Origin of the sequence: Streptomyces lydicus, from assembly GCF_000717345.1 — a bacterium.
Lineage (GTDB): Bacteria > Actinomycetota > Actinomycetes > Streptomycetales > Streptomycetaceae > Streptomyces > Streptomyces lydicus.
The window spans coordinates 1-113,164 of the sequence record NZ_JNZA01000024.1 but is presented as its reverse complement, the minus strand read 5'-3'; the positions used below and the strand labels follow the sequence as shown (position 1 = coordinate 113,164).

The following is a 113,164-nucleotide window of genomic DNA, read 5'->3' as shown; positions in this document are numbered from 1 at the left end:
GGTGTGGGTGGGGGGTTGGGGGAGGCCGAAGGTGGTGAAGGCGGTGCGTTCGGGGAGGGGGTAGGGGGTGGTGCCGGTGAGGGAGTTGAGGATGGTGGCGCTGCGCCAGGCGGCGAGGCCGAGGTCGGGGGCGCCGACGCCGTGGGTGTGGGTTTCGGCGTTCTGGACGTAGAGGGAGCCGGTGACGGTGGGGTCGAGGACGACGCGGTGGTGGGGGTCGATGCGGGGGCGTTCGGCGGCGTCGCGGCGGATGTAGGGGTCGAGGGCGGCGAGGAGGGTGTCCAGGCGGCGTTCGCGGTATCCGGTGGCGAGGACGACGGCGTCGGTGGTGAGGCGGGAGCGGGTGCCTTGCTGGGTGTGGTCGAGGTGGAGTTCGACTTTGGTGGTGCCGACGCGGCCGGCGGTGCGTACGGAGACGCCGGGGGTGAGGGTGGCGTCGGGCCAGCCGCCGTGGAGGGTGCGGCGGTAGAGCTCGTCGTGGATGGCGGCGAGGGTGTCGTGGTCGATGCCTTTGTGGAGCTGCCATTGGCCGGGGACGAGGGCGTCGCGGACGCGTTCGGGGAGGGCGTGGAAGTAGCGGGTGTAGTCGGGGGTGAAGTGTTCGAGGCCGAGTTTGCTGTATTCCATGGGGGCGAAGGCGGGGGTGCGGGCGAGCCAGTGGAGTTGTTCGCGGCCGGTGGGGCGGTTGCGGAGCTGGTCGAGGAAGATTTCGGCGCCTGACTGGCCGGCGCCGATGACGGTGAGGTGGTCGGCGGCGAGCAGGGTGTCGCGGTGGTCGAGGTAGTTGGCGGAGTGGATGACGGGGACGGTGGGGGCCTCGGCGAGGGGGCGGAGCGGGACGGGGATGTGGGGGGTGGTGCCGATGCCGAGGACGAGGTTGCGGGCGTGGGTGCGGCCGAGGGCTTGTGCTTCGCCGTCGGGGGCGAGGTGGGTGAAGTCGATTTCGAAGGCGTCGCGTTCGGGGTTCCAGCGGACGGCGTCGATCTGGTGGCCGAAGTGGAGGGTGGGGAGGTTTTCGCTGACCCAGCGGCAGTAGGCGTCGTATTCGGCGCGGTGGATGTGGAAGCGCTCGGCGAAGTAGAAGGGGAAGAGGCGTTTGCGGGTTTTGAGGTAGTTGAGGAAGCTCCAGGGGCTGGCGGGGTCGGCGAGGGTGACGAGGTCGGCGAGGAAGGGGACTTGGAGGGTGGCGCCGTCGATGAGGAGGCCGGGGTGCCAGTGGAAGGCGGGGCGCTGGTCGTAGAAGGCGCAGCGCAGTGAGGTGAGGGGGTGGGCGAGGGCGGCGAGGGAGAGGTTGAAGGGGCCGATGCCGATGCCGGCGAGGTCGAGGGGTTCGTCGGGGGTGGCGGGGGCGGCGGGTGCGTCGGCGGTGCTCATCGGGGGATGTGGCCTTCCACGAGTTTGAGGAGGGTGGTGAGGTCTCCGGGTTGGGTGTGGGGGTTGAGGAGGGTGGCTTTGAGCCAGAGGCCGGTGGGGGTGGTGGCGCGGCCGAGGACGGCCTGGCCGTCGGTGAGGAGGGTGCGGCGGATGGTGGCGAGGGTGGTGTCGTCGGCGCCGGTGGGGCGGAAGAGGACGGTGCTGAGGGTGGGGCGGGAGTGGAGTTCGTAGCGGGGGTGGGCGTCGATGAGGTCGGCGAGGGTCCGGGCGGCGGCGAGGGTGCGGTCGATGAGGTCGCCGAGGCCGCGGCGGCCGAGGGCTTTGAGGGTGACGGCGATTTTGAGGATGTCGGGGCGGCGGGTGGTGCGCAGTGAGCGGCTGAGGAGGTCGGGGAGGCCGGCTTCGGTGTCGTCGTCGGCGTTGAGGTAGTCGGCCTGGTGGGCGAGGGGGGTGAGGGTCGCGGCGTCGGGGACGGCGAGGAGGCCGGCGGCGACCGGTTGCCAGCCGAGTTTGTGCAGGTCGAGGGCGACGGTGTGGGCGCGGTCGAGGCCGCTGAGGGCGGTGCGGTGGGTGTCGCTGAAGAGGAGGGGTCCGCCGTAGGCGGCGTCGATGTGGAAGCGGGCGCCGTGGTGGGCGGCGACGTCGGCGAGGGCGGGGAGCGGGTCGATGGCGCCGGAGTCGGTGGTGCCTGCGGTGGCGGTGAGCAGCACCGGGCTTGCGGGTCCGGTGTGGCCGGTGAGGTTGGCCAGGCAGGTGTGGACGGTGTCGGGGGTGAGGATGCCGTCGGGGGTGGGGAGGGTGAGGGGTGCGGGGAGGCCGAGGAGCCAGGCGGAGCGGTGGAGGGAGTGGTGGGCGTTGGCTCCGCAGACGATCTGGAGGGGGCCGGCGGCGGGGCGGTTCGCGGTGGCGGCTTCGCGGGCGAGGAGGATGCCGAGCTGGTTGGATTCGGTGCCGCCGGTGGTGATGAGGGCGTCGGGGGCGGCGGCCCGGGGGTAGACGAGCGCGGCGAGGGCGCGGCTGGTGAGGGTTTCCAGGGCGGAGGCGGCGGGGGCCTGGTCCCAGGAGTCCATGGAGGGGTTGAGGGCGCCGGCGGCGAGGTCGGCGGCGGTGGCCAGGGCCAGGGGCGGGCAGTGCAGGTGGGCGGCGCAGTGCGGGTCGGCGGGGTCGGCGGAGCCGGCGGCGAGGGTGTGGACGACGGTGCGCAGGGCGGCGTGCGGGCCGGTGCCGTGCTCGGGGAGCAGGGGGTGGCAGGCGTCGTGCACGGCGCGGGTGACGGCGTCGGGGCCGCCGGGCGGGAGGGGGCCGGCGCGGTCCTCGGCGCCGGTGGTGAGGGCGTCGAGGACGGTGTCGAGGAGGGGGCGCAGTGCGCGGGGGCCGTTGGTGCCGCCTGCGAGGGCGGTGCCGGCAGGGGGCACAGACATCGGTGTGCTCTTCTGTCAGGGAGTTGGGGGCCGCGTCTGCGGGGGTGGCCCGGTGCGGGCCCCCGCGGACGGGATGTTAGGCAGCCCTAAGTTACTTTCCCTGTACGCTGCGTCTCCACTGCTTGCGGTCATACCACCCGTAAGTGGTACGGGTGTACCGCAGGTGTTCGGGTGCCGCCGGCTGCGCGGGCGGCGGCACCCGTGTGGTCACCGGGTTGCCGGGTGTGCGCCGGCGGCCGCGGCGCGTACCTTCAAGGCCCGCCGCAGGTCGTCGAGTTGGTCGACGAGCTTGCGGCGCAGGGCGGGGGTGGGGTCGCTCTCGGCGAGGCAGGTCTCGCCGAGGCGGAGGGTTTCCTCGTCGACCCGGGTGGCGGGGAAGGCGTAGCGGCCGGCGGCCTCGGCGAGGGCGGGGCCGCGGGCGGCGGCGAGGGCGGGGACGTCGGTGAAGTAGCGGGCGACGTAGGGCCGCAGCAGGTCGTGGTGTTCGGGTGCCCAGAAGCCGGTGGCGGTGGCGGTGAAGAGGTAGTTGGACAGGGCGGTTCGTTCGTCGGTGCGGAACAGGGCCTCCCAGGCGGCTTCCTTGGCGTCGGGGTCGGGGAGCGCGGCGCGGCAGCGGGCGGCGCCTTCGCGGCCGGTGGCGCTGGGGTCGCGGGCGAGTTCGGCGTCGATGGCCGCGTGGAGTTCGGCGGTGGGGGCGGCGCCGAGGGTGGCGAGCCGGCCGAGGATGCGCCAGCGCAGTTCGGGGTCGAGGTGCGGGCCGCCGGGGACGCTGCCGTCGTCGAGCCAGTCCTGGATGCCTTCGGGGGTGGTGGCGCTGTCGATGAAGGTGCGTACGGCGGTGAGCCGCAGTCCGGCGCCGGTGCCGTTCTCGGGGCCTTCGGTGCGGCGGAGTATCTCCCGGCTGAGGGAGGTGAGGGTGCCGAGCGCGGTGTGGCGGTCGGGGGTGGGGAGGTAGCGGTCGGCGATCTGGGTGCGGGCGAAGGCGAGGACGCCCTGGATGAGGGCGAGGTCGGTCTCGTGCGGGAGGTGGGTGCGGGCGGCGTCGAGGTAGGCGGTGGGCGGCAGTTCGCCGTCGCGGACCAGGTCGCGCAGGGTGTTCCACAGCACGGCGCGGGTGAGCGGGTCGGGGAGGGCGGACAGGTCGCGCAGGGCGGCCTGTGCGGAGGCGGGGTCGAGGCGGATCTTGGCGTAGGTGAGGTCCTGGTCGTTGGGGACGATCAGGGCGGGGCGGGGGCCGCGGAAGGTCCGGGCGGTGCCGTCGGTGGGCACGTCGACGTCGAGGCGTTCGCGCCGGACGAGGGGGTGGCCGGTGGCGGGGTCGCGGTCGTAGAGGCCGACGGCTATGCGGTGGGGGCGGCTGCCGGTGCGGTCGACGGTGAGGGACCAGCCGTCGGGGCCGTCGGTGACGGTGGGGGTGAGGGTGTCGACGCCGGTGGTGCGCAGCCAGGCGTCGGCCCAGGCGTGGACGTCGCGGTCGGTGTGGTGGGCGAGCGAGTCGATGAAGTCGGCGAGGGTGGCGTTGCCGAACTTGTGGCGGGTGAAGTGGGTGTTGATGCCGGTGAGGAAGTCCTTCTCGCCGAGCCAGGTGACGAGCTGGCGGAGGGCGGAGGCGCCCTTGGCGTAGGAGATGCCGTCGAAGTTGAGCAGGGCGGAGGCGGTGTCGGGGACGCCGTCGGGGTCCGGGGCGACGGGGTGGGTGGAGGGGCGCTGGTCGGCGTCGTAGCCCCAGCCCTTGCGGGCGACGGCGAAGTCGGTCCAGGTGTCGGTGAAGCGGGTGGCTTCGGACAGGACCTGGTAGCCCATGTATTCGGCGAAGGACTCGTTGAGCCAGATGTCGTCCCACCACTGGAGGGTGACGAGGTCGCCGAACCACATGTGGGCCATTTCGTGGGCGATGACCATGCCGCGGGTCTGGCGTTCGGTGTCGGTGACGGCGGAGCGGTAGACGAATTCGTCGCGGAAGGTGACCAGGCCGGGGTTCTCCATGGCGCCGGCGTTGAACTCGGGGACGAACGCCTGGTCGTAGGAGTCGAAGGGGTAGGGCTCCTCGAAGATCTCGTGGTAGCGGTCGAAGCAGCGGCGGGTGAGGTCGAGGAGTTCCTCGGCGTCGGCGTCGAGGTGCGGGGCGAGTGAGCGGCGGCAGTGGAGGCCGAAGGGCAGTCCGGCGTGTTCGGTGCGGACGGAGTGCCAGGGGCCGGCGGCGACGGCCACGAGGTAGGTGGAGATGAGGGGGGTGGGCGCGGCCTGCCAGCGGCCGCCGCCGAGGTGCTCGGTGAGGCCGTTGGCGAGGACGCGCCAGCCGTCGGGGGCGGTGACGGTCAGCTCGAAGACGGCCTTGAGGTCGGGCTGGTCGAAGGCGGCGAAGACCCGCTGGACGTCGTCCATGAACAGCTGGGTGTAGACGTAGGTCTCGTCGTCGGCGGGGTCGGTGAAGCGGTGCATGCCCTCGCCGGTGCGGGAGTAGCGCATGGTGGCGTCGAGGCGCAGTTCGTGGTCGCCGGGGGTGAGGCCGGTGAGCGGGAGGCGGTTGCCGTCGAGTGCCGCGGGGTCGAGGGGGTGGCCGTCGAGGGTGGCGGTGTGCAGCGCGGTGGGCTTGAGCTCGACGAAGGTGTCGCCGCCGGCCCGGGCGGTGAAGTGGATGACCGTGCGGGAGCCGAAGGTCTCGTCACCCCGGGTGAGGTCGAGTTCGACGGCGTAGCGGTGGACGTCGATGAGTCGGGCTCGGGTCTGCGCCTCGTCGCGCTGCAGTTGGTGCATGGGGCCATGCTGCCGTACGGCCGGTGGCCGGTGCACGGGGGTTTGCGCAGGCCGGGAAGGTCAGGAGAACGAGCGGCGGATGCCGGCCGGCCTCTCCCCCGCCGAGTGCCGTCAGCCGGCGCGGCTGCCGTCCAGGCTGGAGCGGTCGCTCACGGAGGCGGACACCGGACCGGACGCCGGGCCGGACGCCGACGGCGGGGACCGCTGGTGGTCGGCGCGGGGCACGCCGGCAGCGCCGGACTGCCGGGCGTCTTCGCGCTGCTCGGCGGGGTCGCGCTGCTGGGGGCGCCGGCGTCCGCCGCGTTCGGTGAGGAGACCGCGGGGCGGACGCTGGCGGAACTCTCGCCCTGACGCCCGCTCCCGCTACGGACCGCCCCCGCTGACCAGTGGGGGTTTGTCCGGGTCCGGGATCTGCGTGGACCAGCCGCCGGGAACACTGCGGATCTGCCGGTCGCGGAAGCGGACCGGGGCGGTGCCGACACGGCGGGTGAACAGCCGGCTGAAGTAGGCCGGGTCGTCGTAGCCGACCCGGCGGGCCACCGCGGCGACCGGGAGTTCGGTGCCGACCAGGAGTTCCTTGGCGCGGCCCAGGCGGATGCCCAGCAGGTAGTCCTTGGGGCTGCAGCCGGCGCCGCGGCGTACGGCGGTGCGCAGTTCGGCCGGGGTCATGCCGTGCCGGGCGGCGTGCTCGGCGACCGACAGGGGCAGGAAGGCGTCGCGGGCCAGGGCCGCCAGGACGGGGTCGCCGTCGGCGTCGGTGTCGGCGCGGGCGCGGCGCAGCGCGACGAGGAGTTCGTGGACGGCGGCGGAGGTCTCCACCTCCAGCAGGGGGTTGCCGCGGCGGGCGGCGCGCGCGATGCGGCCGACCGCGGCGCGGGCGGGGCCGGTGTCGGCGAGCGGGACGACCGGCTCGTCCGGTTCGATGTAGCCGAGTTCGGTGTAGGTGGCGGCGGCCGGGCCGGTGAAGTCGACGAAGCTCTCGTCCCAGCCGGTGTCCGGGTCGGCGCCGTAGTGGTGGGTCACCCCGGGGACGATCCACAGCAGGGCGGGCGCGGTGACGGCCCGGCGGCGGCCGTCGGGGGCGGTGAACCAGCCGCGGCCGGCGCTGATGACGATGGCGACGTGGTGGTCGAGGGTGCGCGGGCCGACCGTGGGCAGCGCGCCGTGCTGGAGGCCGACGCCCAGGCAGACCAGGCCGAGCCGGTGGTGGACCGGGCTCGGGGTGAAGTAGCGCATCCAGGTGTGGTACACGCCCGGACCTCCCGTCCTCCGTACCTCTTCCGTTCCGCTTCGTCCAAACAACGCCGATCTTTGTCCATGGACCGTCACACCGCCAGAGGGCGAGGGTGACCGGTGACCGTGGGCGCCGGCCGGCGGCCCGGGGGCCAGGACTCAGGGGGCGGTGACGTGGCGGGATTCGCGGTGGGCGAGCGGGACTTCACGCTGGACGGACGGCCGGTGCGGCTGCTGTCCGGGGCGTTGCACTACTTCCGGGTGCACGAGGCGCAGTGGGGCCACCGGCTCGCGATGCTCCGGGCGATGGGCCTGAACTGTGTGGAGACGTACGTGCCGTGGAACCTCCACGAGCCGCGGCCCGGCGTGTTCCGGGACCCGGAGGCGCTGGGCCGGTTCCTGGACGCGGCGGGCGCCGCGGGGCTGTGGGCGATCGTCCGGCCGGGGCCGTACATCTGCGCGGAGTGGGAGAACGGCGGGCTGCCGGACTGGCTGACCGGGCCGCTGGGCCGGCGCGTGCGCACCCGGGACGCGGCGTATCTGGCGGCGGTGGACGCGTGGTTCGCGCGGCTGCTGCCGCAGGTGGTGGCGCGCCAGTGCACCGCGGCGTCCGCGCCGCGCGGGCCGGGCGCCGGGCCGGTGCTCATGGTGCAGGTGGAGAACGAGTACGGCTCGTACGGCAGCGATGCCCGCTACCTGGCGCACCTCGTGGAGCGGCTGCGGGCGCTGGGCGTGCGGGTGCCGCTGTTCACCTCGGACGGTCCCGAGGACCACATGCTCACCGGCGGCTCGGTGCCCGGGGTGCCGGCGACCGTCAACTTCGGCGCGGGGGCCCGGGAGGCGTTCGCGGCGCTGCGCCGCCATCAGCCGCGCGGGCCGCTGATGTGCGCGGAGTTCTGGTGCGGGTGGTTCACGCACTGGGGCGCGGCACCGGAGCCGCGGACGGCCGGGGACGCGGCGGCGGAGCTGCGGGAGATCCTGGAGTGCGGGGCGTCGGTCAACGTCTACATGGCGCACGGCGGTTCGAACTTCGGCGGCTGGGCGGGCGCGAACCGGGCGGGCGAGCTGCACGACGGGGAGCTGCGGGCGACCGTCACCTCCTACGACTACGGGGCGCCGGTCGACGAACGGGGCCGGCCGACGGAGAAGTTCCGGCGGTTCCGGGAGGTGCTCGCCGGGTACGCGGACGGGCCGCTGCCCGAGCCGCCCGCGCCGCTGCCGGTGCTCGCCGCCCCGGTGCGGGCGGTGCTCGCGGAGTGGGCGCCGGCCGGCGCGGTGATGGACGCGCTGGGCGGCGCGGAGACCGAGGGCGGTGCCCCGGCGACATTCGAGGAGCTGGGCGTGGACCGCGGCCTGGTGCGCTACCGGGTGGCGGTGCCGGGGCCGCGGGGCCGGTATCCGCTGCGGGTGCGGGGGCTGCGGGACCGGGCGGTGGTGTTCGTCGACGGGGAGCGGCGGGGCGTGGTGGACGGTGCGGACGCGGACCTCGGTGAGGTGGCGGGGCCGGCGTCGGTGGAGCTGTGGGTGGGGTCGCTGGGGCGGGTCAACTACGGGCCGCGGCTGGGCGAGTCCAAGGGCCTCACCGGCGGCTTGCTGCACGAGCGGCAGTACCTGCACGGCGTGCGGTCGCGGGGCCTGCGGCTGGACGCGCTGGAGGAGGCCGGGGCGCCGGCCAGGGTCGCGTTCCGCCCGGTGGCGGAGGCGGGCGGGGCCGCGGGCCTGTACCGGGGGACGCTGACGGTGACCGGGCGGCCGGGCGACGCGGACCTCGCGCTGCCGGGCTGGGCGCACGGCTTCGCGTGGCTCAACGGGTTCTGTCTGGGCCGCTACCGGTCCGTCGGCCCGCAGCACACCCTGTACGTGCCGGGGCCGGTACTGCGGGAGGGCGACAACGAGTTGCTGCTGTGGGAGTGGGAGGGCGCCCCGGCCCCGGTGGGGGAAGGAACGGGGGCGGGGGCGCCCGGTCTGTATCCCTGCGCGGAGGTGCGCGCAGAGGCGCCGTGACGGCAGCCGGCGACGGCACGGACGGGGCCGAGGGGCGATGGGCCGGGGGCGGTGGGCCGTGGGCCCGGGGCCCGGGGTCCGGGTCCCCGTCCGGGACCGTGGGGGCGCGCCGACCCCGCCCCCACGGCCCGTTCCGGGACGCCCGCGGGCCCGGCCCTAGTCCCGCACCTCGCGCACCTCGAAGCCGTCCAGGACGCATTCCGCGGTCCCGTCCTCCCCCACCTTGCGCAGCCCCACCCACGCCTCGCCCCGGTCGGGAGCGGTGAACTCGTAGGTGTGGGTGGCCGGCTGGGTCGCGACCGGCAGCGGGGTGCGGCTCAGCTCGCGGGGTGCGGGCTCGTCGACGGCGGTGACCCAGGCGTACTGGCCGGCCGTCTCGTTCTCGTAGCGGACGGTGACCCGGTAGCGGCGGCCCGGCGTGAAGCGGACGGTGTGCGGGACGGTGCGGTACACCAGCCCGGTGTTCTCGCCGCGTGACTTGAGCGACTGGCCGCCGTCGATGACGTCGTCGATGGCCTTGCCGTTCCAGCCGCGCCGGGTGAACGGGGCGTGCCGCTGGGCAAGGTGGGTGCGGGGGTCGGTGCTGCCGCCCGCGTCGCCCTTGACGAAGACGCCCCAGCCCTGCGGGACGTGCTCGAAGTCCTCGTACGCCAGGGTGCCCGGCTTCCCGGTGGGCGCGGCGGCAACGACCCGGACGTTGTCGAACCGGACCCGGGCCGCTCCCGCGGCCGCGGTGAGGGTGAGGGTGACCGGGCCGCCGCCCCCGGGGACGGTGAAGCGGGTGAACAGCCGCTGGAAGCGGGTGCCGGACTTGCGGTCGGCGGCGACGTAGTTGCCGGCGGTCGAGGTGTCGGTCCAGTTGGCGGCGGTGACGCCGTCGGCGGTACGGACCTCCAGGCCGGCCCGCCGCCGCTCGCCGGCCGTCCGGCCGACCTCGATCTGCACCGACGCGGCGTAGTGGCCGGGGGCGAGCCGGCCGAGGCGCTGGGCGACGGTGGCCGCCCCGCCCGCGCCGATGACCAGCTCGTGGTCGCCCCGTTCGGAGCGTTCGACGGAGGCGGGGCCGATGGTCTGCCAGGCGTCGAGGGTCCCGGAGTGGAAGCCGGGGTCGCGCAGCGGGGTGCCCTCGCCCCAGCGGGGGTCGCGCCGGGCGGGGGCCCGGTCCCGGTGGACGACGTACGCCACGCCGGGTTCGGCGGTGAGGGTGACCCGGCCGCCGCTGACCGGGAGGCGTTCCTCCTGGGTGCGGCCCTGGTCGGTGAGCCGGTAGGCGTACACCGCGCGGGCCGCCGACCAGCCCCGCGGGAGGTCCCAACGGGTCGTCCCGCCCCGCGGGTTGTAGTGGTAGAGCTTGCCGGGGTCGGTGGCCCGGCGGGGTTCCCAGGGGAGCAGATAGGTGCCGTCGTCGTAGACGAGGCGGCCGTCGGTGGTGATCCGGCGGGTGCCGCCGGCGTCGCTGACCGAGGTCCGGGTGGGGCCCTCGAAGGTGATCTCGTGCGCGCCCCAGGTCTTGATCGGGTACGCCTGGAGGTACTTGGCGGGCAGCGCGTCGGTCCAGATGATCGCGTAGAACGCGTTCCAGTCCGTTTTGCCGACCCAGCCCTCGAAGTTGCCCATCCGGCCGCTGCCCAGCAGCGTGGGCCACTTGTTCGCGAAGACGTCCTTGTGGTGGTTGCGCAGGAAGCGGATCAGCCGGGAGTTGATGCCGCGGGAGGTGTCCGGGCCGTAGTCGGTCTCGTTCGCCCAGTGCGACCACAGCGAGGAGCGCTCCAGGCCGTGCCCCCATTCGCTGGTGACCTGCCAGCCCTGGTCGCGCAGATGGCGCTGGAGGCGGTCGGAGTTCCAGCCGGACTCGCGGAAGACGTCGAGGTAGAGGGTGGTCAGGGCGGGGTCGGTCTCCCTGCGCAGCTGTGCGAAGCGGGCGGCGATGTCGCCGGAGACCAGGTCGCGGCGGGCGTCGATGCGGTACGACTGGTCGAGCCAGTCCCACTGCTTGTCCGTCTTGTCGACGAGCGTCTCGGAGAAGGCGTGCGCGACGGGATAGGACTCGGTGGCGTTGACGTGCACCGCGAAGTCGCTGTGCCACATCTTCCCGGCGCGCAGCAGGGTGTTGAGGTCGGCGAGGCCGCCGGCCCGCTCGTTGTAGTTGCCGCCGTAGTCGGGGTGGGCGGAGTCGTGCCCTTCGGACTGGTAGCCCTTGAGGAGGGTGAACTGCCGCAGCCCGTCGGTGGCCAGCGCGATCCGCTTGACGTTGTCGAGGGTGGCCAGGAACGGGTTGGTGGCCTGGCTGGCGAAGTTGAACGGGATGTGCGGGACGACCCGCAGATGCTGTTCGTCGGCGCCCAGCGGCATCACCATGATGTCGCGCAGCGCGATGGCACCGTCCTGCCAGTCGGCGGTGCCGTCGCCGTTGCGGTCGCGGGTGACGATGACGGTGGCGTACGGCAGCGGTTCGGTGGCGTCCCACGGCTGCCCGGCCGCCCGGTGCGTCCACTGGCCCGGGACCAGCTGCGCCTTGACGAAGCCGTCGCCCCGCACGGTCTGCCGCCACAGCCGGCCGTTCTCCCAGGTGGTGGCGCCGGACGGCTTGTCGTAGACGGTGTTGGTCTCGATGCCGGCGGCGAGTTCGCCGGTGGCGACGACGGCGTAGGCGCAGCCGGTGGGCGCGGCCTCGACGGGGGTGGCGTCGGTGACCTGGACGAAGGTGTCGCCGCTCTTGGCCTTGTCCAGTTCGATCCGGGCGGCGAGCAGGGCCGCGCCGGGCGGGCCGCTGCGCACGCCGAGCAGGGCGAGGCCGGGGATCTCCAGGGTGCCGACGCGCAGCGCCGGGGTGTCGGTGAGGGCGGTGACCCGCCAGGTGGTGGTCCACCCCTGGACGGCGATCTCCACCTCGAGGGTGGTGCCGCCGTCGAAGCGGAGGACGTAGCGGGCCCGGTCGGCGCGGACGTGGTGGCTGACGTCGGGGGTGTGCGGGACGTCGTCGATCAGGACGCGGGTGACGGGGGTGTCCTGGCCGTACAGGACGGCGCCGGTGCCGCGGTCGGTGTAGGACACGATGCGCGGGAAGGCGGTGTCGACGCGGACCTCCAGCGCATCGGAGCGCAGCACCGCCTCGCCGGCGCGGTGGGCGGCCGCGGCGGGGTGCGCGCCGAGCGGGAGGGCGCCGGCGACCGGGGCGAGCGCGGTGGCGGTGACGACCTTTCTGCGGCTGGGCCCGCGCGGGGCACCTGTCTGTTCGTTCACGCGCGCTGTCCTCCCCTTCGGCCTGCACTGGCTGTCGGCGGACAGCGTGCTGCCGGGGCGGGGCACCGGCCTATGGACAAAGGGGGTGGAGGTGTTGGACAGATGTGGGCGGCCGGGCCGTCAGGAGGCCAGGACCCGGGACGGCGCGGGTTCGGCGGCCTTTTCGACGGGGCCGTGGTGGCCGCCGAGGAGGACGTAGGTGAGGGCCGCGGCGGAGGCGGCGAGGAGCAGCGCGGCGACGACCGTCGTGCGGTGGTCGCGGTCGCGCGCCCGGGGCCGGGTGCGGGGCTCGGTGGACATGCCGTTCACGCTACGCAGCGGCGGGCCGCGGGCCCAGGGGCCGTACGGTCATCGCCGGCGGCACAAGGCCCGGGCGCGGGGGTGAGCTTGGTCCCCGGCGGGGGCGGACCAACGTCCGGGGCGCGCGGGACGGAGGTCCGGGACCAAAGGCCCGGGGGTGGTGCCCCCGGGCCCCGCGCCCGCGTGGGTGGTGCGGTCAGCCGCCCAGTTCGCCGGCGGCCTTCTTGATGTTCGCGGCGAAGGTGCTCACCTCGCTGTAGACACCGGGCTTCCCGGGCCGTGCGCAGCCCTCGCCCCAGGAGACGATGCCGACCTGAAGCCACTGGCCCGCGTCGTCCTTGCGGAACATCGGGCCGCCGGAGTCGCCCTGGCAGGTGTCGACGCCGCCGGTGTCCACCTTGCCGGCGCAGATCTCGTCGCCGGGTGTCAGCTGGTCGCCGTACGCCTTCTGGCAGGCGGCGTCGTCGACGAACGGCACGGTCGCCTTGAGCAGGTAGCGCTGCTGGTCGCCGCCTTCCTTGTCGGCGCCCCAGCCGGCGATGGTGAAGTCGCCGTTGTTCAGCTTGGTGTCCTCGGCGATCTTCAGCGTCGGCTGGTCCAGCGGCTTGGCGAGCTTGATCAGCGCCCAGTCCTTGCCCTTGCCGTTGTAGCCGGGGGCCTGCAGGACCTGGGTGGAGTTCACCTTGACGGCGGCGGAGTCCTGGAGGTCGACCACGCCGGCGGTGGCGGTGATGGAGGTGTTGGGGCCGCTGCCGTCGACGCAGTGCGCCGCGGTGAGCACGATGTCCTTGGTGTAGAGGGCGCCGCCGCAGCCCATCGACAGCCGCACCATGAAGGGGAATTCACCCTGGTCGGCCTTGCTGCCGCCGACGACCTTGGTGTGGACGGAGCCGGAGGGGGCCGGGGCGGGGGCGGCGCCGGCGGAGCCGGACTGGAGGCTGAAGGCGGCCAGGGCGATCGCGCCGGCGGCGGTGGTTCTCTTGAGAAGCTTCCGGTAGCTGCGCAACGGGCTTCCTTTCGTGGGGGGTTGCCTTGCTGACGAGCCCATGCCAACACCGGAGCCGGACGTGGCCGCCGCAGAGTGTGTGGAGGGCGGGCAGCACGCCGTGAGGCGTCCGGACCCAGTGGGGGATGAGTCCGTGAAGCGCCCTTGGATTATGTGGAGCGGGCAATCGGCGTGACAAGGGTGCGCATCCGGCCAACTCCCTTTCCACCCCTGCCCGGTACGGCTCATACCGGACGATCCCGGACACCCGTACAGTGAGCCGGGTGACCACGGGCACAAGCGGTATCGAGCACGGCTTCCCCCATGTCGACACGGTGCGTGCGGCCGTCCACGCGCTGTTCAAACGCCTGTCGTACGACACGGTGAGCACCTTCGCCACGAGCGTGCTGCCCGCCGACGTCGCCTTCGACGACACCGAGGACCTGTACCTGGGCGCGCAGCGGGTCGCCCGCGCCCTGGTCCGGCAGCTGCATCTGCCGGACGCGCGGATGGTGGTCGGCTTCCGCGAGATGGAGCACGCCGCCAACGTCGAACTCACCGCGGGTCCCGAGTACTTCATCGAGCTCAACGACCGCTTCAAGAAGCACCGCAAGGACATCGGCGCCGCGCTGGCGCACGAGGTGATGCACGTCTACCTGCACCGCCTGGACCTGTCGTTCCCCGGCACCCGGGACAACGAGATCCTCACCGACACCGCCACCACGTACCTGGGCGCGGGCTGGCTGCTGCTCGACGCCTACCGCGAGCACGGCCCGTTCTCGCAGAAGCTCGGCTATCTGACGCCGGAGGAGTTCGGCTACGTCCTCGCCAAGCGGGCCGCGTTCTTCGGCGAGGACCCGGCGCCGTGGTTCACCAGCCCGCAGGCGTACGACGCGTACACGGCGGGTGCCGCGCGGGCCCGCCAGGAAGCCCGCCGGCCGCCGCTGGCCGGGGCCGGCTGGGCCGCCCGACTGCGCTACGCCAAGGACCGGCGGGCGGCGCAGGACCCGCGGCGGGCCGGCCGGGTGGCGGGCCCGGACGACGGCTACGTCTTCGAGGACGCGCCGCTGCGGGTGTCGTTCACCTGCCCGGCCTGCCACCAGCGGATCCGGGTCCCGGTCCGCGGACACCTCCAGGCGCGCTGCGGACTGTGCAAGACGCTGCTGGACTGCGACACCTGACGCACCGTCACCCGTTCCGGGACAGCTGCCGGGCGAAGAACGCCCGCAGGTGGTGCCGCACCTCGGGTACCGCTCGCGCCGGGCCGACCGGGCCGGTCAGCGCGTTCCGGTCGGCGGCCGTCATCAGGCCGGCGGCCTGCAGCGCGGGCGCCAGGGCGGCGTAGTCGGTGAACACCCAGTGCGCGGCGCGGTCGATCTGCCGCCGAAGGGTCCGCCCACGGGGATGGGCGAGCATCGCCGACCAGGAACGCTCCAGCTCCCTGCGCCCCCGCGCGCCGATGAACTCCGCGGAGCCCAGCAGGAGCAGCGGCCGGTCCGTGCCGTACCGGGCGACGGGGTACAGCTCCCCCGCCCGGCCGGGACCGGGCCGCTCCGGCGGATGGTCCAGATAGCCCTCCAGGTTGGCCGCGGCGGCGAACCGCCGGTCCTCGTACAGCGCCTCGGCGACCGCGGTGCCGCCGGCGGAGTGGCCGTAGAGGCCCACCCGCCGCAGGTCCAGCGCCCGGCCGAGGTGCTCCGGCAGGGCGCGGCCGGCCGCGTCGGGGCTGCCCCCGGCCGCGAAGCCCGCCAACTGGTCCCGCACGAAGCGGAGGTCGGCGATCCGGGTGTCGATCAGGGTGCGGAACCGCGCCGGATCCCGCCGGGGATCGTCCCTGAGGACGGTGGTGCGCACGGGGTCGGCCCGGTACGGCGTGGTGCCGGGGAAATCGACCTCACCGGCGTCGCCGGGGTGATCGACGCTCACCACCACATGGCCGTGGCTGGCGAGTTCCTCGGCGAGGCCGGTGCCGAGGGTGCGCGGATCGCCGCCCCCGGGGCTGTACAGCAGCACCGGCCGCCGTACGGGCTGCGCGGGCGCGCCGGGGTGGGCGTGGGTCAGGGTCGCCGCCCAGTCCACCCCGGCCGCCGGGAGGTGGTGCACGCGGACGTCGATGCCGGCGAACGCGGCCGCCGCACGCTCGGTCATCTGCGGGGCGACCGGCAGCCCGCGGACCTCGCGGGCCGGGTAGAAGACGGTCACCATCAGTTCCCGTACGGGAATGCCGGCGTCCCACGGGTCGCGCCGGGAGCGGTCGACGAGGTAGAGGGTGGTCACCCCGAGGGGGTGCGGGCCGGTCGGTGCGGGCAGCCGCAGGGTGAGGCCGGCCGCGGGCCGGGCCGGGCCCTGCGCGCGGTCGCGGGCGCGCGCCCGTGTCCGGCCCCGGGCGCGGGCGACGCCGGTGCCGCCGGTGAGCAGCAGCCCGCCGCCCAGGAGGGCCGACGCGGCGACGGTCCGCCGGTCCGTCCCTGCCGCGGTGTGCGTGAATGATGAGGACATGCCCGCATGCTGGCGTCCGGCGGCGGGCGCGGGCGAAGGTTGTGGCCCAGCCCGAAAGGCTGGCGCGGCGCCACGGAGGAGAGCAGTGATCCGGATCCACCTCACGGCCGCCGACCTCGCCCACATCCGCCTCGCGCCCCGGCCGGCCCCGCTCCAGGAGCTGAACACGGCCCTGTTGAGGATGTGCCGGCCCGACGGCGGGCTGCTCTTCGACCGCTGGCGACGGCGGCTGCTGCGGTCCCTGCCGGCCGCGGCCGATCCGCTGGCGGACCTGGTCCCCGCGGCGGCGGCCCCCGCGTTCCTCGACGTGTTCAGCGACAGCCTGACGGAGGGCCTGGAGTCCGTACGGGCCGCCCGGCCCGCCCTGGTGCGCGCCGAGTTGGAACGGGTGTACGCCGGCCACCCGGGCCCGGTCCCGCTCTGGGTCCAGGGTCTGCACCGCGGCGACGCCGCGTCCTGGCGGCTGCTGCGCCGCGCCCAGCGGGCGGCGTTCGACACCGCGCTCGGCCCCGTCTGGCCCCTCGTGCAGGACCTGCACCGGGAGGAGTTCACCCGCCATGCGCTGACGGTGGCCGAGCACGGCACCGGCGCCGCGCTCACCGCGCTCGTCCCCGGCAGCCGACTGCGGGACGGCGTCTGGGAGTTCGCGGCACCCGGGCGCGCCGACCTCCGGCCGGCCGGCCGCGGCCTGGTGCTCCACCCGACCTTCCACTGGGGTGGCCACCCCCTCGTCGCCGACCCGCCCGACGGCCCCCTCGTGCTGACCTACCCGGCCGGCCCGGGCCTGCCGCTCGCACCGGACGGAGCGGCCGGCCCGGACGACGCGCTGGCCGCCGTACTCGGCCGGACCCGCTTCACGATCCTGCTGCTGCTCGCCGAGGAGCACACCACCAGCGGCCTCGCCCGGCGGCTCGGCGTCGGCAACGCCACCGCCTCCGCGCACACCGCCGCACTGCGCGGCGCGGGCCTGATCACCACCACCCGCGCCGGGCGGGCGGTGCTCCACCGGCGCACCGCGCTGGGCGGCCTGCTGCTGCGGCGGCCCGGCGGAACGGGTGCTACACCCACCCCTCCAGCCCCGTCATGAAGCCGTCGAAGTCGTCGCGGTGGACGGTGTGGCCGGCGCCGGGCACCGTACGCACCTCGAAGCCGCGGGCGGCGAGTTCGGCGGCCGCCTCGTCGGTGAAGAGGAACCCCTCCCCCGCGATCTGCACCAGCGAGGGGACCACCGGCTTCTCGGGCGTACGGTCCCGCAGGTGCTCGGCGGACAGCGCCCGGGCGGTGCCGGTGTCCCACAGCGCGAGGGTGGCGAGTTCGATGTCGACGTCGGTGTCGTCCCAGCGCGGGTTGAAGCCCGCCACCATCGCCCGGTCCGCGGTCTTGAAGGGGACGAACACCGCCGGGTCGACGGGCTGGCCGACCCGGCCGAGCGACCACGCCGGATCGCTGTAGACCGCCCGCCGCGGCTGCAGCCGCTCCACGGCCAGGGAGAGCGCGAGGCCGCCCAGCGAGTGCCCGAGGACCACCTCGGGCCGGGCCGGCAGGGTCTCGACGAGGTCGTCGGCGAACAGCTCGGCGCCGTACTCGCCGCGCGGGCTGAGGCCGTGGCCGCGCAGGTCGACGGCGACCACGCGGTAGCCCCGCCCGGCGAGCGCCGGGCCGACCCGGTGCCAGGTGCGGTGGTCGGACATCATGCCGTGGACCAGCACCGCGATCCGCTCGCCGGTGCCCCATTCATGGGTGTGCAGCCGCATGCCCGTGCCCTCTCCCTGGTCGGTGTGCGCCGGCTTCCGCCGCTTCCCGGCCCGCCCTCCCGGCCCGGGACCGCGCGAGCGACGTTACACGTGTCAGTGGTAGCGGGGAACGTGCCGCGCCCCGGCCCGCCGGACAAAAACCCTGTGCGAGGATGCCCAGCAGCATGACTGACCCCGCCGGCCCACGGGCCACCCCAACGCCCCCGACCAGCGCGGCCGTTGCCCGGCGCGCCGGTGTCTCCCGCGCGACCGTCTCGTACGTCCTGAACGGGCAGGCCGCCGGGCGGGTCGGCGAGCGCGCGCAGGCGCGGGTGCGGGCCGCCGCCGAGGAGCTGGGGTACGTCCCGCACGCCGCGGCCCGCAGTCTGCGGGCCGGCCGCGGCAGCATCGTGCTGCTGGCCGCGCCCGCCGACACGGTGCCGGTCTTCGGCCCGCTCCTCACCCGCTTCCTGGCCGGTTTCCAGACCGCGCTGCACGCCCTCGGCTACACCGGTGTGCTGCACGGCGCGCCCGCCGCCTCCCCCCTGGCCGCCGCCCGCGCCTGGGCCGAGCTGCGGCCGGCCGCCGTGCTCACCCTGCACGGCCCGCCGCTGGACGAGCCCGCCGTCGCGCTGCTGCGCCGGGCCGGCACCGCGGCGGTGCTCACCCACGGCCCCGTGGCGCCGCCCGGCGCCCACACCCTCCTGCTCGACCAGCGCGAGGCCGGACTGCGGGCCGGTGCGCATCTGCTGGCCGGCGGGCGCCGCCGGATCGGTGTGGTGCTGCCCGCGGAGCCGGGGCTGGCGGCCTACGCCGAGCCCCGCCTCGCGGGCGTAAGGGCCGCGGCCGCCGCCCACCCGGACGCCGAGGTGCGCCCGCTCGACCTCGCCCTCACCGAGGAGTCCGCGGCGCGCCTCGCCGCCGCCTGGCCGCGGCTGAACCTGGACGCGGTGTTCGCGTACAACGACGAGTACGCGATGCTGCTGATGCGCGCGCTCCAGGACGCCGGCCACACCATCGGCGTCCGCTCCCCCGGCGAGGTCGCGGTGGTCGGCGCGGACGACCTGCTGCTGGGCCGGCTGCTGCGCCCCCGCCTGACCAGTGTCCGCGCGGAGATCACCCCGCCGGAGCGGATCGCCGGACTGGTCGACGAGCTGGTCCGAAGCCCCGGCACGCCGCCCGCCACGCACCGGCTGGGCACCTTCCGCGTCGCGGCGCGCGACTCCGGCTGAGCCGCCGCCCGCTCAGCGCCGGTCCGTCTCCGGTCAGAGCCAGTCCGTCTCCGGTGTCGCCGCGGCGAGGGCCTCCCGGGCCCGGCCGACGACCGGTCCGCCGTGCGGGACGCACACGGTCTCCACGTCGTCGAGCGCCGCGAGCCGCCGGAAGGACGCGACGGCCACCTCACGCGCGACGTTGAACGGCCCGAGGACCACCCGGTGCCCGGCGGGATCGGCGCCGATGATGTCCCCGGGGAACAGCAGCCGGCTGCCCGGCAGGTGCAGGGCGATGCCGCCCGGTGTGTGGCCGGGGACGTGCAGCACCCGGACGGGTTCCGGCCAGCCGTCGAGGGTGTCGCCCTCACGCAGCTCGACATCGACCTCGACGGGGCGCGGCGGCGGTCCCCCGGCGGCCGCGAAGTCCGCCGTGATCCGTTCGTGCAGCGGCCGTTCGGCGGGGGTGAGCACCGGCGGGGGCTCGGGGGCGGTACCGCGGATGTACGGCGCGTCCAGCGCGCCGGCCAGCACCCGGGCACCGGTGGCGGCGACCAGGTCGGCCGCGGAGCCCGTGTGGTCGGCGTGCGAGTGGGTGAGCACGATCTGCCGGAGCTGCCCGGACCGGCCGCCGATCCGGGCCAGCGCGTCGAGTACGGCGGGGGCGGAGCCCGGGACGCCGGTGTCGACCAGCGCGAAGCCGTCGTCGGGCAGCGCCACGATGTAGACGTGCCCGACGGGGAAGGCGAGTTGCCAGACGGTGGGGGTGATCCGGGTGAGGGTGTCCATGCCACGGACGCTAACGGGCCCCGGGCCGCGGCGGCCGGCTTTCCGCCGTGGGCGGAGCGCACGACGGCCCCTCGTGCAGGCCCGGGATACGGCCGGATCCCCCCTTGCGGAACCTCTCCCGCCTCCGGTGCGTCACAGAGCCGAACCAAGGAGGCATGTCATGCGAGGATCCCACCTCTCCCGCACCCGTACGCTCGCCGCCGTGCTGACGCTGGCGGTTTCCGGCGCCGTCGCGCTGACCGGCTGCGGCCAGAAGCAGCAGACCGTGGGCAGCGCCCCGCCGCCGAAGAAGCCGGACGCCTTCGAGCAGCGGGCGGACCAGATAGTGCGGGACTGGCCCAAGGTGTCGCCGGTCCACGGGCGGCAGCAGGCGCTGCTGCCGCTGGTCGGTGCCGACCGTCCGAAGGACACCGGCGTACGGGAGATCACCGTGACCGTCGGGCACAGTGCCTGCGACGTCCACTTCGGCGCGCGCAGCCACGAGTCCAAGGGCCTGGTGGTGGTGACCGGCTGGGGCAAGCGGAAGAGCTCCAAGGGGATGTGCACCGAGAACCTGGCCACCGACAAGGTGAAGGTCCAGCTCAAGGGCCCGCTGGCCGGCCGCAAGGTCGTGGACGCGGCCACCGGCAAGCAGCTGCTGAAGGGCTGACCGCCGGCGACGCGGCCGGGCCCGCCCGCCGGCGGACCGGGCCTGGAGCGCACTCCAGGCCCTACGCTCGGCCGCATGAGTCCTTCCATCGCCACCAACAACCGCGTCGAGCTGCTCGAGTTGCTGGAGTTCGTCCGCCCCCGTCACCGCGCGATCCTGCTCACCCGCCGCGGCGACGGCACTCCGCAGGCGTCGCCGCTGACCTGCGGGGTGGACGACTCCGGCCGGCTGGTGATGTCGACGTATCCGGAGCGCGCCAAGGTCCGTAACGCCCGCCGGGTCTCGTCGGTCAGCGTCCTCGTGCTGTCCGACGAGTGGAACGGCCCGTGGGTGCAGATCGACGGCGAGGCCGAGGTGATCGACGCCCCGGATTCCGTCGAGCCGCTGGTGGAGTACTACCGCAACATCGCCGGGGAGCACCCGGACTGGGACGAGTACCGGGAAGCCATGCGCAAGCAGGGCAAGTCACTGATCCGGGTGACGCCGGTCCGCTGGGGCCCGATCGCGACCGGCGGCTTCCCGGCCCGTCTCGTGGCGGACGACGCCGGCGCGTAGGACGGCACACGGTCCACCTCAACGAGTGGTGGGCACACGGCAGTTGACGCACACGATCCGCCCCGTGAGGGCCGGGCCGCCGGTGGGGCCGCGCCCCGTGCAGGACCGGCGCCCGGCCCTCACCCACGGGGGGCCGCGGGCGTGAAGGACGGGAACAGGGCCTCCTCGGGCAGGCCGAGGCAGTCCCGGAAGGCCGTCCGGCCCGCCGCGGTGACGCCGAGGATGCGGGTGGTGGGGGACTTGACGATCCACGCGCGGTCCACGGCGTGGCGGTAGAGGGCGGCGCCGACCGCGCCGGAGAGGTGCTGGCGGCGCACCGTCCAGTCGAAGCAGGTGCGCACATGGGCGCGGTGGGCGGCCGAGGGGCCGGTGTCGGGGATGCCGAGGGCGGTCAGCCACTGGGCGCCGGCGGCGGTCAGCACCAGGCCGTAGTCCCGTGCCAGCAGGCCGCGTTCGGTCATCGCCTCGGCCAGGGCGACGCCGAGCGCGCCGGCGATGTGGTCGTAGCACGTACGGGCGTGGTGCAGGGCTCTGCGCTGGTTGGCCTCGGCCAGGGAGCGGATCGGGACCGGGCGGTAGGGGGCCAGCCCGGCGAGGTTCTCCAGCGTCTCGGCGGTGTCCGGGCCGGCCAGTCGTACGTAGCGGCGGCGGCCCCGACGCTCCTCGGCGAGCAGGCCGCCGGAGACCAGGAGGTTGAGGTGTTCGGTGGTCGTGGAGGGCGCCACCGAGGCGTATTCGGCGAGTTCACCGGCGGTCCAGGTGCCGCCGTCGAGCAGGGCCATGCAGATGGCGGCGCGGGTGCGGTCCGCGAGCAGCGCCGCGAGGGCGGCGAGGTCGGGAGTCTCCGCGAGGCTTTCCTGATCGGCGTCCCATCGGTTCATGTACACAGAGTAACCTCTGATAACATTTCGGTGAGCACCGAATCATCCGACTTCTATCCTCAACGGCATGAAAAGCGCGCTGGAGAAGAGCAGTTCGGTCACCCCGGCGCTGCTGTCGACGGAGAACGACGACGGAACATTCGTCCTGGTCGAGCTGCGGATCCGGTGGGAGCTCGGCCCGGTCGTCAGCCTCTGGCTGCCGGCCCGCGGGCGCACCGCCAAGAATCTCGCGGTACGCCCGGACGTGGTGTTCAATCTGCCGCCGGACGCAACGGGGACCGAGGAAGCAACGGGCGTCACGGCGCCCTCGACGGACGCACCGTGGACGGAGCCGTCCGAACTGGTACGGCCGCCCCGACTGGTGCACTGCCCGGTGCAGTTGGAGGCGCGCCGGGTCGGTGAGCGCACGGTGACGGACGGGGCATGGACACAGATCGAGGCACAGGTGCTGCGGGTGCACGCCGACCCGCGGTGGGTGCTGCCGCTGAGCGACCGCCGGATCGACCTGGGGGCGTGGCACCCACCGGTGCACGACTTCCGGCCGCCGGCCACTCCCCCGGCACAGGCCGTACCGGCGCCCGCACGGGAGCTGGCACGGCAGTTGGGGCGCCGCTACCCCGCCGAACGCAGCGGCTCGTAGGGGGCGGGCGAACAGATCCCGTAGGGGACGCAAGACCCCCCTGCGGGGCCACAACGGGGCGGGGGCGAAGGGTTATTCCCGGGGCGCTCCCGAAGGGAGTGGGGTGTTCCACGGGAAGGACCCGGGCGTTCCCGAAAAGACCCGCGGCGCCTGCCCTCCGGTCGGGGGGAGGGGACAGGCGCCGCGGACGGGGGCCGGGCCGAGGGCCCGGTTCCCGTGCCTCCGTACGACGTTGTACGGGACAATCAGGGACGGATGCTCACACGGTCAGTGCGCGGTCCGTCGGCTTGATGGGAGCCGGCAGGGCGCTGACTCCGGTCAGGAAACGGTCCACACCGCGGGCGGCGGAGCGGCCCTCGGCGATGGCCCACACGATCAACGACTGGCCGCGACCGGCGTCACCGGCGACGTACACACCGGGGACGTTGGTGGCGAAGTCACTGTCACGGGCGACGTTGCCGCGCGCGTCCAGCTCCAGGCCGAACTGCTCGACCAGACCGTTCTGCTGGTCGGTGCCGGTGAAGCCCATCGCGAGGGTGACCAGCTGGGCGGGGAGCTTCCGCTCGGTGCCGGGCTTCGGCTCCGGCTTGCCGTCCTTGAACTCCACCTCGGTCAGGTGCAGCCACTGGACGTTGCCGTCCTCGTCGCCCTCGAAGTGGGTGGTCGAGACGGAGTAGAGCCGCTCGCCGCCCTCCTCGTGCGCGGAGGTCACCTTGTACAGCATCGGGAACGTGGGCCAGGGCTGGTTGGGGTTCCGCTCCTCGCCCGGCTTGCCCATGATCTCCAGCTGGGTGACGGAGGCCGCACCCTGGCGGTGGGCGGTGCCGACGCAGTCCGCGCCGGTGTCGCCGCCACCGATGACGACGACGTGCTTGCCCTCGGCGGTGATCGGGGCGACGGTCAGGTCGCCTTCCTGCACCTTGTTGGCGAGCGGCAGGTACTCCATCGCGAAGTGGATGCCGTTCAGCTCGCGGCCCGGGACGGGCAGGTCGCGGGAGGTGGTGGCACCGGCGGCGATGACGACGGCGTCGTAGCGCTTGCGCAGCTTCTTGGCGTCGATGTCGCGGCCGATCTCCACCTCCGTACGGAACTTGGTGCCCTCCGCGCGCATCTGCTCGATGCGGCGGTTGATGTGGCGCTTCTCCATCTTGAACTCGGGGATGCCGTAGCGGAGGAGCCCGCCGATACGGTCCGCGCGCTCGTAGACGGCGACGGTGTGGCCGGCCCGGGTCAGCTGCTGGGCGGCGGCCAGACCGGCCGGGCCGGAGCCGATGACGGCGACGGTCTTCCCGGAGAGGCGCTCGGGCGGCTGCGGGGTGACGTCCCCGTTGTCCCACGCCTTGTCGATGATGGAGACCTCGACGTTCTTGATGGTCACCGGCGGCTGGTTGATGCCCAGCACGCAGGCGGCCTCACAGGGCGCGGGGCACAGCCGGCCGGTGAACTCCGGGAAGTTGTTGGTCGCGTGCAGCCGCTCGCTGGCCTCGGTCCAGTCCTCGCGGTAGGCGTAGTCGTTCCACTCGGGGATGAGGTTTCCCAGCGGACAGCCGTTGTGGCAGAACGGGATGCCGCAGTCCATGCAGCGCGACGCCTGCTTGCTGATGATCGGCAGCAGGGAGCCGGGCTGGTAGACCTCGTTCCAGTCCTTGACGCGCTCCTCGACGGGGCGGGTCTTGGCGATCTCGCGCTCGTGGGTAAGGAAGCCCTTGGGGTCAGCCATTGGTCGCCGCCTCCATCATCTTCTCGTGGGTCTCGGACTCGGAGAGCCCGGCCAGCTCGGCGGCTTCCTTGGCGACGAGCACTGCCTGGTACGTGGGCGGGATGACCTTGCTGAACCGCGCGGCCGCGGCATCCCAGTCGGCGAGGAGCTTGGCGGCCACGGTGGAGCCGGTCTCCTCCTGGTGGCGACGCACCACGTCGTGCAGCCACTGCCTGTCGGCGTCGTCCAGCGCGTTGACCGCGCCGGTCATCTCCTTGTTGACGTTGGCCGGGTCCAGGTCGATGACGTAGGCGAAACCGCCGGACATGCCGGCCGCGAAGTTACGGCCGGTCTCACCGAGGACGACCGCGTTGCCACCGGTCATGTACTCGCAGCCGTGGTCGCCGACACCCTCGGAGACCACCGTGGCACCGGAGTTGCGGACGCAGAAGCGCTCGCCGACCCGGCCGCGCAGGAACAGCTCGCCGCCGGTGGCGCCGTAGGCGAGGGTGTTGCCCGCGATGGTGGAGTACTCCGCGAGGTGGTCGGCGCCGCGGTCCGGGCGGACCACGATCCGGCCGCCGGAGAGGCCCTTGCCGACGTAGTCGTTGGCGTCGCCCTCCAGCCGCAGCGTGACGCCGCGCGGCAGGAACGCGCCGAAGGACTGGCCGGCGGAACCGGTGAAGGTGATGTCGATGGTGTCGTCGGGCAGGCCCGCGCCACCGAACTTCTTCGTCACCTCGTGGCCCAGCATGGTGCCGACCGTGCGGTTGATGTTGCGGACCGCGACCTGCGCGCGGACCGGCTGTGCAGCCTCGGCGGTGTCGGCGGCCAGCGCGTCGGCGGCGAGCTTGATCAGCTCGTTGTCGAGCGCCTTCTCCAGACCGTGGTCCTGGGCGGTGATCCGGTGGCGGACCGCGCCCTCGGGCAGCTCGGGGACGTGCAGCAGCGGGGCCAGGTCCAGGCCCTGCGCCTTCCAGTGGTCCACGGCCTTGCCGGTGTCGAGCAGCTCGGCGTGGCCGACGGCCTCCTCCAGGGTGCGGAAGCCCAGCTCGGCGAGGAGTTCGCGGACCTCTTCGGCGATGAACTGGAAGAAGTTGACGATGTACTCGGCCTTGCCGCTGAAGCGCTCGCGCAGCGTCGGGTTCTGGGTGGCGATGCCGACCGGGCAGGTGTCCAGGTGGCAGACGCGCATCATGACGCAGCCGGAGACCACCAGCGGGGCGGTGGCGAAGCCGTACTCCTCGGCGCCCAGCAGGGCGGCGATGACGACGTCGCGGCCGGTCTTGAGCTGGCCGTCGGTCTGCACGACGATGCGGTCGCGCAGGCCGTTGAGCAGCAGCGTCTGCTGGGTCTCGGCCAGGCCCAGCTCCCAGGGGCCGCCGGCGTGCTTGAGCGAGGTGAGCGGGGACGCGCCGGTGCCGCCGTCGTGGCCGGAGATCAGGACCACGTCCGCGTGCGCCTTGGAGACGCCCGCGGCGACCGTGCCGACGCCGACCTCGGAGACCAGCTTCACGTGGATGCGGGCCGCCGGGTTGGCGTTCTTGAGGTCGTGGATCAGCTGAGCCAGGTCCTCGATGGAGTAGATGTCGTGGTGCGGCGGCGGGGAGATCAGGCCGACGCCCGGGGTGGAGTGCCGGGTCTTGGCGACCCAGGGGTAGACCTTGTGGCCGGGCAGCTGGCCGCCCTCGCCGGGCTTGGCGCCCTGCGCCATCTTGATCTGGATGTCGTCGGAGTTGACGAGGTACTCGCTGGTCACACCGAAGCGGCCGGAGGCGACCTGCTTGATGGACGAGCGGCGCGCCGGGTCGTAGAGCCGCTCCGGGTCCTCGCCGCCCTCACCGGTGTTGGACTTGCCGCCCAGCTGGTTCATGGCGATGGCGAGGGTCTCGTGCGCCTCCTTGGAGATGGAGCCGTACGACATCGCGCCGGTGGAGAAGCGCTTGACGATCTCCGACACGGGCTCGACCTCGTCGAGGGAGATCGGCTCGCGGTCGCTCTTGAAGCCGAACAGGCCGCGCAGCGTCATCAGCCGCTGGGACTGCTCGTTCACCCTTTCGGTGTACTGCTTGAAGATGTCGTAGCGGCGCGAGCGGGTGGAGTGCTGGAGCCGGAAGACGGTGTCCGGGTCGAAGAGGTGCGGTTCGCCCTCGCGGCGCCACTGGTACTCGCCGCCGATCTCCAGCGCGCGGTGCGTGGCGGCGATGCCGGACGCCGGGTACGCCTTGGCGTGCCGGGCGGCGACCTCCTTGGCGATGACGTCCAGGCCGGCGCCGCCGATCTTGGTGGCGGTGCCGTGGAAGTACTTGGCGACGAACTCCTCGTCCAGGCCGACGGCCTCGAAGACCTGCGCGCCGCGGTAGGAGGCGACGGTGGAGATGCCCATCTTGGACATGACCTTCAGGACGCCCTTGCCGAGCGCCTTGATGAGGTTCTTGATCGCGGTCTCGGTGTCGACGCCGGGCAGGAAGGTGCCGGCGCGGACGAGGTCCTCGACGGACTCCATGGCCAGGTACGGGTTGACCGCGGCCGCGCCGTAGCCGATGAGCAGCGCGATGTGGTGCACCTCGCGGACGTCGCCGGCCTCGACGAGCAGACCGACCTTGGTGCGCTCCTTGGTGCCGATGAGGTGGTGGTGGACCGCGGCGGTCAGCAGCAGCGACGGGATCGGCGCGTGCTCGGCGTCGGAGTGCCGGTCGGAGAGCACGATCAGCCGGGCGCCGTCGTCGATGGCGGCGTCGGCCTCGGCGCAGATCTCCTCGATGCGGGCGGCCAGCGACTCGCCGCCGCCGGAGACCCGGTAGAGGCCGGAGAGGGTGACGGCCTTCATGCCGGGCATGTCGCCGTCGGCGTTGATGTGGACGAGCTTGGCCAGCTCGTCGTTGTCGATGACCGGGAAGGGCAGGGTCACGCTGCGGCAGGCGGCCGCGGTGGGCTCCAGGAGGTTGCCCTGGGGGCCGAGCGAGGAGATCAGCGAGGTGACCAGTTCCTCGCGGATGGCGTCCAGCGGCGGGTTGGTGACCTGCGCGAAGAGCTGGGTGAAGTAGTCGAAGAGCAGCCGGGGGCGCTCGGAGAGCGCGGCGATCGGCGAGTCGGTGCCCATCGAGCCGATCGGTTCGGCGCCGGCCTTGGCCATCGGGGCGAGGATGACGCGGAGCTCTTCCTCGGTGTAGCCGAAGGTCTGCTGGCGGCGGGTGACCGAGGCGTGGGTGTGCACGATGTGCTCGCGCTCGGGCAGGTCGGCCAGTTCGATCAGGCCGGAGTCCAGCCACTCCTGGTAGGGCTGCTCGGCGGCGAGCTGCGCCTTGATCTCGTCGTCCTCGATGATGCGGCCCTCGGCGGTGTCCACGAGGAACATCCGGCCGGGCTGCAGGCGGCCCTTGCGGACGACCTTCGCGGGGTCGATGTCCAGGACGCCGACCTCGGAGGACAGCACGACCAGGCCGTCGTCGGTGACCCAGTAGCGGCCCGGGCGCAGACCGTTGCGGTCGAGGACCGCGCCGACCTGGGTGCCGTCGGTGAAGGTGACGCAGGCCGGGCCGTCCCAGGGCTCCATCAGGGTGGAGTGGTACTGGTAGAAGGCGCGCCGGGCCGGGTCCATGGCGGTGGAGTTCTCCCACGCCTCGGGGACCATCATCAGCACCGAGTGCGGCAGCGAGCGGCCGCCGAGGTGGAGCAGTTCCAGGACCTCGTCGAAGGAGGCGGAGTCGGAGGCGTCCGGGGTGCAGACGGGGAAGATCCGCGCGAGGTCCTGCTCGCCGAAGAGTTCGGAGGCGAGCTGGGACTCGCGGGCGCGCATCCAGTTGCGGTTGCCCTTGACCGTGTTGATCTCGCCGTTGTGCGCGACGAAGCGGTACGGGTGGGCCAGCGGCCAGCTCGGGAAGGTGTTGGTGGAGAACCGCGAGTGGACCAGCGCGATGGCGGTGGCGAAGCGGCGGTCGGACAGGTCCGGGAAGAAGGGCTCCAGCTGGCCGGTGGTCAGCATGCCCTTGTAGACGAGGGTCCGCGCGGACAGCGAGGGGAAGTAGACGCCCGCCTCGCGCTCGGCGCGCTTGCGCAGCGCGAACGCCTTGCGGTCCAGGGCCAGGCCGGTGTTCTCGCCGTCGCCGACGAACAGCTGGGAGAAGGCCGGCATGGTGGCGCGGGCGCCGTTGCCGAGGAGCTGGGGGGCGACCGGGACGACGCGCCAGCCGAGGACGTCCAGGCCCTCTTCGGCGGCGATCGTCTCGATGGCCGAGACGGCGGCGGCCGCTTCCTGGGCCTCGGACGGCAGGAAGGCGATGCCGACGGCGTACCCGCCGGCCTCGGGGAGCTCGAAGGTCACGTTCTCACGCAGGAACGCGTCCGGCACCTGGAGCAGGATGCCGGCGCCGTCGCCCGAGTCGGGCTCGGAGCCGGTGGCACCGCGGTGCTCCAGGTTGGTCAGGACGGTGAGGGCCTGCTCGACCAGTGCGTGGCTGGCCTCGCCGGTGAGGGTGGCCACGAAGCCGACGCCGCAGGCGTCGTGCTCGTTGCGCGGGTCGTACATCCCCTGCTGGGCGGGGCGCCCGTCCATGGGCGACCAGGCGGCGGTGGCGCCGTCGGTGGTCGCGGAGTGCGTGGACGCGAAGCGCATCGGCTCTCCCATACGTCGTCGTGGCATAGGCATTGCCGAGGGACGACGTTGGCCCTCCGCGAAATTTCGTGCAGGTTACAGGATGGCTCCCTTCTCGAAAAGCGAAAAGGGGCTTCCAACATGCGGACACCGCAGGCGCGGTGGTCAAGGACGCGGACGGAATCAGGGCCGTCTCACAAGGCGGCGTCCGGCGAGCGACATTGCCCGCGACGCCTCGGGCTTATGCCCGGTCGTCAACGAACCGAAACCGCTGGGTAACGCGGTCATTATGCAGTCACCCGTATGACTCGTCACCCCACGACGGTGCCGAAGAGCGCTCCCAGGGCGTATGTCACACCCGCGGCGGCGCCGCCCAGGGCGAGTTGGCGCAGTCCGCTGAACCACCAGGAGCGTGCCGTCACCCGCGCCACGACCGCGCCACAGGCGAAGAGCCCGACCAGCGCGAGCAGCACCGCGGGCCAGATCGCGGACGCACCCAACAGGTAAGGAAGAACAGGCAAAAGCGCGCCGAGAGCAAATGATCCGAAGGAGGAAATGGCGGCCACGGCGGGCGACGGAAGGTCCGAGGGGTCAATACCCAATTCCTCGCGGGCGTGAATCTCCAGGGCCTGTTCGGGGTCCCGGGAAAGCTGCTCGGCGACCTGGCGCGCGAGAGCCGGCTCGACGCCGCGGGACTCGTAGAGCGCGGCCAGCTCCTCCAGCTCGTCCGCGGGGTGCTTGCGCAGCTCGGCGCGCTCGACGTCCAGCTCGGCCTGCACCAGCTCGCGCTGCGAGGCGACCGAGGTGTACTCGCCCGCGGCCATCGAGAAGGCGCCGGCGGCGAGGCCGGCCAGACCGGTGATGATGATGGTCTGCTGCGACAGGGCGCCGCCCGCGACGCCCGTCATCAGGGCGAGGTTCGAGACCAGCCCGTCCATCGCGCCGAAGACGGCGGGGCGCAGCCAGCCACCGTTCACATCGCGGTGGGTGTGGTTGTCGCGGTGCGCCACATGCGTCGGTGCCGCGGCGTCCATGATCTCCATGACGGACATATCGGGACCTACTCCCTTCAGCGAGGTGTGGGCCGATGGCGGCACTTCCCCCTGGAACACCTCGAAGTTAGGCGCCCAGCACCCTCCGCCGCTAGCAAGGAAGGCCGAACTTACTGCGCTGACCTGCGGTTTTCTCCGAAGTTCGGCGTTGAGATCCCCGTCACAGAGGGTGTCGGGGCCCTCCGGCGGTGTCTTCCGGTGGAGTCGACCGGGTGACGCGGCCGCGCGGGAGAGGAGAGCCGGGCCGCCGCGTGGCACGGATAGCAGCATGAGCGCAGCGCACCCCGAGCCCCCGCAGCCGGGCTCTCCCGGCGCCGCCGGCGACGTCCGCGACCGGGCCCGCGGCGCGCTGCTGGGACTCGCCGTCGGGGACGCGCTCGGCGCGCCCGCGGAGAACATGAAGCCCTCGCAGATCCGGCAGCGGTGGGGCCGCATCGAGGGCTACGTCGAGGACGATCCGGCCGGTACCGACGACACCGAGTACGCCATCTTCTCGGGGCTGCTGCTGGCCGCGCACGGGTCGGCACTGACCGTCGCGCACGTCGAGGCGGCCTGGCACCGGTGGATCGCCGACCGCGACGAGGGGCCGTTCCGCGGCGCGGGCTTCAGCGAGCGCGGCACCCTGGAGAACCTGCGCCGCGGGCTGGCCGCCCCGATCTCCGCCCAGCACCGGCACGCCTGGAGCGACGGGCTGGCGATGCGCGCCGCGCCGTTCGGGGTGTTCGCCGCCGGACGCCCCACCGAGGCGGCCCGGCTGGTCGCCATCGACGGCACGGTCAGCCATGACGGCGAGGGGATCTACGGCGGCCGGGCGGTGGCCGCGGGGGTCGCCGCCGCGATGGTCGCCCTCCCCCAGGGACCTTCGGCCGGCCCCCGCCCAGGGGGGACCTCCATCACCGACACGGTGATCGCCGCCGCCCTGTCGGTCGTACCGGAGGACTCCTGGACCGCCCGCTCGCTGCGCCGCGCGATCAGCGCCGCCCAGCGCTGCCGGCACGATCCGGGCATCACCCGGCTGGGCACCGAGCGCGCCGTGCGGTCCGCCGTCGTGGTCGGCGGCTACCCGTGGACCGACCTGGCGCCGGAGGCCGTCGGACTGGCCTTCGGGGCGTTCGCGGCGGCCCACGGCGACTTCGCCGGGTCGGTGCTGACGGCGGTCAACATGGGCCGCGACGCCGACACCACGGCGGCGGTGGCCGGCGCACTGGCCGGGGCGCTGTGCGGCGCCGCCGCCCTCCCGGAGACCTGGACCGCCGCCATCGGCCCGGCGCGCGGCAGCTGTCTGCCGTCGATGGCCGGCTACCACGTCCTGGACATCGCCGACCTGCTGGCGCCGGGCGGCACGGCCGCCGCACCGGGCCCCGCGGCCGGGCCGTGGGCCGCGTACGGGACGGACGCCGGGACCGGCGCCCCGGCCGGGGTGAGGGCCGGATGAGCGGCCGGCCCGGCCCGTGGCAGGCTCCCGGCCCGGCCCCGGCACGCCCCGTCGAGGCGGCCGGCGCCCGGTGCCGCATCGAGGGGCTGCTGCTGGGGCTGGCCGCCGGGGACGCCGCGGGCTGGCCCGCGGCGCGGCACCGGGCCGCGCGGATGCCGGAATGGACCCGCCGGCTCACCCGCGAGCTGGACACCTTCGCCGAGCAGAACGCCACCACCACGCTGCCGGTGCCGATCGCGCTCAACCAGCCGCCGGAGCCGCTGCGCCTCGGCCCGTCCGACGACGCCGAGTGGGCGGCCTTCACCGCGGAGTCGGTGCTCACCGCCGCCGACGCGCTGCTCAGCGATCTGGGGCGGGACCGCCGGATGCGGGCCGCGCTCGACCTTGCCTGGAACGCGCTGGCCAACGAGGTCGCCGCGGCCGCCGACCGGGCGCCCGAGGTGGAGTCCGCGGTGCTGCCGCTGCGCGCCCGGATCTCCGTACGGGCCGGGCTCGGCAACCTCGCCGCCGGGCTGCGGCCGCCCGCCACCGGCCACGACAACCCGCACTTCTTCGACGACGCGGCCTGCGTGCGGGCCGCCGTCCTCGCCGTGGTGCACCCGGGCGAGCCGGCCGCCGCCGCCGACCTGGCGGAGTACGACGCGCGCTACACCCAGGACGGCGACGGGGTGCACGGCGCCCGGGCGATGGCCGCGGCGGTCGCCGCCGCGCTGGGCGGCCGGCCGGCCGCCGACTGCGTGGACGCCGCCCTCGGCCAGCTGCCCGAGGGAACCGAGATCCGCCGCAACGCGCTGCACGCGGTGCGGCTGGCCGAGGCCGTCGCCGCCGACCGCCCCGGCCGGTGCGGGCACCACGGGCACGGCCACGGCTTCGCGCTGGTGCCCGTGCTGGAGCACGAGATCGTCGACCACGTCTACAGCTACGGCATCGCCGCCGCCGAGACCGTGCCCGTGGCGCTGGCCCTCGCCCTGGCCACCGACGGGCAGGTCACCGAGGCGGTACCGGCCGCCGCCTGCCTCTCCCGGGTCGCCGACTCCGCGCCCGCCCTCGCCGGGGCGCTGACCGGCGCGCTCGGCGGCAGCACCGCCCTTCCGCGCACCTGGCGCAACGCCTGCCGGGTGCTCTCCGGCTGTGCGCTGCCGCGGCTGGCCGGCACGGACCTCGTCGAGCTGGCCGGGCTGCTCGCCCGCACCGAGCTGACCGCTCCGCAGACCCCGCCGGACACCGTCGCCGAGGCCCGCCCGGGCCCGTACCACTCCCCCACCGTGCCCTCCGTGGAAGGACTCATCCGGACATGACGTACACCAGCGAGCGGACACCCGGCGTGCCGGGCGTCCCCGACCCCCAGGCCACCCAGGTCCTGCCGGTCACCACCCTGAAACCGACCGTCACCCCCGTCACCAGCGGCCCGCCCGGTACGCCCGTCACGCCGTCGGGTACGCCCCGCACGCCCGATGCGGTCAGGCCCGCCCCGCCCGGTACGCCCGTCACGCCGTCCCTGGAGGACCGGGCGGTCGGCGCGCTGGTCGGCGCGGCCGTCGGCGACGCGCTCGGCGGGCCCGTCGAGGGCCGCACACCGGAGGAGATCGTCAAGCGCCACGGCGGCCCGGTCGAGGGCATCGTCGGCCCGTTCCACGACGACTGGCGCACCGCCCGGCCGCTCGCCCCGTACCACAAGGGCGACGGGCACGTCACCGACGACACCCTCATGACCCATGCGCTGGTCCGGGTCTACGAGTCGGTGCGCGACCACCTCGACGCCTACGACATCGCCGACCACCTCGTGCCGGACCTCATCGGCACCCCGCGCTGGATCCCGGAGCTGGAGGCCGAGGCGCTGCCGCTGCAACGGATCTTCCTCGCCGAGAAGTGGATCGTGGCGCGGCTGCACTACGGCCACGCCGACCCGCGCGAGGCCGGCGTCGGAAACATCGTCAACTGCGGTGCGGCGATGTACATGGCGCCGGTCGGCGTGGTCAACGCCGGCAATCCCGACCGGGCCTACGCCGAGGCGCTGGACATCGCCGGCGCCCACCAGTCCTCGTACGGGCGGGAGGCCGCCGGGGTGTTCGCCGCGGCGGTGGCCGCCGCCTTCGTGCCCGAGGCCACCCCGTCCTCGGTCGTCGTGCAGGCGCTGCGGCTGGCCAAGGACGGCACCCGCGCCGCGATCGAGGCGGTCTGCGAGGCCGCGGCCGCGGTCGACGACCCCGCTTCGGCGGGCGTGGCGCTGCGGGCGGCGGTCGCCCCGTTCGACACCGTCGGACCGGACTACCGCAACCCGTCACTCGGCGCCCGCCGCCCCTCCCGGCTGCACTCCGTCGAGGAACTCCCCATCGCCCTGGGCATGTTGCTGGTCGGCCGCGGCGACTACCGGACCACCGTCCTCGGCTCGGTCAACTACGGCCGGGACTGCGACTCGATCGCCACGATGAGCGGTGCGCTGGCCGGCGCGCTGCGCGGCGCCTCGGCGGTGCCGGACGAGTGGAGCCGCGAGGTCGCCCGCGCCAGCCGGCTCGACCTGCAGGCCCCCGGCGCCGCACTGGCCACCGTCGCCCGGGAGATCTTCACCCGCGACCGGGCCCGGGCCCGCACCCACGAGCAGGCGTTCACCGCCATCTCGGCGATCCCCGCGATGACGGAGGCGGGCGCACGGTGACGACCACGGCTGCGGGCACCGCCCGGACGGCGCCCGCCGCGACCGGTCCGCCGCTCCGGGTGACCTGGGTGCAGCCCGAGGACCTGCTCGGGCACGAGCTGCGGCAGGCCGCGGAGGACGGCCGGGACGCCGCCGGGATCGCGCGCCGCTGGCAGGCGGCGGGCGGGCCCCCGGCACCGGACCGGTCGGGCGCCTCCCCCGGGCCCGCCGGCCCGTCGCTGCGCCGGCTCGCGACGACGCTCCTCGATGAACTCGCCCTGCTGCCGAGCCCGTTGACGGTCGACGAACCGACCGACCTGACGGGCATTCAGCGGGCCTGCGCGCCCGGGCCGTTGCCTCGGCGCGCCGGGGCGCGGCCGGACCAGGACCGTACGGCGGCCCGGCTGGAGGCCGCCTGGCTGGGGCGGGCGGCCGGCTGCCTGCTGGGCAAGCCGGTGGAGAAACTGCCGCTCGACGGGATCCGCACGCTCGCCCGCTCGACCGGGAACTGGCCGCTGACCTCGTACTTCACCGGGGCCGGGCTCGACCCCGAGGTGGCCGCCCGATACCCCTGGAACCGTCGCAGCGCCGCCACCTCGCTCGCCGAGAACATCGACGGGATGCCCGAGGACGACGACCTCACCTACCCGCTGCTGGGCCTGCTGCTCCTCGAACGCCACGGGCCCGGCTTCACCACCGCGGACGTCGCGCGGCTGTGGCTGGACGAGCTGCCGGCCGGACGCACCTTCACCGCCGAACGCGTCGCGTACCGCAACCTCCTGGACGGCATCGAGCCGCCGCACACCGCACGGCACCGCAACCCGTTCCGTGAGTGGATCGGCGCGCAGATCCGGGCGGACGTGCACGGCTGGACCCGGCCCGGCGACCCGGCGGGCGCCGCCGCGCAGGCGTGGCGGGACGCCGTGCTCAGCCACACCGGGAACGGGGTGTACGCGGCGATGTTCACGGCCGCCGCGCTCGCCGAGGCGGCCGGCGGCCGGGCCGATGTGCACGGCGCGCTGCGGGCCGGGCTCGCCGTGATCCCCCCGCGGTCCCGGCTCGCCCGGGCTGTCCGCCTGGGTATCACGGCCGCGCGGGAGGAGCCGACCGGTACGGCGGAGGGCTTCGCGGCCGTCGCCGACCGGCTGCACACCGTCCACGGCCACCACCACTGGGTGCACGCGGTGCCGAACGCCGCGCTGCTGGCCGCCGCGCTCACCCACGCCGACGGCGACTTCGCCGGCTCCATCTGCCGTGCGGTGTCCGGCGGTTGGGACACCGACTCCAACGGCGCGACGGCCGGTTCGCTGGCCGGGCTGCTCGCCGGTTCGCCCGCCGCGCTGCCCGAATCCTGGACCGCGCCGCTGCGCGGCCGGCTCACCGGCAGCGTCGGCGGGCAGGCCGTACACGCCTTCGGCACCCTCGCCCGGCGCACCGCCGCACTCGTCGTCCGTACCCCCGACCGACCGGAGGCCCCGGCACCATGACCGACCCGTCCCTGTCCGGGAAGCCCTCGTCCGGGAAGTCCCGGTCCGCCGACGGCGAGCCGGCCGCCGCCGGACCGGACCACCCCCGGGGCCCGCTCGCCGGGCTGCGGGTGCTGGACCTCGCCACGCTCTTCGCCGGGCCGCTCGCCGCCACCCTGCTCGGGGACTTCGGCGCCGAGGTGATCAAGGTCGAGCACCCGCGGCGGCCCGACCCCTCGCGCGGCCACGGACCCGCCAAGGACGGCATCGGGCTGTGGTGGAAGCTGCTGGGCCGCAACAAGAAGGCCCTCACGCTCGACCTGTCCCACCCGGGCGGCCGGGACGTCCTGCTGCGGCTCGCGGCCGACGCGGACGTCATCGTCGAGAACTTCCGGCCCGGCACGCTGGAGAAATGGGGCCTGGGCTGGGCGGAGCTGTCCGCCGTCAACCCGCGGCTGGTGCTGGCCCGGGTCACCGGCTTCGGCCAGTTCGGGCCGTACGCCCGGCGCCCCGGCTTCGGCACGCTCGCCGAGGCGATGAGCGGATTCGCCGCCATCACCGGCGAGCCGGACGGCCCGCCGACCCTGCCGCCGTTCGGTCTCGCCGACGCGATCACCGCGCTGACCACGGCATACGCGGTGATGGCCGCGCTGCGGGCCCGGGACACCGGCGGCCGCGGCCAGGTCATCGACCTGGCGCTGATCGAGCCGATGCTGACCGTGCTGGGCCCGCAGCCGCTCTGGTACGACCAGCTCGGCCACGTCCAGCCGCGCACCGGCAACCGCTCCGCCAACGTCGCGCCCCGCAACACCTACCGCACCGCCGACGGGTCCTGGGTAGTGGTCTCCACCTCCGCCGAGTCCGTCGCCGAACGGGTGATGCGGCTGGTCGGCCGCCCCGAGGTGATCGACGAGCCCTGGTTCGGGACCGGTGCGGGCCGCGCCCGGCACGCCGACGAGCTGGACGCGGCGGTCGGCGACTGGATCGCCCGGCGCGACCGGGCCGAGGTGCTGGCGGCCTTCGAGAAGGCCGAGGCGGCCGTCGCGCCCGTCTACGACATCCGCGATGTGCTGGCGGACCCGCAGTACCGGGCGCTGGGGTCGATCACCGAGGTGCCCGACGAGGAGCTGGGCACCCTGCGGATGCAGAACGTCCTCTTCCGGCTCTCCGAGACGCCGGGCGCCATCCGGTGGGCCGGCCGCCCGCACGGCGCGGACACCGACGAGGTGCTGGCCGGGCTCGGGCTGGGCGAGGCGGAGATCGCCGCGCTGCGCGGGGCGGGCGCGCTGTGAGGCCGGCCCCACCGCCCCGGGAGCCCTCCGCCCCTACGCCGCTGACCTGGCTCTACGTTCCGGGCGACCGCCCCGAGGTGGTGGCCAAGGCACTGCACTGCGGGGCGGACGTGGTGGTCGTCGACCTGGAGGACGCGGTCGCCCCGGACCGCAAGGACCGCGCGCTGCGGGCCACCGCCGAGCTGCTGAGCGATCCGGCGCCGGGGACCGCACCGGTACACGTCCGGGTCAACGCGCTGGACGGTCCGCTCGCCGAGACCGAGATCCGCACCCTGGCCGCCCTGCCGGGCCTGGCCGGGCTGCGGCTGCCCAAGGTGCAGGGACCGGCCGACATCCACCGGGCGGCCGCCTGGGCGACCACCGCCGCCCAGCCGGCCGCCGGCCCCGCCCTGACCGGCCGGCTCGCCACCGGGCGGCGGGCCCGCACCCCCGCGGCCGCGGTCGCACCACTCACCACCGGCACCGCCCACCCCGCCCGCGCCGCACGTACCGCGCGCACCGCCCGCACCGCCCGGACGGCCGCCCCGGGGAGCGCCACCGCCACCCTCACCCCCGCCGCCCCGGCCCCCGCGGCGCTGCCCGCCACCCCGGCGCTCTACGCCCTGCTGGAATCCGCGCTGGGCATCGAGCACGCCTTCGCGATCGCCACCGCGCACCCGGCGCTGCGCGGGATCGCCCTGGGCGAGGCCGACCTGGCCACCGAGCTGGGCGTACGGGACGAGGCGGGGCTGGCCTGGCCGCGCAGCCGGACGGTGGTCGCGGCCCGGGCGGCTGGGCTGGCCCCGCCGCCGCAGTCGGTCTACCCGGACGTGGCGGACCTGGAAGGGCTGGCCCGGTCCTGCGCCCGGGGACGGGCGCTGGGGTTCCTGGGCCGGGCCGCCATCCATCCGCGTCAGCTCCCGGTGATCGAGGCGGCCCATCTGCCCTCGCCGGAGGAGGTCGAGGCGGCGGCGGAGATCGTCCGGGCCGCCGGCGCGGAGGGCGGCGCCCAGGCGCTGCCGGACGGGCGGTTCGTGGACGCGGCGGTGGTCGCGGGCGCGCGACGGGTGCTGTCGCTGGCCGAGCGGCGGAACTGAACGGCCGGCGAGCGGAAACGGCGGAGCGCCGGGCGGACTCGCTGTCGAGTCCACCCGGCGCTCGTGGCGGCCGTGGGCCGTCTCAGGACTTCTTGGTGCTGCCGCTTCCGGCGGGCTTGGCGTCGGCGTCCGCAGACGAGGCCGCCGCGTCCACCGCCTCGGGCCCGTCCTCCGCCTCGGCCTCCGCCGCGGACTTCGCGGCGGGCGCCTTGCCGGCCGGGGCCTCGGCACCGTCACCGCCGTCGGCACCGTCGGCCTCCGTGGCGGCGTCGCTGTCGCTCGCGGCGCTCTCCGCGGCGGCGGCCTCGGCCGCCGCACGCTCCTCCAGCGCGCCCGGCTCGACGACCTCTTCCCGCCCGGGCGCCCGCTTCGCGGAGACCACGAGGTAGACGACGGCCAGCACGAAGACGATCAGCGCGGTCCACACGTTCAGCCGCAGGCCGAGGATGTGGTGCGCCTCGTCGACCCGCATGTACTCGATCCAGGCGCGGCCCGCGCAGTAGGCGGCGACGTACAGCGCGAACGCCCGTCCGTGGCCGAGCCGGAAGCGCTTGTCGGCCCAGATCACCAGCGCCGCGACGCCGATGCACCACAGGCACTCGTAGAGGAAGGTCGGGTGGTAGGTGCCGCCGATGCGGCCGATGGCCGGGTCGGAGCTGATCTTCAGCGCCCACGGGACATCGGTCGGCTTGCCGTACAGCTCCTGGTTGAACCAGTTGCCCCAGCGGCCGATCGCCTGGCCGAGCGCCAGGCCCGGTGCCAGCGCGTCGGCGTAGGCCGGCATCGGGATGCCGCGGCGGCGGCAGCCGATCCAGGCGCCCACCGCGCCGAGCGCGACCGCGCCCCAGATGCCGAGGCCGCCCTCCCACACCTTGAAGGCGTCGAGCGGGTGGCCGTTCTTGCCGAAATACGGTTCGTACGTCGTGATGACGTGATAGAGACGGCCGCCGACCAGACCGAAGGGCACGGCCCATACGGCGATGTCCGCGACCGTGCCGGAGCGGCCACCGCGCTGGATCCAGCGCTTGTTGCCGAGCCAGACGCCGACGAAGACGCCGATGATGATGCAGAACGCGTAGCCGCGCAGCGGGATCGGGCCGAGATGTACGACGCCGACCGACGGGCTGGGAATGAATGCGAGGTCCATGGCAGGAACGACGCTACCGCGCCGGGCGGGGTCGGCGACAACCCGCCCGGCAACGGCTGCGTAACGACCCCGTCCGCACGCGGTGACGCAGCGTGGCTAGGACGCCGGCGAGGCGCCGGTCCGCACGGAGGCACCGGTCCCGGGCACCGCGCCGCCGTGGTGACCCGCGCCCGGGTGCGCGGAGGACGCGCCGTGGTGACCGGGCCCGGCCTGCGGTGACGCGCCGCCGTGGTGGCCCGCCCCGTTCTGCGGGGAGGCAGCGCCGTGGTGGGCCGCGCCGGGCTTCGGCGAGGCGCTCGCGCCGCCGCCCGGTGAGGCGCTCGCCCCGGGGGAAGCGCTCTTGCCGGGCTGCTTGCCCTTGGCGGCGTCCAGGACCATCTTCTTCAGGTCCGCCGGCGTCATCCGGCCGCCCTTCACCTTGGCGAGGTCCTGGCCGTTGAGCAGGACCGTCGGGGTGCCGCGGTAGCCGGACTTGGCGAACGCGTCACCGGACTTGCGGACGAAGGCGTTGTAGGTGCCGTCCTTGACGCACTTGGTGAAGGCGGGGGTCACCAGGCCCTTGACCTTGCCGGCCAGCTGGAGGACGTACTGGGGGTCGGCGAACTTGTCCTGCGGCTCGGGCGGCTGATTGGCGTAGAGGACGTCGTGGAAATCGCGGAACCGGCCGGCGTCCTGGGCGCACAGGGCGGCGTTCGCGGCGGTGAGCGATCCCTTGCCGCCGGAGTTGCCGTCGATGATCGTCACGAGGTGGTACTCGCTCTTGAGCTTGCCGGAGTCCTCCAGTTCGTGGATCACCGGGCGGAAGCCGGTCTCGAACTGCTGGCAGGCGGGACAGCGGAAGTCCTCCCACACCGTGAGGGTGGACGGGGCGCCGGGCGCGCCCACCGTGATGAACGGCTTGGTGCCGCCGGCGGCCTGCCTCGGGCGGGCCGTTTCGTTGTCGGAACTGCTCTGGCCGCCGCCGGCGGAGGTGGCCCAGACGGCGATGCCGCCGGCGACCGCCAGCACCGCGACCACCGACCCGGCGACGACCGCCTGGCGGCGGCGCCGGGAGCGCGCCTTTTCCTTCTCGCGCTGCTCCTGAAGCCGCTCGCGGGCGGTTTTCTTACCCTCATGATTCTTCTGGCTCACGCCCCTGCACAACGAAGCGGAGGGGTGCCGTCGCACCCCTCCGCACCGATGTTCGCCCTATCGAGCGACAGGGTCCGGGCCGCCGTGGACGCCGGCCCGGCCCGTAACCCTATGAACGGCTGCGTACGCCCTCGGCCAGCTCACCCGCGAGGGTGCGCACCTCGGCGAGGCCGGCCGTCAGGTCGTCGCCGGCGACCAGCAGCCGCTTGACGAACGCCGAGCCGACGATCACGCCGTCCGCGAAGGCGGCCACCTCGGCGGCCTGGGCGGGGGTGGAGACGCCGAGGCCGACGCAGACCGGCAGCTCGGTGGTGGCGCGCGTACGTGCCACCAGCTCCTGGGCCTCGCGGCCGACCGACTCGCGGGTGCCGGTGACGCCCATCAGGGAAGCGGCGTAGACGAAGCCGCTGCCGGCCGCGGTGATCTTGGCGAGCCGCTCGTCCCGGCTGCTGGGCGCGACCACGAAGACGGTGGCCAGCCCGTGCTGCTCGGCGGCCTTGCGCCACACCTCGGACTCCTCGACCGGGAGGTCGGGCAGGATGCAGCCGGCGCCGCCCGCCTCGGCCAGGTCGGCGGCGAACCGCTCGACGCCGTACGCGTCGACGGGGTTCCAGTACGTCATGCACAGCACCGGCGCGCCGGTGGCGGCGTGCACCTCGCGGACCGTGCGGATCACGTCGACGATCTTCAGGCCGCCGCGCAGCGCGATGTCGTCGGCGGTCTGGATGACCGGCCCGTCCAGGACCGGGTCGCTGTGCGGCAGCCCGACCTCGACGATGTCGCAGCCGCCGTCCAGCATCTCGGTCATCGCCCGGATGCCGCCGTCGACGGTCGGGAAGCCGGCCGGGAGGTACCCGACGAGTGCGGCGCGGTTCTCCGCGCGGGCCTGGGCCAGCACGGAGTTCAGCAGTTCGATGTTGCCCGCCATCACTTCTCCCCCTCACCGGTCGGCTGGACCGCGCCGTTGACGTCGGCGCCTCTCCCTTGCGCGGCGTCGTCGTCGTACAGCCCGAAGTAGCGGGCGGCGGTGTCCATGTCCTTGTCGCCGCGCCCGGAGAGGTTGATCAGCAGCAGGCCGTCGGGGCCCAGCTCGCGACCGACCTCCAGGGCTCCGGCCAGCGCGTGGGCGCTCTCGATCGCCGGGATGATGCCCTCGGTCTGCGACAGCAGCCGCAGCGCCTGCATCGCCGCGTCGTCGGTGACCGCGCGGTACTCGGCGCGGCCGACGTCCTTGAGGTAGGCGTGCTCGGGTCCGATGCCGGGGTAGTCCAGGCCGGCCGAGATCGAGTACGGCTCGGTGATCTGGCCGTCCTCGTCCTGGAGGACGTAACTGCGGGAGCCGTGCAGGATGCCGGGGGTGCCCTCGGTGAGGGTGGCGGCGTGTTCGCCGGTCTCGACGCCGTGGCCGCCGGGCTCGCAGCCGATCAGGCGGACGCCGGTGTCGGGGAGGAAGGCGTGGAACAGGCCGATGGCGTTGGAGCCGCCGCCGACGCAGGCGAGTGCGGCGTCCGGCAGCCGCCCGGCGCGCTCCAGGAGCTGGCGGCGGGCCTCGACGCCGATGACGCGGTGGAAGTCGCGGACCAGGGCCGGGAAGGGGTGGGGGCCGGCGACCGTGCCGAAGAGGTAGTGGGTGCGGTCGACGTTGGCGACCCAGTCGCGGAACGCCTCGTTGATGGCGTCCTTGAGGGTGCGGCTGCCGGACTTCACGGCGATGACCTCGGCGCCGAGCATCCGCATCCGGGCGACGTTGAGGGCCTGCCGCTGGGTGTCGATCTCGCCCATGTAGATGGTGCATTCGAGGCCGAAGAGGGCGCAGGCGGTGGCGGTGGCGACGCCGTGCTGGCCGGCGCCGGTCTCGGCGATGACCCGGGTCTTGCCCATCCGCTTGGTGAGCAGCGCCTGGCCCAGCACGTTGTTGATCTTGTGCGAGCCGGTGTGGTTGAGGTCCTCGCGCTTGAGGAACACCCGGGCCCCGCCCGCGTGTTCGGCGAACCGCGGCACCTCGGTGAGCGCGCTGGGGCGCCCGGTGTAGTTGACCAGCAGGTCGTCGAGTTCGACCGCGAAGGCGGGGTCCGCCTTGGCCTTCTCGTACTCGGCGGCGACCTCGTCGACCGCCGCGACCAGCGCCTCGGGGATGAACTTGCCGCCGAAGGCACCGAAGTAGCCCTCGGGGGTGGGGACCCGGCCCTCGGGGTCGGGAAGGAAGAAATCGGAGGACATCTGACGCACTCCTCGATCGGGGCGAATCGCCCCGTCGGTTCGGATTCCGGACATCACGCTACGGGGATGACTGCCGCGCACGCGGGTGCCGGGGACGTCCGGTCCCCGGTCAGCGTGCGGCAGCCGGGCGCCATCGGCGCCCGTTGATCTGTCCCGGCTCCGAGCCGATGTGATAGCGGACCCGCCGCCCGCGGACCCGCCGCGCGGGCGCCCGGCAGCCACGCGGCCGGCAGCCGCGGCCGAGTGCCGCGTGCCGTCCGTCGCCGGCGGCCGCGGCGAGCACGCCGGCCGGCCCGGGGCGGTGGCCCGGGGCGGGTCGGCGGAGGCGGGAGGCGCTGGCGGTCATGGCGGGGTGCTGGGCCTCGTCCTCAGGACCGGCCGTGGCGGATCGCCGGGTGGGAGCCCGCGGCGACCAGGTCGGCGACCGCGGTCCTGGGGTCCTTGCCGGTGACCAGCGACTCGCCGACCAGCACCGCGTCCGCGCCGTCGTTGGCGTACGCGATCAGGTCGTGCGGTCCGCGGACACCGGACTCGGCGATCTTGACGATGTGGTCGGGGATCTCGGGGGCGATCCGGGCGAAGTTGCCGCGGTCGACCTCCAGCGTCTTGAGGTTGCGGGCGTTCACGCCGATGATCTTCGCGCCGGCGTCCACCGCCCGGGCGACCTCTTCCTCGTCGTGCACCTCGACCAGCGGCGTCAGCCCGATCGACTCGGCCCGCTCGATCAGCGAGACCAGGGCCTCCTGCTCCAGCGCGGAGACGATCAGCAGCGCGAGGTCGGCGCCGTAGGCGCGGGCCTCCCACAGCTGGTAGGCGGTGACGATGAAGTCCTTGCGCAGCAGGGGGATGTCGACCCGGGCCCGGACGGCCTCCAGGTCGGCCAGCGAGCCGCCGAACTTGCGCTGCTCGGTGAGGACGGAGATGACCGCGGCGCCGCCCGCTTCGTAGTCGGCGGCCAGGCCGGCGGGGTCGGCGATCGCGGCGAGCGCGCCCTTGGAGGGGCTGGAGCGCTTCACCTCGCAGATCACCGTGACGCTCTCGCCCTTGAGTGCCGCGACACCGTCCATCGCGGGGCGTGCCTTCTGGGCCCGCTCCTTGAGCTCGTCGAGGGTGACGCGCGCCTGCCGCTCAGCGAGGTCGGCGCGGACCCCGTCGATGATCTCGTCGAGCACACTCACGCGAGCGGCCTCCTTCTGGAGCGGTGGAGGGGGACAGTGCCCCGGGGGACGAGCTGTCCCGTCCGGCTCTCTGATGGTATCCGCCATGAGGTGCAGGTCTCGCATCCGGTGGACCGCGGTCCCACGACCTGGACACTTGCCGGCGGGCGCGGGCGGCGGACCCGGGTGCCGGTCACGGTGCCAGGCCGCTGCCGAAGGGGAGGTTGCGGACGACCGTGAAGGCCAGCAGCAGCGCGGCCAGCGCCCACCAGTGGACGGCTCGTGGCCGGGGGCCCGCCGTGGGGCGGCCGCGGGCGGCCCGGCCCAGCCAGAGCACCCAGAAGACCGCGCAGGCGGCGTACCCGGCCACCGCGAGCGCATTGGCGCCCAGTGCGGCGGTGAGGTCACCGTGCGCGACGGCGTGCGCGCTGCGCAGGCCCCCGCAGGCCGGGCAGTAGAGCCCGGTCAGGTGCAGCAGGGGGCAGACGGGGTAGTGGCCGGGCCGGTTCGGGTCGACGGCGCCGACGTAGGCGAACGCGGCGGCGGTCGCGGCGAGGGCGCCCAGGGGTGGTGCGAGACGGCGCGCCGGGCCGCCCCTGGGCCGGGTGTCCGGCCGGGCCTGCGCCACGGGATCGCTCACGTGGCGAGTGTGCCGCCGTCCGGCCGCGGGCGCCTGCCGGGACGGGCGTACGGGGGTACGCGCGAAGGCGCGGCTTCTCGGCCTCCGTACGGGGTGTGCACGGACGGCGGGTACGGCACCCGGGGGTGCGTACGGGCCGGGAAGCGGCGCCTTCGGGGTCAGTCAGGGGGGCGGCAGCCGGTGTGCGGTGCCGCGGGAGCGGGGGCTCAGCCTTCCTGGGGCTGCGCCTGGGCCGCGAGCTTCGCCGCCGAGCGCTTGGGCTCCTGGCCCAGGCCGGCCGCGCGCATCAGGCCACCCGCCACGGCGCCGAGGCCGATCAGCACGATGCCGGCCCAGAAGCCGGGCACGCTGTCCAGCACGATGAAGGCGCCGGCCACACAGAAGCCGATGAACGAGATGATGACGCCGGTCCAGGCGGCGGGGGTGTGTCCGTGGCCACTGCTCGACATGTGTGCTCCTCGTTGCTCTCGCGCGTCGGGTCGGGCGCGCGGTGATCCTCGGCGTCCATTGTCACCGATGCCGCGCGCGGCTCTTTTACCGGGTGGGGTCCTCGCCGCGGTCCAGGGACTTCCAGATCTCCTCGGGGCGGTCCAGATCGGGCGCCGGCGGGGTGCGCCGCGGGCCGCGGGCGCCGCCGGGCGTGCGCTCGTATCGGCCCGACATAGCAGGCCAGTGGCGTCCGCGGACCAGTGCCAGCAGCCCGGCGATCAGCAGCAGCAGGCCGCCGGCGGCGGCCACCCACGGCCAGCCGGTGTGCGTGACGTGATGCACATCGGCGCCGGCCAGTCCGACCGCGGTGGCGGCCTTCTCGCGCAGTGCGGAGGTGTCGGCGTTCCCCAGCAGCGCGGCGGCCACGATCCCGGTGCCGCTGAGCGCGAGGAGGGCGGCGACGGCGGTCCGGCCGGCCCGGCGCACCGCGAAGACGGCGACCAGCGCGGCCAGGCCGACCACGGCCAGGGCGCCGGGTACACCGGTCACGTCGGCGCCGGTCACGCTGCGCGGCAGTTCGCCCTGGGCGAGCTGGGCGGAGCCGCGGGCCCAGATGCGGCCGGAGGCCAGCAGCGCGAGGCCCGCGCCGGCCGCGCCGGCCAGCAGGGCCAGGGCGAGGCTGCGGCGCGCGCCGCGGTCCGCGCCGCGCGCGGGCCCGGCCGGCGCGTCCTCGGCGGCGTCGCCGCCCGGGGGCGCGGCGCCGTCCGGGAGCTCGGTCTCGTCCGAGGGCTCGGGGTCGGTACGGGTCTGGGGTGCGGCACTCACGCGTACCACTATCGCGCACCGGCCCGCGGGGCCCGGCGCGCGGGGGTGGCACCCCGGGGGCGGGCGGTTACCTGCCCAGGTGGTTGGCAGTGTGGACGGCACGGAGGACCGCGGCCGCCTTGTTGCGGCACTCGGTGTCCTCGGCCACCGGGTCGGAGTCGGCGACGATGCCGGCGCCGGCCTGGACGTAGGCGGTGCCGTCGCGCAGCAGGGCGGTGCGGATGGCGATGGCGGTGTCGGAGTCGCCGGCGAAGTCGAGGTAGCCCACGCAGCCGCCGTACAGGCCGCGCCGGGTCGGCTCCAGTTCCTCGATGATCTGCAGGGCGCGGGGCTTGGGGGCGCCGGAGAGGGTGCCGGCGGGGAAGCAGGCGGTGAGCACGTCGAAGGCGGTGCGGTCCGCCGCCACCCGGCCGGTGACGGTGGAGACGATGTGCATCACGTGGCTGTAGCGCTCGACGGACATGAAGTCGACGACCTCGACGCTGCCCGGCTCGCAGACCCGGCCCAGGTCGTTGCGGCCCAGGTCGACCAGCATCAGGTGCTCGGCGCGTTCCTTGGGGTCGGCCATCAGCTCGTCGGCGAGGGCCTGGTCCTCCTGGACCGTCGCGCCTCGCGGGCGGGTACCGGCGATGGGGTGCACCATGGCCCGGCCGTCCTCGACCTTCACCAGCGCCTCGGGGCTGGAGCCCACCACGTCGAACGGGGCCCGGCCGGCGGCCTCGTCGCCCGCGAAGCGGAAGAGGTACATGTACGGGCTGGGGTTGGTGGCCCGCAGCACGCGGTAGACGTCCAACGCGCTTGCCGTGCACGGGGTTTCGAAGCGCTGGGAGGGCACCACCTGGAACGCCTCGCCGGCCCGGATGCGCTCCTTGATGTCCTCGACGGCCTCCCGGAAGGCGGCGTCGCCCCACTCGGCGGTGTACGGGGGGACCTCGGACGGCGGGAGGGCGGCGGCGCTGGGCGGCGCGGGCCGGGAGAGGTCGTCGGCCATGGCGTCGAGGCGGGCCACCGCGTCCGCGTACGCCTCGTCGATGCCGGTGTCGAGGTCGTTGTGGTTGATCGCGTTGGCGATCAGCAGGACCGTGCCGCTCCAGTGGTCGAGGACCGCGAGGTCGGAGGTGAGCAGCATGGTCAGCTCGGGCAGCCGGAGGTCGTCGGTGGTCTGCTCGCCGATCTTCTCCAGGCGGCGCACGATGTCGTAGCCGAGGTAGCCGACCATGCCGCCGGTGAACGGCGGCAGCCCCGCCCCCTCGATGAGGTCGCGGGGGGTGTGCAGCGCCTCGACGGTGGCGCGGAGCGCGGCGAGCGGGTCGCCGTCGGTGGGCACGCCGACCGGCGGGGTGCCGAGCCAGTGGGCCTGGCCGTCGCGGGTGGTGAGGGTGGCGGCGCTGCGGACGCCGATGAAGGAGTACCGCGACCACGTCCGGCCGTTCTCGGCGGATTCGAGAAGGAAGGTGCCGGGGCGCTCGGCGGCGAGTTTGCGGTAGAGCCCGACCGGTGTGTCGCCGTCCGCGAGCAGGCGCCGGGTGACGGGGATGACCCGCCGGTCCTTGGCGAGGGTGCGGAAGGTGTCGAGGTCCGGAGTGGCGGTGCCGGTGGTTCCCGTGGTCATGGCAGCGGAGCCTACTGGCCTCGGTGGTCCTCGGTCGCCAGGACGTCCGCGTCGAAGCAGGTGCGGTCGCCGGTGTGGCAGGCGGCGCCGACCTGGTCGACCTTGACCAGGACGGTGTCGGCGTCGCAGTCCAGCGCCACGGACTTGACGTACTGGAAGTGTCCCGAGGTGTCGCCCTTGACCCAGTACTCCTGGCGGCTGCGGCTCCAGTACGTGCAGCGGCCGGTGGTGAGGGTGCGGTGCAGCGCCTCGTCGTCCATCCAGCCCATCATCAGCACCTCGCCGGTGTCGTACTGCTGGGCGATGGCGGGGACCAGGCCGTCGGCGCCGCGCTTGAGGCGGGCGGCGACGGCGGGATCCAGGGAGCTGGCGGCGGTGGAGCGGCTGCTGGTCATGGGTCCATTGTGCCGTGCGGCATCCTGCAGACATGCATCCTCAGCAGCCGCCCGTGCCACCGCCGCCGGACCCGGACCGCGCCGCGCGGGTGGCGGCGCGGGTGCTGGGCGCGGTGTTCGTGGCGGCAGTGGTGGTGGGCGTGGTCCTCGCGGTGGTGATGCTGGGCCGCTAGCAGGCGCGGCGGCCCGTCCCGGCCGGGCTCACACGCCGAGCTGCGCCGTCATCAGCCGCGCGACGGCGTCCTTGTCGCCGTCCAGCTCCACGTGGGCGGCGTCCTGCCGGCCGAAGGCGAACAGGGTCAGCTCGCCCGGTTCCCCGACGACCGTGACCACCGGGGTGCCGCGGTGCGCGACCGCCGTGCGGCCGTCCGGCCGGCGCAGCACCAGGCCGACCGGGGACTTGCGTCCGAGCACCCGGGCCATCCGCTCGATCCGCGACCACAGCGCGTCGGCGAAGACCGGATCCGGCTCGCGCGGCGCCCAGTCCGGCTGCGCCCGCCGGACGTCCTCGGCGTGGACGTAGAACTCGACGGTGTTGGACGCCTCGTCGATGGGCTTCAGGGCGAACGGCGAGAGCCGCGGCGGGCCGGTCCTGATGAGCCGGAGCAGCTCCTCGTACGGCCGGGCCGCGAATTCGGCCTGCACCCGTTCCAGGCGGGCCGCCAGCGGCTTGACGAGGATTCCGCCGGCCGCGTCGGGGCGCCGCTCGCGGACCACCAGATGGGCGGCCAGCTCCCGCGTGGTCCAGTTCTCGCACAGGGTCGGCGCGTCGGGGCCCGCGCTCTCCAACAGGTCGGCGAGCAGCAGCCGTTCGCGCTTGGCATGGGTCGACATGCAGCCAGCCTACGACCGGCCGGGACGCCCCGCCACGGCACCACGCGGGGCCACCCGGGGGTCAGGACGCCCCCGGGGCCAGGTGCTCCTTGAGGATGCGCTCCAGTTCGCGGGCGGCGCGGGGCGGGGAGACGTCGCCCCGGTGGGCGACGGAGATGACGCGATGCATACCGGGGGTGGCGAAACGGGTGACGCGCAGCCCGGAGCGCTCGGCGACCATGCTGGGGACGACGGCGATGCCGAGTCCGGCGCGTACGAAGCCGAGGACGGCGTCCATCTCGCCGCCCTCGACGGTGAAGGTGGGTTCGAAGCCGGCCGCGCGGCACGCCGCGGTGGTGAATTCCCGCAGGTCGTAGCCGCGGCGGAACATGGCGAGCGGGCGGTCGCGGAGGTCCGCGACCCGGATGCGGGTGCGGCGGCCGCCGACCGGGGCGGGGCGGTCCGGCGCCGAGACCACGACCAGCTCCTCGCGCAGCAGGTCGGAGGTGGCCAGCGCGGGGGCCTGGACCGGGAGCGGGGTGATGATCAGGGCCAGGTCGAGTGCGCCGTCGGCCAGTGCGCGGACGAGGTCCTGCGAGCCGTCCTCGGTGACGAGCAGGTCGACGCCCGGGTAGGTGGCGTGGAAGGCGCTCAGGACGTCGGGGACGAGGCTGGCGCAGAGGCTGGGCGGGGCGCCGAGCCGGAGCCGGCCGCGGCGCAGCTGGGCGACCTCCTGGACCTCTCGGCGGGCGGTCTCGGTGTCGGCGAGGATCCGCCGGGCGAACGGCAGCAGCGTCTCGCCGGCGTCGGTGAGGGTGATGTGACCGCGGGCGCGGTGGAACAGCTCGGCGCCCAACTCCCTTTCCAGGGAACGGATCTGCTGGGAGAGGGAGGGCTGGGCGACGTGTTCGCGCTCGGCGGCGCGGGTGAAGTGGCGGGTGTCGGCGACGGCGGTGAAGTAGCGGAGCTGCTGCAGCTGCATGGGGGGACTGTACGGCACCGATAGGCGGAGCCTATGGAGATGAGCCGTACCATGTCTTGGACTGATGGCGGGTGGGCTCCTTACCGTCGGGACCCATGGCACTGGACACACGGACGGGCCGACGGCCGTCCTTCGCAGCCACGCTCTGGGGCTCGACCGTCGGCAAGAAGACGGTGATGGCCGTGAGCGGCCTGATCATGCTGCTCTACCTGGTCGTCCACATGATCGGCAACCTGAAGATCTTCTTCGGGGCGGCCGAGTTCAACCACTACGCGCACTGGCTGCGGGTGGTCGGCGAGCCGTTCATGCACGAGGAGTGGACGCTCTGGCTCGTCCGCGTGGTCCTGCTCGCCGCCGTCGTCGCGCACGCCACGTCCGCGTACCAGCTCAGCCGCCGTGACATCAAGGCGCGGCCCGGCAAATACCTGCACAGGAAGCCACGGTCGAGCTACGCCACGCGGACCATGCGCTGGGGCGGGATCATCCTCGGCCTGTTCCTCGTCTGGCACCTGCTCGACCTGACGACCGGCACCGTGCACGCCGGCTTCCGGCCGGGCCACCCGTACCAGAACGTGGTGGACACCTTCTCCACCTGGTACGGCAACGTGATCTACCTCGTGGCGATGCTCGCGCTGGGCCTGCACATCCGGCACGGCTTCTGGAGCGCCGCCCAGACCCTCGGCGTCGGCAGCCGTGCCCGCGACCGCGCCCTGAAGACCACCGCCAACGCCCTCGCGCTGGTGCTGACCGTGGGCTTCGTCTCCGTACCCGTCGCCGTCATGACCGGAGTGGTGAGCTGACCATGACCTACACCGACTTCGCGACCGGGGACCCGGCCGTCGACCGCAAGGCGCCTTCCGGGCCGATCCACGAGCGCTGGGACACCCGCCGCTTCGAGGCCGAACTGGTCAACCCGGCCAACCGCCGCAAGCACACCGTCATCGTCGTCGGCACCGGCCTCGCGGGCGGCGCGGCCGGCGCCACCCTCGCCGAACAGGGCTACCACGTGGTCCAGTTCTGCTATCAGGACTCGCCGCGCCGGGCCCACTCGATCGCCGCGCAGGGCGGCATCAACGCCGCGAAGAACTACCGCAACGACGGCGACTCGATCCACCGGCTGTTCTACGACACCGTCAAGGGCGGCGACTTCCGCGCCCGGGAGTCCAACGTCCACCGGCTGGCGCAGATCTCCGTCGAGATCATCGACCAGTGCGTGGCCCAGGGCGTGCCGTTCGCCCGCGAGTACGGCGGTCTGCTCGACACCCGCTCCTTCGGCGGCGTCCAGGTCTCCCGTACCTTCTACGCCCGCGGCCAGACGGGACAGCAGCTGCTGCTCGGCGCCTATCAGGCGCTGTCCCGGCAGATCGCCGCCGGGAACGTCGAGATGCATCCGCGCACCGAGATGCTGGACCTGATCGTGGTGGACGGCCGGGCGCGCGGCATCGTGGCCCGGGATCTGATCACCGGCCGCATCGACACGTACTTCGCCGACGCCGTCGTCCTCGCCTCCGGCGGCTACGGCAACGTCTTCTACCTGTCGACGAACGCCATGAACTCCAACGCCACCGCCGTCTGGCGGGCGCACCGCCGCGGCGCCTGGTTCGCCAACCCCTGCTTCACCCAGATCCACCCGACCTGCATCCCGCGCACCGGCGACCACCAGTCGAAGCTGACGCTGATGAGCGAGTCGCTGCGCAACGACGGCCGTATCTGGGTGCCCAGGGCCAAGGGCGACACCCGGCCGCCGAACCGGATCCCCGAGGACGAGCGCGACTACTACCTGGAGCGCAGCTACCCCTCGTTCGGCAACCTGGTCCCGCGCGACATCGCCTCCCGCGCCGCGAAGAACGTCTGCGACGAGGGCCGGGGCGTGGGGCCGGGCGGCCAGGGCGTGTACCTCGACTTCGCCGACGCCCTCGCGCGGCTGGGGCGCAAGGCCGTCGAGGCGAAGTACGGCAACCTCTTCGACATGTACCAGCGGATCACCGACGAGGATCCGTACGAGGTGCCGATGCGGATCTACCCGGCCGTGCATTACACGATGGGCGGACTGTGGGTCGACTACGACCTCCAGACCACCGTCCCCGGCCTGTTCGCGATCGGCGAGGCCAACTTCTCCGACCACGGCGCCAACCGCCTCGGCGCCTCCGCCCTGATGCAGGGCCTCGCCGACGGCTACTTCGTCCTGCCCTCGACGATCAACGACTACCTGGCGCGGAACCCGCACACGGACGAGGTCACCGCCGGGCACCCCGTCGTCCAGGAGGTGCTGGCCGAGACCGAGGACCGGCTGAACCTGCTGCTCGCCGTCGACGGGGACCGCACCCCGGACTCCTTCCACCGCGAACTCGGCGCGCTGATCTGGGAGTTCTGCGGGATGGCCCGCAGCGACGCGGGCCTGCGCAAGGCGCTCGACCGCATCCCGCAGATCCGGGACGAGTTCTGGCGCCGCATCAAGGTGCCCGGCACCGGCCAGGAGTTCAACCAGTCCCTGGAGAAGGCCAACCGCATCGTCGACTACCTGGAGCTGGCCGAGCTGATGTGCCTCGACGCGCTGCACCGCGACGAGTCCTGCGGCGGCCACTTCCGCGAGGAGTCCCAGACGCCGGACGGCGAGGCGGCCCGCCGGGACGAGGAGTTCTCCTACGCCGCCGCCTGGGAGTTCACCGGCACCGGCGCCTCCCCCGTCCTGCACAAGGAAGACCTGGTCTTCGAGTACGTCCACCCCACCCAGCGGAGCTACGCATGAGGCTCACCCTGCGCGTCTGGCGCCAGAAGAACGCCGGCGCCGAAGGCGCCATGTCCACGTACGAGGTGGACGGCGTCTCCTCCGACATGTCCTTCCTGGAGATGCTCGACACCCTCAACGAGGAGCTGATCCTCAAGGGCGAGGACCCGGTCGCCTTCGACCACGACTGCCGCGAGGGGATCTGCGGCGCCTGCTCGCTGGTCATCAACGGCGAGGCGCACGGCCCCGAGCGGACCACCACCTGCCAGCTGCACATGCGGTCCTTCGAGGACGGCGACACCATCGACGTCGAGCCCTGGCGGGCCGCGGCCTTCCCCGTCGTCAAGGACCTGGTCGTCGACCGCTCCGCCTTCGACCGGATCATCCAGGCCGGCGGCTACATCACCGCGCCCACCGGAGCGGCCCCCGAGGCGCACGCCACGCCGGTGCCCAAGCCCGACGCGGACTTCGCCTTCGAGCACGCCGAGTGCATCGGCTGCGGGGCGTGCGTGGCGGCCTGCCCCAACGGGGCGGCGATGCTCTTCACCTCCGCCAAGGTCAACCACCTGGGCGTGCTGCCGCAGGGCGCCCCCGAGCGCGAGAGCCGGGTGCTCGGCATGGTGACGCAGATGGACGAGGAGGGCTTCGGCGGCTGCACCCTCGCCGGCGAGTGCGCCACCGCCTGCCCCAAGGGGATCCCGCTGTTCAGCATCACGAAGATGAACCGCGAGTTCGTCCGGGCGGCCCGCCGGGGCCGCTGAGCGGCCCGGCCGGGCGGGGCGCCGCGGTCAGCGGACCGGGTGCCCCGCCTCGCGCAGGGCGCCCTTGACCTCGGAGATCCGCAGGTCGCCGAAGTGGAAGACGGAGGCGGCCAGCACCGCGTCGGCGCCCGCGGCGACCGCCGGGGCGAAGTCGGCGAGCTTGCCGGCGCCGCCGGAGGCGATCACCGGGATGGTGACGTGCTTGCGCACCGCCTCGATCATCGCGACGTCGTAGCCGTCCTTGGTGCCGTCGGCGTCCATGGAGTTCAGCAGGATCTCGCCGGCGCCCAGCTCGGCGGCGCGGTGGGCCCATTCGACGGCGTCGATGCCGGTGCCGCGGCGGCCGCCGTGGGTGGTGACCTCGTACCCGGACGGGGTCCCGGCGTCGGTGCGGCGGGCGTCGACGGAGAGGACCAGGACCTGGCTGCCGAACCGCTCGGCGATCTCCCGGATCACCTCGGGGCGGGCGATCGCCGCGGTGTTGACGCCGACCTTGTCGGCACCGGCCCGCAGCAGCTTGTCGACGTCCTCGGGGGTGCGCACGCCGCCGCCGACGGTGAGCGGGATGAAGACCTGTTCGGCGGTGCGGCGCACCACGTCGTAGGTGGTCTCGCGATTGCCGGAGGAGGCGGTGATGTCGAGGAACGTCAGCTCGTCGGCGCCCTCGTCCCCGTAGACCTTCGCCATCTCGACGGGGTCGCCCGCGTCCCGCAGGTTCTGGAAGTTGACGCCCTTGACGACCCGGCCGTTGTCGACGTCCAGGCAGGGGATGACTCGTACGGCCAGTGTCATGACTGGGGGGCCTTTCTGTACGCCTCGACCTCTACCTCGACGACCAGGCGCGGGTCCACGAAGCCGGAGACGATGATCATGGATGCGGCGGGGCGGACGGCGTCGAACAGCTCCTTGTGGGCGCGCCCGACCTCGTCGACGTCCCGCGCGTGGGTCAGGTACATACGGGTGCGCACGACGTCGTCACGGCCGAGGCCGACCTCCTCCAGCACCGCCAGCGCGACGCCGAAGGCGGTGACCGCCTGCTCGTACGGGCCCCCGTCGGCGACCTGTCCGTCGACGACGGAGGCGCAACCGGAGACCAGCACCAGGCCGTTGGGGAGTTCCACCGCCCGGGAGCGGCCGAAGGCGTCCGCCCAGGGATCCTCGGCCCGCGGCGCCGCGGAGGTGACGCGCCGTACGCCGCCGCTCATGAGGAGACGGCTTCCAGCGCCTCTTCCAGCGTGAACGCCTTGGCGTAGAGCGCCTTGCCGACGATCGCGCCCTCGACGCCCGCCGGCACCAGCGTGGCCAGCGCCCGCAGGTCGTCGAGCGAGGAGACACCGCCGGAGGCGACGACCGGGCGGTCGGTGGCGGCGCAGACGTTCCTGAGCAGCTCCAGGTTGGGGCCCTGGAGGGTGCCGTCCTTGTTGATGTCGGTGACGACGTAGCGGGCGCAGCCCTCGGAGTCCAGGCGGGCCAGTGTCTCGTAGAGGTCGCCGCCGTCCCGGGTCCAGCCGCGGCCGCGCAGCGTCGTGCCGCGCACGTCCAGGCCGACCGCGATCTGGTCGCCGTGCTCGGCGATGACCTTGGCGACCCACTCGGGGGTCTCCAGCGCGGCGGTGCCGAGGTTGACCCGGCGGCAGCCGGTGGCGAGCGCGGCGGCGAGGGTGTCGTCGTCGCGGATGCCGCCGGACAGCTCCACCTTGATGTCCATGGACCGGGCGACCTCGGCGATCTGCGCACGGTTGTCGCCGGTGCCGAAGGCGGCGTCGAGGTCGACGAGGTGCAGCCACTCGGCGCCGGCCCGCTGCCAGGCCAGGGCCGCCTCCAGCGGGTCGCCGTAGGAGGTCTCGGAGCCGGACTCGCCGTGGACGAGGCGGACGGCCTGGCCGTCGCGGACGTCGACGGCGGGGAGGAGTTCGAGCTTCGGCATCAGGGGGCTCACAGGGTGTTGATCCAGTTGGTCAGGAGCTGGGCGCCGGCGTCGCCGGACTTCTCGGGGTGGAACTGGGTGGCCCACAGCGGGCCGTTCTCGACCGCGGCCACGAACGGCCGGCCGTGGGTGGCCCAGGTGACCTTCGGCGGGGCCATGTGCGGGTTGCCGGTCTCCAGCTCCCAGTCGTGCACCGCGTAGGAGTGCACGAAGTAGTAGCGGGCGTCGGCGGGCAGGCCGGCGAAGAGCGTGGAGCCCTCGGGGGCGTCGACGGTGTTCCAGCCCATGTGCGGCACGATGTCCGCCTTGAGCGGGCCGACCGTGCCGGGCCACTCGTCGAGGCCCTCGGTCTCCACGCCGTGCTCGATGCCCCGGCCGAAGAGGATCTGCATGCCGACGCAGATGCCCATGACCGGGCGGCCGCCGGCCAGCCGGCGGCCGACGATCCAGTCGCCGCGGGCCTCCTTCAGGCCGCGCATGCAGGCGGCGAAGGCTCCGACGCCGGGGACCAGCAGGCCCTCGGCGGCCATCGCCCGGTCGAAGTCGCGGGTGATCTCCACGTCGGCGCCGACGTGCGCCAGGGCGCGCTCGGCGGAGCGGACGTTGCCGAAGCCGTAGTCGAGGACGACGACCTTCTTACGGGGTGCGGTGGTCAATTCCAGACCTCCAGCCGCAGCACGCCGGCGGCCAGGCACATCGCCGAGCCGACGGACAGCAGCACGAGCAGGCTCTTGGGCAACTGCTGCTTCCAGAAGGAGTAGACGCCGCCGAGGAGGAAGAGGCCGAGCAGGATAAAGACGGTCGACAGGCCGTTCACAGCACCCTCCGGTTCTCCCCCAGACTCCGTCCGGGGGCACCCCCATCTCCGCCTGCGCGGCGCAGAGGTGCGGGCATCGTGGTCGTCTGCGGCCCGGCGGCCGCGCGTGCGTCGCTCACAGCGCGCCCTTCGTGGACGGGATGATGCCGGCGGCGCGGGGGTCGCGCTCGCTGGCGTAGCGCAGGGCCCGGGCCAGCGCCTTGAACTGGCACTCCACGATGTGGTGGGCGTTGCGCCCGTACGGGACGTGGATGTGCAGCGCTATCTGGGCCTGCGCGACGAAGGACTCGAAGATGTGCCGGGTCATCGTCGTGTCGTAGGTGCCGATCATCGGCGCCATGTTCTCCGGCTCGGTGTGCACCAGGTAGGGGCGACCGGAGAGGTCGACGGTCACCTGGGCGAGCGACTCGTCCAGCGGGACGGTGCAGTTGCCGAAGCGGTAGATGCCGGTCTTGTCGCCGAGCGCCTGCTTGAAGGCGGCACCCAGCGCGAGGGCGGTGTCCTCGATGGTGTGGTGGGTGTCGATGTGCAGGTCGCCGTCCGTCTTGACCTTGAGGTCGAACAGGCCGTGCCGGCCGAGCTGGTCGAGCATGTGGTCGTAGAAGCCGACCCCTGTCGCGACGTCGACGTCTCCCCTGCCGTCGAGGTCGATCTCGACGAGCACGGACGTTTCCTTCGTTGTGCGCTCCACGCGTCCTACGCGGGTCATCGCTCGTTCTCCTTCAAGCTGCGTTCTTTGAACAGCGTGCGAACCGCGTCGAGGAACGCGTCGTTCTCGGCCGGGGTGCCGGCGGTGACCCGCAGCCAGCCCGGTACGCCGTTGTCACGGACCAGCACGCCCTGGTCGAGGATCGCCTGCCAGGCGGCGTGGGAGTCCTCGAAGCGGCCGAACTGCACGAAGTTGGCGTCGGAGGGGGTGACCTCGCAGCCGATCGTCCGCAGCTCGGTGACCAGGCGGTCCCGCTCGGCCTTGAGCTGCTCGACGTACTTCAGCAGGGTATCGGTGTGCTCCAGCGCGGCCAGCGCGGTGGCCTGGGTGACGGACGAGAGGTGGTACGGCAGCCGGACGAGCTGGACGGCGTCGACCACGGCGGGGTCGGCGGCGAGATAGCCCAGCCGCAGCCCGGCGGCGCCGAACGCCTTGGACATCGTCCGGGAGACCACCAGGTTGGGGCGGCCCTCGATCAGCGGCAGCAGCGAGGGGCGGTGGCTGAACTCGCCGTACGCCTCGTCGAGCACCACCAGCGCCCCGGCGGGGCCGGGCCCGGCGGCCTGCGCGGCCTCGTACAGGGCGAGCACCGTGTCCGCGTCGACGGCCGTGCCGGTGGGGTTGTTCGGCGAGCAGATGAAGAGCACATCGGGGCGGTGCGCGGCGATGGCCGCCCGCGCCGCCTCGACGTCGATGGTGAAGTCGTCGTTGCGCGGGCCGGAGATCCAGCCGGTGCCCGTGCCGCGCGAGATCAGCCCGTGCATCGAGTACGACGGCTCGAAGCCGAGGGCCGTGCGGCCCGGTCCGCCGAAGGTCTGCAGCAGCTGCTGGATGACCTCGTTGGAGCCGTTGGCCGCCCAGACCTGCTCCTTGGTGACCGTGTGGCCACCGGTGCGGCTGAGGTAGCGGGCCAGCTCGGTGCGCAGCTCGACCGCGTCCCGGTCGGGGTAGCGGTTGAGCTCGCGGGCCGCCTCGGTGACCCGCTCGGCGATCCGCCGGACCAGCGGCTCGGGCAGCGGATAGGGGTTCTCGTTGGTGTTCAGGCGTACGGGCACGTCGAGCTGAGGGGCGCCGTACGGGGACTTGCCGCGCAGCTCGTCCCGGATGGGGAGATCGTCGATACCGGTCACTTGCTGCCGGGAACCTTCCAGTCGAACCTTGCCTTGATCGCCGCGCCGTGCGCCGGGAGGTCCTCCGCCTCGGCGAGGGTCACCACATGGTGGGCGACCTCGGCCAGCGCGTCGCGGGTGTAGTCGACGACATGGATGCCCCGCAGGAAGGACTGCACGGACAGGCCGGAGGAGTGGCAGGCGCAACCACCGGTGGGCAGGACGTGGTTGGACCCCGCGCAGTAGTCGCCCAGCGAGACCGGGGCGTACGGGCCGACGAAGACCGCGCCGGCGTTGCGCACCCGGGCGGCGACGGCCGAGGCGTCGGCGGTCTGGATCTCCAGGTGCTCGGCGCCGTACGCGTCCACCACGCGAAGGCCCTCGTCGATGCCGTCGACGAGGACGACGGCCGACTGCCGGCCGGACAGCGCCGGGACGATCCGGTCGTCGACGTGCCGGGTGGCCGCGATCTGCGGCTCCAGCTCCTTCTCGGTCTTCTCGGCCAGCTCGACGGAGTCGGTGACCAGGACCGCGGCGGCCATCGGGTCGTGCTCGGCCTGGCTGATCAGGTCGGCGGCGAGGTGCACCGGGTCGGCGGTGTCGTCGGCGAGGATCGCGATCTCGGTGGGCCCGGCCTCGGAGTCGATGCCGATCCGGCCCTTGAGCAGGCGCTTGGCGGCGGCGACGTAGATGTTGCCGGGGCCGGTGACGAGGTTGGCGGGCAGGCACTCGTCGGTGCCGTACGCGAACATCGCGATGGCCTGGGCGCCGCCGGCGGCGTAGACCTCGTCCACGCCCAGCAGGGCGCAGGTCGCCAGGATCGTCGGGTGCGGCAGGCCGCCGAAGTCCTTCTGCGGCGGGGAGGTGACGGCGAGCGAGGCGACGCCGGCCTCCTGGGCGGGGACGACGTTCATGACGACGGACGAGGGGTAGACCGAGCGGCCACCGGGAACGTACAGCCCCACCCGCTCGACCGGGACCCAGCGCTCGGTGACCGTGCCGCCGGGGACGACCTTGGTGGTGACGTCCGTGCGGCGCTGCTCGCGGTGGACGATCCGGGCGCGCCGGATGGACTCCTCCAGGGCGGCCCGCACCGCCGGGTCCAGCGCGTCGAGGGCGCTGCGCAGGGCCTCGGCGGGCACCCGCACCCGCTCGATCTCGACGCCGTCGAACCGCCGCGCGTACTCGATCAGCGCCGCGGTGCCGCGATGGCGTACGTCCTCGCAGATGGGCCGCACCTTCTCCAGGGCGGCTTCCACGTCGAACTCGGCACGGGGCAGCAGGTCTCGCAGGGCGCCACCCTCGGGGAGGGCGGCACCGCGCAGATCGATTCGGGAGATCACGCCCCCAGTGTCTCAGACCCGCTCCCGGCGCCGAGCGGCCGTATCACTCAGTGATACACAGCGACGCAGGGTACGGACAGCCCGTCACCGGACCCCGCGAAGTTGACCGGAGTTGGCCCTGACCACGCGTGTTCAAGCAGTCACGGGGCGGGCAAGGGCCACGTAGCGGCGTACGGGGAGACCTGAGGGACGTGCGCGGCTCGCGCGCAGACCACGCGCGAAGTGCGTCCGAACAGGTTGCGACACGCGCCCCGGCTCACCGAGGGACGGCAAGGGGGACACAGTGACGGAGCTCAGGGACGGCGATGCGCCCGCCGACCTGCGACTGACATCGGCGGAATGGAGCATGTGGCAGGCATTCCGCAACGGCAGCACCTGCGACCTGCACACCGGCGACCCCGGCCGCGACGATCCGCACGGGCAGCACCTGTGGGGCCCCGAGCGGCGGGTGCGGGCGCGGGTGGTGGCGCTGCTGCTGCTCGACGGCCCGCCGGCGCAGCCGGGCCGGGTGTCGGCGCTCAAGCTGATCGGCGCGTACATCACGGACACGCTGGACGTGGCGGGCGGCACGATCAAGCCATTCGTGGAACTGCGTGACTGCCGCTTCGAGGCGGAGGTGGTGCTTCCGGAGAGCCGGTTCACCACACTGCGGATGGTGAACTGCGCGCTGCCGCGGCTGGAGGCGGCCCGCCTGCACACCGAGGGCGATCTCCATCTGCCGCGCTGCGTGGTGCAGTCCGGCATCCGGCTCACCGACGCGCACATCGGCACCGACCTGATGCTCAATCAGACGGTGGTGCACAAGGACCGGCAGGGCCGGTCAATCATGGCGGACGGACTGACCGTCGCCCAGGACCTCCAGGCCGAGATGCTGGAGTCGTACGGCGAGCTGTCGCTGCGCGGCGCCACCGTCGGGGTGTCGCTGAGCCTGCGCGGCAGCCACCTGAGCAACCCCTTCGGCCGCCGGGCGCTGAACGCCCCGCAGCTGACCGTCGAGCGCACCCTCTACCTCACCGCCGCGGGCCTGGCGAACTCCCCCTTCTCCAGCACCGTCACTCCCCCGTACGGCATCTCCACCACGCCCTCGCGCGGCACCCGGATGCAGCGCTTCGAGTGCGAGGGCGGGATGCGGCTGGACGACGGGCGGTTCGGCGACGCCGTCGACCTGGAGCACGCCCGCTTCGTGATGGAGTCCGACCAGGAGCTGTCGCTGCGCCGGATACAGACGCCCGAGCTGCGCTTCCTCGGCGAGCGGCCGCAGCGCGGCCGGGTGATCCTCTCCGGCGCCCGGGTCGTCAACCTCGTCGACAAGTCGGCCAGCTGGCCGGGGCTCGGCGGGCTGTGGATGGCCGGCTTCGCGTACGAGACGCTCATCCCGCGCGGTCACTTCCCGCTCGCGCAGCGGCTCCAGTGGGTGGCCGCGGCGACCCCCGAGTACGCGCCCGAGCCCTACGAGATGCTGGCCACCTCGCTGCGCGCCAGCGGTGAGGACTCCGACGCCCGCGAGGTGCTGCTGGCCAAGCAGCGGCGCCGCCGCGAGACCCTGCCGCTCGCGGCGAAGGCGTGGGGCTTCCTCCAGGACTGGACGGTGGCGTACGGCTACCGCCCCGGACGGGCCGCGGTGTGGATGGCGATCCTCTGGGCCATCGGCACGCTCTACTTCTCCACGTCCCCACCCCCACCCCTCAAAGTGGGCGAGGCACCCCCGTGGAACCCGTACCTCTACTCCCTGGACCTGCTGCTGCCGGTCATCGACCTCAACCAGGACACCGCCTGGAAACCGGGCGGCACCGCGCAATGGGTGGCGGCCATCCTCATCATGGCGGGCTGGGTACTGGCCACGACGGTGGCGGCGGGCGCCTCTCGCCTGTTGCGGCGGCAGTAGTTCCCACGTTGTTGTCTGCGGCGCCGTGGTGGTTTCTCGCCGTTACGCCTGCGGCGGGCGTGGGTGGTCGGGTGCGGTGCCGGCCCTCCAGACTTCGTCCTCCGGTCCAGCCCCTCCCGTGAGTGGATAGACAAAGGCCGGTGGGGGCGAGCGTCCGTAAGACGCCCGCCCCCACCGGCCTTCAACTTTCTCCCCAACGGGAGGGGACGGGCCGGAGGGGCCTGTTCTGTGGGCTTCGCTTCCAAGGGCTCGATAAGGAGCGAAGGCGGAGCGCAGCGGAGCGTAAAGCGAAGCAGTCCACAGAACAGGCCCCGGAGGTCCGTCACCGCACCCACAGACCACCCAGCCCGCCGCAGGCGCAACGGCGAGCAACAAGCACGGCGAGAAACCCAACCACGTGGGAAGCAGCCAAGCGCAGCGTCTAGGCTTGCGGGCTGTGACCTCCCTGCGCCTCCCCCTCTTCCCGCTGAACTCGGTGCTGTTCCCGGGACTCGTGCTCCCGCTGAACGTCTTCGAGGCGCGGTACCGGGCGATGATGCGCGATCTGAGCGCGGCGTCCGACGACGACCACCGGTTCGCCGTGGTCGCCATCCGCGACGGCCGGGAGGTCGCGCCCACCGCGCAGGGCATGCCGGACGCCACCGCGCCGACCGCCCAGGGGCCCGCCGCGGGCTTCGGCGACGACCCGGTGAAGGCGTTCCACGCCGTCGGCTGCATCGCGGACGCGGCCACCATCAGGGAGAAGTCCTCCGCCGAGGACACCGGCTACGAGGTGCTGGCGACCGGCACCACCCGCTTCCGGCTGCTGTCGGTGGACGCCTCCGGCCCGTATCTGATGGCCGAGCTGGAGGAGCTGGAAGAGGAGCCGGGGGCGGGCGCGGGCGCGCTGGCCTCGGGTGTGGTGCGCGCGTTCCGTACGTATCAGAAGCGGCTGGCCTGGGCGAACGAGCGGACGCTGTCGAGCGGGCAGGACCTGCCGGCCGACCCGTCGGTGCTGTCGTACCTCGTCGCTGCGGCGGCCGTGCTGGACGTGCCCGCCAAGCAGCGGCTGCTGGAGGCGCCGGACACCGCGGCCCGCCTCGCGCAGGAGCTGAAACTCCTTCGCCACGAGTCGGCCCTCCTCGGTAAGCTCCCGTCGCTGCCGGCCGTGGACCTGACCCGGCAGCCGACCAGCCCGAACTGATCAGCCCCCTGACGCGAGGCACGAAGACGTTGGCGAAGAAGTCCAGGAAGTCCGTCGGCACCCCCGCGACGGTCGCCCTCACCGAGGCGGGCGTCCGCTTCACCACCCACTCCTACGAGCACGACCCGGCCGCCGCCTCGTACGGCGAGGAGGCCGCCGAGGCGCTCGGTGTCTCGCCCGACCAGGTCTTCAAGACCCTGCTGGCCGAGGTCGACGGGACCCTGACGGTCGCGGTGGTGCCGGTGTCCGGGTCTCTGGACCTCAAGGCGCTGGCGGCCGCGGTGGGCGGCAAGCGCGCCGCGATGGCCGATCCGGCGGCGGCCGAGCGCAGTACGGGCTACGTCCGCGGTGGGATCTCGCCGCTCGGGCAGCGCAAGCGGCTGCCGACGGTCGTGGACGCCTCGGCCGAGGGCCGGCCGACGGTGTGCGTCTCGGCGGGGCGGCGCGGGCTGGAGGTCGAGCTGTCGCCGGCGGACCTGGTGGCGCTGACGGGGGCGCGGCTGGCGCCCATCGCCCGGGCCTGAGGGGCCCTCGCGCGCGGCCGCGACGGGGCGGCCCGGTGTGGCGGCCGCCCCGGGGTGCCCCGGTCAGCCGGGGCGGGGCGTGGCTCAGCCCGCGGGCGGCGGTTCCTGCCCGTGGGGGCCGTGGGGGCGCGCTTCGGCGCCGGGCGGGCCGTCGTGGTGGCCGGACCAGTCCGGGAGCTCCGGTTCCGGGTCACGCGGGCCGAACAGCCCGGTCAGCGCCAGCTGCGTCAGCATCGCGGCGATCGGCCAGGCCAGCAGCGCCCCCTTGGCCTGAAGGCGCAGCGGACCGTCGAAGGTCACGCCGGGGCCGGCCTGCTTGGCGTGCGCGACCACGTCCGCGGTGGGGCCCAGCCACATGCCGGTCAGCCAGCCCAGTGCCGCGCCGAGCAGCCCGCCCAGGACCAGTGCCGCGACCAGCGGGATCCCGCCGCGCCGACGGAAGAGGAAGACCGCCGCCGTGGTGACGACACCGAAGGCCAGCGACAGCAGGACGAAGGTGCCGTCGGCACCGATGGCCTCCTCGCCCTCGGTGTTCTTGAGGTAGACGTTGCGGGTGTCCGCGATCAGCGGGACGTGCGGGGCGAGCCAGTTCCACACCACACCCAGCAGGACGCCGCTCACCGCGACCCCGAGCGCGATCAGCGCGGCCTCGCGCAGCTCCCGGCCCGGGTCGGGGCCGAGCAGACCGCCGTGCTCGGCGGCGCTGCCGTGGCCCGCGGGCGCGGCCTCGGGGTGCTGCGGCTCTTCGGGCGGTTGGTTGTCGGGGGGCGTCAGCGGTGCGGTCACCCCGTCATCGTGCCAGGTGGAACCGGGGGGACCGGAAGCAGGACGCCCGTTCGGGGTGGCGGCGGCGCTCATCGGGCCGCCGCCCGCCGGTAGGCCCAGGTCGCGACGGCCAGCGAGAGCACGCCGACGGCCGCGCAGACGCCCAGGTCGGCGGCGACCGCGGCCCAGTCCGGGTGCGGGTCGAAGCTACGGGCCAGCGCCTCCACGCCGTAGGTCGACGGCAGCAGATCGCGCGCCCAGCCCACCACCTCGGGCATCCGCCCGGCCGGCAGCACGCCCAGCAGCAGTGCCGCCGACATGCCCAACTGGCCGCAGAGCGTGGCGAGTTCGGGGCGCGGGGCGAGCAGCCCGAGGGCCGCGCCCAGGCCGGCCAGCGCGGCCCCGGCGAGCGGGAGGACGGCGGCCAGCACCCAGAGGTTGGCCATCGGCAGCTGGAAGAGCACACAGCCGGTGACGGCGGTGACGATCGTCCCGGGCACGGTGAAGGAGGCGTACGCGCCGGCCGCGCCGAGCACCACCGCGGCCGGCGGCACGGGCAGCGTCGCGTAGTGGTCGAGTCCGCCGCCGGCCCGCAGCTGGCCGAAGTACTGGGCGAGCAGGTTGAGCGCCACGAAGGCGACGACCAGGACGCTGGAGCCGGAGACCACGGACCGCGCCGGGTCACCGCCGTCCACGACCCCGCGCAGCAGGACCATGATCCCGATGGACTGGAAGGTGGCGACGAACAGCAGCGGGATCCGGGCGACCCGGGCCCGGGAGAGCTGGGCGCGGTAGACGGCGCCGAGCGCCGGGCCGAAGCGGGCGCGCGGTGCCAGCGGGGCGGCCCCGTCCTCGGGCCACATCTCGGCGCCCGGGGACGCCCCGGCCACCGCCTGCGCGGAAACGACACTCACGCTGCCACCCGGCCTTCCTCTTTCCGTCCCCGATGTGCGATACGTCCCCGGCCCCCACCCGCGTTCAGCCGGCCGCCGCACCCGCTCACGCCTTCACCAGTCCCTCGCCCCGGCCGCCCAGCGCCAGGTAGACGTCCTCCAGGCTCGGCGTGGCCAGGGTGAAGTCGTCGAGGGCCGCGAAGGCGGGGCCCCCGGTGACCGCGGCGACGGCGGCGCGCGCCCGGTCGGCGGGCAGACGCAGGGTCCAGCGGCGGCCGGAGACACGGGCGGCCGGTTCCAGGGCGGCCACCTCGGGGACGTCCAGCGGCGGGCGGTCGCGCCAGACCAGCTCCAGCCGGACCTCGTCGCTCACCCTGTCCTTCAGTCCGCCGGGCGTGTCGCAGGCGATCACCCGGCCGCGGTCGATCACCGCGACCCGGTCGAGCACGCTCTCGGCCTCCAGCACGTTGTGGGTCACCAGCACCACCGTCGCACCGCGCTCCGCCCGGCGCCGGTCCACCGCGGCCCACACGGCGCGCCGCGCGACCGGGTCCATGCCGGTGGTGGGCTCGTCCAGCACCAGCAGCGGACGCTCACCGATCAGCGCGGTGGCGACGCAGGCCAGCCGCCGCTGCCCGCCGGACAGCTTCTTCAGCGCCCGGCCCGCGAGGTCCGTGAGGCCCAGTTCCTCGACCACCGCGTCCCGCTCGGCGCGCGCCGCACGGGTGGCCAGGCCGCGCAGCCGGCCGGTGGTCTCCACGGCGAGGGCGACCGTCATCTCGTCCAGGGCGGTGGACTCCTGCCCCAGGTAGCCGAGCAGCCGGGCGGCCCGCTCCGGGTGGCGCACCAGGTCGTGGCCCAGTACGGCGATGCTGCCGGAGTCCGGGCGCAGCAGCCCGGTCAGCTGGCGGACCAGGGTGGACTTGCCGGCGCCGTTGGGGCCGAGCAGCCCGAAGATCTCGCCGCGGCGTACGTCCAGGGTGATGCCGTCGTTGGCCCGTACGGCGGGCGCCTGTGCCGCACCGCGGCGCCCGCGCATCGCGGGGTACGTCTTGACCAGGTCCCGCACGGCGCACACCGGCCCGCCGCGCTCCGCCTGTGTTGCGCCCGTCCTCACGAGCTACGAGGGTACGCGTCCCCGGGCCGTCCCCGGCCCGCGGGGCACCCGGGGGCGAGCCGGGATCGGGGCGGCGGGCGCAGGTCAGTCGCCGGCCGGGGCGTGCTCGGCGGCCGTCCGCAGATCGACCTCGCGCCAGAACCCGGCCCGGATCGCGTAGCGGTCGTGCTCGTCGATCTGGTCGTCCTTGTGGGCGAGCAGCCCGAACCGGGCGGCGTAGCGCAGCAGTTCGCCGTCGATGCGGTGCGGGATGCGCGGGTACTCGGTGGACAGCTGCTGGAGGTGGACCGTGTCGGAGAGCCGCTCGGTCCAGCGGCGGGCGAAGACCTGGCCGACCTCGAAGGGGTCGCCGCCGACCGCGGTGATGTCCTCCTCGCGGTCGGCCCAGCGCTGCTCGGCGCTGGTGAGCTGGGCGAGGGTGGGCAGGCCGGCGGTCTCGGCGGGCTCCCCCAGCGGGCCGCCGCGCTCGACCCAGCCCTTGTCGGAGGACCAGCGCAGGGTGGCGCCGGCCGGGGACTGGGTGCCGTTGCCGGCCGCGCCCTGGCCGGCGGCGCGGTCCCGGCCGAGTCCGGCGAGGTCCTTGGGGGTGGGAACGCCCTTCCCGGCGGTGGAGCCCGGCTCGGCGCCGGCCGCCCGGACACCGTCGGCGGCCGTGCCGTGCCCGGACCCGTTGACCGCGCCGTTGCCCTCGTGGCCGCGGACGCCGGACTCCGGGCCGCCGGAGGAGGCCGCTGCCGCCGCGGCCGCCGCCACCGCGGACTCGGGCAGCGGCGCGGAGAGGATCGCGGCGATCTCGGGGCGGGGCGCGGGCGGCGAGGCGCAGGGCCCGCCGAGCTCCTTGGCGCGCACCGCACGGGTGATCCAGCTGCGGTCGAGCACCCGGCGCTCATCGGCCTCGGCGACCAGGTCCTCGGACTGGTTGTAGTCGCCGTCCGCGGCCTGGACGGCCCACAGGTGGACGGCGACGCCGTGCTCCTTCGCCGACATCAGGCCCGGCAGCAGATCACCGTCGCCGGTCACCAGGACGATGTCGGAACAGGCGCGGTTACGGGCGAGCTCGGTCAGCTCGGCGTGCATCGCGGCGTCCACGCCCTTCTGCGCCCAGCGGCCGTCGCTACGGGTCAGGGCGCCCAGCCGGACGGTGACCCGGGGCATCACCCGCAGCCGGCGGTGCTCGGGCTGGGGGACGCGGTCCGGGGCGCCGTCGAACCAGTAGATCCGCAGCAGCGGACGTTCGGTGTCCGCCTCGGCGCGCTGGCGCAGTCCCTGGATGAGGGCGGCGTGATCGACCGTGATCCGGGAACGTGCGGGCTCTCCGGCGAGCAGGCTCGCGGCGGCGCCGAGCAAATACCCGGCGTCCACGAGGACGACACAGCGATCCACGTTCCACCCTCTTCCTGAGGTGCTGAAGTCCGGTCGCCCCCCGGCTCGGCCCGTGGCACGAGTTCTCTTCGAGTCTGCCCGACCGTACGGGCGTTATCTGTCCGAACTCGATCATCGGCGTGGCGGATTCGGCGGGGATCCCGGGTACAGCGTGTGATCGACCGTATTACGCAGGGTAATTGCCCGAAATGCAGGCTTCTGTCCGGCGTGTAAGTCTGGTCCCGGCCCCGATCCCAGATTCCCCCTCAGGAGGCAACGGTCATGGCCAAGGACAAGAAGCAGAACCGAAGTCAGCAGAAGGCTTCCGCGGCCGAGCGCGGCCAGCAGGACGCCCACAAGTCGGCCATGGAAGCCCAGACGCGGTCCACCGGAGCCACTCCCGGCGACCTCGCCCGCAAGAACCGCGAGCGGCGCTTCGGTCACAACTGACATATGGCGCAGAGAAGTTGAGGGGCGCGTCCACGGCGGACGCGCCCCTCGGGGTAACTCGCTCCGGCGTCAGCCCGCCAGGCAGGACGGACCGAGCAGCACCTTGAGATCGCCGAACAGGGACGGGTCGGGCGTGACCCGGTGCCGGTCCAGCCGCAGCACGGTGGTCTTGCGCGCTCCCTGGAGCTTGATCCGCACCTCCGTCGAGCCGCGGTGGCTGCTGAGCACCTCACCGAGCTTCTCGACCATCGGCGGGGTGACCTTCACCGTCGGAATGGTGATCGTCACCGGGGCGTTGGTGCCGGCCTCCGAGAGGTCGGGGACCATCATCTCCATGGCGACCAGCCGCGGGATGTCCTCGCGCTTGTCGAGGCGGCCCTTGACGAACACCACGGTGTCCTCGACGAGTTGGGTGGACACCAGCTGGTAGGTCGCCGGGAAGAACATGCAGTCGATGGAGCCGGCCAGGTCCTCGACGGTGGCGATGGCCCAGGCGTTGCCCTGCTTGGTCATCTTGCGCTGGAGGCCGGAGATGATGCCGCCGATGGTGACGATCGAGCCGTCGGAGTAGTCGCCGCCGGTGAGCTGGGCGATGGCGGCGTCCGCCTTGTCGGACAGCACGTGCTCCAGCCCGAAGAGCGGGTGGTCGGAGACGTAGAGGCCGAGCATCTCCCGCTCCTGGGCGAGGAGGTAGGTCTTGTCCCACTCGATGTCGGAGAACTCCACGTCCAGACCGAAGCCGGGGCCCTCGTCCGCGCTGTCGTCGCCCATGCCGCCGAAGAGGTCGAACTGCCCCTCGGCCTCCTTGCGCTTGACCTGGACGACGTTGTCGATCATCGGCTCGTAGTGCGCCATCAGGCCCTTGCGGGTGTGGCCCATCTCGTCGAACGCGCCGGCCTTGATCAGCGATTCGGTGGTGCGCTTGTTGCAGACGACCGCGTCGACCTTGTCGAGGTAGTCGGGGAAGGAGGAGTACTTCCCCTTGGCCTTGCGGCACCGGATGATCGAGTCGACGACGTTCTGGCCGACGTTGCGGACCGCGGTGAGGCCGAAGAGGATCACGTCGTCGCCCTGGGCCGCGAAGTTCGCCTCGGACTCGTTGACGTTCGGCGGGAGCACCTTGATGCCCATGCGCCGGCACTCGTTCAGATAGACCGCCGACTTGTCCTTGTCGTCGCGCACGGAGGTCAGCAGCGCGGACATGTACTCGGCCGGGTAGTTGGCCTTGAGGTAGGCGGTCCAGTATGTGACCAGGCCGTACGCGGAGGAGTGCGCCTTGTTGAAGGCGTAGCCGGCGAACGGGACCAGGACGTCCCACAGCGCCTGGATGGCCTGGTCGGAGAAGCCCTTCTTCTTCGCGCCCTCCTGGAAGAGCACGAAGTTCTTCGCCAGCTCCTCGGGCTTCTTCTTGCCCATGACGCGGCGGAGGATGTCGGCCTCGCCGAGGGAGTACCCGGCGATGATCTGGGCGGCCTTCTGCACCTGCTCCTGGTAGACGATCAGGCCGTAGGTGAGGCCGAGGACCTCCTTGAGGGGCTCCTCCAGCTCCGGGTGGATCGGGGTGATCTCCTGGAGGCCGTTCTTGCGCAGCGCGTAGTTGGTGTGCGAGTCCATGCCCATCGGGCCCGGGCGGTACAGGGCCGAGACGGCGGAAATGTCCTCGAAGTTGTCGGGCTTCATCAGCCGCAGCAGCGAGCGCATCGGGCCGCCGTCGAACTGGAACACGCCGAGCGTGTCACCGCGGCAGAGCATCTCGTACGTCTTGGGGTCGTCCAGCGGGACGGAGAGCAGCTCCAGCTCGACGCCCTTGTTCTTCTTCACCATCTTGACGGCGTCGTCCATGATGGTGAGGTTGCGCAGGCCCAGGAAGTCCATCTTCAGCAGGCCCAGCGACTCGCACTGGGGGTAGTCCCACTGCGTGATGGTGACGTTGTCGGTGTGCCTGACCCAGACCGGGGCGTGGTCGACGATGGGCTCGCTGGACATGATCACGCCGGCCGCGTGCACACCCATCTGCCGGACCAGGCCCTCGACGCCCTTGGCGGTGTCGATGACCTTCTTCACGTCCGGTTCGTTCTCGTACATCGCCCGGATCTCGCCCGCCTCGCTGTAGCGCGGGTGGCTGGGGTTGGTGATGCCGTCGAGGTCGATGCCCTTGCCGAGGACGTCGGCGGGCATGGCCTTGGTGAGCCGGTCGCCCATCGCGTACGGGTAGCCCAGGACGCGCGCGGAGTCCTTGATGGCGTTCTTCGCCTTGATCTTGCCGTAGGTGCCGATCATGGCGACCTTGTCGGCGCCGTACTTCTCCGTGACGTACCGGATGACCTCGACGCGCCGGCGCTCGTCGAAGTCGATGTCGACATCGGGCATGGACACGCGCTCGGGGTTGAGGAACCGCTCGAAGATCAGCCCGTGCTCGATCGGGTCGAGGTCGGTGATGCCCATGGCGTACGCCACGATCGAACCGGCCGCGGAACCACGGCCGGGGCCGACCGCGATGCCGTTGTTCTTGGCCCACATGATGAAGTCGGCGACGACGAGGAAGTAGCCCGGGAACCCCATCTGGATGATGACGTCCATCTCGTACTCGGCCTGCTTCTGGCGGTCCTCGGGGACGCCGCCGGGGAAGCGGCGCTGCATGCCGACCCGGACCTCCTCCTGGAACCAGGTGACCTCGGTGTAGCCCTCCGGGATGTCGAACTTGGGCATCAGGTCGCGCTTCTCGAACATCCCGGAGGTGTCGACCTGCTCGGCGACGAGCAGGGTGTTGGCGCAGCCCTGCTGCCAGGCGTCCGAGGAGTCGATGGCGTACATCTCCTCCGTGGACTTGAGGTAGTAGCCCGTGCCGTCGAAGCGGAAGCGGTCGGGGTCGGAGAGGTTCTTGCCGGTCTGGATGCACAGCAGCGCGTCGTGCGCCGTCGACTCGTGCGCGTAGGTGTAGTGCGAGTCGTTGGTCACCAGCGGCGGGATGCCCAGTTCCTTGCCGATCTTCAGCAGATCGTCGCGGACCCGGCGCTCGATCTCGATGCCGTGGTCCATCAGCTCCAGGAAGTACCGGTCCTTGCCGAAGATGTCCTGGTACTCGGCGGCGGCCTTGCGCGCCTCCTCGTACTGACCCAGCCGCAGCCGGGTCTGGAGCTCACCGGACGGGCAGCCGGTGGAGGCGATCAGGCCCTCCGACCACTGGGCGATGGTCTCCTTGTCCATCCGCGGCCACTTCTGCAGCCAGCCCTCGGCGTACGCGTCGGAGGAGAGCCGGAAGAGGTTGTGCAGACCGGTCTTGTTCGCCGCCCAGATCGTCTTGTGCGTGTAACCACCGGAACCGGAGACGTCGTCGCGCTTCTGGTGCGGCTGGCCCCACTGGATCTTGCGCTTGTTGCGCCGCGACTCGGGCGCCACGTACGCCTCGATCCCGATGATCGGCGTGACCCCGGCCTTCTGCGCCGAGTGGAAGAAGTCGTAGGCGCCGTGGAGGTTGCCGTGGTCGGACATCGCGATGTGCGTCATGCCCATCTCGTTGGCCGCCTTGAACATGTCCGACAGCCGCGCCGCACCGTCCAGCAGCGAGTACTGGGTGTGGACATGCAGATGCGTGAACGGCGGCTTGGCCACGGTGCGGGACCTCCAGAGGACGGTTGGTGGAACGGTGTCGAAGTCTACGACTCCCCACTGACAATCGCGGGGCACTCACGAGTAGCCTCGCCCGTTGTCAGGAGCAGATCCGCGACCCGGATCCGCCCGGCTCTCCGTATCTTTCACGCACTTCAGGAGGCACCCAGCGATGCCGTCCCAGCACGCCCCGGCGCAGGACGCCGCGCAGCGCGGCGAGGAGATCCTCGCCGTCTTCGACACCGCCTTCGGAGAGCTGCTCGCCGCCGACCCCGCGGCCTTCCGCGTCAAGTTCCGGAAGATGGCCGCCTCCGCCTTCGCCTTCTACCGGGGCACGGCCTGCCTGTTCTACCGCGACCTGGAGGACGGGAAGGACAGCGGCCCGTATCTGGACGAGCGGACCGGCCGGGTGTGGATCCACGGCGATCTGCACGCCGAGAACTTCGGTACGTACATGGACGCCACGGGCCGGCTGATCTTCAACGTCAACGACTTCGACGAGGCGTACGTCGGCCCGTTCACCTGGGACCTGAAGCGGTTCGCCGCCTCCGTCGCGCTGATCGGCTACGCCAAGGCGCTCAGCGACAAGCAGATCACCGATCTGGTGCGGACCTACGCCGCCGCCTACCGGGAGCGGATCCACGCCCTGGCGTCCAGGACCCGGGCCTTCGACGGGGACGAGCTGCCGCCGTTCACCCTGGACACCGCGGAGGGCCCGCTGCTGGGCGCGCTGCGCGACGCCCGTTCGCTGACCCGGTTCGCGCTGCTGGACTCGATGACCGAGATCCGTGACTTCGAGCGGCGCTTCGCGGAGGGCGGTGGCAGCGTCGAGCTGGACGCGGCCACCCGCTACAAGGTGCTCGCCGCCTTCGACGGCTATCTGGAGACGCTGCCGGAGTCGAGCCTGACCCGCCCGGACTCCTACCGGGTCAAGGACGTGGTGGGCCGGCGCGGCATCGGCATCGGCTCGGCCGGTCTGCCGTCGTACAACATCCTGCTCGAGGGCAACAGCGACGCCCTGGAGAACGACGTGGTGATCTACATGAAGCAGGCGCAGACCCCGGCGGTCTCCCGGCACATCACCGATGCCGCGGTGCGCGGCTACTTCCAGCACGAGGGCCACCGCACGGTCATCTCCCAGCGCGCGCTGCAGGACCACGCCGACCCCTGGCTGGGCTGGACCGAGCTGGACGGCGCCGGCCAGCTGGTCGCCGAGATCTCGCCGTACGCGGTCGACCTGGACTGGTCGGACATCGACGACCCGGAGGAGATCTCCGCCGTGGTCGCCGACCTGGGGCGGGCGACGGCCACGATGCACGCCGCGGCCGACGACGAGAGCGGCCACTCCCTGGTGCCCTTCTCGACCGAGCGGGCCATAGACGCGGCCATCGCCGCCGACGAGGAGGGCTTCGCCCCGCTGCTGGTGGACTTCGCGCACTCCTACGGCGCCCGGGCCCGCGCCGACCACCAGATCTTCGTGGACCTCTTCCGCAACGGCCGGATCCCGGGCCTGTAGGACGGCGCGGCGCAGGCGGCGCCACAGGGGCGGGCGTGCCGTGCGGCGGCCGGAATTTCCGGTCCGTACGGGTTCGCACCCCCTTAGGCGCCGCTTACCCCGGCCCATGGCACACTCGGCAGCAATGGACATCTCGGCGGCACATCTGCGGGCACTGCGCGCGGCGCTCTTCACGGCGCTGTGCGTGACGCTGTCCGCGGCGTCCCATGTGCTGCTGTCCCGTATGCCGCTGCCGCCGGCCACCGTCGCCGCGCTGTCCGCGGCCGTCTTCGCGCTCGCCTACGCGCTGGCCGGCCGCGAGCGCGGCTACTGGCGGATCGCGGCGCTGCTGGTGCCCGTGGAACTCGCCGCCGACCTGGTCTTCAGCATCGGGCAGCACACCTGTTACGGCGGGGCGGGCGGTCCGGTCGCCGGGCCGCTGCGCTCGCTGGGCGTGGATCTGCTGTGCGGCGGCGGAGCGGTCGGCGGCCCGCTGACCCGGCTGTCCGAGGACGCCGCCGCGCCCGCCGCGCCCGGCACGGTCTGGCTGCTGCTGCTCGCGGCCCACCTGGCCGTCGGGCTGCTGGCGGCCGGCTGGCTGCGCCGCGGCGAGGCCGCGCTGGCCCAGCTGCTGGGCGCGGTGGCCGGCTTCGCCTTCCGCCCGCTGCTGATCGCGGTCGCGGTCATCGGCGCCACCGCCGCTCCCCGCCGCCCGGCGCCGGCCCCGGTACGGACCGGGCACCCCGCCCGCACCGCTCCCCTGCTCGTGCACTGTGTCGTGCGCCGCGGGCCGCCCTGCGCGCTCGCCGCGTAGCAGCCGGCTCTCCCGTCCGGCCGCGCGGCGTGCGTACGCCCGCGCGCGTACGCCCTCGACGGCACGCACAGCACCTCTCGATGTCCCACGGATTTTCACGGAGCAGGAACAGTCATGAGCAACCGCAACAGCCAGGCCAACAAGCAGGCAGCCCGCGAGCGGCTGCGCGCGGAGCGTGCACGGCAGGCGAAGAAGGAGAAGGTCCGCCGGCAGCTGATCGTCGGCGGGGCGATCGTCGCCGTCCTGGCGATAGCCGGTGGTATCGGGGTCGCGGTCACGAACTCGGGCGGCGGCGACTCGGGCGGTACCGCCGCCGACAGCGCGGGCGGCAGCCAGGTCTGGGCGAAGGCCGCCAAGGCCAAGCTCGTCAAGCCGGCCAACACCTCCGGCGCCAACGGCACCACCGTCGTGATCGGCAAGCCGGACGCCAAGAACACCCTCAGCCTCTTCGAGGACCCGCGCTGCCCCGGCTGCGCCAACTTCGAGCAGAACGTCGGCACGACCGTCGAGAAGGACATCAAGGACGGCAGGTACAAGGCCGCCTACCACCTGGGCACGTTCCTCGACACCAACCTCAAGGGCACCGGCTCCAAGAACGCGCTGTCCGCGCTGGGCGCCGCGCTCAACGTCAGCCCGGACGCCTTCCTCAAGTACAAGTACGCGCTGTACTCCAAGACGTACCACCCGGACGAGACCGGTCCGGACAAGTTCGCCGACGACAGCTACCTGATCAAGGTCGCCGACACCGTGCCGGCGCTCAAGGGCAACGCCGCCTTCCAGAAGGACGTCAAGGGCGGCACGTTCGACCGGTGGGCGCTGGAGATGTCCACCGAGTTCAACGGGCACAAGGAAGTCGCCAGCACCCCGACGCTGAAGGTCAACGACACCGTCATCGGCACGGACAGCGCCCAGGGCAAGGTGGCCCCGTCGACCGTGCCCGCCTTCAACTCCATGGTCGACAAGGAGCTGAAGAAGTGACCCGGTCACGGCCGTGACCCCCGGCCGGCGTGCGGACCCGCACGCCGGCCGATGCCAAATCTTGACCCGGGCCCCTGCCGTGCACATGGCAGACTCCCGCCCATGCAGGCGAGGGGAGCGCGCCCGGAGGCCGCGCCGTGGGCTGAACTCAGGGTGGTGCGGGCGGCGCTGTTCACCGCGCTGTGCACCACGCTGTCCGCGGCCTCCCACGTCCTGCTGTCGCACACCCCGTTGCCGCCCGCGACGGTCGTCGCGGTCTGCGCCGGGGTGTTCGCCGCGGCCTACGCGCTGACCGGCCGGCGGCGCGGCTACCGTGCCGTCGCCGCGCTGCTGGTCCCGCTGGAGCTGGCCGCGGACACCGTCTTCACCGCCGGGCAGCACACCTGTTACGGCCCGGCCGGCGGCCCCCTCGCCGGCCCGCTGCGCTCGGTCGGCGTGCATCTGCTGTGCCGGGGCGGCGAGTTGGGCTCCCCGCTGGCCGGTATCACCGCCCGCCCGGCCTTTCCGCTGCCGCCGGCCGCGGCGCCCTGGCTGCTGCTCGCGGCACACCTGGCCGTCGGACTGTTGGCGGCCGGCTGGCTGCACCGCGGCGACGCCGCCCTGGACGCCCTGCTGCGCACGGCCGCGACCGCCACCTTCCGGCCCCTGCTGACCGCCGTCGCGGTGGCCGGCGCCGCGCCCCTCCCGCCCCGCCGGCGGATCCGCCCGCTGCGCCCGCTGCCGCCGGCCCGCCCGCTCCCCCTCCTCGTGCACTGCGTACGGCGCCGCGGCCCTCCCCGTACGGCCGCCGCCTGACCCGTCCGTACGAGCCATCAGACCCTTGAGGGGACCCCCCATGAGCACCCGTAACAGCCAGGCGAGCAAGACCGCGGCCCGCGAACGCATCCGGGCCGAGCGCGAGCGCCAGAAGAAGAAGGACCGGATGCGCCGCCAGCTCGTCGTGGCGGTCTCGGTCGTCGGCGTGCTGGCCGTGGCCGGCGGCATCGGCTTCGCCGTGATGAAGGCCAACGAGCCGACCGGCTGGGAGGCCGCCAAGGAGGCCCCGCAGGTCGCACCGGCGCACACCCAGGGCAAGGACCACACCGAGATCCTGATAGGCGACCCGAAGGCCACCCAGACGCTGGAGGTCTTCGAGGACGTCCGCTGCCCGGCCTGTGCGGCGTTCGAGCAGAGCAGCGGCACGGCGCTGCTGAAGGACATCAAGGACGGCCGCTACAAGGTCCGTTACACGATGTACTCGTTCATCGACGGCATGCAGGGCGGCGAGGGCTCGAAGAACGCGCTGAGCGCGCTCGGCGCCGCGCTGAACGTCAGCCCGGAGGCGTTCCTGAAGTACAAGACCGCGCTGTACTCCACCAAGTTCCACCCCGATGAGCGCGAGGACCTCTACGCCAAGGACTCCGAGCTGCTCAAGGTCGCCGCCGAGGTGCCGGAGCTGAAGAACAACAAGGCGTTCGAGACGGCGGTCAAGAAGGGCACCTACGACCGCTGGACGATGGACATGACCGCGCTCTTCGGCCGCAAGGGCGTCAAGGGCACGCCGACGTTCATGCACGGCGACAAGAAGCTGGTGATGGACCAGATCCCGCAGCGCCGGATGACGGAGGCGCAGTACAACCAGCTCGCGCTGGCCGGCTTCAAGAAGATGATCGACAAGGAGTTCGGCCCGGCGAAGGGCACGGGGGCCGGCAAGGGCTCCGGCGGCGGGAAGGGCATCCGTGAGGGCGAGAAGGACCCCACGGGCGGCCACTGAGCGGCCGGCCCGCCGGGAGCGGGCCCGCCGTCCTTACGGCACGGGGACGGGAGGGCGAATTCTCGGAAATCCCGGGATTCACCCTCCCGTTGATGTCCTACCGGCCAGTAAGGTGAGCGCCCGTGACCGCTCATGACCAGATATCACGCCGCTCCGCCGTTACGGCCGTAGCCGCCACCGCCGCCCTCCTGCCGTTCGCCGGCGCCACCGCCGCGCACGCCCAACAGGCCACGGAACAGGGCCAGTTCTTCCAGCACGGGGTCGCCTCCGGAGACCCCCTCCCGGACGGCGTCCTGCTGTGGACCCGGGTCACCCCCACACCGTCGGCCACCCCGGGCTCCGGCCGCGGACCTGCCACCGAGGTCACGTGGGAGGTGGCGGGCGACAAGGGCTTCACCACCGTCGTCGCACACGGCAAGGTGACCGCCTCCGCGGACCACGACCACACCGTCAAGGCGGACGTCCGCGGCCTGCGCCCGGCCACCACCTACTACTACCGCTTCGCCGCCGGCGGCGGGTACTCCCCCGTCGGCCGCACCCGCACCGCCCCCGCGCACGACACCGCGGCCGGCAACGTCCGCTTCGGCGTGGTCTCCTGCGCCAACTGGGAGTCCGGCTACTTCTCGGCGTACCGGCACCTGGCCGCCCGTACCGAGCTGGACGCGGTGCTGCACCTCGGCGACTACCTCTACGAGTACAAGTCCGGCGAGTTCCCGGACTTCAAGTACGTGGTCCGCCCGCACACCCCCGCCCACGAACTGCTCACCCTCGCCGACTACCGCATCCGGCACGGCGCCCACAAGGCCGACCCGGACGCCCTGGCCATGCACGCCACCCACCCGGTCATCGCCATCTGGGACGACCACGAGTTCGCCGACAACGCCTGGAAGGGCGGCGCGGTCAACCACACCCCGGGCACCGAGGGCTCCTGGTCCGCGCGGGTGGCCGCGGCCAAGCAGGCGTACTTCGAGTGGATGCCGGTGCGCCCGTCGATCGCCGGCACCACCTACCGCCGGCTGCGCTTCGGCACCCTGGCCGACCTGCACCTGCTGGACCTGCGGTCGTTCCGCGACGAGCAGGCGAAGCCGGGCAGCGGCGCGGTCGACGACCCGAGCCGGACGATCACCGGCCGGGCCCAGCTGGACTGGCTCAAGGCCGGCCTGGAACGCTCCGACACCGCCTGGCGTCTGGTCGGCACCTCGGTGATGATCTCGCAGGTGGCCTTCGGCTCGGTGCCCGCGCACCTGCTCGGCCCGCTCGCCGAGATCCTCGGCATCCCCAAGGAGGGCCTGGCGGTCAACACCGACCAGTGGGACGGCTACACCGACGACCGGCGCGAGCTGCTCGGCCACCTCAGCGACCGCGGCATCGACAACACCGTCTTCCTGACCGGCGACATCCACATGGCGTGGGCCAACGACGTGCCCCTGGAGGCGGCGACCTACCCCGCCACCCGGCCGGTGGCGACGGAGTTCGTGGTCACCTCCGTCACCTCCGACAACGTGGACGACTTCCTGCACGTCGCCCCGCACACGGTCTCGCTGGTCGGCGTCGCCGCCATCCGGGCCGCCAACCGGCACGTGAAGTGGCTGGACATGGACTCGCACGGCTACGGCGTCCTGGACGTCACCGCCGCGCGCACCCAGATGGACTACTTCGCCGTCTCGGACAAGACCGACCCCGCCGCCACCAGCAAGCACCTGCGCTCGTACCGCACCCTGACCGGCAGCCGGCAGGTGGAGCGGGCGGACGGGCCGGTCGTCTAGGCCGTTTTCTTTCGGATCATGCCGGGCCGGCGGCCGCCCGGCCCCGGGTCGCCGGGCGGCGGGCGCCGGCCCGGCGCTCAGAGCTCGGCCAGGAACCCCAGGGCCACCTTCCAGGCGCTCTCCGCCGCCTCGGCGTCGTGGTCCGGCAGATCCGGGTCGGTGAAGAGATGGCCGGCGCCGGCGTAGCGGAACACCTCTACGTCCGCGCCGGCCCGGCGCATCTGGAGGTACCAGGCGTTCAGCCAGTCGTGCGGCTCGTACGGGTCCGGGTCGGCGACGTGCAGCTGCACCGGCAGGTCCTCGGCGACCGCGCCCTCGGCGATGTCGGAGGTGCCGTGCAGCAGGAGCAGCCCGCGGGTCTTCTCGTCGCTCAGCGCGAGGGTCTGGGCGACCGAGCCGCCGAAGGAGAAACCGGCGTAGACCACCCCGCGGTCCGAGTACGGTGCGACGGCCGTGACGGCGCGCTTGAGCAGCTCCTCCTTGCCGATCTCGTCCTTGATCAGGATCCCGTCCGGCACCGATCCGGCGGTCCGGCCGTCGAACAGGTCGGGGACGATCACCTCGTGTCCCGCGGCACGCAGCCGGTCCGCCGCGGCGTGCACCGCGGGGCGCAGCCCGCACACCGAATGGAACAGCACAATCGTCAAGGGCCCGCTGGTCGCGGGCTCGGCGGAGGCCGGCACTGCATCACTCCCTGGTTCGGATCGTTGTGACCCATCGTGCCAGTTACGGTCGGTGGGACCGGGTACCAGCACACCAGAGTGCATCCCATCCGAGGAGGATTCCCGTGTCCGTGGAGGACGTGCTGCGACCGATCGCCGTCATCGGCGGCTCGATCCTGCTCACCCTCGTCCTGGTCTGGCTCGCAGACCGGGCGCTGCGCCGGATCGACACCGCCCACCCCGAGACCCCGCTGTGGGGGCTGCTGCGGCGCTGCCGGATACCGCTTCAGGTGGTGCTCTGCGCGGCCCTGCTGCGCGGTTCCTACGACCAGAGCGGGCTGACGGTGGCGAAGGAGCACGCGGCGGGGATCGGCCAGGTGCTGACGCTGGTGCTGATCGCGGCCACCGCCTGGCTGGTGGTGCGCGCCGCGGCGGCGATCGTCGAGTCGTCGTACTCGCGCTACGCGGCGAGCGCCCGGGACATCGCACGGGTGCGGCGGGTGCGCACCCAGGTGACGCTGATCCAGCGGGTGGTCACGGCCGTGGTGATCGTCGTCGCGGCGGCCTCGATGCTGCTGACGTTCCCGGAGATGCAGGCGTTCGGCACGTCCGTGCTGGCGTCCGCCGGACTGCTGGGCATCGTCGCCGGTATCGCCGCCCAGTCCACCCTCGGCAACCTCTTCGCCGGGCTGCAGATCGCCTTCGGCGACATGGTCCGCATCGGCGACACGGTCGTGGTGGACGGCGAATGGGGCACCGTCGAGGAGATCACCCTGACGTTCCTGACCGTACGGACGTGGGACGAGCGGCGGATCACCATGCCGGTGTCGTACTTCACCGGCAAGCCGTTCGAGAACTGGTCGCGCGGCGGCGCGCAGATGACCGGCACGGTGCTGTTCCACCTCGACCACAGCGCGCCGGTGGAGAAGATGCGGCAGCGGCTGCTGGAGATCCTTCAGGAGTGCCCGGAGTGGGACGGCAGGTCCTGGAGCCTGGTGGTCACCGACACCACGCCCACCACGGTCGTGGTGCGGGCGCTGGTCACCGCGCGGGACTCGGACGCCATATGGACGGTGCGCTGCACGGTCCGCGAGCAGATGCTCGAATGGCTGCGGACCGAGCACGCCTACGCGCTGCCGCGGATCAGCACCGCGCCGGCGCCGCAGGACCGCGTCGGGGAGCTGCCGGAGCGCTGACCGGCCGCACCCGGCAGGCGCGTGCCGCCGGGGCGGCCGGGCGCCCCGGGAGGACTACGGCACGCCGCCCCGCAGGCTGCGCACGTCCAGATGGCGCAGCACCCGGTCCACGACCTCCGGGTCCACCCCGGGCTCGCTGCGCGCCGCCAGCACCTCGTGCCGGGCGGCGGAGAGCATCTCGTTCTGGATGCGCTGCACCTTCTTGAGCCGGGAGATCCGCTTCTCGAAGAGTTCCCGGCGCTCGTCGTCGACGATCTCCGGCGCGATCCGGGCACCGATGTCGTGCGCGCGCCGCGCCAGCTGCTCGCTGACCTCGTCGGGCAGCTCCTCGACCTCCAGGATCTCCTTCAGCCGCCGCTTGGACGCCTTGATCACCCGCAGCGCCAGCTCCCGCTCCAGCGCGTCGACGGCATCGGTGTCGGCCCGGACCCGCAGTTTGCGCACCAGCCAGGGCAGGGTGAGGCCCTGGATGAGGAGGGTGCTGAGCACCACCGCGAAGGCGATGAAGAGGATGTCGTCGCGGGCCGGGAAGTCGTTGCCGCCGTCGATCGCGTACGGGATGGCCAGGGCCAGTGCCACCGAGGCCACCCCGCGCATCCCCGACCACCACATGATGAGGGTCTCCCGCCAGCTCATCGGGATCTCCTCGTCGTAGTCGCGGAGCTTGTGCATCCGCTTGGCCAGCCAGGCGGCGGGCAGCAGCCACAGCAGGCGGACGCCGACGACCACCCCGACGACGGCGGCGCCGGCGCCGAGCAGCTGGCCCCAACGGTGCGAGGCCGCCCCGAAGATGTTGTGCAGCTCCAGACCGATCAGCCCGAAGGCGACACCGGTGACGAGGGTGTCGACGACCTCCCAGAAGGTGTAGCCGGCGAGCCGCCCCATCACATCGTCCGGATCGACCGCGTACTCGGCCAGGAACAGCGCGCAGGTCAGCACCGCGAGCACGCCGGATCCCCGGAAGTTCTCGGCCAGGACGTAGGCGACGAACGGCACCAGCAGCGTCAGGCCGATCTGCAGCGTCGGGTCGCCGAGCAGCCCCATCAGCTTGTTGGTGACCCAGCCCAGCAGCAGGCCGACCGCTATGGCGACCACGGCGGAGAGCACCAGCGAGCCGACCGCCCCGGGCACCGAGAACGTTCCGCTGACCGCCGCGGTGAGCGCCACGTGGTACAGCACGATGGCGGTGACGTCGTTGAACAGCCCCTCGCCCTCCAGGATCGACACCATCCGGCGGGGCAGCCCGAGCTTGCCGGCGACGGCGGTCGCGGCCACCGGGTCGGGCGGGGCGACCAGCGCGCCGAGCACCACCGCGGCAGCCACCGGCAACCCGGGCACCACCGCCTGCGCGACGGCGGCGACCGCGGCGGTGGTGGCGAAGACCAGGGCCACGGCGAGCAGGAAGATAGGCCGGAGGTTGGCGGTGAACTGCCGCCAGGAGGTGCGCTGCACGGCCGCGTAGAGCAGCGGCGGCAGCACCACCGGCAGGATGAACTCGGGCGGCACCTCGACGTTGGGCACGAACGGCAGCAGTGCCAGGACGGCCCCGCCGAGGGTCATCAGCACGGGTGACGGAAGTCCCAGCCGGTCGCCGACCGGAACCATGACCACGGCTCCGAGCAACAGGACGAAGATCAGAGCCAGCTGGTCCACGGTGGCTACGCTCCGGGGTCGGATTCGATCACTTGCCGCCCCCAGCGTGCCACGACACCGGCGGTTGCCCGCGGTGCCGGCCCCTGCGTGATACCCGCCGCGTCAGCTGCTCTCGTCCCGCACGGTGTCCAGGGCCTGCTGCAGATCGGCCGGGTAGCCGCTCTCGAACTCGACCCAGCTGCCGTCGGAGGGGTGCTCGAAGCCCAGCCGGACCGCGTGCAGCCACTGCCGGCCGACGCCCAGCCGCTTGGCGAGGGTGGGGTCCGCGCCGTAGGTCAGGTCACCGACGCAGGGGTGGCGGTGGGCGGCCATGTGCACCCGGATCTGGTGGGTGCGCCCGGTCTCCAGCTTGATGTCGAGCAGGCTGGCCGCGCGGAACGCCTCGATCAGGTCGTAGTGCGTGACCGACGCCTTGCCCTCGGCGGTGACCGCCCACTTGTAGTCGTGCTGCGGGTGCCGGCCGATGGGCGCGTCGATGGTGCCGCTCATCGGGTCCGGGTGGCCCTGCACCAGGGCGTGGTAGCGCTTGTCGGGGACGCGCTCCTTGAACTGCCGCTTCAGCGACGTGTACGCCCGCTCGGACTTGGCGACGACCATCAGGCCCGAGGTGCCGACGTCGAGGCGGTGCACAATGCCCTGGCGCTCGGCGGCGCCGGAGGTGGAGATGCGGTAGCCGGCCGCGGCCAGCCCGCCGATGACGGTCGTGCCCGTCCAGCCGGGGCTGGGGTGCGCGGCGACGCCGACCGGCTTGACGATCACGACGATGTCGTCGTCGTCATGGACGATCTCCATGCCCTCGACGGGCTCGGCGACGATCTCCACGGGCTGCGCGGCCTGCGGCATCTCGACTTCCAGCCAGGCACCGCCGTGCACCCGCTCGGACTTCATCACCTCGGACCCGTCGACCCGGACCTTGCCGGCGGCGGCCAGCTCGGCCGCCTTCGTACGGGAGAAGCCGAACATCCGGGCCAGCGCGGCGTCGACGCGCTCGCCCTCCAGGCCGTCCGGTACGGGCAGGGTGCGGATCTCGGGAATGGTGCTCACCCCACGAGTATGGCAGTCCCACCGTGGTGCCCTGCCCGGCGGCCGGGCGCCGGCGACCGACGCCCCGTCAGTCCTTGTGGACCGTGCCGTCGGGGTCGAGCCCGCGGAAGGAGAGGATCACGATCAGGATGCCGCCGCAGACGATCGCGGAGTCGGCGAGGTTGAAGACCGCGAAGTGCGCGGGGGCGATGAAGTCGACCACCGCGCCCTCGAAGATCCCCGGCGAGCGGAAGATCCGGTCGGTGAGGTTGCCGAAGGCGCCGCCGAGCAGCAGGCCGAGGGCGAGGGCCCAGGGCAGGCTGTAGAGCTTGCGGGCGATCCGGGCGATCACCACGATCACGGCCGCCGCGATGATCGTCAGGAAGATCGTCAGCGCCTCGCCGATGCCGAACGCGGCCCCGCGGTTGCGGATCACGCTGAACTGCAGCAGCGTCCCGATGACCTCGATGGGCTCGTGGTGCTCCAGCTTCTCGACGACGAGGAGCTTGCTGCCCAGGTCGAGGAGGTAGACCAGGAACGCGACCAGCAGCAGCGCGGCGATCCGCCGCTTGCCGCGGCCGGCGCCCTGCTCCGGCTCCGCCGGCCCTCCCCCTTCGGCCCCCGGTGCGGGGTCCGTCCCGGAGCCCGGCTCGGGTTCCGGCGTACCGGTGATGCGCTCCGCCTCTGCCACGTGTGAGTCCCTCAGCCCGTCGTGTCCACGGCCAGGCCGTGCCTGGCTGAACCACGAGAGTACGGCACACACGTACGGCGGCGGGCGGTACGGGTGCCGCCCGCGACGACCTCTTCCGCGGACCGGCCTCAGCGGCGCTCCTGCTGCTGTTTGCACTCCACACACAACGTCGCCCGGGGGAACGCCTGCATCCGCGCCTTGCCGATCGGTTTGCCGCAGTTCTCGCACAGCCCGTAGGTGCCCGCGTCCAGCCGGCTGAGGGCCCGTTCGGTCTGGTGGAGCATCTCGCGGGCGTTGGAGGCGAGCGCCAGCTCGTGTTCGCGGGTGATGTTCTTGGTGCCGGTATCGGCCTCGTCGTCACCGGCGCCGTCCCCGGAGTCCCGCATCAGGCCCGCGATGGCGTCCTCCGCCGTGGTGATCTCCAGCCGCAGCCGCACGGTCTCCTCCATCAGCGCGGTGCGCGCCTCGGCGACCTCGGCGGACGTCCAGGGGTCCTCGCCGGGCCGTACCGCCAGCTCCTCCGGTGCCGCGGCCGTCCGGGCGGTCGGCACCGCGTCCTCGCCGTGCGCCCCGGTCGTCGCGGCCGCCGTCTTCTTCGCCACCGTGTGCGCTCCCGTCTTCCTAGCGGGCACCGCGGCCTTCTTGGCCGGAGCCTTCTTCGCGGTCTTCTTCGCCGCTGTCCTGCCGGCCGTGGTCTTCGCGGCCGCGACCTTCCCGGTCGTGGTCGTGCCGGCCGCCGTCTTCTTGGCGGCGGCCTTCTTCGGAGCGGCCTTCTTCGGTGCGTCGTGCCTCGGCGCAGGCTGCTTCGCGACGGCCTCGTCGGCAGGCGTCGTGCTCTTCTCCGCGGCGGTCTTTTTCGCCACCATGGCCGCGACCCCTTCACATATGTGACTTTGTTCGCGAATCGTGACGGGAACGATAAATCGCCGCAGAGCACGCGGCAACGGGACGCACCGCCCCATCGGGTCCTGCCACCCGGCCCGGAGGTCCGGTCTGCCTCGGTTGTGCCCCGCTGTCCGCCCGGTAATCCGCCCGGCGGGCGGGCACCCGGCTGCTGGCCATTCGGGTCATCCGGGCGGCGCGGCGCCCCCGGTAGCGCGCCCGCCGGCCCGCTCCGGCCCCGCGGCGCAGAAATACGGTCGGCCGCTGTCGGTGCGGCCCCGTACACTGGGCCCAGCGAGAGGCTTTGACGGGACGAGTAGCGCCGTACGCAGCCAGCAGCGACCCGGGGACGGTGGAAGCCCGGGGGTGTGCGCGACGTGAAGATCAGCCCGGAGCCGCCGGAAGAAAGTTTTGGACAGTGGGCTCCGCCCACGGGCTTGGACAGTGGGCTCCGCCCACGGCCCCCGGGCCACCCAAGGCGAGTAGAACCGGCAGCGCGACCCCAATGAGGGGGCGGTGCGGTGCGCACCGCCAAGGAGGGTGGTACCGCGGGAGCCGAGGCTCTCGTCCCTCCGGACGGAGAACGCAGCAGGTGTCCGCCGGAGGAAGCCCCCGATGACCGATCAGCCCCGGTACCGCCAGGTACCCGCCCAGGTAGACCTCCCCGCCCTCGAGCACGCGGTGCTCGATTTCTGGCAGGAGCAGAAGGTCTTCGCCCGTACCCTCCAGCAGTCCGAGGGCCGGCCCGAGTGGGTCTTCTACGAAGGCCCCCCGACCGCGAACGGCATGCCCGGCGCCCACCACATCGAGGCGCGCGTCTTCAAGGACGTCTTCCCCCGCTTCCGGACGATGCAGGGCTACCACGTCGACCGCAAGGCCGGCTGGGACTGCCACGGCCTCCCGGTCGAGCTGGCCGTGGAGAAGGAGCTGGGCTTCAACGGCAAGAAAGACATCGAGGCGTACGGCATCGCCGAGTTCAATGCCAAGTGCCGTGAGTCGGTGACCCGGCACACCGACGCGTTCGCCGAGCTGACGACGCGGATGGGCTACTGGACCGACCTGGACGCCCCGTACCGCACGATGGACCCCGACTACATCGAGTCGGTGTGGTGGTCGCTGAAGGAGATCTTCAACAAGGGCCTGCTGGTCCAGGACCACCGCGTCGCCCCCTGGTGCCCGCGCTGCGGCACCGGCCTGTCGGACCACGAGCTGGCGCAGGGCTACGAGACCGTCGTCGACCCCTCGGTCTTCGTCCGCCTCCCGCTGACCTCCGGCCCGCTGGCCGGCGAGGCGTCCCTGCTGATCTGGACGACGACCCCCTGGACCCTGGTCTCCAACACGGCCGCCGCCGCGCACCCGGACGTGACGTACGTCGTCGCCACCGACGGCACCGAGAAGCTGGTCGTCGCCGAGCCGCTGCTGGAGAAGGCCCTCGGCGAGGGCTGGCAGCCCACCGGCCAGTCCTTCACCGGCCGCGAGATGGAGCGCTGGGCCTACGAGCGCCCGTTCTCCCTCGTCGAGCTGGAGGGCGCCAACTTCGTCGTCAACGCCGAGTACGTGACCACCGACGACGGTACGGGCCTGGTCCACCAGGCGCCCGCCTTCGGTGAGGACGACCTCAAGACCTGCAAGGCGTACGGCCTCCCGGTCGTCAACCCGGTCCGCCCCGACGGCACCTTCGAGGAGCAGCTCCCGCTCGTCGGCGGCCAGTTCTTCAAGAAGGCCGACGAGGCCCTGGTGGCCGATCTCGACGCCCGCGGCCTGCTGTTCCGGCACATCGCCTACGAGCACAGCTACCCGCACTGCTGGCGCTGCCACACCGCGCTGCTGTACTACGCCCAGCCGTCCTGGTACATCCGCACCACCGCGGTCAAGGACGCCCTGCTCCGCGAGAACGAGAACACCAACTGGTACCCGGAGTCGGTCAAGCACGGCCGCTTCGGCGACTGGCTGAACAACAACATCGACTGGGCGCTGTCCCGCAACCGCTACTGGGGCACCCCGCTGCCCATCTGGCGCTGCGAGGAGGACCACCTCACCTGCGTCGGCTCGCTCACCGAGCTGTCCGACCTGACCGGCACCGACCAGTCCGGCCTGGACCCGCACCGCCCGTACATCGACGACGTCACCTTCACCTGCTCCCACGAGGGCTGCTCGCGCACCGCCGTCCGGGTCCCGGAGGTCATCGACGCCTGGTACGACTCGGGCTCGATGCCGTTCGCGCAGTGGGGCTACCCGCACCGCAACAAGGAGCTGTTCGAGAAGCGCTACCCGGCGCAGTTCATCTCGGAGGCCATCGACCAGACCCGCGGCTGGTTCTACACGCTGATGGCCGTCGGCACCCTGGTCTTCGACAAGTCGTCCTACGAGAACGTGGTCTGCCTGGGCCACATCCTCGCCGAGGACGGCCGGAAGATGTCCAAGCACCTGGGCAACACCCTCCAGCCGATCCCGCTGATGGACCAGCACGGCGCCGACGCGGTCCGCTGGTTCATGGCCGCCGGCGGCTCCCCCTGGTCCGCGCGCCGGGTGGGCCACAGCACCATCCAGGAAGTCGTCCGCAAGACGCTCCTGACGTACTGGAACACCGTCGCCTTCCAGGCGCTGTACGCCCGTACGTCCGACTGGGCGCCGTCCGCGGCCGACCCGGCCCCCGCCGACCGCCCGCTGCTGGACCGCTGGCTGCTGGGCGAGCTGAACACCCTGGTCGAGCAGGTCACCGAGTCCCTGGAGGGCTTCGACACCCAGCGTGCCGGCAAGGTGCTGTCGGCCTTCGTCGACGACCTCTCCAACTGGTACGTCCGCCGCTCCCGCCGCCGCTTCTGGCAGGGCGACCCGGCCGCGCTGCGGACCCTGCACGAGGTCATCGAGACGGTCACCCGCCTGATGGCGCCGCTGACCCCGTTCATCACCGAGCGGGTCTGGCAGGACCTGGTCGTCCCGGTCACCCCGGACGCCCCGGCCTCCGTCCACCTCGCCGGCTGGCCGGTCGCCGACAAGGCGGCCATCGACCCGGCGCTGTCGGCCCAAATGCTGCTGGTCCGCCGGCTGGTCGAGCTGGGCCGGGCGACCCGCGCCGAGTCCGGCGTCAAGACCCGCCAGCCGCTGTCCCGGGCACTGGTCGCGGCGCACGGCTTCGCCGACCTGACCGAGGACCTGCGCGCGCAGATCGCCGAGGAGCTCAACGTCAGCTCGCTGGCCTCGCTCGCCGAATCCTCCTCTGGTCAAGGGGGCGGCGGTTCCCTCGTCGACACCACCGCCAAGGCCAACTTCCGCGCCCTCGGCAAGCGGTTCGGCAAGGGCGTCCAGGCGGTCGCGAAGGCCGTCGCCGCCGCGGACGCCGCGGCCCTCTCGCTCGCGCTGCGCGAAGGCACGGCGAGCGTCGAGGTCGACGGCGAGACCGTCACCCTCGCCCCGGACGAGGTGATCATCACCGAGACCCCGCGCGAGGGGTGGTCGGTGGCCTCCGACGCCGGCGCCACGGTCGCCCTGGACCTGGAGATCACCCCGGAGCTGCGCCGGGCGGGCCTGGCCCGCGACGCGATCCGGCTGATCCAGGAGGCCCGGAAGAACAGCGGCCTGGACGTCGCCGACCGGATCGCGCTGCGCTGGCAGTCCACGGACGAGGAGGTCCGTACGGCGCTGACCGACCACACCGGCCTGATCTCCGACGAGGTGCTCGCCACGGACTTCGCCCCCGGCGAGGCCGACGACAGCTACGGCTCCGCCTTCGCGGACGAGACACTGGCACTGACGTTCCGCCTCCGTAAGGCGTAATCTCCCCGTTCGCACACGTGCCCCGGCGCCACCCGCGCCGGGGCACTTCTCTTTGCCCACCGCCTCCCCCGCCCGCACCGCCCGGCCGTGTTCCGGGCAGCGCAAAGGGCCGGGCCCCGAGGAAATCCCTCGGGGCCCGGCCCTGATTGCCGACGGTACGCGCTAGGCGGACCTCAGTTGTCGTCCTCGTCGATCAGGAAGCCGCGCATCGGCGACGGCGTCTGCTGCATCGGCGACGGACCCTGCGGCCGCACCGGAGCCATCGGCTGCGTCATCGCCGGCGACATCTGCTGCTGACCGCCGTACGACGGGGCGTTGCTGGACTGACCGGCCATGGAGTGGTTGCCGCTCATCGACTGGCCACCACCCATGGTGTGGTTACCGCCCATGGTGCCGGCACCGGCCGACGCCATCGACGGGGACGGCGGCAGCGAAGCAGCCGCCGGCGTCCGCGGCGGGGCCAGCGAGTCGTCCGCCTGGTTCTCCAGCTGACGCAGCTGGCTCTCCAGGTAGGACTTCAGCCGCGTGCGGTACTCGCGCTCGAAGCCGCGCAGGTCCTCGACCTTGCGCTCCAGCGTCGCGCGGGCCGACTCCAGCGAGCCCATCGCCACGCGGTGCTTCTCCTGCGCGTCCCGCTCCAGCGCGTCGGCCTTGGCGCGGGCGTCCCGCTCCAGACCCTCGGCACGGCTGCGGGCCTCGCCGACGATCTTGTTGGCCTCGGAACGGGCCTCCGCGATCGCCTGGTCGGCGGTCTGCTGCGCCAGCGACAGCACGCGCGCGGCGCTGTCACCACCGGGGCCGCCCTGCGGGCCGCCCTGCTGGAGCTGCTGCGGTCCACCGGGGCCGCCCATCGGGCCACCCATGGGACCGCCGGGGCCCATCGGACCGGGGCCGTGCGGGCCCTGCGGGCCGTGGCCACCGGGACCAGGAGGCAGCTGCGGTGCACCACCGGGCAGTTGGGGCGGGCCACCCATCCCCTGCTGCTGCGGCGGGACCGGCTGCGGACCGGATATGGCGGCGGGCACGGGAGCCCCGGGACGCTGCTGCTGCTCCTGCTGCTGGTCCGGTCCCTTGCGCAGGCCCTGCTGCTGCTGGTTCTGCGCCGCGGCGCGGGTGGCAGCGGCCAGCTTGGCGCGCAGGTCCTCGTTCTCCCGCAGGAGCCGGGTCAGTTCGGCTTCGACCTCATCGAGGAAGGCATCGACCTCGTCCTCGTCATAGCCTTCTCGGAGGCGGACGGTCGTGAACTGCTTGTTCCGCACGTCCTCGGGGGTCAACGGCATCTCTACTTCACCTCAACGTAGTCGTCGGCAATCGGCAAGACCGTATCGTTCACACCAACAACACCGACCTCACGACGGTGATCAGGATGTACACGATGATCATCAATACGAAGAAGGACAGGTCGAGCGCCACGCCCCCGAGACGCAGCGGCGGAATGACCCGCCGCAGAAGCTTGAGTGGCGGATCAGTGACAGTGTAGGCGGCCTCCAGAACGACCACCATCGCCTTGCCGGGTTGCCATGAACGGGCGAATTGGAACACATAGTCCATCACCAGGCGGAAGATCAACACGATCAGGAAGCAGTACAGCGCGATGTAGATCACCTGACCAAAGACACTCATCTCGCGCAGTCCCTCTCCCCTTGCCTTGCTTCTGTGTTGACCTCACGGCCCCGGTGTGCCCGGTGTTGCGTCTCAGCTCTGGTTGAAGAACCCGCCCTCTGCGATACGGGCCTTGTCCTCCGCCGTGACATCGACGTTAGCAGGCGACAACAGGAACACCTTCTGCGTCACCCGCTCGATGCTGCCGTGAAGACCAAACACCAAACCGGCCGCAAAGTCGACAAGTCGCTTCGCATCGGTGTCATCCATCTCCGTGAGATTCATGATCACCGGAGTGCCCTCACGGAAGTGTTCCCCGATGGTACGGGCTTCGTTGTAGGTCCGCGGGTGAAGTGTGGTGATGCGGTAGGGCTCCCGCTCGGACACAACCTTGGGCATGATCACCGGTGCGTTCTTCTCCAGATTCGGACGGTCGGGTGTGATGGATGCCACGGGGGCGATTCGCGCGGGTCGTCCGCTTTCCACGGTGAGCGGGGCTGGTTCACGTTGCGCCGGAGGCGTCACGGCACGGACGGGTTCGTCCCGTTCCGGGCGTGTTTCGGGCTGCACTTGATGCTGCTGCCGCCGCCCGCGATCGGGTTCCGGGTCAAGCTCGGGTTCGAACTCGTCGTCGGGGTCGAACCCCCTGCCGTCGTACCCATCGTCCTCCACGAGGCCGAGGTAGACCGCCATCTTGCGCATCGCGCCGGCCATTCTCTGCGTCCTCCGCTCTGTGGTGGATCGGCTCCGTCACCAGGGGCCTTGGATCCACGCAGCCTTCCCGCTTTCTGCGGAAATGACCATATTTTGTGCTGTGGTCCGACTTGCTTGGCGACGTTACCCGAGCCGTGGTCGGACTCCGAGTACCGCAGTGCCGACGCGCACATGTGTCGCCCCGGCCGTCACGGCATCCTCGAGGTCCGCGCTCATACCTGCGGACACCATGGTGGCAGCAGGATGGGTGGCGCGCAGGTCGGTTGAGATTTCCATGAGCCGTTCGAATGCGGCCAGTTGGCGGCCGGCATACGGCCCGGCCAGCGGCGCGACGGTCATCACGCCGTCCAGGCGCAGCCCTTGGGCCTCCGCGATCGCGTCGGCGAGCGCCGGCACCCCCTCCGGGGCCACACCGCCCCGCTCACCGGTGGCCCGGCCGGCATCCCCCGACTCCGCGTCAAGTGCCACCTGGATCAGGCAACCCAGCTCGCGCTCGGCCCGCACCGCTTCCTTGGAGAGCGCGGTGACGAGCCTGGACCGGTCGACCGACTGAACAATCCCGGCATAACCGGCCACAGACCGCACCTTGTTGGTCTGTAGTTGTCCAACGAAGTGCCAAGTAAGGGGCAAATCAGCGCATTCGGCGGCCTTCGGTGCGGCGTCCTGGTCGCGGTTCTCCGCGACCTGTCGCACCCCCAGTTCCGCGAGCAGCCGCACATCGCTCGCGGGGTAGGTCTTGGTGACCACGATCAGGGTCACCTCGTCGCGCGGCCGGCCGGCCTTGGCGCAGGCGGCGGAGATACGATTTTCCACCCGCTCCAGATTGGCGGCCAGTTCCGCTCTCCGGTCATCCGTCACAGCTCGGCCTCCCCCGGCCCACGGCCGGGGATCTCCCCGAGCCACACATAGCTCGCGAGCCGCCCGGTCGTGCGGTCGCGCCGATAAGAGAAGTGGTCCGCGGACTCCCGCGTACAGATGTGGGAATCCTCACGCACCGCGACGCCCGCGGCGGCGAGTTGGGCCCGTACCCCCGCGGTGACGTCCACCGCCGGGGTGCCCCACCCGGTCGTCGCGTGCGCCTCGGGCACCACCGCGGCGACATCGGAGCGCATCGCCTCGGGCACCTCGTAGCACCGGCCGCAGATCGCGGGTCCGGTGCGCGCGAGGATCCGGGCCGGCTCCGCGCCCAGTTCGACCATCGCCTCGACGACCGCCGGCACCACGCCGGCGACCAGGCCGGGCCGTCCGGCGTGCGCGGCCCCGGCGACCCCGGCGGCCGGATCGGCCAGCAGGACCGGGGTGCAGTCGGCGGTCAGGACGGCGAGCGCGAGGCCCCGGCGTGCCGTCACCACCGCGTCCACGCACGGGACGTCGGCATCGCGCCAGGGCCCTTCGACCACCGCGACATCCCTGCCGTGGACCTGGTTCATCCAGACCACCGCGGCCGGGTCGAGGCCGAGTTCGGCCGCCGCCAGCGCACGGTTGGTACGGACGGCCTCCGGGTCGTCGCCGACCGCGCCGCCCAGGTTGAGCTGATCGTACGGAGCGGCGCTCACCCCGCCCCACCTGTCGGTGAAGGCGAAGTGCGCGCCGCTCTCGTGGTGCTGTTGCCCTATCACTTCGGTGCTTCGGTCACTTCAGGAAGTCGGGAACGTCCAGTTCCTCGGCCGCGGAGTCGGAGTACGACGGACGGGCCGGAGGAACCTGCGGGGTGCTCGACGGCGCCGGCACCTCACCCAGCGAGGAGGAGGGCTCGGCGGTCACCGGCTCCTCGTCGCGTGCGGGCACCGAGCCGAGGCCGCCGAAGGACGAGGACGTACGGGGCTCCGGCGGAGCGACCGGACGGCTCGGGGCCGGGGCGGGCTCCTCGCGCTTCGGGGCCGACAGCGCCGACTGCGCGTCGCGGCGGGCCGGCGGCTGACCGCCGTCGAAGCCCGCGGCGATGACCGTGACCCGGACCTCGTCACCCAGCGCGTCGTCGATGACCGCACCGAAGATGATGTTGGCTTCCGGGTGTGCCGCCTCGCTGACCAGCTGCGCCGCCTCGTTGATCTCGAAGAGACCGAGGTCGGAACCGCCGGAGATGGAGAGCAGCACCCCGCGGGCGCCGTCGATGGACGCCTCCAGGAGCGGCGAGGAGATCGCCATCTCCGCGGCGGCCACCGCGCGGTCGTCGCCGCGCGCCGAGCCGATGCCCATCAGGGCCGAGCCGGCCTCCGACATCACGGACTTGACGTCGGCGAAGTCGAGGTTGATCAGGCCCGGGGTGGTGATCAGGTCGGTGATGCCCTGGACACCCGACAGCAGCACCTGGTCCGCGGACTTGAACGCGTCGAGCACGCTCACCTGGCGGTCCGAGATGGACAGCAGTCGGTCGTTGGGGATCACGATGAGGGTGTCGACCTCTTCGCGCAGCTGGGCGATACCGTCCTCGGCCTGGTTGGCGCGACGGCGGCCCTCGAAGGTGAACGGCCGGGTGACCACACCGATCGTCAGGGCGCCCAGCGAGCGCGCGATGTTGGCGACGACGGGTGCGCCGCCGGTGCCGGTGCCGCCGCCCTCGCCCGCGGTCACGAAGACCATGTCGGCCCCCTTGAGGACCTCCTCGATCTCCTCACGGTGGTCCTCGGCCGCCTTGCGACCCACATCCGGGTTGGCGCCGGCGCCGAGGCCGCGGGTCATTTCCCGGCCGACGTCGAGCTTGACGTCGGCGTCGCTCATCAGCAGCGCCTGCGCATCGGTGTTGATCGCGATGAACTCGACGCCCTTGAGCCCGACCTCGATCATCCGGTTGATGGCGTTCACGCCACCGCCGCCGATGCCGACGACCTTGATGACTGCGAGGTAGTTCTGCGGTGCTGCCACGTCGAAGGCCTCTCGCCTCGAGTTACGTGTCGTCGCCGCACTGTGCGTGTGGACGCCGACTGATGCCGATGGGACGGTCCGTTATCGCCGACCCGAACCCTAACGTTGAAGTTTAGGGTTACCTGTGCCTGTGTTCCTTGGTTCCATAGTCCCTTTGGAACGAGACACTAAGTCGACAAGGCGCGCCCGTTCAACGAACACGCCGAACCTCCCGTTTTTCTTTTCACCCTATGTGATCACCCATAGTCGTAGCCATCCAGGGTGCTGGCCTGCGACTGCGAACGTCAACTCCCCGATACCGCAGGGGCGCTGGGGACGGAGATGTCAAAGTGGCGCGCGTCACGTGCCGCTTTCAGCAGCGCGGTCAGCACCTTCGCCTTTTCGGCGCCCTGTTCGCTGCTGCCCCACGCAATCGTGCGTCCGCCGGCCAGTTCGAGGGTGACCGAGTCATAAGACCGTACGCGGACCTTACGGACATCCTTGCGTACGGCCGGGGGCAGATCCTGTGCGACCTCGACCGCCGCGCGCCGCAAACGGTCGGCTCCGAACCGATCCGGACTCGGGGCGTGCGAAACGGCCATTTCCAGAAGCGGAACGCCCTTGGGGGCGGCCGTGACGGTGGCGAACCGGACGCCCTCGGCGTCCACTTCGACGAACTTTCCGCTCGCTCGCATCACGAGTTCCGGCGTCCTTTCGGTCACTTTCAGACCGATGGCGTGCGGCCAGGACCGCTCGACGTCGACGCTCTTGATGCGCGGGAGCCGGGCGCGCAGCCGGTGGGCCAACGCGTCCGTATCCACCGAAATGAGCGGTGCGTTGATCGGGGCGTCGGCCGCGGCCACGACCTCACGCGGGGTCAGAACGCTGGTCCCGGTGGCCCGGACGCGCTCCAGCCGGAGCCAGTCCGAGGCGTAGAACGCCCAGGCGCCGAACGCGCCGAGCAGCACCGCGCACACCGTGATGATGATCAGACCGCGGCGGCCCGGTGCGCGAAGCGGAGTGCGCACCCAGCGGAATCTTCGCCCGCGCTCCTCCGGGGCGGAGGGCGGGCCGGACGGTGACTTCTTCTCGCCGCGCCGGGCGGTCGTCGGTCCGGCCACGCTCCCTGCCTTCTGTCGGGCGCTACTTGTTGCGCTGCGCGATCGCCTCGTACACCATGCCGACCAGCAACTCGTCGGCGTCCCGGCGGCCGAACTCGGAGGCCGCGCGGGACATCTCGTACAGCCGGTGCGGATCCGCCAGGACCGGGAGCACCGTGTTCTGCACCCAGTCCGGGGTCAGCTGGGCGTCGTCGACCAGCAGGCCCCCGCCGGCGTTGACCAGCGGCTGGGCGTTGAGCCGCTGCTCGCCGTTGCCGATGGGCAGCGGGACGAACGCGGCCGGGAGCCCGACGGCGGACAACTCGGCGACGGTCATCGCGCCCGCGCGGCAGAGCATCATGTCGGCCGCGGCGTACGCGAGATCCATCCGGTCCACGTACGGTACCGGGACATAGGGCGGCATCCCGGGCATGTTGTCCACATGCGGCAATTCGTTCTTCGGGCCGACCGCGTGCAGCACCTGGATGCCGGCCCGCTGGAGGGCCGGCACGGTCGCCTGGATGACCTCGTTCAGCCGGCGCGCGCCCTGCGAACCGCCGGACACCAGCAGGGTCGGCAGGTTGGGGTCGAGGCCGAAGGCGGCCCGCGCCTCGGGGCGGACCGCGGCACGGTCGAGGGTCGCGATGGTGCGGCGCAGCGGAATGCCGACGTAGCGGGCACCGCGCAGCTTGCTGTCGGGGGTGCTGACAGCTACGAACTTGGCGTACCGCGAGCCGATCTTGTTGGCCAGGCCGGGGCGGGCGTTGGCCTCGTGGACGATGATCGGCACACCGAGCCGCTTGGCCGCCAGATAGCCGGGCAGCGCCACGTAACCGCCGAAGCCGACGACGCAGTCGGCCTTCGTGCGTTCCAGGATCTGCTCGGCGGCCTTGATCGTGCCGCGCAGCCGCCCGGGGACGGTGATCAGTTCGGGGGTGGGCTTGCGCGGCAGCGGCACGGCCGGGATGAGTCCCAGCTCATAACCGCGCTCGGGGACGAGCCGGGTCTCCAGGCCCTTCTCCGTACCGAGTGCCGTGATCCCCACCGTGGGGTCCTGCCTCCGCAGTGCGTCCGCGAGGGCGAGCGCGGGCTCGATGTGGCCGGCGGTCCCCCCACCGGCGAGTACGACATGCACCGAAATTCACCGCTCTCCGGACGGTCGCTTCTTGACGCGCCGTCTCATCGTCTTCCATCTCACCCCGGCCGGTCTCCTGCCGGAAACCGGCCTCCGCGCCGACCGGGCCGACAACGCCGCTCGTGCAGCGGGCTCGTCACGCGCGAAGGCGATCAGGAGTCCGATGGCGAACATCGTCGGCAGCAGGGCGGAGCCTCCGTAGGAGAACAGCGGGAGCGGGACACCGGCGATCGGCAACAGGCCGAGCACCGCACCGATGTTGATCACGGCCTGGGCCGTGATCCAGGTGGTCACGCCTCCCGCGGCGTACCGTACGAAGGGATCCTCCGTGCGTCCGGCCACGCGGATACCCGCATAGCCTAGAGCCGCGAAGAGGGCGAGCACCGACAGCGTCCCCGCCAGACCCAGTTCCTCCCCGGTGATGGCGAAGATGAAGTCGGTGTGCGGTTCAGGGAGTTCACCCCATTTTTCCATACTCGCACCCAGGCCGGAACCGAAGAATCCGCCTGAGGCGAGGGCATAGATTCCGTGCACGGCCTGCCAGCACTGATCGCCCGGGCCCGGGTCGGTCGCGCCGATGCAGGCCAGCCGGGCCATCCGGTTGGCGCTGGTCTTGATCAGCAGCGCACCGATCACCGTAGCGGTGCCGAGCACCCCCACGAAGAGCCGGGTCGGCGCTCCGGCCAGCCACAGCAGCCCGAAGAGGATCGCCGTGAGAATGATCGCGGTGCCCATGTCGCCGCCGAGCATGATCAGCCCGAGCAGCAGGAAGGCGACCGGGATCAGCGGCACCAGCAGGTGCTTCCACTGGACCAGCAGCCGCTTGTCCTGTTTGCGGGCGAGCAGGTCGGCGGCCCACAGGACGAGCGCGAGCTTGGCGAACTCGCTCGGTTGCATCTGGAAAGGGCCGCCGAGGTTGATCCAGTTCTGGTTGCCGTTGACCGCGACCCCTATGCCGGGGATCTGGACCAGGCACATCAGGAACACCGAGACGGCCAGCAGCGGGTAGGCGAGGGTCCGGTGCACCCGTACGGGCATCCGGGCGGCGAAGAGCAGCAGCCCGCCCCCGAGGACGGCCGCGAGCAGTTGCTTGCGGAAGAAGAACGACGGGGCGAGGCCGGACTGCAGCGCCTTGATCTGGGACGCCGAGTAGACCATCACCAGGCCCAGGACGGTGATCAGCAGGCTGCCGCCGAGGATGAGGTAGTACGCGGTCAGCGGGCGGTCCCAGGCCCGTCTGAGCCGGGTGTGCAGCCCACGGGGGCCGCCCCGCGGGCGGCTGCCGCGCGGCGGGCGCACCGGGGAGGTGCGGCGGGGCGAACGCGGCGGGGCGGACGAGCGCCCGCCCGCCCGCCCCGTCCTCACCGGTCGGGCCGTCATCCTCGTCCCCTCCACAGGTGCGCTCGCCGCCGGTGTGCGACGACGGCGGGGAGACGCGGGCTAGTGATCCCGTGCGGTCAGCTCACGAACCGCGTCGGCGAAGGCGTCGCCCCGCTTGTTGTAATTGACGAACATGTCCATCGAGGCGCAGGCCGGAGCCAGCAGGACGGTATCGCCGGGCTCGGCCAGCCGGGTCGCTTCCCGGACCGCCTGGGACATCGCCCCAGTGTCGGTCCGGTCGAGGTCGACGACCGGGACCTCGGGGGCGTGTCGCGCCAGGGCTTCGCGAATCAGTGCCCGATCGGCGCCGATCAGCACCACCCCGCGCAGCCGCGCGGCCGACTTCTGCACCAGCTCGTCGAAGGTCGCGCCCTTCGCGAGGCCGCCGGCGATCCACACGATGTGCTCGTACGCCGCCAACGACGCCTCGGCGGCGTGGGTGTTGGTGGCCTTGGAGTCGTCGATGTAGGTGACGCCGTCGACGTCCGCGATGTGCTGGATGCGGTGGGCGTCCGGGTGGAAGGCGCGCAGTCCGTCGCGCACCGCCGCGGGGCGGACGCCGAAGGCGCGGGCCAGCGCCGCCGCCGCGAGGGCGTTGGCGATGTTGTGCGGGGCGGGCGTGCCCGAGCCGGGTGCGATGTCGGCGACCTCGGCCAGCTCCTGGGCCTGCTTCTGGCGGTTCTCCACGAAGGCCCGGTCGACGAGGAGGCCCTCGACGACGCCGAGTTGGGACGGGCCGGGGGTGCCGAGGGTGAAGCCGATGGCCCGGCAGCCCTCCTCGACGTCGGCCGCGCGGACCAGTTCCTCGGTCGCCTTGTCGGCCACGTTGTAGACGCAGGCGACGGTGTTGCCCTCGTAGATCCGGCCCTTGTCGGCGGCGTACGCCTGCATGGAGCCGTGCCAGTCGAGGTGGTCGGGGGCGAGGTTGAGGACCGCGGCGGAGTGCGCGCGCAGCGACGGCGCCCAGTGGAGCTGGTAGCTGGAGAGTTCGACGGCGAGCACGTCGTAGGGGCGTGCGCCGTCCTTGCCCTGGCCGAGCACGACGTCGATGATCGGGGTGCCGATGTTGCCGACGGCCATGGTGTGCAGGCCCTCGGCCTCCAGGATGGAGGCCAGCATCCGCACGGTGGTGGTCTTGCCGTTGGTGCCGGTCACGCCGAGCCAGGCCGCGGCGTCGGGCCCCCGCAGCCGCCAGGCGATCTCCACGTCGCCGACCACGTCCACGCCGGCCGCGGCGGCCGCGGTGAACAGCGGGCTGGTGGGCTTCCAGCCGGGCGAGGTGACGACGAGGTCGGTGCCGTCGGGCAGGGTGTCGCCGTCGCCGAGGCGCACGGTGATGCCTGCCCGGTGCCCCGCGTCGCCGGTGCCGGAGGCGCTGCCGGTCGCAGCCCATTCCTCCAGCTCGGCCGCGGCGGCCCGCTGCTTGTCGCCGTCGCCGCCGTCGACGACCGTGACCCGGGCGCCGAGGCCGGCCAGGGCGCGGGCGGCACTGCTGCCGCTCACGCCGAGGCCGGCGACGGTGATGTGCATACCGGCGAAGTCCGCGGGGGTCGGTGCCGGGCCGTGCGTGGTCACTTCGCTGCCTGCCAGCCGCCGTAGAAGATGCCGAGTCCGACGATGACGCACATGCCCTGGATGATCCAGAACCGGACCACCACAAGGACTTCGGACCACCCCTTGAGTTCGAAGTGGTGCTGGAGTGGCGCCATCCGGAAGACCCGCTTGCCGGTGAGGCGGAACGAGCCGACCTGGATGACCACGGACATCGTGATCAGGACGAACAGGCCGCCGAGGATGGCCAGCAGCAGCTCCGTGCGGGAGCAGATGGCCAGACCGGCCAGCGCGCCGCCCAGGGCCAGCGAGCCGGTGTCACCCATGAAGATCTTGGCGGGCGAGGTGTTCCACCACAGGAAGCCGAAGCAGGCGCCCATCAGGGCGGAGGCCACCACGGCCAGGTCGAGCGGGTCACGTACCTCGTAACAGCCCGGTCCGGCGGTGATCTGGTTGGCGCAGGACTCCTGGTGCTGCCAGATACCGATGAACGTGTACGCGCCGAAGACCATCACCGAGGCGCCGGTGGCCAGGCCGTCGAGGCCGTCGGTGAGGTTCACGCCGTTGGACATCGCCAGGATCATGAACAGCGCCCAGATCACGAAGATCACCGGGCCGATCTGCCAGCCGAAGTCCTGCGTGAAGGACAGCCGGTCCGAGGCCGGGGTCTGTCCGCGCAGGTCGGCGAACTGGAGCGAGAGCACCGCGAAGGCGATGCCGACGATCAGCTGTCCGGCCATCTTCGCCTTGGCCCGCAGGCCCAGCGAACGCTGCTTGACGATCTTGATGTAGTCGTCCAGGAAGCCGACCAGGCCCATGCCGGCCATCAGGAACAGCACCAGCACACCCGAGAAGGTGGGGTCACTGCTCGTGATGACCTTGGTCAGCACGTAGGCGATGATCGTTGCCAGGATGAAGGAGATGCCACCCATGGTGGGCGTCCCCTTCTTGCTGCCGTGGGTACGCGGGCCGTCATCGCGGATGAACTGCCCGTACCCCTTCCTCGCCAGCAGTTTGATCAGCAACGGGGTGCCGATCAGGGTCAGGAAGAGCCCGATCATTCCGGAGAAGAGGATCTGCTTCATCGAGTTCATCGGGACGCGGCTCCACCCTCTGCGCCCATCACGCCCTCGTCGTCAAGCAATGCTGCGGCGACCCGCTCCAGCCCCACCGACCGGGACGCCTTGACCAGCACGACGTCTCCCGGTCGCAGCTCGCTGCGCAACAGGTCGACCGCCGCCCGCGCGTCGGACACGTGCACCGACTCCTCACCCCACGAACCCTCGTTCTTGGCGCCCATGTCGAGCCAGGCCGCTTCCCTGCCGCCGACTGCCACGAGCTTGCTGACGTTGAGCCGGACGACCAGCCGTCCGACCGCGTCGTGTTCGGCGAGTGACTCCTCACCGAGCTCGGCCATCTCTCCGAGCACCGCCCACGTACGACCGCCCTCGGCCTTGCCGGCCGCGCCCATCGCGACCAGCGCACGCAGCGCAGCTCGCATGGACTCGGGATTCGCGTTGTAGGCGTCGTTGACGACCGTCACGCCGTCCGCGCGCTCGGTGACCTCCATACGCCAGCGGGAGAGCGTGCCGGCTTCGGAGAGCGCGGTGGCGATCTCGTCGACGGGCATGCCCAACTCATGGGCTACGGCGGCCGCGGCGAGCGCGTTCGACACGTGGTGCTCACCGTACAGCCGCATGGTCACATCACTGCACCCGGAGGGTGTGTGAAGCGTGAAAGCGGGCTGTCCGAGGTCGGTGAGCCGGACATTCTCGGCACGGACGGCCGCGTCCTCGGCCTCACCGAACAGAACGGTGCGGGCCTTGGTGCGCGGCGCCATGGCGCGGACGTACGGGTCGTCGGCGTTGAGCACCGCGATCCCGCCCTCCTCGGCCGACGGCAGCGCCTCGACGAGTTCGCCCTTTGCCTGCGCGATCTGCGCGCGGCCGCCGAACTCGCCGATGTGCGCGCTGCCGACGTTGAGCACCACGCCGATCCGCGGCGGGGTCAGGGTGGCCAGGTAGCGGATGTGGCCGATGCCGCGGGCGCCCATCTCCAGCACGAGGTGCCGGGTGGTCGCGTCGGCGCGGAGCGCGGTCAGCGGCAGCCCGATCTCGTTGTTGAGGTTGCCCTCCGGCCAGACGGTCGGACCGTGCCGCTGGAGCAGCTGGGCGATCAGGTCCTTGGTGCTGGTCTTGCCGGCCGAGCCGGTCAGGCCGACGACGGTGGTGCCGAGCCGCTCGACGACGGCCCGGGCGAGCGCGCCGAGCGCGGCGGTGACGTCGTGGACCACGATCGCGGGCACGCCGACGGGGCGGGCGGCGAGCACGGCGACGGCGCCGGCCTCGACCGCGCCGGGCGCGAAGTCGTGGCCGTCGGCGCGTTCACCGGCGAACGCCACGAACAGGCCGCCGGGGCGTACCGCGCGGGAGTCGGTGACGACGGGCCCGGTGACCTGGCGGTCGGCGTCCGGTATGTCGTGCTGCTGCCCGCCGACGATGCTCGCGATCTCGGCGAGGGACAGGGAGATCACAGGTCACCCCCGGCCCGGGACCGGCGGTGACGGCGGAAGGATTGTGCGCGCATGGCGGTGTGTCATCCCTGGTGGTTCGGGTGCGGTGACGCTTGCGACTGCTGTGACTTCAGTGAGCCCTCGATGGCATCGCGCAGCACCTGGCGGTCGTCGAAGGGACGGACCACTCCGGCGATGTCCTGGCCCTGTTCGTGGCCCTTGCCCGCGATGATCACGGTGTCGCCGGGCTCGGCGCGGGCGACGGCCGCGGCGATGGCGGCGGCCCGCTCCTCCTCGACGAGGACCGTGCCGCGTTCGTGGATCGGCACCTCCGCGGCGCCCGCCAGCATGGTGGCGAGGATCGAGAGCGGGTCCTCGCCGCGCGGGTTGTCGGAGGTCAGGATGGCCGTGTCGGCGAGGCGTGCGACCGCGGCGCCCATGGGGCCGCGCTTGTGCGGGTCGCGGTCGCCGCCGCAGCCGAGCACGGCGTGCAGCTTGCCGTCGGTGACCTTGCGCAGGGCGCGCAGAACCGATTCGACGGCGTCGGTCTTGTGGGCGTAGTCGACGACCGCCAGGTACGGCTGGCCGGCGTCGACGCGCTCCAGGCGGCCGGGGACACCGGGCACCGCGGCGACGCCGTCGGCCGCGGTCTGCGGGTCCACGCCGGCGACGACCAGCGAGACGATCGCGGCGAGCGCGTTGGCGACGTTGAACGGGCCGGCGATCGGGGAGGCGGCGCTCAGCGTCTGCCCGCCCGGGCCGTGCACGGTGAAGGTCGAGCCGAGCGCGCCGACCTCGACGTCGGAGGCGCGCCAGTCCGCGTCCGGGTGGCCCTCCGCGGAGAAGGTGGTGACCGGGACCTCGGACTCGCCGGCGGCCAGCCGCTTGCCGTACTCGTCGTCGAGGTTGACCACGCCGGCCCGGCTGCGGGCCTTGGTGAACAGCTGAGCCTTGGCCTGGAAGTAGTCCTCCATGCCGGAGTGGAACTCCATGTGCTCCGGGCTGAGGTTGTTGAAGATCGCGACGTCGAAGACGCAGCCATCGACCCGGCCCAGGACCAGGGCGTGGCTGGAGACCTCCATGGCGACGGCCTTGACGCCGCGCTCGCGCATCACCGCGAAGAGCGCCTGGAGGTCGGTGGCCTCGGGGGTGGTGCGCTCGGACTTGATGCGCTCCCCGCCGATGCGGGTCTCCACGGTGCCGATCAGGCCGGTCAGCCCTCCCTCGGAGCGCTTCGCGGCGGCGGCCCGCAGCCCGCCCTCGATGAGGTAGGCGGTGGTGGTCTTGCCGGAGGTACCGGTGATGCCGATCTGGAGCAGATCCTCGCCCGGGGCGCCGTAGATCGAGACGGCCAGGGCGCCCATCCGCGCGCGGGGATTGTCCACGACCAGGACCGGCAGGCCGGTCGCGGTGGCGCGGTCGGCACCCGACGGGTCGGTCAGGATCGCCGCGGCACCGAGGTCGGCGGCCTGCGCGACGAAGTCGGCGCCGTGCAGACGGGCACCGGGCAGCGCGGCGTAGACGTCGCCGGGGCGGACCGCCCGGGAGTCATGGGTGATGCCGGTGACGGCGGCCTCGGCGTGGGCCGCCGCGGGGGCCGGGGTGCCCAGCTGCTGGGCGAGGTCGGCCAGGGGGGTGGGGCGGACCTGTTCAGGGCGCGGCGCTCCCGGATATTTGCCGGGGCCGCCCTTCTGCGCGCGCTGGGCTTTCGGGGACTGATCAGCGTGTGACACGGCGGTGAGCGTACCGGGCTGAACGGGCCCGGGGCGAAGTGAGGGCCCTGGGGAGGTGCGGTCGCGCGGCTCCGGGGTGCCGTCGGGGGTGATCGTCGTCACGGCGGGATTGCCTCGATTTCATTGGCCTGGCGTGAAGGTGACCGGCAGCCGCGGGGGCTGCGCGCCGGTCGGGGGGACCTGCAGGGTCTTCAGCGCGAACGCCATGACCTGCTGGTAGATCGGGCCGCAGACCTGGCCGCCGAAGTAGCTGCCCTTGGTGGGGTTCTGTACGGCGCAGTAGACCGTGATCCTGGGCTTGTCGGCGGGCGCGAAGCCCGCGAAGGAGGCGGTGTAGCCACGGTAGCGGCCGGTCTTGGGGTCCACCCGGTTGGACGTGCCGGTCTTGCCGCCGACCCGGTAGCCGTCGATCTTCGCCTTCGCCCCGGTGCCTTCCTCGTCGTCGACGACGGACTCCAGCATGGTGGCGAGGGTACGCGCGGTCTTCGGGCTGACCACGCGGTTCTTCGCGGGGCGGGGGGCCGGCGCGTAGTGGCCGTCGGGCCCGGTGGTGCCGCGGACCAGCGTGGGGGCGATGCGCTCGCCGCCGTTGGCGATCGTGGAGTAGACGGAGGCGGCCTGTACGGCGTTGAGGGACAGCCCCTGGCCGAACGGGATCGTGTACTGCTGCGAGGTGTTCCAGTCCTGCGGCTTGGCCAGGATGCCGTCGGTCTCCCCCGGGAAGCCCAGTCCGGTCGGCTTGCCGATGCCGAATTTGCGCAGGTAGGAGTACAGGACCTGGTTGGCCTCGGGCTGGGTGCGGCCGAGCTGGCCGGTCGCCAGGATCGTTCCGATGTTGCTGGACTTGGCGAGTACGCCGTTGAGCGTCAGGTGCCAGGTCGCGTGATCGACGTCGTCCGCGAAGAGCCGGTCGCCGCGGTGCAGCCGGTTGGGGACGGTGACCCGGGTGGACGGGGTGGCGACGCCCTCCTCCAGTACCGCGGCCATCGACATGACCTTGCTGGTGGAGCCCGGCTCGAAGGCGTCGGAGAGGGCCGCGTTGCCCAGCGCCTCCGGGTCGGACTTCGCGACGTCGTTGGGGTCGAAGGCGGGGGCGTTGGCCAGCGCGAGGATCTCGCCGGTGCGGGTGTCCTGGACGACGACGTAGCCCCGGTCGGCGCCGGACTTGGCGACCTGGTCGGTGATGGCCTGCTGTGCCGCCCACTGGATGTCGCGGTCGAGGGTCAGCTCCACGTCGGTGCCGGGGACAGCGGGGTGCTCCTGGGTGTCGGCGGTGGGCACCCGGCGGCCGCCGGACTGGGCGTAGACGAGCTTGCCGTCCTTGCCGGCCAGCTGCTTGTTCAGCAGCGCCTCCAAGCCGCCGCCGCCCTTGCCCGCGCCGTTGACGAAGCCGAGGACGCCGGAGGCGAGGTCCTTGTTGGGATAGAGGCGCTTGCTGTGCTTGTCGGCGAAGATCCCGGTCAGGACGTCGGGACGGGGTGCGCTCCTGGGGGCGGCGGCGGCCTTGGCGTCGAGGGTCTTGCGGAGGTTCTTGATCCGCTTCCAGACCTGCGGGGTCTGCTGCCGGGCGAGCAGGACGTAGCGCGCCTTGGGCTGGTCGAGCTTCCTGGCGAGAGTGGCCTCGTCCTCGTGGAGGATCGGCGCGAGCAGGGCGGCGGCGCGCTGCGGGGCGTCGTCGGTCCTGGTCTTGCCGGGCGCCAGGAGGCTGGGGTCGGCGGTGATGTCGTACGCGTCCACGGTGGTGGCCAGGTCCACGCCGTTGCGGTCGGTGAGCGCACCGCGCTCGGCGGCCAGCTTGACCGGTACGTAGCGGTTCTCGTTGGCCTTGGCGGCGAACGCCCCGGCGTCGACGGCCTGCACCTGGAAGAGCCGTACGACGAAGATCAGCATGATCAGCGTCAGCCCGAGGGAGACCAGCCGCAGCCGGGGGCGCGGACTGCCGAGGCGGAGCGCCGGGGCGCCGGAGCGGGGCCGCGGGGTCCGGGGGCCGGGGCGGCGCGCCCCGGGCCGGGGGGCGCCGCGTCCGGGTGCCGGGCGCTTGGCGGCGGGCGGGCGGCCGGCGCGGCTCGGGGGCTGCCCGCCGCGCTGGGCGGGGCGCGGCACCCGGCGGGGGTCCCTGGGCTCGGTCATGCCGCGTTCACCTGCCGGAGGTCGTCGGGGAAGGCGCGGGGGCGGTGGGGGCACCGGCTCGGGGCACGGCGCGCGGGGCGGCGGGGGCCGGGGGTGCGGCGGCGGGGGCCGGCGGGCCGGGGCGGCCGAGTGCGGCTGCCGGGGCCGGCGTGCTCTGCGGGCCGAGGGTGGCGGACGAGGCGGGGACCGGGGGCCGGACGGCGGGCGGCGCGACCGCGGCCGACGGTGCGGCGGACGGGCCGGCCGGCGCGCTCAGGGCGGCCGTGCCCAGCAGCGCGGACGCCGACGGCGCGGCGGAGCTGCTCAGCGGCGCCCCGTCGGACGTCGCCACGCCCGGCTTGCCGAGCACCTTGCCGTCCGGCAGCAGGAACACCGGGGCGCCGCCGGGCACCATCCCCAGCCGGCGGGCGCGGCGCTCCAGCGCGCCCGGGGCGGAGTAGGCGTCCACCTCCTGCTGCAGCGCCTGCTGTTCGTCGGTCAGCTCGTCGGTCTTCCGCTCCAGCTTGCTGAGTTCGAACGACCCTTGGTTGAGCGCGGAGTTGAGCAGCAGCAGGGTGATCAGCCCGGAGCCGAGCAGGACCACGATGAGCAGCACGAAGGGTGCGCGGGCCGCGGTGCCGGGGGCGGTGGCGGCGGGGAACAGCGCGGAGAGCCGCTTCTGCCTGCCGCGCGGCCGCCCCTGGCCTCTCACGCGCGGCCGCCCTCGACGTCCTCGCGGATCCGCTCCGCGCCGCGCAGCCGGGCGGGGGCGGCGCGGCGGTTCTCGGCGATCTCCTCCTCCGTGGGGAGTTCCGCACCGCGGGTCAGCAGCTTGAGCCGCGGCTGGTAGCGCTCGGGCACGACCGGCAGGCCGGGCGGCGCGGTGTTGCTCGCACCGGCCGCGAAGACCTGCTTGACCAGGCGGTCCTCCAGGGAGTGGTACGAGAGCACGGCGACCCGGCCACCGACCGCGAGCGCCTTGACGGCGGCCGGGATCGCGCGCTCCACGCTCGCCAGCTCGCCGTTCACCTCGATCCGCAGCGCCTGGAAGGTGCGCTTGGCGGGGTTGCCGCCGGTGCGCTTGGCGGCCTGCGGCAGCGCGTCGCGGATCAGCTCGACCAGCCGGGCGCTGTTCGTGAACGGCTCCTTGGCGCGCTCGCGGACGACCGCCTCGACGATCCGCTTGGCCTGCTTCTCCTCCCCGTAGGAGCGCAGGATGCGGACCAGCTCACCGGGGGCGTAGGTGTTGAGGACGTCGGCGGCGCTGATGCCGGTGCTCTGGTCCATCCGCATGTCCAGCGGGGCGTCCTGGGCGTACGCGAAACCGCGGTCGGCCTCGTCGAGCTGCATGGACGAGACGCCGAGGTCGAACAGGACGCCTTGGACGCGCGGGGTCCCGAGCCGGTCGAGGACCTCGGGGAGCTCGTCGTAGACGGCGTGCACCAGAGTGGCGCGCTCGCCGTACGGGGCGAGCCGCTCCCCGGCGAGCTTCAGGGCGGCCGGGTCGCGGTCGAGGGCGATCAGCCGGGCCGCGGGGAAGGTGGAGAGCAGCGCCTCGCTGTGGCCTCCGAGGCCGAGCGTGCAGTCGACGACGACCGCGCCGGGCTCGGCGAGCGCGGGGGCGAGCATGTCCAGACACCGCTGGAGCATGACGGGTACGTGGCGGGTGTTACTGCTCATGCGCCGGCCTCACTGCGTTCGGCGGGCTTGCCTTCGCAGAGCGCGCACCTCTTTCCGATTCGCTCGCTGCGCTCGCTCATATGCCTTCCGAATGCTGGGGCGGCGGGTGGGTCCCCGGCCGCTGGCTGGGGGGTGCCGCACGTACCGCTTGGTCCCCGCCCGCTCTGAAGGGGAAGTGGCCCTCCGGCGACGGGGAAGTGACGTCGGAAAACCATGGGAGCGGGAGGAGGCCGAGCCGTACGTACGGTGCGCGCACGCGAGGAATCCGGTTTCCAAGGAGAGCGTCACGCCTCCCACTTCGCGCCACTTTAGTCCACCGGCTGGCCCGGTCAATCAACTGGTCGCGCGCGTCCTGCGACGGCTTTTCGAGGGGCATTCCGGCGGTCGTCTCACCCGGACGGCGGGCACGCGGGCCTGTGCATTACCTCACAAGGAGTGATGTTGCCCCCTATGCCCGGCCTGCTGTGCAGCTGAAAGGGCGCTGAACTATTACCGTGAATGCATGCCCATACCTGCTTCGCAGCCGCTGCCCCCGTCCGCCGACAGCGCCGAGGACCGCACCGGAGAGGCGGTCATTGATCGTCTCGTCGAGGCGAACCAGCGCTATGCCGCCGATTTCACCGACCCCGGAATGGACGCCCGGCCGGTCCGCAAGGTCGCCGTGGTGTCCTGCATGGACGCCCGTATCGACCTGCACGCCGCCCTCGGTCTCGAGCTCGGCGACTGCCACACCATCCGCAACGCGGGCGGTGTGGTGACCGACGACATCATCCGTTCGCTGACCATCAGCCAGCGTGCGCTCGGCACCCGCTCGGTCGTCCTCATCCACCACACCGGGTGCGGACTGCTCAGCCTGACCGAGGACTTCCGGCACGACCTGGCGGCCGAGGTCGGCCAGCGTCCGACCTGGGCGGTCGAGGCGTTCAAGGACCTCGACGAGGACGTACGGCAGTCCATGCAGCGGGTGCGCACCTCGCCCTTCCTGCTGCACACCGACGACGTCCGCGGTTTCGTGTTCGACGTGAAGACGGGTCTGCTGCGGGAGATCGATCCCCAGGGCTGACCTGCGGGGCCGGCCCGGCTGACGTACGGGCCGGCCCGAAAAGCCGGGTTCGCCGGGAAGGCCCGGCCGGAACCTTGTGAGTTATCCACAGGCCATGACGCGAAGCCGCGCGGGCGGCAAGAATGCGTGGGTGACGTCGTCCCGGCCGTGGCCGGGCTCGGCGCTTTCGGGGAGGGGCCGGGTCCACAGAGGGGGCATCGGCCCGCAGCACAGGGCCGAGGAGGGCCGAGTGACGACGTATGACGAACGAGCGAGCCTTGGAGATCTGACCACCACCGCGGAGCGGGTGCACCGGTCGGTGGAGAGCGTCATCGAGGGCAAGCCGGAGGTCGTACGGCTCGCGCTGACCGTGCTGCTGGCCGAGGGGCACCTGCTGATCGAGGACGTGCCGGGCGTCGGCAAGACCATGCTCGCCAAGGCGCTGGCCCGCTCCATCGACTGCTCGGTGCGGCGCATCCAGTTCACCCCCGACCTGCTGCCCTCCGACATCACCGGCGTCAGCATCTTCGACCAGCAGCGGCGGGACTTCGAGTTCAAGCCCGGCGCGATCTTCTCCCAGATCGTCATCGGCGACGAGATCAACCGCGCCTCGCCCAAGACCCAGTCCGCGCTCCTGGAGTCCATGGAGGAGCGCCAGGTCACGATGGACGGGCAGACCCACGAGCTGCCCAGCCCGTTCATGGTCGTCGCCACCCAGAACCCGGTGGAGATGGAGGGCACCTATCCGCTCCCCGAGGCGCAGCGGGACCGCTTCATGGCGCGGGTGTCGATCGGCTATCCCAGCCCGGCGGCCGAGCTGCAGATGCTGGACGTGCACGGCGGCGCCTCGCCGCTCGACGACCTCCAGCCGGTGGCGCACGCCCATGACATCGTCAAGCTGATCGACGCGGTGCGCGAGGTGCATGTCGCCGACACGGTGCGCAGATACGCCGTCGACCTGGTGGCGGCCACCCGCAGCCACCCCGAGCTGCGGCTCGGCGCGTCCCCGCGGGCGACCCTGCATCTGGTGCGTGCCGCCAAGGCTTCCGCGGCGCTGCTGGGGCGGGAGTACGTCCTGCCGGACGACCTCCAGTCGCTGGCGGTGGCGGTGCTCGCGCACCGTCTGCTGCCCACCGCCCAGGCGCAGTTGAACCGCCGCACCGCCGAACAGATCGTGCTGGAGATCCTGCGGCGGGTCCCGGTCCCCGAGCCCGCCGCGCAGCCGTGGCGGACCCACGGCCGGCAGCCGCCGGGGGTACGGGGGCTGTGATGAGCGGAGGGGGGAGCGAGGCGACACCGGAGCCGGGCGGGCTGCGGGCGGCCCTCGGCGGGCTGACCACGCGCGGCAGGTCGTTCCTGGCCGCCGGGATCGCCGCCGCGGTGTGCTCGTACGTCCTCGGGCAGCCGGATCTGCTGCGGGTCGGACTGCTGCTGGCGGCGCTGCCGCTGGTGTGCGTCCTGGTCCTGCACCGCACCCGCTACCGCGTCGCCGCCGGCCGTACGCTCTCCCCCGCCCGGGTGCCGGCCGCCGCCGAGTCCCGGGTGCAGCTGCGGATGGAGAACGTCTCCCGGCTGCCCACCGGCGTGCTGATGCTCCAGGACCGGGTGCCGTACATCCTCGGGCCGCGCCCGCGCTTCGTCCTGGACCGGGTCGAGGCCGGCGGCCACCGCGAGGTGTCGTACCGCGTCCGCTCCGACCTGCGCGGCCGCTACCGGCTGGGGCCGCTCCAGCTGCGGCTGTCCGACCCGTTCGGCATGTGCGAGCTGACCCGCTCCTTCAGCTCCTCCGACACCCTGACGGTGGTGCCGCGGGTGGAGCCGCTCCCGGCGGTCCGGCTGGCCGGCGAGACGGCCGGGTACGGCGACGGGCGGCAGCGCTCGCTGGCGCTGGCCGGCGACGACGACGTCATCCCCCGCGGCTACCGGCACGGCGACGACCTGCGCCGGATCCACTGGCGGTCCACGGCGCGCCACGGCGAGCTGATGGTCCGCCGGGAGGAGCAGCCGCAGAAGGCGCGCTGCACGGTCCTGCTCGACACCCGCGACACCGCGCACCCCGGTAGCGGCCCCGACTCGGCCTTCGAGTGGGCGGTGGCGGCCGCCGCCTCGGCCGCGGCGCACCTTCTGGAGCGTGGCTTCTCGGTCCGGCTGCTGACCGACACCGGCACCTCCGTGCCGGGCCCCGACGGTGCCGGCGGCGGCGCGGGCGGGACGGAGTCCGCCGACGCCGCGGGCCTGCTGCTGGACGCCCTCGCCGTCGTGGAGCACTCCGAGGAGGAGGGGCTCGCGGCGGCCTACGACGTGCTGCGGGGCGGCGGCGAAGGACTGCTGGTCGCCTTCTTCGGCGATCTGGACGAGGAGCAGGCCGCGGTCGCCGGGCAGATGCGCCGGCGCAGCGGTGCGGCGATCGCCTTCGTCCTGGACGGCGACTCCTGGCACCGCGGCCCCGGTGGCATCAGGTTCGCCACCGGTCAGGTCCCGGTGGCCGAGCGTCTGCGGCTGCTGCGGCGGGCGGGCTGGACGGCCCTCCCGGTGGCTCCCGGGGACTCGCTCACCGACCTGTGGCGGACGGCGGCGGACCAGGCGGGGGCGGGCGAACGGGCGGGGGAAGGGAGCGGGGCGGCGGAGGACGGCGTCTCGTGGACGGCGGCGGGGGGACGGTCATGAAGGGGAGCGTGGGGCCGGTGCACGGCACGGAGGTGCCCGGCGGCGGGCCGGTCCGGAGCGGGGCGGAGGCATGAGCGGCCGGGCGCGGCTGGCGCTGTGCGCGACGGTGGCCACCCTGTGTGCCGCCGGGGCGCTGCTGCCGCTGGTGGACCCGGTCAGCTGGATGTTCCAGGCGGCGGCCCTGCTGGCGCTGATGACCGGCGCGGGAGCGCTGACCCGCCGGGTGCCCCTGGCCAGGCCGCTGACCATCGGCGTGCAGGTCCTGGTCGCCGTCGTGCTGCTGACGTTCCTGTTCGCGCCCGGTGAGGCGATCCTCGGCCTGGTGCCGGGGCCGGACGCCGTGGAGGAGTTCGGCCGGCTGCTGCGGGACGGTGTCCAGGACGTCGGCCGGTATGCCATTCCCGCCCCCGTCACCCCCGGCATCCGGCTGCTGCTGGTCGCCGGGGTGCTGGTGATCGGCCTGATCGTGGACGCGGTCGCGGTCACGTACCGCAGCGCCGCGCCGGCCGGGCTGCCGCTGCTGGCGCTGTACTCCGTCGCGGCGGGGCTGTCGCAGGGCGGCGCGGGCTGGCGGTGGTTCCTGGTCGCGGCGGCCGGCTATCTGTTGCTCCTGCTGGCCGAGGGCCGCGACCGGCTCTCCCAGTGGGGCCGGGTGTTCGGCGCCACCGCCGGACCGGGCCGGCCGGACGGCCAGGGCCTCCCCTTCGGGGACGCCGGCCCGGCGCCGGCTCCGGTCCGTACCGGCCGCCGGATCGGCGCCCTGGCGCTGGGCATCGCGCTGGTGGTGCCCGCCGCGCTGCCCTCCCTCGGGGGCGGGCTGCTCGCCCGCACCGGGGGCGGCCCGGGCCCGGGCGGCGGAGGCGGCACGATCTCCGCGGTGAATCCCGTGGTGTCGCTCCAGGACAGCCTCAACCAGCCCGTGGACAAGGAAGTTCTCAACTACCGCACCACCGCCGCCGACACCCGCGATCTGTATCTGCGGATCGTCGCCCTCGACCACTTCGACGGCGCGAGCTGGAAGCCGTCCGAGCGCACGGTCACCGACGTCCCCGAGCGGCTTCCCGAACCGGCCGGCCTCAGCGCGACGGTCGACCGCGCCCGGATCAACACCTCCATATCGACCGCGGGATGGTACGCCCAGAACTGGCTGCCGCTCCCCTACCCGGCGTCCCGGGTGGACATCTCCGGCCGCTGGCGTTACGAGCCCCAGGGCCGCACGCTCGTCGGTGACCGCGGACAGAACACCCGCGGCCTCCAGTACCAGGTCGAGAGCCTGCAGGTCCGGCCCACCCCACGGCAGCTGTCCGCGGCCCCGGCGCCGCCCGAGGACCTGCTGCGGGAGTACACCGAGGTCCCCGACTCGCTGCCCGGGATCGTCCGGTCCACCGCCCGCCAGGTCACCCATGGCGCACCGACCGCGTACGCCAAGGCCGTCAAGCTCCAGGACTGGTTCGCGCTCTACGGCGGCTTCACCTACAACACCGACGTGCGGGCGGGCAGCGGTGCGCAGGCCATCGCCCGCTTCCTGACGGACAAGCAGGGCTTCTGCGTCCACTTCTCGTTCTCGATGGCGGCCATGGCCCGCACCCTGGGCATCCCCGCCCGGGTCGCGGTCGGCTTCACCCCCGGCACCAAGCAGCCCGACGGCACGACCTCGGTCAGCCTCCGGGACGCGCACGCCTGGCCCGAGCTGTACTTCCAGGGCATCGGCTGGACCCGCTTCGAACCGACCCCCAGCCGCGGCAGTATCCCGGATTACGCCTACCAGGACACCTCAGGGCAGCCCGACCACGCCGGCCGGCCGGCACCGGCGCCCTCGCGGGCCCGGACCCCGTCGGACGGGCCGACCGCGGCGCCCTCCTGCGGCCCGGGCGAGCGGCGGTCCGACTCCGGGACGACGTGCACGGCGCTGCCGGCCGCGTCCGGTGCCCGCCCCTCGGACGACGGCACGTCACCCTGGGCCGTGGCCGCCCTCGCGCTGGCCGCCCTGCTCGTTCTGCTGCTGCCCGCGGTCCCGTTGCTGTGGCGGCTGCGCACGCGCTCCCGGCGGATGGCACAGGCCGGCGTGGACGGGGAGGGGGACGGGGCGGCGGCCACCCTCGCCGCCTGGCGCGAGCTGCTCGACACCGCCTGGGACTTCGGCATCCTGCCGGACGACGCGCTCACCCCGCGGAACGCGGCGGCCCGGATCATTCGCATCGGAGAACTGCAACCGGAGGCGGCCGCTGCCGCACACCGGGTCGCGGCAGCGGTCGAACAGGTCCTGTACGCCCCGCAGCCCCGGCCGGCGACCGGCCTGGCCCTCGACGTGCAGCGGGTGCGGGCCGGGCTGGCGGCCGCCGCGACCCGCGGCATACGGCTCCGCGCCGGGCTGGCCCCGCGCTCCGCGGCCCGCCTCCGCTGGGCCTGCTCCGCCCGCTGGACGTCCCTGCTGCTCCGGTTCCGCACCAGCCGCCCGGTCGCCTCGGTACGGCGGGCCACGACGGCCCTCCGCCCGGGGCGGCAGCGGGCGTAACGGCTGGCCGGCCCCTTACCGGGGGCGGCGCGGCCGGCGTCAGCTCGGCGTGCGAGGGGCGAGGCACCGCCTACGGGTGCGCGACCGGACCGTACCGCCGGACAAATCTGTGGTGTGTACCGGCCGGACAGTGTGTACCGGCCGGACACACGTGTGGTGGCCGCCCGATCCTGTCGGGCGGCCACCACACGGAGAAGAAGAAAGCCGGGGCCCGCTCGGCCCTTCGGCTCGGTGGCCCTGGCGTCGTCAGTGGCCTTGTTGCTCGTCCCGGCGTCGCTGCCATCGGTCCTCGATGCGGTTCATCATCGAGCGGCGCTGCCTGGACTGACCACGCGCCGGTCCGCCCGGTCCGCCGGCGGGCTGCTGCTCACCGGCTTTCGGAGCTTTGCGCCATCCCGTGACCGCCAGCACGGCGCAGCCGAGCATGACGAGGAAGCCCACCACGCTGATCCAGATCTGCTGCGCGACCATACCGGCCATGAGCAGGGCGATACCCACCAGGAAGCCCGCGACCGCTTGGTAGACCCGTCGCCGGGTGTACGTACGCAGCCCGCTTCCCTCAAGCGCTGTCGCGAACTTGGGATCTTCGGCGTACAGCGCTCGCTCCATTTGCTCGAGCATGCGCTGCTCGTGCTCCGAGAGCGGCACGGAGTCCTCCTACTCGTCGGTCGCGGGGGGGGCGACCGGGGTGCGACCCTTTCAGGATAGGCAGGGAATCGCCCCCGTGAAACCCGCCCCTCGACGCCAGTTCACTGTCCGGGCCGCCGCAGCGGCCGGTGGTGATGCTGCCTGCATTCCCCACCCGCCTGTCCGTCATGCCGGAACGTCGTACCCCGATCATACGGGGCGAAGGGGCTGATCGGGTGGCCTGTGGCCGACTGCACGCGGTAGCCGTGTGTGCCGCGTGGGTCAGTCGCGCTCCGCGAGGACGTGGAGCTGCGTGGCCACGGAGTGGAACGCGGGCTGCTCGGCGGCGGCCGCCTCCAGTTTCAGCAGCGCGTCGACGGCGCCCGGCTCGGTGTCGACCAGCACGCCGGGGACCAGGTCGGCGAAGACCCGTACGCCGTGGACGGCGCCGACCTCCAAGCCGGTGGCGGAGACCAGCTCCTGGAGCTGCTCGGCGGTGAACCGGCGGGGCATCGGGTCGCCCTCGCCCCAGCGGCCCGCGGGGTCGGTGAGGGCCCGGTGGGCCTCGGTGAAGTGGCCGGCGAGGGCGCGGGCGAGCACGGCGCCGCCCAGGCCGGCCGCGAGCAGGCTGAGGGTGCCGGCCGGGCGCAGCGCGTCGGCGGCGTTGCGGACGCCTTCGGCCGGGTCGTCGACGTACTCCAGGACGCCGTGGCAGAGCACCGCGTCGTAGCCGCCGCGCTCCACGACGTCGAACAGGCCGTGGGCGTCGCCCTGCACCGCGCGCACCCGGTCGGCGACGCCGGCCTCCGCGGCCCGGCGCTCCAGGGCGAAGAGGGCGTTGGGGCTGGGGTCGACGACGGTGACGCGGTGGCCGAGGCGGGCGACGGGCACGGCGAAGTTGCCGGAGCCGCCGCCGGTGTCGAGGACGTCGAGGGCGTCGCGCCCGGCGGCTTTGACCCGGCGCTCCAGGGCGTCCTTGAGGACCTCCCAGACCACGGCGGTACGAAGGGATGCGCGCGGGCGCAGCGGGTCAGACACGGCGGGTGGCTCCTCGGCGGGGGCATGAACATCCAGTCGCCCACCACCCTATTCCGTCCCACGCCATCCGCCGATCGCGGAGCCGCGGGGGGCTGCGGCGGAGGGGGCGGCGGGGGCTGCGGCGGGGCCTGTTCTCCTTTTCCCCTCCCCCCGGGGCCCCGCCCCAACC

97 protein-coding genes are annotated in these 113,164 nt (G+C 73.0%); 34 read left to right on the top strand and 63 right to left on the bottom strand.

Features of this window, described 5'->3' with window-relative positions:
* The 3 genes from OO62_RS22965 to pepN form a co-directional block, all read right to left on the bottom strand.
* Positions 1-1,374 (bottom strand): lysine N(6)-hydroxylase/L-ornithine N(5)-oxygenase family protein (locus OO62_RS22965; protein ID WP_033269430.1); only part of this gene is annotated, 1,374 nt, incomplete at its 3' end.
* Positions 1,371-2,795, bottom strand: a complete 1,425-nt coding sequence (locus OO62_RS22960; RefSeq protein ID WP_033269429.1) for a pyridoxal phosphate-dependent decarboxylase family protein — start codon at positions 2,793-2,795, stop codon at positions 1,371-1,373. The genes OO62_RS22965 and OO62_RS22960, both read right to left, overlap by 4 nt.
* A 207-nt stretch (positions 2,796-3,002) precedes the next feature.
* Entirely contained in the window at positions 3,003-5,552 is a 2,550-nt protein-coding gene (gene pepN, locus OO62_RS22955) for an aminopeptidase N (RefSeq protein ID WP_033269428.1), read from the bottom strand.
* Between the two features lie 207 nt (positions 5,553-5,759).
* Here pepN and OO62_RS39690 point away from each other — a divergent pair, with 207 nt between their 5' ends.
* Positions 5,760-5,903 carry a hypothetical protein gene (locus OO62_RS39690; protein ID WP_157850165.1) on the top strand — a complete coding sequence of 48 codons (144 nt, stop codon included), beginning with the start codon at positions 5,760-5,762 and terminating at the stop codon, positions 5,901-5,903.
* Between the two features lie 12 nt (positions 5,904-5,915).
* On the opposite strand, the gene OO62_RS22950 is transcribed toward OO62_RS39690, so the two are convergent.
* Complete coding sequence (locus OO62_RS22950; protein ID WP_033269427.1) at positions 5,916-6,803, bottom strand: helix-turn-helix domain-containing protein; 888 nt, start codon at positions 6,801-6,803, stop codon at positions 5,916-5,918.
* A gap of 156 nt (positions 6,804-6,959) precedes the next feature.
* On the opposite strand from OO62_RS22950, the gene OO62_RS22945 reads away from it, so the two are divergent.
* The gene (locus OO62_RS22945) at positions 6,960-8,789 is read left to right on the top strand and encodes a glycoside hydrolase family 35 protein (RefSeq protein ID WP_033269426.1); all 1,830 of its coding nucleotides are present in this window, start codon (positions 6,960-6,962) and stop codon (positions 8,787-8,789) included.
* Between the two features lie 156 nt (positions 8,790-8,945).
* Here OO62_RS22945 and OO62_RS22935 read toward each other — a convergent pair whose 3' ends face one another.
* From OO62_RS22935 to OO62_RS22925, 3 genes are all read right to left on the bottom strand, one after another.
* On the bottom strand, positions 8,946-12,032 hold the full coding sequence (locus OO62_RS22935) for an endo-alpha-N-acetylgalactosaminidase family protein (RefSeq protein ID WP_033269424.1): 3,087 nt from the start codon (positions 12,030-12,032) through the stop codon (positions 8,946-8,948).
* Between the two features lie 120 nt (positions 12,033-12,152).
* Positions 12,153-12,332, bottom strand: a complete 180-nt coding sequence (locus OO62_RS22930; RefSeq protein ID WP_033269423.1) for a hypothetical protein — start codon at positions 12,330-12,332, stop codon at positions 12,153-12,155.
* 196 nt (positions 12,333-12,528) lie between these two features.
* A complete protein-coding gene (locus OO62_RS22925; protein ID WP_033269422.1) occupies positions 12,529-13,338 on the bottom strand; it encodes a S1 family peptidase in 810 nt (269 codons plus the stop codon).
* Between the two features lie 263 nt (positions 13,339-13,601).
* Between OO62_RS22925 and OO62_RS22920 the strand changes: the two genes are divergently transcribed.
* Positions 13,602-14,498 carry an RING finger protein gene (locus tag OO62_RS22920; protein WP_033269421.1) on the top strand — a complete coding sequence of 299 codons (897 nt, stop codon included), beginning with the start codon at positions 13,602-13,604 and terminating at the stop codon, positions 14,496-14,498.
* A gap of 7 nt (positions 14,499-14,505) precedes the next feature.
* Here the strand turns inward: OO62_RS22920 and OO62_RS22915 are convergent, their stop codons facing one another.
* Complete coding sequence (locus OO62_RS22915) at positions 14,506-15,816, bottom strand: alpha/beta hydrolase (RefSeq protein WP_033269420.1); 1,311 nt, start codon at positions 15,814-15,816, stop codon at positions 14,506-14,508.
* An 85-nt stretch (positions 15,817-15,901) separates the two neighbouring features.
* On the opposite strand from OO62_RS22915, the gene OO62_RS22910 reads away from it, so the two are divergent.
* Complete coding sequence (locus OO62_RS22910) at positions 15,902-16,903, top strand: ArsR/SmtB family transcription factor (RefSeq protein WP_033269419.1); 1,002 nt, start codon at positions 15,902-15,904, stop codon at positions 16,901-16,903.
* Here OO62_RS22910 and OO62_RS22905 read toward each other — a convergent pair.
* The gene (locus OO62_RS22905; protein WP_033269418.1) at positions 16,875-17,570 is read right to left on the bottom strand and encodes an alpha/beta fold hydrolase; all 696 of its coding nucleotides are present in this window, start codon (positions 17,568-17,570) and stop codon (positions 16,875-16,877) included. The two genes, OO62_RS22910 and OO62_RS22905, sit on opposite strands and share 29 nt — an antisense overlap.
* A 164-nt stretch (positions 17,571-17,734) precedes the next feature.
* On the opposite strand from OO62_RS22905, the gene OO62_RS22900 reads away from it, so the two are divergent.
* Complete coding sequence (locus tag OO62_RS22900) at positions 17,735-18,781, top strand: LacI family DNA-binding transcriptional regulator (RefSeq protein ID WP_033269417.1); 1,047 nt, start codon at positions 17,735-17,737, stop codon at positions 18,779-18,781.
* A 33-nt stretch (positions 18,782-18,814) separates the two neighbouring features.
* Here the strand turns inward: OO62_RS22900 and OO62_RS22895 are convergent, their stop codons facing one another.
* A complete protein-coding gene (locus OO62_RS22895; RefSeq protein ID WP_033269416.1) occupies positions 18,815-19,549 on the bottom strand; it encodes an MBL fold metallo-hydrolase in 735 nt (244 codons plus the stop codon).
* Positions 19,550-19,709: 160 nt separating this feature from the next.
* Here OO62_RS22895 and OO62_RS22890 point away from each other — a divergent pair, with 160 nt between their 5' ends.
* Both OO62_RS22890 and OO62_RS22885 read left to right on the top strand, forming a co-directional pair.
* Entirely contained in the window at positions 19,710-20,198 is a 489-nt protein-coding gene (locus OO62_RS22890; protein ID WP_033269415.1) for a hypothetical protein, read from the top strand.
* Between the two features lie 75 nt (positions 20,199-20,273).
* Positions 20,274-20,753: a PPOX class F420-dependent oxidoreductase gene (locus OO62_RS22885; protein WP_033269414.1), complete on the top strand. Its 480-nt coding sequence runs from the start codon at positions 20,274-20,276 to the stop codon at positions 20,751-20,753.
* Between the two features lie 119 nt (positions 20,754-20,872).
* Here the strand turns inward: OO62_RS22885 and OO62_RS22880 are convergent, their stop codons facing one another.
* The gene (locus tag OO62_RS22880; RefSeq protein ID WP_033269443.1) at positions 20,873-21,634 is read right to left on the bottom strand and encodes a winged helix-turn-helix domain-containing protein; all 762 of its coding nucleotides are present in this window, start codon (positions 21,632-21,634) and stop codon (positions 20,873-20,875) included.
* Positions 21,635-21,701: 67 nt separating this feature from the next.
* Here OO62_RS22880 and OO62_RS22875 point away from each other — a divergent pair, with 67 nt between their 5' ends.
* Positions 21,702-22,274 (top strand): hypothetical protein, encoded by a 573-nt coding sequence (locus OO62_RS22875; RefSeq protein ID WP_033269413.1) that lies wholly within the window; start codon positions 21,702-21,704, stop codon positions 22,272-22,274.
* Positions 22,275-22,533: 259 nt separating this feature from the next.
* On the opposite strand, the gene OO62_RS22870 is transcribed toward OO62_RS22875, so the two are convergent.
* The 3 genes from OO62_RS22870 to OO62_RS22860 form a co-directional block, all read right to left on the bottom strand.
* Positions 22,534-23,994, bottom strand: coding sequence for a glutamate synthase subunit beta (locus tag OO62_RS22870; RefSeq protein WP_033269412.1), 1,461 nt, complete (start codon positions 23,992-23,994; stop codon positions 22,534-22,536).
* Positions 23,987-28,588 (bottom strand): glutamate synthase large subunit, encoded by a 4,602-nt coding sequence (gltB, locus tag OO62_RS22865; protein ID WP_051733529.1) that lies wholly within the window; start codon positions 28,586-28,588, stop codon positions 23,987-23,989. The genes OO62_RS22870 and gltB overlap by 8 nt, the downstream gene beginning before the upstream one ends.
* A gap of 290 nt (positions 28,589-28,878) precedes the next feature.
* Entirely contained in the window at positions 28,879-29,610 is a 732-nt protein-coding gene (locus tag OO62_RS22860) for a VIT1/CCC1 transporter family protein (protein WP_033269441.1), read from the bottom strand.
* Between the two features lie 277 nt (positions 29,611-29,887).
* Between OO62_RS22860 and OO62_RS22855 the strand changes: the two genes are divergently transcribed.
* Genes OO62_RS22855 through OO62_RS22830 form a run of 6 tightly spaced genes read left to right on the top strand, consistent with a single transcriptional unit; the run spans position 29,888 to position 37,523 of the window.
* Positions 29,888-31,054: an ADP-ribosylglycohydrolase family protein gene (locus OO62_RS22855; RefSeq protein WP_033269411.1), complete on the top strand. Its 1,167-nt coding sequence runs from the start codon at positions 29,888-29,890 to the stop codon at positions 31,052-31,054.
* Complete coding sequence (locus tag OO62_RS22850; RefSeq protein ID WP_033269440.1) at positions 31,051-32,352, top strand: ADP-ribosylglycohydrolase family protein; 1,302 nt, start codon at positions 31,051-31,053, stop codon at positions 32,350-32,352. Before OO62_RS22855 ends, OO62_RS22850 begins: the two co-directional genes overlap by 4 nt.
* On the top strand, positions 32,349-33,710 hold the full coding sequence (locus tag OO62_RS22845; RefSeq protein ID WP_033269410.1) for an ADP-ribosylglycohydrolase family protein: 1,362 nt from the start codon (positions 32,349-32,351) through the stop codon (positions 33,708-33,710). The genes OO62_RS22850 and OO62_RS22845 overlap by 4 nt, the downstream gene beginning before the upstream one ends.
* On the top strand, positions 33,707-35,176 hold the full coding sequence (locus OO62_RS22840) for an ADP-ribosylglycohydrolase family protein (RefSeq protein ID WP_051733528.1): 1,470 nt from the start codon (positions 33,707-33,709) through the stop codon (positions 35,174-35,176). The genes OO62_RS22845 and OO62_RS22840 overlap by 4 nt, the downstream gene beginning before the upstream one ends.
* Entirely contained in the window at positions 35,173-36,447 is a 1,275-nt protein-coding gene (locus tag OO62_RS22835; protein ID WP_033269409.1) for a CaiB/BaiF CoA transferase family protein, read from the top strand. The genes OO62_RS22840 and OO62_RS22835 overlap by 4 nt, the downstream gene beginning before the upstream one ends.
* Complete coding sequence (locus tag OO62_RS22830; RefSeq protein WP_033269408.1) at positions 36,444-37,523, top strand: HpcH/HpaI aldolase/citrate lyase family protein; 1,080 nt, start codon at positions 36,444-36,446, stop codon at positions 37,521-37,523. The genes OO62_RS22835 and OO62_RS22830 overlap by 4 nt, the downstream gene beginning before the upstream one ends.
* An 82-nt stretch (positions 37,524-37,605) precedes the next feature.
* On the opposite strand, the gene lgt is transcribed toward OO62_RS22830, so the two are convergent.
* The 11 genes from lgt to hisI form a co-directional block, all read right to left on the bottom strand.
* Entirely contained in the window at positions 37,606-38,670 is a 1,065-nt protein-coding gene (gene lgt, locus OO62_RS22825; protein ID WP_033269407.1) for a prolipoprotein diacylglyceryl transferase, read from the bottom strand.
* 96 nt (positions 38,671-38,766) lie between these two features.
* Positions 38,767-39,801: a DsbA family protein gene (locus tag OO62_RS22820; RefSeq protein ID WP_033269406.1), complete on the bottom strand. Its 1,035-nt coding sequence runs from the start codon at positions 39,799-39,801 to the stop codon at positions 38,767-38,769.
* A 109-nt stretch (positions 39,802-39,910) separates the two neighbouring features.
* Entirely contained in the window at positions 39,911-40,729 is an 819-nt protein-coding gene (gene trpA / locus OO62_RS22815) for a tryptophan synthase subunit alpha (protein ID WP_033269405.1), read from the bottom strand.
* Positions 40,729-42,021: a tryptophan synthase subunit beta gene (gene trpB, locus OO62_RS22810; RefSeq protein WP_033269404.1), complete on the bottom strand. Its 1,293-nt coding sequence runs from the start codon at positions 42,019-42,021 to the stop codon at positions 40,729-40,731. Before trpB ends, trpA begins: the two co-directional genes overlap by 1 nt.
* A 109-nt stretch (positions 42,022-42,130) precedes the next feature.
* Complete coding sequence (trpM, locus tag OO62_RS40830) at positions 42,131-42,367, bottom strand: tryptophan biosynthesis modulator TrpM (RefSeq protein WP_033269403.1); 237 nt, start codon at positions 42,365-42,367, stop codon at positions 42,131-42,133.
* Between the two features lie 22 nt (positions 42,368-42,389).
* The gene (trpC, locus tag OO62_RS22800; protein ID WP_033269402.1) at positions 42,390-43,199 is read right to left on the bottom strand and encodes an indole-3-glycerol phosphate synthase TrpC; all 810 of its coding nucleotides are present in this window, start codon (positions 43,197-43,199) and stop codon (positions 42,390-42,392) included.
* Positions 43,200-43,371: 172 nt separating this feature from the next.
* Positions 43,372-43,818: a DUF2752 domain-containing protein gene (locus OO62_RS22795; protein WP_033269401.1), complete on the bottom strand. Its 447-nt coding sequence runs from the start codon at positions 43,816-43,818 to the stop codon at positions 43,372-43,374.
* A gap of 206 nt (positions 43,819-44,024) precedes the next feature.
* A complete protein-coding gene (locus OO62_RS22790; RefSeq protein WP_033269400.1) occupies positions 44,025-44,267 on the bottom strand; it encodes an HGxxPAAW family protein in 243 nt (80 codons plus the stop codon).
* Between the two features lie 85 nt (positions 44,268-44,352).
* Positions 44,353-45,072 carry a TIGR02234 family membrane protein gene (locus OO62_RS22785; RefSeq protein ID WP_033269399.1) on the bottom strand — a complete coding sequence of 240 codons (720 nt, stop codon included), beginning with the start codon at positions 45,070-45,072 and terminating at the stop codon, positions 44,353-44,355.
* A 67-nt stretch (positions 45,073-45,139) separates the two neighbouring features.
* On the bottom strand, positions 45,140-46,684 hold the full coding sequence (locus tag OO62_RS22780) for an anthranilate synthase component I (protein ID WP_033269398.1): 1,545 nt from the start codon (positions 46,682-46,684) through the stop codon (positions 45,140-45,142).
* An 11-nt stretch (positions 46,685-46,695) separates the two neighbouring features.
* On the bottom strand, positions 46,696-47,079 hold the full coding sequence (hisI, locus tag OO62_RS22775; RefSeq protein ID WP_033269397.1) for a phosphoribosyl-AMP cyclohydrolase: 384 nt from the start codon (positions 47,077-47,079) through the stop codon (positions 46,696-46,698).
* 32 nt (positions 47,080-47,111) lie between these two features.
* On the opposite strand from hisI, the gene OO62_RS39685 reads away from it, so the two are divergent.
* Positions 47,112-47,252 (top strand): hypothetical protein, encoded by a 141-nt coding sequence (locus tag OO62_RS39685; protein ID WP_157850164.1) that lies wholly within the window; start codon positions 47,112-47,114, stop codon positions 47,250-47,252.
* A 28-nt stretch (positions 47,253-47,280) separates the two neighbouring features.
* On the opposite strand, the gene OO62_RS22770 is transcribed toward OO62_RS39685, so the two are convergent.
* Together OO62_RS22770 and OO62_RS22765 are read right to left on the bottom strand one after the other, a co-directional pair.
* Positions 47,281-47,913: a TIGR03085 family metal-binding protein gene (locus OO62_RS22770; protein WP_033269396.1), complete on the bottom strand. Its 633-nt coding sequence runs from the start codon at positions 47,911-47,913 to the stop codon at positions 47,281-47,283.
* A 61-nt stretch (positions 47,914-47,974) separates the two neighbouring features.
* Positions 47,975-48,874, bottom strand: coding sequence for a LysR family transcriptional regulator (locus tag OO62_RS22765; protein ID WP_033269395.1), 900 nt, complete (start codon positions 48,872-48,874; stop codon positions 47,975-47,977).
* Between the two features lie 95 nt (positions 48,875-48,969).
* Here OO62_RS22765 and OO62_RS22760 point away from each other — a divergent pair, with 95 nt between their 5' ends.
* Genes OO62_RS22760 through OO62_RS22750 form a run of 3 tightly spaced genes read left to right on the top strand, consistent with a single transcriptional unit; the run spans position 48,970 to position 52,363 of the window.
* Positions 48,970-49,674, top strand: a complete 705-nt coding sequence (locus tag OO62_RS22760; protein ID WP_033269394.1) for a succinate dehydrogenase — start codon at positions 48,970-48,972, stop codon at positions 49,672-49,674.
* Positions 49,675-49,676: 2 nt separating this feature from the next.
* Positions 49,677-51,623, top strand: coding sequence for a fumarate reductase/succinate dehydrogenase flavoprotein subunit (locus OO62_RS22755; RefSeq protein WP_033269393.1), 1,947 nt, complete (start codon positions 49,677-49,679; stop codon positions 51,621-51,623).
* Positions 51,620-52,363: a succinate dehydrogenase/fumarate reductase iron-sulfur subunit gene (locus OO62_RS22750; protein WP_033269392.1), complete on the top strand. Its 744-nt coding sequence runs from the start codon at positions 51,620-51,622 to the stop codon at positions 52,361-52,363. The genes OO62_RS22755 and OO62_RS22750 overlap by 4 nt, the downstream gene beginning before the upstream one ends.
* Positions 52,364-52,390: 27 nt before the next feature.
* On the opposite strand, the gene hisF is transcribed toward OO62_RS22750, so the two are convergent.
* The 8 genes from hisF to hisD form a co-directional block, all read right to left on the bottom strand.
* Positions 52,391-53,155: an imidazole glycerol phosphate synthase subunit HisF gene (gene hisF / locus OO62_RS22745; RefSeq protein WP_033269391.1), complete on the bottom strand. Its 765-nt coding sequence runs from the start codon at positions 53,153-53,155 to the stop codon at positions 52,391-52,393.
* Complete coding sequence (locus OO62_RS22740; RefSeq protein WP_033269390.1) at positions 53,152-53,568, bottom strand: Rid family hydrolase; 417 nt, start codon at positions 53,566-53,568, stop codon at positions 53,152-53,154. The genes hisF and OO62_RS22740 overlap by 4 nt, the downstream gene beginning before the upstream one ends.
* The gene (priA, locus tag OO62_RS22735; RefSeq protein WP_033269438.1) at positions 53,565-54,290 is read right to left on the bottom strand and encodes a bifunctional 1-(5-phosphoribosyl)-5-((5-phosphoribosylamino)methylideneamino)imidazole-4-carboxamide isomerase/phosphoribosylanthranilate isomerase PriA; all 726 of its coding nucleotides are present in this window, start codon (positions 54,288-54,290) and stop codon (positions 53,565-53,567) included. The genes OO62_RS22740 and priA overlap by 4 nt, the downstream gene beginning before the upstream one ends.
* 8 nt (positions 54,291-54,298) lie before the next feature.
* Positions 54,299-54,952, bottom strand: a complete 654-nt coding sequence (gene hisH / locus OO62_RS22730; RefSeq protein WP_033269437.1) for an imidazole glycerol phosphate synthase subunit HisH — start codon at positions 54,950-54,952, stop codon at positions 54,299-54,301.
* On the bottom strand, positions 54,943-55,107 hold the full coding sequence (locus tag OO62_RS40020; protein WP_033269389.1) for a hypothetical protein: 165 nt from the start codon (positions 55,105-55,107) through the stop codon (positions 54,943-54,945). Before OO62_RS40020 ends, hisH begins: the two co-directional genes overlap by 10 nt.
* Positions 55,108-55,222: 115 nt before the next feature.
* Complete coding sequence (gene hisB, locus OO62_RS22720; RefSeq protein ID WP_033269388.1) at positions 55,223-55,816, bottom strand: imidazoleglycerol-phosphate dehydratase HisB; 594 nt, start codon at positions 55,814-55,816, stop codon at positions 55,223-55,225.
* Positions 55,813-56,946, bottom strand: coding sequence for a histidinol-phosphate transaminase (locus OO62_RS22715; protein WP_033269387.1), 1,134 nt, complete (start codon positions 56,944-56,946; stop codon positions 55,813-55,815). The genes hisB and OO62_RS22715 overlap by 4 nt, the downstream gene beginning before the upstream one ends.
* Complete coding sequence (gene hisD / locus OO62_RS22710; protein WP_033269386.1) at positions 56,943-58,268, bottom strand: histidinol dehydrogenase; 1,326 nt, start codon at positions 58,266-58,268, stop codon at positions 56,943-56,945. The genes OO62_RS22715 and hisD overlap by 4 nt, the downstream gene beginning before the upstream one ends.
* A 283-nt stretch (positions 58,269-58,551) precedes the next feature.
* On the opposite strand from hisD, the gene OO62_RS22705 reads away from it, so the two are divergent.
* The 3 genes from OO62_RS22705 to ybaK all read left to right on the top strand — a co-directional run bounded on the left by OO62_RS22705 (position 58,552) and on the right by ybaK (position 61,860).
* The gene (locus tag OO62_RS22705) at positions 58,552-60,153 is read left to right on the top strand and encodes a hypothetical protein (RefSeq protein WP_033269385.1); all 1,602 of its coding nucleotides are present in this window, start codon (positions 58,552-58,554) and stop codon (positions 60,151-60,153) included.
* Between the two features lie 436 nt (positions 60,154-60,589).
* A complete protein-coding gene (locus OO62_RS22700; protein ID WP_033269384.1) occupies positions 60,590-61,336 on the top strand; it encodes an LON peptidase substrate-binding domain-containing protein in 747 nt (248 codons plus the stop codon).
* Positions 61,337-61,365: 29 nt separating this feature from the next.
* Complete coding sequence (gene ybaK / locus OO62_RS22695) at positions 61,366-61,860, top strand: Cys-tRNA(Pro) deacylase (RefSeq protein ID WP_033269383.1); 495 nt, start codon at positions 61,366-61,368, stop codon at positions 61,858-61,860.
* An 84-nt stretch (positions 61,861-61,944) separates the two neighbouring features.
* Here ybaK and OO62_RS22690 read toward each other — a convergent pair whose 3' ends face one another.
* The 4 genes from OO62_RS22690 to OO62_RS22675 all read right to left on the bottom strand — a co-directional run bounded on the left by OO62_RS22690 (position 61,945) and on the right by OO62_RS22675 (position 66,018).
* The gene (locus OO62_RS22690; RefSeq protein WP_051733526.1) at positions 61,945-62,646 is read right to left on the bottom strand and encodes a DUF2567 domain-containing protein; all 702 of its coding nucleotides are present in this window, start codon (positions 62,644-62,646) and stop codon (positions 61,945-61,947) included.
* Positions 62,647-62,714: 68 nt separating this feature from the next.
* Complete coding sequence (locus tag OO62_RS22685) at positions 62,715-63,488, bottom strand: ABC transporter permease (protein WP_033269435.1); 774 nt, start codon at positions 63,486-63,488, stop codon at positions 62,715-62,717.
* A gap of 136 nt (positions 63,489-63,624) precedes the next feature.
* Complete coding sequence (locus OO62_RS22680) at positions 63,625-64,596, bottom strand: ABC transporter ATP-binding protein (RefSeq protein WP_033269382.1); 972 nt, start codon at positions 64,594-64,596, stop codon at positions 63,625-63,627.
* Between the two features lie 123 nt (positions 64,597-64,719).
* Positions 64,720-66,018 (bottom strand): NYN domain-containing protein, encoded by a 1,299-nt coding sequence (locus OO62_RS22675; RefSeq protein ID WP_033269381.1) that lies wholly within the window; start codon positions 66,016-66,018, stop codon positions 64,720-64,722.
* A gap of 261 nt (positions 66,019-66,279) precedes the next feature.
* Here OO62_RS22675 and OO62_RS40015 point away from each other — a divergent pair, with 261 nt between their 5' ends.
* A complete protein-coding gene (locus OO62_RS40015) occupies positions 66,280-66,447 on the top strand; it encodes a hypothetical protein (protein WP_164993272.1) in 168 nt (55 codons plus the stop codon).
* Positions 66,448-66,516: 69 nt separating this feature from the next.
* Here OO62_RS40015 and dnaE read toward each other — a convergent pair whose 3' ends face one another.
* Positions 66,517-70,059 carry a DNA polymerase III subunit alpha gene (gene dnaE / locus OO62_RS22670; RefSeq protein ID WP_033269380.1) on the bottom strand — a complete coding sequence of 1,181 codons (3,543 nt, stop codon included), beginning with the start codon at positions 70,057-70,059 and terminating at the stop codon, positions 66,517-66,519.
* Between the two features lie 169 nt (positions 70,060-70,228).
* Here dnaE and OO62_RS22665 point away from each other — a divergent pair, with 169 nt between their 5' ends.
* The 6 genes from OO62_RS22665 to OO62_RS22640 all read left to right on the top strand — a co-directional run bounded on the left by OO62_RS22665 (position 70,229) and on the right by OO62_RS22640 (position 76,862).
* A complete protein-coding gene (locus OO62_RS22665) occupies positions 70,229-71,572 on the top strand; it encodes a DUF2252 domain-containing protein (RefSeq protein WP_033269379.1) in 1,344 nt (447 codons plus the stop codon).
* 124 nt (positions 71,573-71,696) lie between these two features.
* On the top strand, positions 71,697-72,365 hold the full coding sequence (locus OO62_RS22660; protein WP_033269378.1) for a membrane protein: 669 nt from the start codon (positions 71,697-71,699) through the stop codon (positions 72,363-72,365).
* Between the two features lie 114 nt (positions 72,366-72,479).
* Positions 72,480-73,343, top strand: a complete 864-nt coding sequence (locus tag OO62_RS22655; protein ID WP_033269377.1) for a thioredoxin domain-containing protein — start codon at positions 72,480-72,482, stop codon at positions 73,341-73,343.
* A gap of 102 nt (positions 73,344-73,445) precedes the next feature.
* On the top strand, positions 73,446-74,138 hold the full coding sequence (locus OO62_RS22650; protein WP_051733525.1) for a hypothetical protein: 693 nt from the start codon (positions 73,446-73,448) through the stop codon (positions 74,136-74,138).
* Between the two features lie 40 nt (positions 74,139-74,178).
* Positions 74,179-75,096: a thioredoxin domain-containing protein gene (locus OO62_RS22645; RefSeq protein WP_033269376.1), complete on the top strand. Its 918-nt coding sequence runs from the start codon at positions 74,179-74,181 to the stop codon at positions 75,094-75,096.
* Between the two features lie 122 nt (positions 75,097-75,218).
* Positions 75,219-76,862, top strand: a complete 1,644-nt coding sequence (locus OO62_RS22640) for an alkaline phosphatase D family protein (RefSeq protein ID WP_033269375.1) — start codon at positions 75,219-75,221, stop codon at positions 76,860-76,862.
* Positions 76,863-76,939: 77 nt separating this feature from the next.
* Here the strand turns inward: OO62_RS22640 and OO62_RS22635 are convergent, their stop codons facing one another.
* Positions 76,940-77,545, bottom strand: a complete 606-nt coding sequence (locus OO62_RS22635) for a dienelactone hydrolase family protein (protein WP_033269374.1) — start codon at positions 77,543-77,545, stop codon at positions 76,940-76,942.
* A gap of 110 nt (positions 77,546-77,655) precedes the next feature.
* On the opposite strand from OO62_RS22635, the gene OO62_RS22630 reads away from it, so the two are divergent.
* A complete protein-coding gene (locus tag OO62_RS22630; protein ID WP_033269433.1) occupies positions 77,656-78,720 on the top strand; it encodes a mechanosensitive ion channel family protein in 1,065 nt (354 codons plus the stop codon).
* 54 nt (positions 78,721-78,774) lie between these two features.
* On the opposite strand, the gene OO62_RS22625 is transcribed toward OO62_RS22630, so the two are convergent.
* The 4 genes from OO62_RS22625 to OO62_RS38250 all read right to left on the bottom strand — a co-directional run bounded on the left by OO62_RS22625 (position 78,775) and on the right by OO62_RS38250 (position 82,953).
* Entirely contained in the window at positions 78,775-80,373 is a 1,599-nt protein-coding gene (locus OO62_RS22625; protein WP_033269373.1) for a Na+/H+ antiporter, read from the bottom strand.
* 102 nt (positions 80,374-80,475) lie between these two features.
* Positions 80,476-81,417, bottom strand: a complete 942-nt coding sequence (locus tag OO62_RS22620) for an RluA family pseudouridine synthase (protein WP_033269372.1) — start codon at positions 81,415-81,417, stop codon at positions 80,476-80,478.
* A gap of 67 nt (positions 81,418-81,484) precedes the next feature.
* Complete coding sequence (gene lspA / locus OO62_RS22615) at positions 81,485-82,087, bottom strand: signal peptidase II (protein WP_033269371.1); 603 nt, start codon at positions 82,085-82,087, stop codon at positions 81,485-81,487.
* Positions 82,088-82,215: 128 nt separating this feature from the next.
* Complete coding sequence (locus OO62_RS38250) at positions 82,216-82,953, bottom strand: TraR/DksA family transcriptional regulator (protein ID WP_078617317.1); 738 nt, start codon at positions 82,951-82,953, stop codon at positions 82,216-82,218.
* A gap of 631 nt (positions 82,954-83,584) precedes the next feature.
* Between OO62_RS38250 and ileS the strand changes: the two genes are divergently transcribed.
* Positions 83,585-86,746 (top strand): isoleucine--tRNA ligase, encoded by a 3,162-nt coding sequence (ileS, locus tag OO62_RS22600; RefSeq protein WP_033269368.1) that lies wholly within the window; start codon positions 83,585-83,587, stop codon positions 86,744-86,746.
* Positions 86,747-86,919: 173 nt separating this feature from the next.
* On the opposite strand, the gene OO62_RS37465 is transcribed toward ileS, so the two are convergent.
* The 16 genes from OO62_RS37465 to rsmH form a co-directional block, all read right to left on the bottom strand.
* Entirely contained in the window at positions 86,920-88,026 is a 1,107-nt protein-coding gene (locus OO62_RS37465; protein WP_063739045.1) for a DivIVA domain-containing protein, read from the bottom strand.
* Between the two features lie 49 nt (positions 88,027-88,075).
* Entirely contained in the window at positions 88,076-88,369 is a 294-nt protein-coding gene (locus OO62_RS22585) for a YggT family protein (RefSeq protein ID WP_006606159.1), read from the bottom strand.
* A gap of 72 nt (positions 88,370-88,441) precedes the next feature.
* On the bottom strand, positions 88,442-89,062 hold the full coding sequence (locus tag OO62_RS22580) for a cell division protein SepF (protein ID WP_033269365.1): 621 nt from the start codon (positions 89,060-89,062) through the stop codon (positions 88,442-88,444).
* Between the two features lie 123 nt (positions 89,063-89,185).
* Entirely contained in the window at positions 89,186-89,920 is a 735-nt protein-coding gene (locus tag OO62_RS22575; RefSeq protein WP_033269364.1) for a YggS family pyridoxal phosphate-dependent enzyme, read from the bottom strand.
* On the bottom strand, positions 89,917-90,681 hold the full coding sequence (gene pgeF, locus OO62_RS22570; RefSeq protein WP_033269363.1) for a peptidoglycan editing factor PgeF: 765 nt from the start codon (positions 90,679-90,681) through the stop codon (positions 89,917-89,919). Before pgeF ends, OO62_RS22575 begins: the two co-directional genes overlap by 4 nt.
* Positions 90,682-90,694: 13 nt before the next feature.
* Positions 90,695-91,927 (bottom strand): cell division protein FtsZ, encoded by a 1,233-nt coding sequence (gene ftsZ / locus OO62_RS22565; RefSeq protein WP_033269362.1) that lies wholly within the window; start codon positions 91,925-91,927, stop codon positions 90,695-90,697.
* Positions 91,928-92,211: 284 nt separating this feature from the next.
* Positions 92,212-93,027 carry a cell division protein FtsQ/DivIB gene (locus OO62_RS22560; protein ID WP_033269361.1) on the bottom strand — a complete coding sequence of 272 codons (816 nt, stop codon included), beginning with the start codon at positions 93,025-93,027 and terminating at the stop codon, positions 92,212-92,214.
* Positions 93,028-93,049: 22 nt separating this feature from the next.
* Positions 93,050-94,141 carry an undecaprenyldiphospho-muramoylpentapeptide beta-N-acetylglucosaminyltransferase gene (gene murG, locus OO62_RS22555; RefSeq protein WP_033269360.1) on the bottom strand — a complete coding sequence of 364 codons (1,092 nt, stop codon included), beginning with the start codon at positions 94,139-94,141 and terminating at the stop codon, positions 93,050-93,052.
* Between the two features lie 6 nt (positions 94,142-94,147).
* Entirely contained in the window at positions 94,148-95,521 is a 1,374-nt protein-coding gene (ftsW, locus tag OO62_RS22550) for a putative lipid II flippase FtsW (RefSeq protein ID WP_033269359.1), read from the bottom strand.
* A 60-nt stretch (positions 95,522-95,581) separates the two neighbouring features.
* A complete protein-coding gene (gene murD / locus OO62_RS22545; protein ID WP_051733530.1) occupies positions 95,582-97,051 on the bottom strand; it encodes a UDP-N-acetylmuramoyl-L-alanine--D-glutamate ligase in 1,470 nt (489 codons plus the stop codon).
* 41 nt (positions 97,052-97,092) lie between these two features.
* A complete protein-coding gene (mraY, locus tag OO62_RS22540; RefSeq protein WP_033269432.1) occupies positions 97,093-98,157 on the bottom strand; it encodes a phospho-N-acetylmuramoyl-pentapeptide-transferase in 1,065 nt (354 codons plus the stop codon).
* A 5-nt stretch (positions 98,158-98,162) separates the two neighbouring features.
* On the bottom strand, positions 98,163-99,605 hold the full coding sequence (locus tag OO62_RS22535) for a UDP-N-acetylmuramoyl-tripeptide--D-alanyl-D-alanine ligase (protein ID WP_033269357.1): 1,443 nt from the start codon (positions 99,603-99,605) through the stop codon (positions 98,163-98,165).
* A gap of 62 nt (positions 99,606-99,667) precedes the next feature.
* Positions 99,668-101,419, bottom strand: coding sequence for a UDP-N-acetylmuramoyl-L-alanyl-D-glutamate--2,6-diaminopimelate ligase (locus OO62_RS22530; RefSeq protein ID WP_033269356.1), 1,752 nt, complete (start codon positions 101,417-101,419; stop codon positions 99,668-99,670).
* 18 nt (positions 101,420-101,437) lie between these two features.
* Complete coding sequence (locus OO62_RS22525) at positions 101,438-103,447, bottom strand: peptidoglycan D,D-transpeptidase FtsI family protein (RefSeq protein ID WP_157850163.1); 2,010 nt, start codon at positions 103,445-103,447, stop codon at positions 101,438-101,440.
* Positions 103,448-103,454: 7 nt separating this feature from the next.
* Positions 103,455-104,138, bottom strand: a complete 684-nt coding sequence (ftsL, locus tag OO62_RS22520) for a cell division protein FtsL (protein ID WP_033269355.1) — start codon at positions 104,136-104,138, stop codon at positions 103,455-103,457.
* Entirely contained in the window at positions 104,135-105,106 is a 972-nt protein-coding gene (rsmH, locus tag OO62_RS22515; protein WP_077192206.1) for a 16S rRNA (cytosine(1402)-N(4))-methyltransferase RsmH, read from the bottom strand. The genes ftsL and rsmH overlap by 4 nt, the downstream gene beginning before the upstream one ends.
* Positions 105,107-105,608: 502 nt before the next feature.
* On the opposite strand from rsmH, the gene OO62_RS22510 reads away from it, so the two are divergent.
* From OO62_RS22510 to OO62_RS22495, 4 genes are all read left to right on the top strand, one after another.
* Positions 105,609-106,169, top strand: a complete 561-nt coding sequence (locus OO62_RS22510; RefSeq protein ID WP_033269353.1) for a beta-class carbonic anhydrase — start codon at positions 105,609-105,611, stop codon at positions 106,167-106,169.
* A 229-nt stretch (positions 106,170-106,398) separates the two neighbouring features.
* Entirely contained in the window at positions 106,399-107,418 is a 1,020-nt protein-coding gene (locus OO62_RS22505; protein ID WP_033269352.1) for an AAA family ATPase, read from the top strand.
* Positions 107,418-108,815 carry a DUF58 domain-containing protein gene (locus OO62_RS22500; protein ID WP_033269351.1) on the top strand — a complete coding sequence of 466 codons (1,398 nt, stop codon included), beginning with the start codon at positions 107,418-107,420 and terminating at the stop codon, positions 108,813-108,815. Before OO62_RS22505 ends, OO62_RS22500 begins: the two co-directional genes overlap by 1 nt.
* A 70-nt stretch (positions 108,816-108,885) precedes the next feature.
* Positions 108,886-111,330: a transglutaminase TgpA family protein gene (locus tag OO62_RS22495; protein WP_033269350.1), complete on the top strand. Its 2,445-nt coding sequence runs from the start codon at positions 108,886-108,888 to the stop codon at positions 111,328-111,330.
* Positions 111,331-111,576: 246 nt separating this feature from the next.
* Here OO62_RS22495 and OO62_RS22490 read toward each other — a convergent pair whose 3' ends face one another.
* Both OO62_RS22490 and OO62_RS22485 read right to left on the bottom strand, forming a co-directional pair.
* The gene (locus OO62_RS22490; protein ID WP_033269349.1) at positions 111,577-111,978 is read right to left on the bottom strand and encodes a DUF3040 domain-containing protein; all 402 of its coding nucleotides are present in this window, start codon (positions 111,976-111,978) and stop codon (positions 111,577-111,579) included.
* A gap of 261 nt (positions 111,979-112,239) precedes the next feature.
* A complete protein-coding gene (locus tag OO62_RS22485; RefSeq protein WP_033269348.1) occupies positions 112,240-112,995 on the bottom strand; it encodes a methyltransferase in 756 nt (251 codons plus the stop codon).
* Between the last annotated feature and the right edge of the window lie 169 nt (positions 112,996-113,164).

Bases quoted from the DNA above. Each gene is read 5' to 3' on its own strand.
- OO62_RS22960 (WP_033269429.1), bottom strand. From the start codon at position 2,795: ATGTCTGTGCCCCCTGCCGGCACCGCCCTCGCAGGCGGCACCAACGGC.
- pepN (WP_033269428.1), bottom strand. From the start codon at position 5,552: ATGCACCAACTGCAGCGCGACGAGGCGCAGACCCGAGCCCGACTCATC.
- OO62_RS22930 (WP_033269423.1), bottom strand. From the start codon at position 12,332: ATGTCCACCGAGCCCCGCACCCGGCCCCGGGCGCGCGACCGCGACCAC.
- OO62_RS22915 (WP_033269420.1), bottom strand. From the start codon at position 15,816: ATGTCCTCATCATTCACGCACACCGCGGCAGGGACGGACCGGCGGACC.
- OO62_RS22905 (WP_033269418.1), bottom strand. From the start codon at position 17,570: ATGCGGCTGCACACCCATGAATGGGGCACCGGCGAGCGGATCGCGGTG.
- OO62_RS22900 (WP_033269417.1), top strand. From the start codon at position 17,735: ATGACTGACCCCGCCGGCCCACGGGCCACCCCAACGCCCCCGACCAGC.
- OO62_RS22895 (WP_033269416.1), bottom strand. From the start codon at position 19,549: ATGGACACCCTCACCCGGATCACCCCCACCGTCTGGCAACTCGCCTTC.
- OO62_RS22890 (WP_033269415.1), top strand. From the start codon at position 19,710: ATGCGAGGATCCCACCTCTCCCGCACCCGTACGCTCGCCGCCGTGCTG.
- OO62_RS22885 (WP_033269414.1), top strand. From the start codon at position 20,274: ATGAGTCCTTCCATCGCCACCAACAACCGCGTCGAGCTGCTCGAGTTG.
- OO62_RS22880 (WP_033269443.1), bottom strand. From the start codon at position 21,634: ATGAACCGATGGGACGCCGATCAGGAAAGCCTCGCGGAGACTCCCGAC.
- OO62_RS22875 (WP_033269413.1), top strand. From the start codon at position 21,702: ATGAAAAGCGCGCTGGAGAAGAGCAGTTCGGTCACCCCGGCGCTGCTG.
- OO62_RS22870 (WP_033269412.1), bottom strand. From the start codon at position 23,994: ATGGCTGACCCCAAGGGCTTCCTTACCCACGAGCGCGAGATCGCCAAG.
- gltB (WP_051733529.1), bottom strand. From the start codon at position 28,588: ATGCGCTTCGCGTCCACGCACTCCGCGACCACCGACGGCGCCACCGCC.
- OO62_RS22860 (WP_033269441.1), bottom strand. From the start codon at position 29,610: ATGGAGATCATGGACGCCGCGGCACCGACGCATGTGGCGCACCGCGAC.
- OO62_RS22855 (WP_033269411.1), top strand. From the start codon at position 29,888: ATGAGCGCAGCGCACCCCGAGCCCCCGCAGCCGGGCTCTCCCGGCGCC.
- OO62_RS22850 (WP_033269440.1), top strand. From the start codon at position 31,051: ATGAGCGGCCGGCCCGGCCCGTGGCAGGCTCCCGGCCCGGCCCCGGCA.
- OO62_RS22845 (WP_033269410.1), top strand. From the start codon at position 32,349: ATGACGTACACCAGCGAGCGGACACCCGGCGTGCCGGGCGTCCCCGAC.
- OO62_RS22835 (WP_033269409.1), top strand. From the start codon at position 35,173: ATGACCGACCCGTCCCTGTCCGGGAAGCCCTCGTCCGGGAAGTCCCGG.
- lgt (WP_033269407.1), bottom strand. From the start codon at position 38,670: ATGGACCTCGCATTCATTCCCAGCCCGTCGGTCGGCGTCGTACATCTC.
- trpA (WP_033269405.1), bottom strand. From the start codon at position 40,729: ATGGCGGGCAACATCGAACTGCTGAACTCCGTGCTGGCCCAGGCCCGC.
- trpB (WP_033269404.1), bottom strand. From the start codon at position 42,021: ATGTCCTCCGATTTCTTCCTTCCCGACCCCGAGGGCCGGGTCCCCACC.
- trpM (WP_033269403.1), bottom strand. From the start codon at position 42,367: ATGACCGCCAGCGCCTCCCGCCTCCGCCGACCCGCCCCGGGCCACCGC.
- OO62_RS22790 (WP_033269400.1), bottom strand. From the start codon at position 44,267: ATGTCGAGCAGTGGCCACGGACACACCCCCGCCGCCTGGACCGGCGTC.
- OO62_RS22780 (WP_033269398.1), bottom strand. From the start codon at position 46,684: ATGACCACGGGAACCACCGGCACCGCCACTCCGGACCTCGACACCTTC.
- hisI (WP_033269397.1), bottom strand. From the start codon at position 47,079: ATGACCAGCAGCCGCTCCACCGCCGCCAGCTCCCTGGATCCCGCCGTC.
- OO62_RS39685 (WP_157850164.1), top strand. From the start codon at position 47,112: ATGCATCCTCAGCAGCCGCCCGTGCCACCGCCGCCGGACCCGGACCGC.
- OO62_RS22770 (WP_033269396.1), bottom strand. From the start codon at position 47,913: ATGTCGACCCATGCCAAGCGCGAACGGCTGCTGCTCGCCGACCTGTTG.
- OO62_RS22765 (WP_033269395.1), bottom strand. From the start codon at position 48,874: ATGCAGCTGCAGCAGCTCCGCTACTTCACCGCCGTCGCCGACACCCGC.
- OO62_RS22760 (WP_033269394.1), top strand. From the start codon at position 48,970: ATGGCACTGGACACACGGACGGGCCGACGGCCGTCCTTCGCAGCCACG.
- OO62_RS22755 (WP_033269393.1), top strand. From the start codon at position 49,677: ATGACCTACACCGACTTCGCGACCGGGGACCCGGCCGTCGACCGCAAG.
- OO62_RS22750 (WP_033269392.1), top strand. From the start codon at position 51,620: ATGAGGCTCACCCTGCGCGTCTGGCGCCAGAAGAACGCCGGCGCCGAA.
- hisF (WP_033269391.1), bottom strand. From the start codon at position 53,155: ATGACACTGGCCGTACGAGTCATCCCCTGCCTGGACGTCGACAACGGC.
- OO62_RS22740 (WP_033269390.1), bottom strand. From the start codon at position 53,568: ATGAGCGGCGGCGTACGGCGCGTCACCTCCGCGGCGCCGCGGGCCGAG.
- priA (WP_033269438.1), bottom strand. From the start codon at position 54,290: ATGCCGAAGCTCGAACTCCTCCCCGCCGTCGACGTCCGCGACGGCCAG.
- hisB (WP_033269388.1), bottom strand. From the start codon at position 55,816: ATGACCCGCGTAGGACGCGTGGAGCGCACAACGAAGGAAACGTCCGTG.
- OO62_RS22685 (WP_033269435.1), bottom strand. From the start codon at position 63,488: ATGTGGCCCGAGGACGGGGCCGCCCCGCTGGCACCGCGCGCCCGCTTC.
- OO62_RS40015 (WP_164993272.1), top strand. From the start codon at position 66,280: ATGGCCAAGGACAAGAAGCAGAACCGAAGTCAGCAGAAGGCTTCCGCG.
- OO62_RS22665 (WP_033269379.1), top strand. From the start codon at position 70,229: ATGCCGTCCCAGCACGCCCCGGCGCAGGACGCCGCGCAGCGCGGCGAG.
- OO62_RS22660 (WP_033269378.1), top strand. From the start codon at position 71,697: ATGGACATCTCGGCGGCACATCTGCGGGCACTGCGCGCGGCGCTCTTC.
- OO62_RS22655 (WP_033269377.1), top strand. From the start codon at position 72,480: ATGAGCAACCGCAACAGCCAGGCCAACAAGCAGGCAGCCCGCGAGCGG.
- OO62_RS22650 (WP_051733525.1), top strand. From the start codon at position 73,446: ATGCAGGCGAGGGGAGCGCGCCCGGAGGCCGCGCCGTGGGCTGAACTC.
- OO62_RS22645 (WP_033269376.1), top strand. From the start codon at position 74,179: ATGAGCACCCGTAACAGCCAGGCGAGCAAGACCGCGGCCCGCGAACGC.
- OO62_RS38250 (WP_078617317.1), bottom strand. From the start codon at position 82,953: ATGGTGGCGAAAAAGACCGCCGCGGAGAAGAGCACGACGCCTGCCGAC.
- ileS (WP_033269368.1), top strand. From the start codon at position 83,585: ATGACCGATCAGCCCCGGTACCGCCAGGTACCCGCCCAGGTAGACCTC.
- OO62_RS37465 (WP_063739045.1), bottom strand. From the start codon at position 88,026: ATGCCGTTGACCCCCGAGGACGTGCGGAACAAGCAGTTCACGACCGTC.
- OO62_RS22585 (WP_006606159.1), bottom strand. From the start codon at position 88,369: ATGAGTGTCTTTGGTCAGGTGATCTACATCGCGCTGTACTGCTTCCTG.
- OO62_RS22580 (WP_033269365.1), bottom strand. From the start codon at position 89,062: ATGGCCGGCGCGATGCGCAAGATGGCGGTCTACCTCGGCCTCGTGGAG.
- ftsW (WP_033269359.1), bottom strand. From the start codon at position 95,521: ATGACGGCCCGACCGGTGAGGACGGGGCGGGCGGGCGGGCGCTCGTCC.
- murD (WP_051733530.1), bottom strand. From the start codon at position 97,051: ATGCACATCACCGTCGCCGGCCTCGGCGTGAGCGGCAGCAGTGCCGCC.
- mraY (WP_033269432.1), bottom strand. From the start codon at position 98,157: ATGAAGCAGATCCTCTTCTCCGGAATGATCGGGCTCTTCCTGACCCTG.
- OO62_RS22525 (WP_157850163.1), bottom strand. From the start codon at position 103,447: ATGACCGAGCCCAGGGACCCCCGCCGGGTGCCGCGCCCCGCCCAGCGC.
- rsmH (WP_077192206.1), bottom strand. From the start codon at position 105,106: ATGAGCAGTAACACCCGCCACGTACCCGTCATGCTCCAGCGGTGTCTG.
- OO62_RS22510 (WP_033269353.1), top strand. From the start codon at position 105,609: ATGCCCATACCTGCTTCGCAGCCGCTGCCCCCGTCCGCCGACAGCGCC.
- OO62_RS22500 (WP_033269351.1), top strand. From the start codon at position 107,418: ATGAGCGGAGGGGGGAGCGAGGCGACACCGGAGCCGGGCGGGCTGCGG.
- OO62_RS22495 (WP_033269350.1), top strand. From the start codon at position 108,886: ATGAGCGGCCGGGCGCGGCTGGCGCTGTGCGCGACGGTGGCCACCCTG.